The organism is Streptomyces indicus, from assembly GCF_900100315.1.
Taxonomy (GTDB): domain Bacteria; phylum Actinomycetota; class Actinomycetes; order Streptomycetales; family Streptomycetaceae; genus Streptomyces; species Streptomyces indicus.
On sequence record NZ_FNFF01000009.1, the window covers coordinates 113,826 to 228,347 of the forward strand.

Sequence of the window (114,522 nt, forward strand, 5' to 3'; positions counted from 1 at the left end):
CAGACGAGGACGCGCTGCATCCCCGACTTGCTGACCTGGACGGTGTGTTCCCGGCCGTGCTGGTCCCAGCGGCTGACTCTGCTGGTGGTCATGGACGGCATCGGTGCCTCCTGGCACATCCGACACTGGGCGGCTATGGGCGCCGCCCAGTGTGCAGCATCCGCAACATCAACAGGGCCTGCCGTACGGGATGTTCACCACTCCTTGTCCGCACCATGCGCGAACCCCCAGCTCCCGCGGAGGGGAGCTGGGGGTTCGCGTCAAGCGGTGATGACCCGGCGGTGCCGGTGGCGGCTCAGCAGCCGACCAGGCGCTGGGCCAGGTAGCCCTCGATCTGGTCGAGCGAGACGCGCTCCTGCTTCATGGAGTCGCGCTCGCGGACCGTCACCGCGTTGTCGTCCAGGGTGTCGAAGTCGACCGTGACGCAGTACGGCGTGCCGATCTCGTCCTGGCGGCGGTAGCGGCGGCCGATGGCGCCGGCGTCGTCGAAGTCGATGTTCCAGTTGGCGCGCAGCGCCTGGGCCAGGCCCTTGGCCTTCGGCGACAGCTCCGCGTTGCGCGACAGCGGCAGGACCGCGACCTTCACCGGGGCGATGCGGTGGTCGAAGCGCATGACCGTGCGCTTCTCCATCTTGCCCTTGGCGTTGGGCGCCTCGTCCTCGAAGTACGAGTCGAGCATGAAGGCGAGCATGGTGCGGCCGACACCGGCCGCGGGCTCGATCACGTACGGCGTGTACTTCTCGCCGGCCTCCTGGTCGAAGTAGACCAGGTCCTGGCCGGAGGCCTTGGAGTGCGCCGAGAGGTCGAAGTCGGTGCGGTTGGCGACGCCTTCGAGCTCGCCCCACTCCGAGCCGCCGAACTGGAAGCGGTACTCGATGTCAGCGGTGCGCTTGGAGTAGTGCGAGAGCTTCTCCTGCGGGTGCTCGTACCACCGCATGTTCTCCTCGCGCAGGCCCAGGCCGGTGTACCAGTTCCAGCGCTGCTCCATCCAGTACTCCTGCCACTTCTCGTCCTCGCCCGGCTTGACGAAGAACTCCATCTCCATCTGCTCGAACTCGCGGGTGCGGAAGATGAAGTTGCCGGGCGTGATCTCGTTGCGGAAGGACTTGCCCATCTGGGCGATGCCGAACGGGGGCTTCTTGCGCGCGGTCGTCTGCACCTGGCTGAAGTTGGTGAAGATGCCCTGCGCGGTCTCGGGACGCAGGTACGCGACCGAGCCGCTGTCCTGGGTCGGGCCGAGGTGCGTGGAGAGCAGACCCGAGAACTGCTTGGGCTCGGTGAACTGGCCCTTGGTGCCGCAGTTGGGGCAGTTGATGTCCGCCAGACCGTTCTCCGGCGCGCGGCCCTTCTTCTCCTCGTACGCCTCTTCGAGGTGGTCGGCGCGGTAGCGCTTGTGACACGAGGTGCACTCGGTGAGCGGGTCGGTGAAGGTGGCCACGTGACCCGAGGCCTCCCAGACCTCGGTGGCCAGGATCACCGAGGAGTCGATACCGACCACGTCCTCGCGCGAGGTGACCATGTAGCGCCACCACTGGCGCTTGATGTTCTCCTTGAGCTCGACGCCCAGGTGTCCGTAGTCCCAGGCGGCGCGCTGACCGCCGTAGATCTCACTGCAGGGGAAAACGAAGCCACGGCGCTTGCTCAGGCTGACGATGGTGTCGATCTTGTCGGCGGCCACGGTGCTCTCTTCAGTACGACGGCGAAGAAGCGCGCTGGATACGCGCTCCTGGAGCGAAGACTTCAGGTTACCGGCGGGGCCTACCCCCGGATCAAATCGGTTCGGGTGGGCATTCCCGGACGCAAGGGACCAAGGCCTTGTTGACAATCGTTTCCAGTTTTGTTGAAAATGAGTGTCATGAACGTACGACGTCACTCCCGCCTCATATCCACGGCCGCCGTTTCCACCGCCGGACTGCTCGCCCTCTCCGCGTGCGGCAGCTCCAATGCGGCCGACGGCAAGAGCGACGGTGCAGGCGGCAAGCTCGACGTCGTCGCGTCCTTCTACCCGATGCAGTACCTCGCGGAGCAGATCGGCGGGGACCACGTGAACGTGGACACCCTGACGAAGCCGGGCGTCGAGCCGCACGACCTGGAGCTCAGCCCGAAGCAGACCGTCGAGCTCGGCAACGCCGACATGATCCTCTACCTCAAGGATCTCCAGCCCGCCGTCGACAAGGCCATCGGCCAGTCCGGCGTGAAGAACGTGGTCGACGCCGCCACCCTCACCAAGCTCGAGGAGCACAGCGCCTCCGAGGACCACGAGGGCCACGACCACTCCGGTGGGGACGCACACGCCGACGAGCACGGTCACGAGGACGAGCACGGTCACTCGCACGAGACCGAGGCCGGCGAGGACCCGCACATCTGGCTCGACCCGGTGAAGTACGCCGAGGTCGCCAACGGTGTGGGCGAGGCGCTCCAGAAGGCCGACCCGGACCACGCGGCCGACTACAAGAAGAACACCGAGGAACTGGTCGGCAAGCTCGAAGCCCTGAACAAGGACTTCGCGGACGGTCTGAAGAACACCGAGACCAAGACCTTCATCACCACGCACGCCGCCTTCGGCTACCTCGCCGAGCGCTACGGCCTGGACCAGGAGGCCATCTCGGGCCTCTCCCCCGAGGCCGAGCCCAGCCCGGCCCGGATCAAGGAGCTCCAGGAGACCGCCGAGCACGACAAGGTCTCGACGGTCTTCTTCGAGACGCTCGCCAGCGACAAGACGGCGAAGACCCTCGCGAAGGACACCGGCCTCAAGACCGACGTGCTCGACCCGCTCGAGGGAATCACCGACCGGTCCAAGGGCGCTGACTATCTCGAAGTCATGCAGTCCAACCTCACCGCGCTGAAGAAGGCACTCGGCGCGAAGTGAGTCCCACCGGCAGCCGCGGGGCCGGCCCCGGCCGCACAACCGCAGCAGCATCGTCATCGGAGGCGCGAGCCATGGATCCTCTTCTCTCCCCGGATCCCGTCATATCCCTGCGCGGGGCCCAGGCCACGCTCGGCTCGCGCCCGGTGCTGCGCGGCATCGACCTCACCGTGCACCGCGGTGAAGTCGTCGCCCTGCTCGGCGCCAACGGCTCCGGCAAGTCCACCGCCGTGCGCGCGGCCATCGGCCAGGTGCCGCTGACGGGCGGCTCGGTCGAGCTGTTCGGCAAGCCCCTGAAGCGGTTCAAGGACTGGGGCCGCGTCGGCTATGTGCCGCAGCGCACCACCGCCGCCTCGGGTGTGCCGGCCACGGTGCACGAGGTGGTCTCGGCCGGCCGGCTCTCCCGTACGAAGCTGCGGCTGCCCTCGAAGGCGGACCGTGCCGCGGTAGACCGGGCCATCGAGCTGGTCGGTCTCGCCGACCGCGCGAAGGACTCGGTGAACGCGCTCTCCGGCGGCCAGCACCAGCGCGTGCTGATCGCCCGCGCGCTCGCGGCCGATCCCGAGCTGCTGATCATGGACGAGCCGATGGCCGGCGTGGACCTGGCCAGCCAGGAGATCCTCGCGACCACGCTCGCCGCCCAGGTGGAGCGCGGTGCGACGGTGCTGCTCGTGCTGCACGAGCTCGGCCCCCTGGAGCCGCTGATCGACCGCGCGGTCGTCCTGCGCGACGGCTGCTGCGTGCACGACGGGCCGCCCCCGAAGGCCGTGGGCCAGCACGCGCTGCCCGGCCACGACCACGTCCACCCGCACTCGGCCGCCGAGCCGATCCGTACGGGCCTGCTGACCTGAGGGATCTGACACCGATGATGGAACTCCTCCAGAACCCCTTCATGCAGCGCGCGCTGATCGCCGCGGTGCTCGTCGGCATCACCGCGCCCGCGATCGGCATCTACCTGGTGCAGCGCCGCCAGGCCCTGATGGGCGACGGCATCGGCCATGTCGCGATGACCGGTGTCGGCCTCGGCTTCCTGCTCTCCACCAACCCGATCTGGATGGCGACGCTCGTCTCCGTCGTCGGCGCCGTGGTCATGGAGCTGATCCGCTGGTACGGCAAGACGCGCGGCGACCTCGCGCTCGCGATGCTGTTCTACGGCGGCATGGCGGGCGGCGTGATGCTGATCAACCTGTCCGACGCCGGCTCCAACGCCAACCTGACCTCGTACCTCTTCGGCTCGCTCGCCTCGGTCTCCGACTCGGACGTCACGGCGATCGTGCTGCTCGCGGCCTTCGTCGTCCTCGTGACGGTCGGTCTTCGCCGGCAGCTGTTCGCGGTCAGCCAGGACGAGGAGTTCGCCCGGGTCACGGGCGTCCCGGTGCGCTTCCTGAACCTCCTGATCGCCGTCACCGCCGCCGTCACCGTGACGGTCGCGATGCGTGTGGTCGGACTGCTCCTGGTCAGCGCCCTGATGGTGGTGCCGGTCGCGGCGGCCCAGCAGATCACCCGCTCGTTCAAGGTGACGTTCGCGCTGGCGGTGGCGATCGGTACGGCGGTCACGCTGTCCGGCACCGTGACCTCGTACTACCAGGACGTGCCGCCCGGGGCGACGATCGTCCTGCTGGCCATCGGCGTCTTCGTCGCCCTGACCGCGCTCGCCGCGCCGCTCGCCCGGCGCCGTGCCCGCGCCCTGCGGGCCGCCGAGGAGGCGGAGGCGGCGTGCACGCTGCGGGTGCCGGAAGCCCGTGCCGGTGACGAGGTCAAGGTCTGACCCGACCCGTGCCCGCGGATCCGCCACACCGACGGATCCGCCCCGATCGAGCCGTGCGCCGGGCCCCGTCACGTAAGGCATGCCTTACGTGACGGGGCAACCTGGCACAATGGCCCGGAGCATTCGTGAGGAGGCCCCTGTGACAGCGCCCGTACGCGGCCGGTCGACCCGGCAGCGCGCCGCCGTGGCGGCGGCTCTCGACGAGGTGGACGAGTTCCGCAGCGCGCAGGACCTCCACGACATGCTGAAGCACCGCGGCGAGTCCGTGGGCCTCACGACCGTCTACCGCACGCTCCAGTCCCTCGCCGATGCGGGCGAGGTCGACGTGCTGCGCACCGGCGACGGCGAGTCGGTCTACCGCCGCTGCTCCTCCGGCGAACACCACCACCACCTGGTCTGCCGCGTCTGCGGCAAGGCGGTCGAGGTGGAGGGCCCCGCGGTGGAGAAGTGGGCGGAGGCGATCGCGTCCGAGCACGGGTTCGTGAATGTGGCGCACACGGTGGAGATTTTCGGGACCTGTGCGGAGTGTGCGGGCAAGGGCTCGGAGTAGCCGAGCCCTTGTGAGTGCGCCCGGCCCCTAGGCGTCCGGGTCGCCCCGCCAGCCGGTGAATTGCACGGGCTCGGGCAGGACGACGCTGACGGTCTCCTTGCGGAACTCGGCGTCGCCGCAGAGCCTGCGCAGGAACTCCGTCATCCCGAACGGGTGGAGCTGGAAGGCCGGAGTGGTGTGCCGCCCCCAGATCAGGACGGGCCACCGGTCCGGGTCCTCGTCCGTGGTCACCCAGCAGTAGATGTCCGCGCCGGTCGTCACGCCCCAGGCGAGAATGTCCTGCGGATCGACCGCGAAGCCGGCGTCGTCGCCTTCCGCCTCCCATGTCAGGCGGGCATTGGCCGTCTCCTCGTCAAGACCCGACCCGCCCGGGTAGCCCTCGACATCGGGCTGCGGGTGCTCGACGACCACGGTGTCACCGAACGTGCCGGGACCGTACGTCTCCATGAACCGCACGTAGTCCGAGGGAAACCGCGTCCCCCACGCCGCCTCGACCGCGGCCCAGTCGACCGTCTCGGCCTGCCGCGCGGGGGCCGGCACCAGGCGGGCCAGCGCCGCCACGGAGCCGGCCGGGCTCACTTGCCCTCCAGCGACAGCAACACCTCGTTGGGGGTCGCGCCCCCGAACCGCCGGTCCCGCGAAGCGAATTCCACGCACGCGCGCCAAAGATCCCGCCGGTCGAAGTCCGGCCACAGGACGTCCTGGAAGACCATCTCCGCGTAGGCCGACTGCCACAGCAGGTAGTTGGACGTGCGCTGTTCGCCGCTCGGGCGCAGGAAGAGGTCCACGTCCGGCATGTCCGGGTAGTAGAGGTACTTCGCGAAGGTCTTCTCGTTGACCTTCGACGGGTCGAGGCGACCGGCCCGGATGTCCTCCGCGAGCGCCTGCGCCGCGTCCGCGATCTCCGCACGCCCGCCGTAGTTCATGCAGAAGTAGAGCGTCAGCTTGTCGTTGTCCTTCGTCTGCTCCTGCGAGATCTCCAGCTCCTTGGCGACCGACTTCCAGAGCTTGGGCATCCGGCCGACCCACCGCACCCGTACGCCCAACTCGTCCAGCTGGTCACGGGTCTTGCGGATGAAGTCGCGGTTGAAGTTCATCAGGAAGCGCACCTCGTCGGGCGAGCGCTTCCAGTTCTCCGTGGAGAAGGCGTACAGCGAGATGTTGCCGACGCCGAGCTCGATCGCGCCCTGGAGCACGTCGAGCACGCGCTCGGCGCCGACCTTGTGGCCCTCGGTGCGCGGCAGGCCGCGCTCCTTGGCCCAGCGGCCGTTGCCGTCCATGACGATGGCCACATGGTTCGGCACCAGCTCACCGGGGAGCTTCGGCGGGCGTGCGCCCGACGGGTGCGGTTCGGGCGTGACGTACTCGCGACGGCTGCGTCCGAGGATCCCGCGTCGTGCCATGTTGCTCTCTCGCTCCCCAAGCTCTGTGCGAGCTCTAGCTCTTCTCCACGTACCGCAGGGAGCGCAGCCCGCGCTCCAGGTGCCAGTGCAGATACGCCGACACGAGACCGCTGCCCTCCCTCACATGCCGCGCCTCGCTGGCGTCCGCCGTCTCCCAGTCTCCCGTGAGCAGCGCGCCGAGCAGGGCGATGGCCTCCGCAGACGGTACGACACTTCCCGGTACGCGGCACTCGGCGCAGACCACTCCGCCGGCCCCGACCGAGAAGAACCGGTTGGGTCCGGGCATTCCGCACTTCGCGCAGCTGTCGAAGCTGGGCGCATAGCCGTTGACGGCGAGGGAGCGGAGCAGGAACGCGTCGAGGATCAGGTTCGGCGCGTGCTCGCCGGCGGCGAGGGTGCGCAGCCCGCCGACCAGGAGCAGATACTGCTGCACGGCCGGCTCGCCTTCGTGGTCGGTGAACCGCTCCGCCGTCTCCAGCATCGCGGTCCCGGCCGTGTACCGGGCGTAGTCGGTCACGATCCCGCCACCGTACGGAGCGATGGTCTCACTCTGTGTGCACAACGGCAGCCCGCGGCCGATCAGTTCGCTGCCGCGCGCGAAGAACTGCACGTCGACATGCGAGAAGGGTTCAAGTCTGGCCCCGAACTTCGACTTGGTCCTGCGCACCCCCCGGGCCACGGCCCGTACGCGCCCGTGCCCGCGGGTGAGCAGCGTGATGATGCGGTCGGCCTCACCCAGCTTCTGGGTGCGCAGCACGATGCCGTCATCACGGAACAGACTCATGGAGCCCATTCTCCCTTACGGGGGCGGTGGCCCGTGGCCGGTACGCGGCTCAGCCCCGCTCGACCCTCGCCTCCCCCGCCTCGTGGTCGTACACCACGTGCAGCCGCGTCCCGTCGGCCGCGATCCGGGTGCGGGCCTGGGCGCCCGGGGGCAGGCCGGGCAGGACCGGCTCGATGCCCGTCTCCGCGCGGATGCGGTCGAGGAGGGAGCGCAGGGTCGCGGGGTCCGGGGTCGTGGCCAGGTACCAGGCCGTACCCGCGCCGAAGGAGTGGCGGGTGATCGCCGGGCGGCCGTCCGCGAAGGTCTCGACGGCCTGCGCCCCTTCGAGGAGCACGTCCTCGGACCACAATGTGCCGGTGCCCGAGGAGAGTTCGGCGCGGCCGCCGTGCGGCAGCGGGTCGAACTCGTCCACGCGCAGGCCGAGGAGCTCGCGGAACGGGGCCGGGTAACCGCCGAGGTGGACGCGGTCGTGTTCGTCCGTGATCCCCGAGAAGTACGTCATCAGCACGGTGCCGCCCGCGCGGACGTACTCGGTGATGCGGGCCGCCGCTGACTCGCTCACCGAGTAGAGGTGCGGGACCAGGAGGAGCGCGTACGGGGAGAGGTCGGCGTCGAGCGGGAGCACGTCACAGGCCACCGACGCGTCGTACAGCGGTTTGTGGAGGGCCCGCGCGCCGGCGAGGAGCTGCACGTCGCTGCTGGGGTGGGCCTCCTGTTCCAGGGCCCACCAGTTGGGCCAGTCGAGGAGCAGGGCCGCGCCGGCCCGCTCGGGGCGGGAGCCCAACAGGGCGGGATGTGCGGCCAGTTCGGCGCCGAGCGCACGGGCCTCGCGGAAGATCCGGGTGTCGCGGCCGCCGTGCGGGACCATCGCCGAGTGGAACTTCTCCGCCCCGCCGCGTGAGGCCCGCCACTGGAAGAAGAGCACGGAGTCCGCGCCGTGGGCGACGGCCTGCCAGCTGTCGAGCCGCATCCGGCCGGCGGGCTTGCGGCCGTTGCGGCGGCGCCAGTTGACGGCGGAGGGCGCCTGTTCCATCAGGAGCCAGGGGGTGCCGTTCTTCAGGCCGCGTATCACGTCGTAGTGGAAGGCCGTCTCGTGGGCGGCGTCGGCGCCGTGCGGGTCGGGGTACGAGTCGTAGGAGACCACGTCCATCTCGCGGGCCCAGCGGAACAGGTCGAGGGTGGGGGCGAGCGGGACGAAGTTGGTGGTGACGGGGATGCCGGGGGTGAGGCGGTCGAGGACCTCCTTCTCGGCGAGATAGCAGGCGAGGAGCTCGTCGCTGGAGAAGCGCCGGTAGTCGAGCTGCTGTGCCGGGTTGCGGAAGGAGGGTGCGGTGCGCGGGGTGTGGATCTCGTCGAAGGACGCGTAGCGCTGGGACCAGAAGGTGGTGGACCAGGCCTCGTTGAGGGCTTCGACGGTGGCGTAGCGGGCGCGCAGCCAGGTGCGGAAGGCCGCGGTGGAGACCTCGCAGTGGCAGTGGCGGGAGATGTGGCAGCCGTACTCGTTGCCGATGTGCCACAGCGCGAGGGCCGGGTGGTGCGCGTAGCGCTTGGCGAGCTGTTCGACCAGGCGGGTCGCGTACGTACGGAAGACCGGGCTCGACGGGCACCAGTGCTGGCGCGATCCGGGGTAGAGGCGGGTGCCGTCCTCCAGGACGGGCAGCGTCTCGGGGTGCAGGCGGGCCAGCCACGGCGGCGGGGACGCCGTCATCGTGGCGAGGCAGACCGCGACGCCGTCGCGCGCGAGCCGGTCGAGGTGGGTGTCGAGCCACGTGAAGTCGTAGGCGCCCGGCTCGGGTTCGGCGCGGGCCCAGGAGAAGATCCCGACGGTCGCCAGGTTCACCCCGGCCTCGCGCATCAGCTCGCTGTCCTCGGCGTGCACCTCGGGGCCCCACTGCTCGGGGTTGTAGTCGCCGCCGTACGCGAGCGAGCTCAGCTTGCCGTGGAAATGGGCTATGCGGTCCATCGCGTGTACTCCAGGACGGAAGGGAGAGCGGTCACTTGACGCCGAGCGTGCCCTGCCAGGCGCGGGCCTCGATGCCGCGGAAGTGGTCGGCCATCGCGCGCTGGGCGAGCTCGGTGTCGCGGGTGCGCAGCGCGGTGAGGATGTCGCGGTGGCGGCGGGCCGTGACGGCGGGCGCGGGGTCGCGGGCCCAGCCGCGGACGCCGGCGACGCGGTGGAAGACGTTCCAGAACGCGGCGAGCAGCTGGGGCACCAGCTCGTTGCCCAGGGAGACGTAGAGCGCCTCGTGGAACTCGCGGTCGATCTCGGGAAAGGGCTCCCCGGCCGCGCCCTTGCGCTCCATCCGCACGATGATCGCTTCCAGGCTGTCCAGCTCGGCGTCGGTGAGGATCTGCGCGACGCGGCGGATGAGCCCTTCTTCAAGGACTTCTCTGACCTGGAGGATCTCGCCCAACGCGTGGGTGTCGTCGTCGACTTGGGCGAGGGTGCGGAAGGTGAGCCCGTCGACGAGCGGCGTCAGCGAGGCCTGGCCCACGTAGGTCCCGTAGCCGTGTCTGATCTCCACGATGTCCAGGGCCTGGAGCGCTTTGAGCGCCTCGCGCACGGAGTTGCGGCTCACGCCGAGCGACTCCATCAGCTCGGACTCGGTCGGCAGCGGCGTTCCCGGGCGCAGGCGGCGGTCGAGTATCAGCTGCATGATCTCGCGCCGGATCTGGCCCCCGATCAGGCGGCGGCCCACAAGGTCCTCGGACATGGCGCACAGGGTAGACCCACCGGACATCCCACGTCCCACCTCAGGCACCAACTTCCTTGAGGAATTGCATCTTTGCAGGTCAGCTGGGCCCCAGGAGATGCGTTAGAGGTGTAGACCTCTGGATGATTTCCGGTTCGTCCCGGCGATCCGGCCGATCTGTGCGCAAGCCCTTGACCGCCCCGCAGGACGCTCCTATGGTCTCGCCAGTCCGATGACGTAGGACGTCCGATCTCCCGCCCCCCGCACCGGAGTTCATACTCCGCCCCGCACACTCCGCCCCGCCCCGCACCCACCCACCGACCCGCCGGAGGAACCCGTGAGCAACGTGACCCAGGGATCGGCCGTGCAGCGCCGCTCCTTTCTGAAGTACACCGGCGCCCTCGGCTTGGCCGCCGGCATCACGACAACGCTGTCGGCCTGCTCCGGAGGCCCGAAGTCCACCAACGAGACGGGCGGCGGCGGCAAGGGCGGCTCCACCACCCTCACCGCGGTCATCGGCTACGGCAACGACGGCAGTTGGGACCCGACGCAGACCGCGTCCGCGTTCGCGATGGCCGGCAACCACCACATCTACGAGGGCCTGCTCGACACCGACCCGATCACGCGCGAGCCGTACGCGGCGCTCGCCACCGAGGTGCCGGCCGATCTCAACGCCACCACCTGGAAGTTCACCCTCCGCGAGGGCGCGAAGTGGCACGACGGGAAGCCTGTCACGGCGGACGACGTGGTGTTCGTCTTCGACCGCATCCTCGACCCGGACACCGCGACGCTGGCCAAGGGCTTCTTCGCGAGCTGGCTCAAGGAGGTGAAGAAGGTCGACGACAAGAGCGTGGAGCTGCACCTCAAGTTCCCGTTCCCGGACGGCGCCGCGCGGCTCACGCTCGCGAAGATCATGCCGAAGCACGTGTTCGGGCAGCCCGGCGCCTGGGACGAGGCGATGAAGGGCACGAAGGTCGTCGGCTCGGGCCCGTACCGCATGACCTCCCACCAGCCGAAGACGAACACCACCTTCGAGGCCTTCAAGGACTACAACGGCCCACGCAAGGCGGCCTTCCAGAAGATGAACTGGCTGACGATCGTGGACGCCGCGCCCCGCGTCGCGAAGATCTCCGGCGGCAGCGCCGGCGCGCAGATCGCCGACAACATCCCGTACGCGAACATCGAGCAGCTCAAGAAGGACGGGCTCACGGTCGAGGGCGGGGCCGGGATGAACAACCTGTTCCTGATGTTCAACACCAAGCACAAGCCCTTCGACGACGTACGGGTGCGCCAGGCCCTGCACTACGCGATCGACAAGGAGAAGATGGTCGAGGTCGCGCTGCGCGGCCACGGCAAGCCGGCCACCTCCTTCCTCAACGAGGACAACCCCTCGCACCGGCCGGCCAGGACGGTGTACGGGTACGACCCCGAGAAGGCCAAGAAGCTCCTGAAGGACGCGGGCGTCTCGGGTCTGAAGATCGACCTGATGGCGGTCAACGTCAGCTGGATCGTGGACTGTCTGCCCACCATCAAGGAGGGCTGGGACGCGATCGGCGTCGAGACCACGCTCCAGCCGCAGGAGACCACCGCGGTCTTCACCAAGCTCGACCAGAAGCGGGACTTCCAGGTGGTCGCGGCCGCCTCCAACCCCAACCAGTTCGGCCTCGATGCCGACCTGATCATGCACTACAACTACGGGCCGCAGAACCTGTGGTCGACCACGTACTCGAAGTGGGCGTCCAGCGCCGAGGCCAAGAACCTGTTCAAGCTGATGGACCGGGCGACCGAGGAGAGCGACCCCGAGAAGAAGAAGCAGATGACGCAGGACTACATCGACATCGTCGCCGAGAACGCGGTCCTGTACCCGGTGGTGCACACCGAGCTGATGACGGCCTGGGACCCGAAGAAGCTCACGGGGATCACCCCGCAGCCGTATCCGGGGATCAACCTGCTCCAGGCCAAGTGGGCCAACTGACCGGCTGCACCCGCAAGTTGAGGAGCCCTACGTGGCCGCGATAGCCAGAATCCTGGCCCGCCGCATCGCCCTGCTCGTGCCGCTGCTGCTCGGCGTGATCCTGTTCGTCTTCCTGGTGATGCGGTTCTCGGACGCCGATCCGGCCTCCGCGTTCTTCCAGGGCGCGAACCCGACGCCGGAGCAGCTGCACGAGTTCCGCGAGGAGAACGGGCTGCTCGACCCGCTGCCCGTGCGCTATATGGCGTTCGTCGGGGACCTGTTGCAGGGCGACATGGGCACGAGCGCGCTGCGCCGCACGCCCGTGTTCGACGAGATCAGCACCGCGCTGCCGCTGACCCTGCAACTGACCTTCATGGGCCTGGCCATCGCGCTCGTGCTCGGCACGGTCCTCGGGGTCACGGCCGCGATCTACCGTGACCGGATGCCCGACCAGGTGATCCGCGTGGTCTCCCTGGTCGGGGTCGCGGCCCCCGGGTTCTGGCTGGCGCTGCTGATGATCCAGTACCTGTCGGTCGGTGCCGGCTGGTTCGACTCGGGCGGGTACGTGAATCCGAACGACTCGTTCTCGGGCTGGCTCAAGTCCATGACGCTGCCCGCGTTCTCGCTCTCGCTGCCGATCGCCGCGCAGCTCACCCGGATCGTGCGCACGGCCGTGGTCGAGGAGCTCGACAAGGACTACGTCCGTACGGCCATCGGCAGCGGTCTGCCGCCGGTGGTCGTGGTCGGCCGCAATGTGCTGCGCAACGCGCTGATCAACCCGCTGACGGTGCTCGGCCTGCGCGTCGGGTACCTGCTCGGCGGCGCGGTGGTCACCGAGCAGATCTTCGCGCTGCCCGGCATGGGCACGCTGATGATCGACGCGGTCAAGAACGGCGACCCGGCCGTGGTGCAGGGCGCCGTGCTGACCGCCGCGGTCGGCTTCCTGGTGATCAACCTCGTGATCGACATCCTCTATCTCCTGGTGAACCCCCGCCTGAGGAGCGCCGCCTGATGCCCATCGATCAGAAGGACCCGTCGGAAGGTGTACGAGGGGAAGGCCGGTCCCGCGACACGGGCGACGGGAGTCCGTCCCCGGACGTACGCGGCGAGGGGCCGGGACTGCTCGGGCGCCTCGGCGTGACCCGGCGCAAGGGCCTGACCGACGCTCTGTCCCGTCCCGGCATCCGGCTGCGCGGCTTCCGCAGGATGCCGCTGCGGTCCCGGTTCGCGGTCGTCGTGCTCGGCGCGATCGTCCTCATGGCGGTGTTCGCCGGGATCCTCGCCCCGCACGACCCGCTCGACCAGGCCACCCGCGTCGGCGGGGACGGTGCGCCCTCCGGCGGTCACTGGCTCGGCCAGGACCATCTGGGCCGCGACATCCTCAGCCGGCTGATGCACGGGGCGCGGATGTCGCTCCTGATCGGACTCGGCGCCACCCTGCTCGGGCTGGTCGCGGGCGCGGTGATCGGGGCGGTCGCGGCCACCTCGCGCAAGGCCGTGGACGAGTTCCTGATGCGCTGCCTCGACGTGGTGATGGCCTTCCCCGGCATCGCGCTCGCGGCCGTCCTGATCGCCGTGTTCGGCGGCGGTGTGCCGGTGCTGATCTGCACGATCGCCTTCCTCTACACCCCGCCGATCGCCCGCGTCGTGCGCGCCAACGTGCTCGACCAGTACGGCGAGGACTATGTGACCGCCGAGCGGGTCATCGGCGCCCGCACCTGGCACATCGTCGCCCGGCACGTGGCGGTCAACTGCGCCGCTCCGGTCCTGGTGTTCTGCACCGTGCAGGTGGCGGACGCGATGGTGTTCGAGGCCTCGCTGTCCTTCCTCGGCGCGGGGGTGCGGCCGCCGGACCCCTCGTGGGGCAATGTCATCGCCGACGGCAAGAACCTCGTGCTGATCGGGGGGTGGTGGGCCACCTGGTTCCCCGGCCTCCTGATGGTGATCACCGTCCTCTGCCTCAACATCCTCTCCGAGGGCGTCTCCGACGCCTGGGCGGCCCCGGTCGCCCGTGACGTATCGGCGAAGAAGGCCCGTGCGGAGGACAAGCTGGAGGCGGCGGAGGCCGGCACCGGCGAGGTCCTCGAACTGCCCGGCCTGACCGAGGCGGCGGCCCGGCTCCGGGAACGAGCCCGCCCCATGCCCACCGGCGAACCCGTCCTGTCCGTACGGGACTTGGCGATCGGTTTCGAGCACCGGCACAGCGGCATCGACATCGTGGACGGCATCAGCTTCGAGGTGCGCCCCGGTGAAGTCCTCGGCCTGGTCGGCGAGTCGGGCTGCGGCAAGTCCCTGACCGCCCTCACCGTCATGGGTCTGGAGCCCAAGGGCGCCCGGATCCGGGGTTCGGTGACCTTCGACGGGCAGGAGCTGATCGGCCTTCCGATGCGCGCGCGCCGCCGGCTGCTCGGGCACGACATGGCGATGATCTACCAGGACGCGCTGTCCTCGCTGAACCCCGCGATGACGATCCGCGCGCAGCTCAAGCAGGTTGTACGGCGGGGCGGCGCCCGGAGCTCGCAGGAGCTCCTGGAGCTGGTGGGCCTAGACCCCGAGCGCACCCTGCGCAGCTACCCGCACGAACTCTCCGGCGGCCAGCGCCAGCGCGTCCTCATCGCGATGGCCCTGTCCCGCAACCCGAAGCTGATCGTGGCGGACGAGCCGACCACCGCGCTCGACGTGACCGTGCAGGCGCAGGTCATCCAGCTCCTGCTGCGGCTGCGCGAGGAGCTGGGCTTCGCGCTCGTCCTCGTCTCGCACGACCTCGCGCTGGTCGCGGACGTCACGGACCGCGTGGTGGTGATGTACGGCGGGCAGATCGTGGAGTCCGGTGTGACGGCCGACCTGGTCGAGCAGCCCTCGCACCACTACACGCGGGGCCTGCTCGGCTCGGTGCTCTCCCTCGAAGCGTCGGCAGAGCGGCTGACGCAGATCAAGGGCGTGGTGCCCTCGCCCGCGGACTTCCCGGCCGGCTGCCGGTTCGCGGACCGCTGCCCGCTGGCGAGCGCGCTCTGCCGTACGACGGCTCCCGAGCTGACGGGGGCGAGCCGGGCGCACGAGGCGGCCTGCCACCACCCGGCCGTACCGCTGACGGTGCCGGCTCCCCGTACCGGCACCACCACCGCCACCACCGACGCATCCGCGGAGAGCGAGGCCGTCAAGTGACCAGCTCCACCGAGCCGTTGATCTCCCTCACCGACACCCACGTCGTGCACAGGGCGCGCTCCGGCGGTCTCTTCTCGCGCGACCGCGTGTACGCCCTGACCGGCGCCGATCTCACCATCGCGCCCGGCGAGACGGTGGGCGTCGTGGGCGAGTCGGGGTGCGGCAAGTCCACCCTCGCGAAGGTGCTCGTCGGTGTGCAGCGGCCGACCTCGGGGACGGTGGCCTTCGGCGGCCGCGACCTGTGGACGATGAAGCCGGCCGAGCGGCGGGCCGCAATCGGCACCCGCACCGGCATGATCTTCCAGGACCCGTCCACGGCCCTGAACCGCCGGCTCACCGTCCGCCAGACCCTGCGCGACCCCCTGGACGTGCACCGGCGCGGCACCGCGGCCCAACGCGAGGCGCGGGTACGGGAGTTGATGGCGCTCGTCGGGCTGCCGAAGGTCCTGGCCGAGGGGCTGCCCGGGCAGCTGTCCGGCGGCCAGCGCCAGCGCGTGGCCATCGCGCGCGCCCTCGCCCTCGAACCGGACCTGGTGGTCGCGGACGAGCCCACCAGCGCCCTCGACGTCTCGGTGCGCGCCCAGATCCTCAACCTCCTGCTGGACCTGAAGGAACGCCTGGGCCTCGCGCTCGTCTTCGTGTCCCACGACATCCAGACCGTGCGCAGGATGAGCGACCGCGTGATCACCATGTATCTCGGCCGGATCGTGGAGGAGTCGCCGGCCGACGCGGTGCTCGACCGGTCCCGGCATCCGTACACCCGTGCCCTGTTCTCGGCCACCCCCGGGCTGCTCGCGCCGATCGACCCGATCCCCCTGGTCGGACCGGTGCCCTCGGCGACGCGTCCGCCCTCCGGCTGCCCGTTCCGTACGCGCTGTTGGAAGGCCGACGACGTGTGCGCCCAGGCGATGCCCGAGCCCGTCGCCGCCGAGGCGCACGGGCACCGCTTCCGCTGCCACCACCCGGTGGAGGGCGACCGGTCCACGCACGACCTGGTCCTGCAAGCCGCCCGCACCACCGCCGCCCCCGACCCCACCGCCCCCGGCCCCGCTGCCGCCGCCACGGCCGTCAAGGAGACTCGATGACACTCCCCGCCCCGCTGACCGGTGTCGTACCGCCCGTCTGCACCCCCCTGACACCGGACAACGAGGTGGACACGGCCTCGCTCACGCGTCTCGTGGACCATCTGGTGTCGGCCGGTGTGGACGCCCTGTTCGTGCTCGGCTCCTCCTCCGAGGCCGCGTATCTGCCGGACCGCCACCGCCGTACGGTGGTCGAGACGGTCGTCGGCCACGTAGGCGGCCAACTCCCGGTCCTGGCGGGCGCGATCGACATGACGACCCTGCGCGTCAACGACCACGTGGACGCGGTGACGGCCGCGGGCGCGGACGCGGTCGTGGTCACCGCGCCCTTCTACACGCGCACCCATCCCGCCGAGATCACCCGTCACTTCCGGGCCGTCGCGGCCCACTCCCCCGTGCCGGTGTTCGCCTACGACCAGCCGGCGTCCGTGCCCCTGAAGCTCACTCCCGACGTGGTGACCGAACTGGCCGAGGACGGGGTGATCGCCGGCCTCAAGGACTCCAGCGGGGACGAAGGCGCCTTCCGCGCCTGCCTGATGGGCACGCGGGCGCTGCCCGGCTTCTCGGTCCTGACCGGCTCGGAACTGACGGTCGACTCGGCGCTCGCGATGGGCGCGCACGGCGTGGTGCCCGGCCTCGGGAACGTGGATCCCGAGGGGTACGTACGGCTCTACCGGTACGCGAAGGCCGGCGACTGGGAGCGTGCGCTGGCCGAACAGGAGCGCCTGTGCACCCTGTTCGGCATGGTCGAGGTGGGCGACCCGGCCCGCATGGGCCGCTCCTCCTCGGCCCTCGGCGCCTTCAAGGCGGCGCTCCAGCTGCGCGGAGTGATCGACTGCGCGGCGACGATGCTGCCGCAGGTGCCGCTGTCCGCGCCGGAGGTCGAGCGGGTGGGGAAGTATCTGGCGGGGGCGGGGTTGCTGTAGGCGCGGGCGGCGGGCCTGCCGCAGCGCGGGCCGGCTGAGCGGGCGGTGGGCGGTCTCGATGCGGCCCATCCCGCGCTCTACAACCGGGTGGTGCACGACGAGGAGCAGGCCGCAGCGGTCGTGGACGGCGTGCTCCTCGCGGGCGGGCTCCCCGTACTCGGCCTGCCGGGCTCCCGTTTCCTGGACCTCGCCGCGAAGGCCGAACTGCCGGTGGTCGCCGAGGCGTTCGCGGACCGCGCCTACACGGACGAGGGCACGCTGGTGCCGCGTACACGCGAGCGATCGGTCGTCACCGATCCCTCGGCTGTCGTCGAGCGCTCGCTGGGCCTGGCCCGCGACGCCGCCGTCACCTCGCTGGACGGCCGGCGCATCACGGTCCGGGCGCCTGTGGGCGCGGTCGGTGGGGCCCGATCCGGGCGCTTCCGGAGCGGGTCCCGCCGTGTCACCGGCGCGGCCCCCGCTCACCGCAGGAGCGGGGGCCGCTGCCTCAGCCGCGCAGCTCGTCCACCGGGATGCGGCGGAACGCGATGCGCTCGTACGTCCCGGCCACGCCCGTCTCGTAGAGCAGCCCGACCGTCCCGCCGTCGACCTGCACCAGGTCGGAGTAGGCTGCCCTGTCCGGGGAGACGGTGAGGGCCTTGGTGAAGGTGGCGCCCCGGTCCTGGCTCGTCCATACGGCCATCGCCTGCCGCGCGGTCGGCACGGACGGCCCGGAGAACACCAACGGGGCTTTCCTGCCCGCCAGTTGGAGCACGCTCGCCTGGACCACCGGCACGTCGTTCAGCGTGGGCTGGACCGCGTAGGGCCGGGTCAGGGTGCGGCCGCCGTCGCGCGAGTAGGCGTCGAGGCGGTTGCCGGGGGTCGTACCGTTCTGGTCGCGCGAGGTGAAGTAGAGGGTGCCGTCGGGGAGTTCGGCGGCGAGGGACTCGTTGGAGTTGATCGCGCCGTCGTACGAGTCGTCCACGAAGCCGATCCGCCAGGTGCGCCCGCCGTCGTCGCTGTAGAGCGAGTGCGCCCCGTAGTACTTGGCCTCGGCCCCGGTGTCGGCGGACCCGGCGGGCGGTGCCACGGAGTGGTTCGAGGGGACGACGAGCCGTCCCGCGTACCGGCCGTGGGTGAGGGCCACGGCGTGCCCCGGCCCGGTGGCGTACCAGCGCCAGCCCTGCTTCTTCGTGTCCGCGGTGATGTCGCGCGGTGCGCTGAAACTGCGGCCGTCGTCCCGGCTGGTCTGTACGAACACCCGGCGGCTCTGCTCGGGCGTCGCCTCGCCGCGCATGATCTGCGCCTCGGTGACCGCGCCGCTGTTGTACGAGGTGAGCAGCACGATCCGGCCGGTGCGCGGGTCGATCACGGGCGCCGGATTGCCCCGGGTGTCGCCGCCGCCCGCGGCGACCACGCTCAACTCGCCCCAGGTGCAGCCGCCGTCGCGGGACCGCTTGACGACCACGTCGATGTTGCCGGTGTCGCCGGCGCCTCCGACGCGGCCCTCGGCGAAGGCGAGCAGCGTGCCGGCGCGGGTCTTCACCACGGCGGGGATGCGGTACGTGTCGTAGCCGCCCTCGCCCGAGGTGTACGGGACGGATCCGGTGCAGGGCGCGGCGGCGGCCGAGGCGGGGGCGGCCGGCAGCAGCAGGGCGGCGAGTGCGGCCGCCGCGAGACCGCCCGCCAGAACGGGTCTCCTGTGTGGCCGGTGCTTCCACAGCGAGGTCATCGTGCTCCTCCGTACAGAACGTAGGACGTAGGACGTTCGATGTCTCGCGTGAACGTAGTGGGCCGCGGAGGGTACGGCAATACCTCGGGACGGCCCGGCGGGAAACCGTCAGGCCCCGCCGCCTCCGGGGGCGACGAGCCCCGACTCGTAGGCGCAGATGACCAGTTGGGCCCGGTCCCGCGCGCCCAGCTTGCCCATGATGCGGCTGACGTGGGTCTTCGCCGTGAGCGGGCTGAGGCCCAACGACTCGGCGATCTCGGTGTTGTTGAGGCCGCGGGCCACCAGCGTGAGCACCTCGCGCTCGCGCTCCGACAGACCCTCAGGGCCGCCGGTCGGCGGCGCGGCGGGGGCCCGCAGGACGCGGGCGATCAACCGCGAGGTCGGACCCGGCGAGAGCAGCGACTCGCCGGCGGCCACCGTCCGGATGGCGTCGAGGAGTTCGGCCGGCTTGGTGTCCTTGACCAGGAAGCCGGAGGCGCCCGCGCGCAGCGCCTCGATGATGTGCTCGTCGGTGTCGTACGTGGTCAGGACCAGGACCTTCACCCCCGCGAGGTCCTCGTCCTCGGCGATCAGCCGGGTCGCCTCGATGCCGTCGAGGTCGGGCATGCGGATGTCCATGACGACGAGGTCGGCGCGTTCGGCACGGGCCAGCTCCACGGCCTCGCGGCCGGTGCCCGCCTGGGCGACGACCTCCATGTCCCTGGCCGACTCGACGAGCATCGCGAAGGCCGCGCGCACCAGGCGCTGGTCGTCCGCGAGCAGGACCCGGATGGGCGTTCCCGTCATGCCTCGTCCCTCTCCCCCGCTGTCACGTTCCCCTCGGTCGCATTCCCCCGAGCCGCGTTCCCCCCGGTCATATTCCCCCGGGCCGCATTCCCCACCGTCGCACTCCCCGCCTTCACGTCCGCCGCCTCGACGGACCCGGTCCTGCTGTCCGCGGCTTCGGTCACCTCGGTGACCCCCGACTTCACACCCGCCGCCTTCACGTCCCCGTTCTGCGACAGACGCAGCGGCAGCACCGCGCGCACCGCGAAGCCGCCTTGCTCGCGCGGGGCCGCGTCCAGTGTGCCGCCGACGCTGCGGACGCGTTCGCGCATGCCGACCAGACCGTAGCCGGAGGTGGACGTCACCGGGGGCGCGGCGCCCGCGGGGCCGTCGTCCTCGACGCTCAGGCGCAGCCCCCAGCTCCCCTCGGGCCGTACGCTGACCGCGATCCGCACGCCCTGCCCCGCGTGCCGTACGGCGTTGGTCAGCGCCTCCTGCACGATGCGGTACACGGCCGCGCCCACCGCGGCCGGCACGTCCTCCGCCTCGACCGCCACGGACAGGGTCACCCGCGCGCCCGCCGTACGGGCCGATGCCGCCAGGTCGGGCAGTCCGTCAAGCCCGGGCAACGCCCCGCGCCCGTCCGGGAGTTCGGCCTCCCGCAGCACCTCGAGCGTGGAGCGCAGCTCGCCGCGCGCCGTGCGGCAGGTCTCGGAGATGTCGTCCAGCGCCTTCGCGATCGCCTCGCGGTCGAGCCGCTCGGGGTCGACGGTCAGGACGTGCGAGGCCACCGAGGTCTGCACACCGATCAGGGTGATGGAGTGCGCGAGCAGGTCGTGCAGGTCGCGGGCGATGCGCAGCCGCTCCTCGGCGACCCTGCGGGCGGCCTCCTCCTCGCGGGTGCGTTCGGCACGTTCGGCCCGTTCGACGATGGAGGCCACGTACTGCCGGTAGATGCGCACGTCGAAGCCGAGGAACAGGCTGGCGAACACCCAGCCCGCGGTCCGCAGGAACTCCATGGCCTCGTGCGGGTTGATCCCCCACATCACCGTGAGGATGAGGCCGAGCAGGCCGATGCCGACGACCAGGGTGCGCACGGGCCGGCTGGTGGCCCCGACCGTGTAGAGCGCGATGTAGGTCTGCGCGGACGGCGCCGAGTGGGCGAAGTCCTGGGTGTGGTACGGCAGGATCAGCGCGATCACGGCGAGCAGGCAGAGCCCCGAGTGGTGGCGCCGCCACAGCAGGGGCAGCGCGGAGGCCACGAGCAGCACCCAGCCGAAGCCTTCGGGCCGGTGCCCGGAGTCGATCTCCTGGCCGCTGCTGCCCGCGGGCGCGGTGACGAAGGCGAGGACCACGGAGTGCACCACGCAGAACAGCACGAGGACCAGGTCCTTGCGCAGCTGGTGCGGTGCGTCGCGCGGGTCGCGGTTGACGACGGCGAGGATGCGTTCGGTCAGCCGCGGGGGCCGGGCTCCCTGGCCCGGCCCCCGGCCGTGGACGGTTTCTGCGCTCACCCGTCCATCCTGCGGGATGCGTTCCCTCACGGTGCCCCTGCGGTGAGAAGCGGCTCGGTCCGCTCCGGTGCGGCCTGCGGCTTCTTCGACAGCGGGCCCGGCCACCAGACCTTCCGCCCGAGCGCCATGCTGGCCGAGGTGACCAGGTACGTGCGGACGAGGAAGGTGTCGAGCAGCACGCCGACCGCGATCACGAAGCCCATCTCGACCAGCTGGACGAGCGGCATGTTCATCAGGACCCCGAAGGTGGCCGCGAGCACCAGGCCCGCGGAGGCGATCACCGCTCCGGTCGTACGGAGCGCGGTGAGCGCGGCCTCCGGCGTGTCCATGCCCTTGAGTGCCTCCTCGCGCATCCGGTGCATCAGGAAGATCCCGTAGTCGACGCCGAGCGCCACCAGGAACACGAAGGAGATCAGCGGCAGTCCGGGGTCGGAGCCCTCGAAGCCGAAGACCGGTTCGAAGACGAGACCGCCGATGCCGAGCGCCGCACCCCACACCGCGACCACGGCGGCGGTGAGCAGCAACGGGGCGACCAGGGAGCGCAGGAGCACGATGAGGATCAGGAGCACCGAGACGAGGACGATCGGCACGACGACCTTGGTGTCCCGCGCGTTGGTCTCGTCGAGGTCGAGCTGCTGGGCGCTGGGCCCGCCGACCAGGCTGCCGTCGAGCGTGGCGCGCAGCTCCTCGATGGTGGCGGTCTCGCCCGGGGACTGCGGCGGGTCCTCGGCGATCACCGAGATCTCGGTCCAGGTGTCGCCGCTGCGGCCCTGCTCGGCCGCGGCCACCCCGTCGACTCCCTTGGCCCGGTCGAGGACTTGGGCCGCCTCGCCGGTCGGCGCGAGGACGGTGACGGGCTGCGTGGAGCGCTCCGGGTAGGCCTCGGCGAGCGTGGTCATCGCCCGTACGGCCTCGGGGGTCTTGGTGAAGGAGTCCTCCTGCTTGACGCTCCCGGACAGGTTGAACGCGCCGAGCGCGAGCGCACCGAGCACCGCGGCCGAGGTGGCGAGCACGGCGATCGGGCGGCGCTGCACCGAGGCGCCCATCGCGCCGAACAGGGAACGGCGCTGCTTGGGCTGCGACCCGTACGCGGGGATCAGCGGCCAGAAGACACGGCGGCCGAGCAGGACGAGCAGGGCAGGCAGGAGCGTGGTCATCGCGACCAGGGCGCACAGCACGCCCACGGCGGCCGTGGGGCCCATGCCGCTGCTGGAGTTGAGGTCGGCGGCGAGCAGGCAGAGCATGCCCGCGGCCACCGTGCCGGAGGAGGCGAGGATGGCCGGGCCGCAGCCGCGCAGCGCGGTGGCCATGGCGTCCGACGGCCTTTCCTGGCGCCGCAGTTCCTCGCGGTAGCGGGCGATGAGCAGCAGCGCGTAGTCGGTGCCCGCGCCGAAGACGAGGACCGTCATGATGCCGGTGGACTGGCCGCTGACGGTGATGTCGAAGGCCTGGTGCAGGCCGTAGGTCACGCCGAGGGACAGCGCGTCGGCGATACCGGCGACGACCAGCGGGACCAGCCACAGGAGCGGGCTGCGGTAGATCAGGATGAGCAGGATCGCGACGACGGCGACGGTGGTGTAGAGCAACGGGCCGTCGAGCGCGTTGTACACCTCGGAGGCGTCGGTCGCGAGCGCGCCCGGACCGCCGACGTCGACGCTCAGCCCGCCGCCGCCCTCCGCGACCTCGCGTACCTCGCCGACGAGCGCGTCGCGCAGCTTCTCGTCCGAGCCCGGCTCGTTGCTGACCACCGGGTAGAACAGCGTGTCACCGCTCTTCGACGGTACGGCCTCCGGCGGCGCGACCAGCTCGTGCTGCCCGGCGATCTGGTCGATCTGTGTCTGCGCGGTGGTCTTGTCGGCCGCGGTGAGCCCGCCCTCGCGGTGGTAGACCACGACGAGTTCGGTGGCCTCGCCGCCCGGCAACTGCTCCTGGATCCGGGCGACTTGGGTGGAGTCCGCGTTCGCCGGCAGGTAGTCCACGGCCCGGTCGCGCTGCACGTCGCCGGTCTTGCCCGCGAACGGCACGACCACCGCGAGCAGCACCACCCACAGGCCGAGCACCACCCAGGGGACCGCCCGCCTGCGTGCGCCCCTCTGCGTCTTCGCCCCCATGGCGAATCCCTCCCTCATCCCGTCGTCCCGTCGTCCGGCCCCGTGCCCGTCCGGTCAGTGCGCCGTCGGGGGCCGTCCACCAGACTCCCGGCCGCGGCGGCGGGGAACGTCGGGCGAGGGGGCGAGTTACGGGGTACTGCCGGGGGCGGCAACGGAGCGTGGTTACTCCCGCGGGAGTAACGGGGCCGCTCCGGATGAAGTACGCGGGGTCCGGCCGGCGGCATGTGTAGCCCCCGGCTTCGGGGGGAGCCGTGGGTGACGGTGCACCGCACGCCGGGGGTGCTCACATGACATCCACGGCACGGGCACGCCCGCCCCGCTGAACGGACCACGCATGCCTCTCCACGGAAACGACCGGCCCGACGCGTCCCGGCTCGTCGACCTCCTGCTCGACACCGAGACCCTGGACGGGTTCCTCACCGCGCTCGCCGAGCAGGCCTCCTCCCTGGCCCCGCGGGCCGACGGCTGCGGCATCACTCTGCAGCGCGCCGGGCGCTTCGTCACCGTGACGAGCGTCGGCAAGACGGCGCGCGAGCTGGACGAGCGGCAGTACGGCCTGGACGACGGCCCCTGTCTGCAGGCGTTGCGCACGGGCAAGGAGGTCCATGTCGGCGACCTCATGGACGAGGATCGCTGGGGTCCCTACCCCGCCCACGCGGTCGCGACCGGCACCCGCTCCTCCTCCTCGTTCCCGATCGCCGCCCACTCCGACACGGCCGGTGCCCTCAACCTCTACTGCCCCGAGGCCCACGGCCTGGACGACGTCGACAGGTCCGCGCTGCGCGCCCTGGCCGCCGAGGCGACGGGCGCCATCGAGCTGGCCCAACGCATGGCGCAGTCACGCCAGTTCACCGAGGACATCCAGCAGGCCCTGCGCAACCGGGGCGTGATCGACCAGGCCGTCGGCATCATCATCGCCCAGCAGCGCTGCACCGCCGACGAGGCCTTCGCGATCCTGCGGAGCACCTCCCAGAACCGCAACGTCAAGCTCCGTGATCTGTGCGCCGACCTGATCACCCGGGTCACCGGCCACCCGCCGCAGCCACCACCGGACTTCCGGCCACGCCCGCCCGAGGGATAGCCGGGCGGCCGGCAGACCGACGGGCGCAATCGGTCGGGCGATCGGCACAACCGGGCGGGCGGGCACTCGGCAGAGCGACTACCGATCAAGGAAAGGGCTCGCTACCCTCGGCCACGGAGTTGGGATGAAGCTCCGTGACCACACCGGCATCCCTGCTTCGCCCGTTCTCCCGCCAGGCGACTCGGATGTCCGGTGCCCGGCCGGAGCCCCATCGCCGACCAAGGCTCCGGCACCGCCCCTGCGGTGCGTTCCCGCACGATGCGCCGCAGGGGCACCTCCATACAGGTCCCGTGAGCGCGTACGAGCGGCCCGGTTACGAAGGCGTACGGGCCGACTCGAGCAGCCGCGTCACATCGTCCGCGCAGATCGTCAGCGCCCCGCCCACCGTCGCGAGCACCTCGCGCTCGGCCGGCGTGTACGGGCCGTCGGCGAGGGCGATCCGGGCCGCCTGGAGCAGGATCGACTCGCGTCCCGGCGCGGCGAGATGCGGGGCCAACGGGTCGAGCGCTTCGTGGAGTTCGATGGCGAGGGTGACCCCCGAGGGGTCGCACGGGCCGCCGGGCAGCCGCCCGGTGTCCTCGGCGAGCGCGGCGACCAGCGTGGTCAGCTGGTCCTCCGTACAGTCGTCGAACCCCGCCGAGCGCACCGCGCCGACCGCGCGCGAGAGCACCGTGGGCGAGGAGGTGCCGCCGGCCGCGAGCACCGCGAGCGCGACCGTGTGCACGGCGTCGCGCAGCATCGCGGAGAGCTTGAGCGTGGTGGGGTGGTCGAGCACGTCCGGCGCGAACTGGTCGCGGCACGAGGCGCATTCGACGACCGGCCCCGCCTCGCCGCGCGGCAGCAGCGGCACACCGAGCAGCGTGAAGCGCCGACGGCCGGTCCTGCGGCGGTAGTTGCGGTCCCCGCCGCAGCCGGGGCAGAAGAACTCGCCGTCACCGATGGTGGTCCATGCGGTACGGACACCGCAGACGCGCCCCAGTACACCGGGGTTTCGACCAAATCGTCCACTGGTCCGCACGCCACACCTCCGTAACGCTTCGGCAACGCTGCCGCGTTGGCGTGATGTTAGCCACATCAGTGAGAGCCCGTCAGCACCTTGGACGCCACATTGGCCAAGACCGGTCGTGAACGGAGCGGAACACTCCACGGCGGGGGCGCTCACCGGGCCCCGCACTCCGCACTCCGGGCCGCGCACGAAACACGGCGCCCCGCCCGCGGAACCGCGGACGGGGCGCCGTGCAGGGTGGGTCAGCGCGAGGCGCGGTTGACCGCCGAGACCACGGCCTTCAGGGAGGCACGCGTGGTGTTGGCGTCGATGCCGATGCCCCACAGGACCTTGTCGCCGATGGCGCACTCGATGTACGAGGCGGCCTGCGCGGAGGCGCCCTCGCTCATCGTGTGCTCCTGGTAGTCCAGCAGACGGGCGTCGATGCCGATGCCCTGGAGCGCGTGGAAGAAGGCGGAAATCGGACCGTTGCCCGTGCCCACCAGGGTGGTCTCCACGCCGTCCACCTCGGCCTCGACGGTCAGCGTGTCGATGCCGTCGCGGTCGGTCGTGGACTGCCCGTTGCGTACCTGGATACGGCCCCAGGCGTTCGCGGGGTTGGGCAGGTACTCGTCCTGGAAGGTGGCCCAGATGTCCTTCGGCGTGACCTCGCCGCCCTCGGCATCCGTCTTCGCCTGGATGATCTTCGAGAACTCGATCTGCATCCGGCGCGGCAGGTCCAGCTTGTGGTCGTTCTTCAGGACGTACGCGATACCGCCCTTGCCGGACTGCGAGTTGACCCGGATGACCGCCTCGTAGGAGCGGCCGACGTCCTTCGGGTCGATCGGCAGATACGGGACCGCCCACTCGATGTCGTCGACGGTGACGCCCTTGGCCTTCGCGTCGGCCTCCATGGCGTCGAAGCCCTTCTTGATGGCGTCCTGGTGGGAGCCGGAGAAGGACGTGTAGACCAGGTCGCCCACGTACGGGTGGCGCGGGTGGACCTCCATCTGGTTGCAGTACTCCCACGTGCGACGGATCTCGTCGATGTCGGAGAAGTCGATCTCGGGGTCGACGCCCTGGCTGAACAGGTTCATACCCAGGGTCACCAGGTCGACGTTGCCGGTGCGCTCGCCCTGGCCGAACAGGCAGCCCTCGACGCGGTCGGCGCCGGCCATGACCGCCAGCTCGGCGGCCGCCACGGCCGTACCCCGGTCGTTGTGCGGGTGCACCGACAGGCAGACGTACTCGCGACGGGACAGGTTGCGGCCCATCCATTCGAAGCGGTCCGCGTGCGTGGACGGAGTCGAACGCTCCACGGTGGCGGGCAGGTTGAGGATGATCTCGCGGCCCGGACCCGGCTGCCATACGTCGCAGACCGCCTCGCAGACCTCCAGGGCGAAGTCCAGCTCGGTGTCGGTGAAGATCTCGGGGCTGTACTGGTAGCCGAAGGTGGTGCGCTCGTCCAGCAGCTTCTCGGCGTACTCCATCACCAGGCGCGTGCCGTCCACGGCGATCTGCTTGATGTCGTCCTTGGAGCCGCGGAAGACCACCCGGCGGAAGACCGGCGCGGTGGCGTTGTACAGGTGCAGGGTCGCGCGCTTGGCGCCCTTCAGGGACTCCACGGTCCGCTCGATCAGGTCCTCGCGGGCCTGGGTCAGTACGGAGATCGTGACGTCGTCCGGGATGGCGCCCGGCTCCTCGATGATCGAGCGTACGAAGTCGAAGTCCGTCTGGCCGGAGGCCGGGAAGCCGACCTCGATCTCCTTGTAGCCCATCTTGACCAGCTGGTCGAACATCCGGCGCTTGCGCTCGGGCGACATCGGGTCGATCAGGGCCTGGTTGCCGTCGCGCAGATCGGTGGACAGCCAGCGGGGCGCCTTCGTGATGCGCTTCGACGGCCAGGTGCGGTCCGGGATGTCGACCTGCTCGTACTGCCCGTACTTGTGGATCGGCATGCCGGAAGGTTTCTGGTCATGCGTCTCGTTGGTGATGGGCGTCTCGTTGCCTGCGAATGCAGTCATGATGCGTAGGGCTCCTCATTGGTCCGCTCTGGGGCGGCCGACGGGTCGTAGCGCAACACCAAACTCCGCGGGGAGGGGGTCGGCCTACGTCTTACTGGCCCTCGCCGCGGCAGCTAAGGAGAAGCAGCCCGAAACGCATGATGCGAAGCAGCGTAGCCGAGGCGGACGCCGGACGTGGGACCGTTTCAGTATGCGGGACCGCGCGTACCCATCGGCGACGTATCGGACCAGAGGTGACGAATCCCTCGGAATGCCGGGTTCTTCGCCCGATCTCGCGTATCCCGTTCACCAATCATGGTTGCCGGTAGTGACAGGGTCATAACCCAGTGCCACTGTGCCGCCATGACCGCCAACCGACCAGGCTTCGAGCCTGTCTTCTGCACCATCGTGCCGCCGCACCTCCTCGACCGCCTCGCCCGGTCCGGGGACCCGCAGCTGTCCGCCGCCGCCCGCAGGACCCTCGTCGCGGACGCCGCGCAGCGCACCGCGCGCCGCCTCACCACGGTCGTCGGCGCCCCCTCGGTCGCCCCGCCCAAGGACGCGGCCCCGGACAAGCCGCACCGCACCATCCATGACGCGAAGCACAAGCAGGAGCTGCCCGGCAAGAAGGTCCGCGGCGAGGGCGACAAGCCCGGCAAGGACGCCACGGTCAACCGCGCCTACGCGGGCCTCGGCGCCACCTTCGAGCTCTTCCTGAAGGCCTTCGCGCGCAACTCCATCGACGGCGCGGGCCTCCCCCTGGTCGCCACGGTCCACTTCGGCGACGACTACGGCAACGCGTTCTGGAACGGCGAGCAGATGGTGTTCGGCGACGGGGACGGCGAGATCTTCCTCGACTTCACGATCCCGGTGGACGTCATCGGCCACGAACTCGCCCACGGCGTCACGCAGTACACCGCCAACTTCTCGTACTTCGGGCAGCCGGGCGCGCTGAACGAGTCGATGTCGGACGTCTTCGGCTCGCTCATCAAGCAGTACACGCTCGGCCAGAGCGCGGAGCAGGCCGACTGGCTGATCGGCGCCGGGCTGCTCGCGCCGCGCGTCACGGGCAAGGCGCTGCGCTCCATGAAGGAGCCGGGTTCGGCGTACGACGACGACGTGCTCGGCAAGGACCCGCAGCCGGCCACCATGGACGGCTATGTGCGCACCGGCCGCGACAACGGCGGCGTGCACATCAACTCGGGCATCCCGAACCACGCCTTCTACCTGGTGGCCGAGGCCCTCGGCGGCAACGCGTGGGAGCGGGCCGGGCAGATCTGGTACGACACGCTCACCGCGGGCGGCCTGGCGGTCGACGCGTCCTTCGAGGACTTCGCGAAGGCGAGCGTGGCGGCGGCGGCCTCCCGTTACGGGGAGGGCGAGGAGCACCAGGCGGTGGTGAAGGCCTGGTCGCAGGTCGGCGTGGCCTCGGCCTGATCCGGGGTGCGGGGCGGGTACCGCACCGGCCCGCCCCGTACTAGACAGGGAGCCATGCGTATCCAAGTCAGGCGTACGGGAGGATTCGGCGGCCTCGACCACCACCGCGAGGTGAACACGGCGGGCCGCCCGGACGCGGCCGAGTGGCACACCCTCGCGGAGGACGCGGTCGCCCAGGGCCGCCGCTCGCCCCCGATCGGGGTGCCCGACGGCTTCACGTACCAGATCACCGTCGACGGACGGACGGTGTACTGCGCGGACCCCCGGCTGACCGAGCCCCAACGCAGGCTGATCTCACGGGTGTTGAAGGAGGGCGCCTAGCGGCCGCCGCGCGCGTGTGCGGCGTCCGCGGGGTGAGCAGCTAGCGGCCGCGCTTCCGGTCGCGCCCTGCGCTCCAGGAGAAGAGCGCGCGGCCGATGCCCCGTACGGCGTCGATCACGAAGTCCAGCACGTCAGAACCCCAGTCGTCGCAGCTGCTTCGGGTCGCGCTGCCAGTCCTTGGCGACCTTGACGTGCAGGTCGAGGAAGACCGGCGTGCCGAGCAGCGCCTCGATCTGCTGGCGGGACTTCATGCCGACCTCCTTCAGGCGCCTGCCCTTGGGGCCGATGATGATGCCCTTCTGGCTGGGGCGCTCGATGAACAGGTTGGCGTGGATGTCGAGCAGCGGCTTGTCGGCCGGGCGGCCCTCGCGCGGCAGCATCTCCTCGACGACCACCGCGATGGAGTGCGGCAGCTCGTCGCGTACGCCTTCAAGGGCGGCCTCGCGGATCAGCTCGGCGACCATGACCTGCTCGGGCTCGTCCGTGAGGTCGCCCTCGGGGTAGAGCGGGGGGCTCTCCGGGAGCATCGGGATCAGCAGGTCGGCGACCAGCTGGACCTGCTTGCCCTTGACCGCCGAGACCGGGATGATCTCGGCCCACTCGATGCCGAGGTCCTTGCCGAGCTGGTCGATGGCGATGAGCTGCTCGGCGAGCGTCTTGGAGTCGACGAGGTCGGTCTTCGTGACGATCGCGATCTTCGGGGTCTTCCTGATCCCCGCGAGTTCCTTGGCGATGAAGCGGTCACCGGGGCCGAGCTTCTCGTTCGCCGGCAGGCAGAAGCCGATGACGTCGACCTCGGCCCAGGTGGTCCGTACGACGTCGTTGAGCCGCTCGCCCAGCAGGGTGCGCGGCTTGTGGAGCCCGGGGGTGTCCACCAGGATCAGCTGCGCGTCCTCGCGGTGCACGATGCCGCGCACCGTGTGGCGCGTGGTCTGCGGGCGGTTCGAGGTGATGGCGACCTTCTGGCCCACGAGTGCGTTCGTCAGGGTGGACTTGCCTGCGTTCGGCCGGCCGACGAAGCAGGCGAATCCTGCGCGGTGGCTCGCCTGCGGCTCGGGGGAAGGTGCGCTCATGCCGCCCATTGTCCCCGATGGCGGGGTGGGTGCCTGCCATGGGCTTGCCCTTACCGTTCCAGGTGCCCTGGATGCGGGGGTGCGCAGTTCCCCGCGCCCCTTTGATTGCGCCGTTGCGCCGCCTGTGATGGCGCCGTTGCGCCGCGTGTGCGGGGGCTGCGTGCGCGGCTGCCGGCCGGTGGCCCCCTCCCGCGCAGTTCCCCGCGCCCCTGGAGTGCGGGCTCCGCCCTGCACCCCTGCCGCCCGGCCCCAGCCCCGGACAGCGGCCGCTCTCCCCGCGCCCGTACGCCGAAAAAGCCCTCGGTCCTGTCAGCCCGCCGACGTACCCTTGGCAGTGCAAGGTCCGTCCGTCCGGGCGGAGTGCCGCACGAGGAGGACAACCTCAGGCCACAGTGCCGGCCCATGACTCAGACACCGACAGCTCAGCCCTCCGCGCAGGGCCCCGCTCGAGCCCACTTCACCGTGCCTGCCAAGCACCCCATGGTGACGGTCCTCGGCTCCGGAGACGCCCTGCTGCGTGTGATCGAGAAGGCCTTCCCGGCGGCCGACATCCATGTCCGGGGCAATGAGATCAGCGCCGTGGGCGACCGCGAAGAAGTCGCTCTCATCCAGCGCCTGTTCGACGAGATGATGCTGGTGCTCCGCACGGGGCAGCCGATGACGGAGGACGCAGTGGAACGCTCGATCGCCATGCTCAGGGCGAGCGAGAACGGGGAAGGGCCGGAGGAGACCCCGGCCGAGGTGCTGACGCAGAACATCCTGTCCTCGCGGGGCCGCACGATCCGGCCGAAGACCCTCAACCAGAAGCGCTATGTCGACGCCATCGACAAGCACACCATCGTGTTCGGCATCGGCCCCGCCGGTACGGGCAAGACCTACCTCGCCATGGCGAAGGCGGTGCAGGCCCTGCAGTCCAAGCAGGTCAACCGCATCATCCTGACCCGTCCGGCCGTCGAGGCCGGCGAGCGGCTCGGCTTCCTGCCGGGCACGCTCTACGAGAAGATCGACCCGTATCTGCGCCCGCTCTACGACGCGCTGCACGACATGCTCGACCCGGACTCGATCCCGCGCCTGATGGCCGCGGGCACGATCGAGGTCGCACCGCTGGCGTACATGCGCGGCCGCACGCTCAACGACGCCTTCATCATCCTGGACGAGGCCCAGAACACCTCGCCCGAGCAGATGAAGATGTTCCTGACCCGTCTCGGCTTCGACTCGAAGATCGTCATCACCGGTGACGTCACCCAGGTCGACCTGCCGAGCGGCACGAAGAGCGGTCTGCGCCAGGTGCAGGACATCCTGGCGGACGTCGAGGACGTGCACTTCTCGCGGCTCACGTCGCACGATGTCGTACGGCACAAGCTCGTCGGCCGTATCGTCGACGCCTACGAGAAGTACGACACCGAGCACGGCACGGAGAACGGGACCCACAAGGGCCGCCGGGAATCGGGCCGGGACTCCAAGCGGAAGTAGCGAACGCAGAGCCATGTCGATCGACGTCAACAACGAGTCCGGAACCGAGGTCGACGAGCAGGCGATCCTCGACATCGCCCGCTATGCGCTCGCGCGGATGCGGATCCACCCGCTCTCCGAGCTCTCGGTGATCGTGGTCGACAGCGATGCCATGGAGCAGCTGCACATCCAGTGGATGGACCTGCCGGGCCCGACGGATGTGATGTCGTTCCCGATGGACGAGCTGCGGCCGCCCATGAAGGACGACGACGAGCCGCCGCAGGGCCTGCTCGGCGACATCGTGCTCTGCCCCGAGGTCGCCGAGAAGCAGGGCAACGAGGCGCCGACCCGGCACTCCATGGACGAGGAGCTGCAGCTGCTCACCGTCCACGGAGTGCTGCACCTGCTGGGGTACGACCATGAGGAGCCGGACGAGAAGGCCGAGATGTTCGGGCTCCAGGCGGCCATCGTGGACGGCTGGCGCGCCGAGCGCGGCCTGACCGGTCCGTCCCCCGCTCCCACGGTCTCGTGAGTACGTCCCTGATCCTCGGCGTCGTCGCGCTGGTGATCGTCGCCTGGCTCGCCTCCTGCGCGGAGGCGGGCCTCGCGCGCGTCTCCAGCTTCCGCGCCGCCGAGGCCGTACGCCAGGGCCGCCGGGGCAGCGCGAAGCTGGCGCAGGTCTCGGCGGATCCGACGCGCTATCTGAACGTGGCGCTGCTCGTGCGGGTGGCCTGCGAGATGGCCGCCGCCACCCTGGTCACGTACGCCTGCCTCCAGGAGTTCGACGAGACCTGGCAGGCGCTGTGTGTGGCCATCGGCGTGATGGTGCTCGTCAGCTATGTGGCGGTCGGCGTCTCGCCGCGCACCATCGGACGCCAGCACCCGCTGAACACGGCCACGGCCGCCGCGTACGTACTGCTGCCGCTGGCCCGGATCATGGGCCCGATCCCGCGCCTGCTGATCCTGCTGGGCAACGCGCTCACGCCCGGCAAGGGCTTCCGGCGCGGCCCCTTCGCCTCCGAGGCCGAGCTGCGCGCGATGGTGGACCTCGCGGAGCAGGAGTCGCTGATCGAGGACGAGGAGCGCCGGATGGTGCACTCGGTCTTCCAGCTCGGCGACACCCTCGTACGCGAAGTGATGGTGCCGCGCACCGACCTGATCACCATCGAGCGGTACAAGACCATCCGGCAGGCGCTCACGCTCGCGCTGCGCTCCGGGTTCTCGCGGATCCCGGTGACGGGCGAGAGCGAGGACGACGTGGTCGGGATGGTGTACCTGAAGGATCTGGCCCGCAAGACGCACATCAACCGGGACGCCGAGTCCGAGCTGGTGTCGACGGCGATGCGGCCCGCGGCCTTCGTGCCGGACACCAAGAACGCCGGGGATCTGCTGCGCGAGATGCAGCAGGACCGCAACCACGTCGCCGTGGTCATCGACGAGTACGGCGGCACGGCCGGCATCGTCACCATCGAGGACATCCTCGAGGAGATCGTCGGCGAGATCACCGACGAGTACGACCGCGAGATCGACCCCGTCGAGCAGCTCGGCGACCAGCGCTTCCGGGTCACCGCGCGCCTTGACATCGAGGACCTCGGCGAGCTCTACGGGCTCGACGCCTTCGACGACGACGATGTGGAGACGGTCGGCGGACTGCTCGCCAAGGCGCTCGGGCGGGTGCCCATCGCGGGCGCGGAGGCGGTCGTGGACCTGCCCGACGGACGGGCGCTCAAGCTCACCGCGGAGTCCGCGGCCGGCCGCCGCAACAAGATCATGACGGTGCTCGTGGAGCCGGTGGAGGTACCGGAGGCGCAGGACGCAGGCGCCGGCGAGGACCGCTGACCGGCTCTTTGGAAGGGGCTCCCCCGTGACACCCGCCGAACTGCGCGCGTTCTGCCTGTCGTTCAATGCCGCGGTGGAGGAGTTCCCCTTCTCCCCGGAGATCTCCGTGTTCAAGGTGCTCGGGAAGATCTTCGCGCTGTCCTTCCTGGACTCCGCGCCCCTTCAGGTCTCGCTCAAGTGCGACCCCGAGGACGCGGTGCGCCAGCGCGAGCAGTACGCGGCGATTCAGCCGGGCTGGCATCTCAACAAGCGGCACTGGAACACGGTGACCGTGGACGAGCTCCCGGACGCCTTCGTCCGGGAGCTCGTCGAGGATTCGTACGACCTGGTGGTGGCGGGTCTGCCGAAGCGGGAGCGGCTGCGGCTCGACCGGCCCTGAACCCCCTTAACCCACCACGGACTTCGCGGGACCGGCGGCCCTGCGGCGCAGCCCGGCGGCGACGAGCAGTGCGGCGGCGAGCACGATCAGCGCGTCGATGCCGACCACCATGCGGTAGCCCGAGGTCAGGTCGCCGGCGGTGGTGGCGAGCACGCCGAGCAGCGGGATGCCCACGGTCAGGCCCAGCTGCTGGCTGCTGGTGACCAGGCCGGTGGCCAGGCCCTGCTCCTCGTCCGGCACGCCGGAGGTGACGGTGATGCCGTAGCCGATGATCGCGCCCATGTGGAAGAAGCAGGCGAGCGAGGCCACGGCCGTGGCGAGGACGACGCCGAGGGTGCCGGTGCCGGTCACGAGCAGCGCGGCCGTGAACACCGCCTGCCCGGCCAGGCCCGCCACGAGCACCCGGCGCGCGCCCAGCCGGCCGACGAAGCGCGGCACGAGCGAGCCGGAGACGGCCGCGGCCACGCCCTGCACACCGAAGACGACGCCGGTCTCGAACGGCGACAGGCCCAGGGTGTCCTGGAGGTGGAGGGTCAGCACGAAGACGATCGTGGTCATCATCGAGAAGGTGATCAGACCGCCCAGGTTGCCCCAGGCCACGCTGGGCCGGCGCAGCATCGGCAGGGAGACCAGCGGCTGTGCGGCCCGCGCCTCGACCCGGACGAACGCGGCGAGCAGCAGCACGCCCGCGGCCAGCGTGAGCTGGACGTCGAGGGTGCCGAAGCCGTGCTCGGCGGCCGTGGTCAGGGCGTAGATCAGGGCGAGCAGACCGCCCGTGACGGTGATGGCGCCGGGGACGTCGAGGCGCGGGCGCTCGGGGCTGCGGGACTCGGTGAGCAGGGCCGGGGCGAGCGGCAGCACGATCAGCGCGAACACGGCGAGCAGGCCCATCGTGGAGCGCCAGCCGAGGGTGTCGGTGAGGATGCCGCCGAGCACCATGCCGACGGTGAAGCCGAGCGACATCAGGGTGCCGGAGAGGGCGAGCGCCCGGTCGCGGGCCGGGCCCTCGGAGAACGTGGTGGTCAGGAGCGCCATGCCGGTGGGCACGATCGCGGCGGCGGCGATGCCCTGGAGGGCGCGCGCGGTGAGGAAGGACGCGGGGTCCCAGGCGAAGGTGGCGAGCACCGAGGCGGCGGCGAACAGGGCGAGCCCGGAGAGGAACAGGCGCCGCCTGCCGTAGAGGTCGCCGAGGCGTCCGGACAGGAGCAGGAAGCCGCCGGAAGGCAGCGCGAAGGCGGTCACCGCCCATTGCAGGGCCACGTCGCTCATGCCGAGGTCGGCGCCGAGCACGGGCAGGGCCACGTTCAGGACGGAGAAGTCGAGCGCGACCATGAACTGCGCGGCGCACAGCACGAAGAGGACGAGCTTGTCGCGGGCGGAGAGCCCGGCTGCGGGGCTCCCGGCGGGGTTACGGGCGGAACTCGCCGTATCCGGTGCGGAGTTGGCGGCGGGGGCGGAGGTGTCGATTGCCATGACCGAGATCCTCGGTCCGCCGGAATATCCGTGGAGAGTGGGAACTTATCCTGGTGGCCGCACCACCATGCAGCCGCGGGCCGTGCGTCCGCGCACCTGCGACCGCACCACCAGCAAAGCTCCGGGGGGAGAGCCTGTGACCGAGACCGCCGCGATGAAGGCCCACCGTCTGGCGGAGTTGCGCGAGTTCCTGATGAGCCGGCGCGCGAAGGTGACACCCGCCGAGGCGGGGCTGCCCGAGGGCGGGCGGCGGCGCACCCCGGGGCTGCGGCGCGAGGAGGTGGCGGTGCTCGCGGGGGTCGGCGCGTCCTGGTACCAGTGGCTGGAGCAGGGCCGCGACATCTCGGTCTCGCCCCAGGTGCTCGACTCGGTGGCCCGGGTGCTGCGGATGTCGAGTGCCGAACGGCGCCATCTGTACGTCCTGTCGGGGCTCAATCCGCCGGCCCTCGTCGTCGAGGAGACGGGCGGGGAGATGTGCGCGGGTCTGAAGCGGCTCATCGACGCGTGGATGCCGTATCCGGCGCACCTGATGGACCAGTACTGGAACTGCGTCCTCTACAACGACGCGGCCGCGATGGTTCTCGGCATGCGGCCGGGGACCCGGCAGAACTGCCTGATCGACTTCTTCACCGACGACCTCTACCGCGCGCGGGCGGTGCACTGGGAGGCCAACGCGGAGATCCTCGTGGCCCAGTTCCGCTCCGCCTGCTCCGAGGCCCCCGACGACGAGGGCTTCCGTGCGCTGGTGGAGGAGGCGAAGGAGCTCAGTCCGGAGTTCGCGGCGCTGTGGCAGCGGCGGGACATCTCGCCGGCCGGCCTGATGAACAAGCAGCTGGAGCACCCCCTGGTCGGCGAACTCCACTTCGAGTCCACTCAGCTCCGCGTCCCGGCCCGCCCCGACCTCGTGATCGTCCTGCACACCCCGCTCCCGGTCGCGGACACCGTACGCAAGCTGGAGTGGCTGTCGTCGCCGGAGGGGCGGCGGGGGTCGATGTATCCGCTGGCGGGGTGAGGCGGGGGCTTCCACAGGGGCGAGCGGTGGTCGGGACTTTGGTCCCTGCCGGTCGGGCCTTACGGCGCACAGTCGGGCTTTACCTCGCGTTTAGGTTTGAGGCACACCACCGCTTGAACGCCCTTCAGGAGACCCCGTGCGCACCCGTAACTCCCTTACCCTCACCGGAGTCTTGGCGGCAGCGGCGCTGACCGCCGTGGCCGGCTGCGGCGGGGCGGCGGACGCGGAGGAGAACCCGAAGTCCACGACGTCCCCGTCCTCCTCCGCCTCCGCTTCCCCTTCCGCGAAGCCGGCGGCTCCGCTGACCCAGGGGCAGGCCGAGGAGGCGCTGATCGAGGTGTCGGATCTGCCGGTGGGGTGGAAGGTGGATGCGGCGGGTGCCGAGGAGGCCGAGGGCGGCGAGGGCCCGGCGCTCAAGGCGGACAAGCCCCAGTGCCAGCCGCTCCTGGACGGTTCCTTCGGCGGCTCCGGGCCCCGTGCGAAGGCGGAGGCGTACGCCGCCTTCACCAAGGACGCGGACTACGGTCCGTTCCTCCTCGCCGGGGTCGAGGCCTTCACCGAGAAGCAGGCCGAGGCGCTGATGGAGCCCGTGGAGGCGACGGACGGCTGCGAGTCGTTCACGGGGTCCTACGAGGGCGATGAAGTCCTGTTCCGTACCCAGGAGTTGTCCGTTCCGCAGGTCGGCGACGGCGAGGCGTACGGGTTCCGGTTCTCGGTGGAGTACGAGGACGAGGACGGTTACGTGTGGGTCGACCAGACCGACACCGTGGTCGCCCGCGTCGGCGGGGCGATCCTTCAGGTCTCGCAGCAGAGCGACGGCGGCAACGACCAGGAGGCCTTCGACCGGGCCGTCGAGAAGCTGGTCGAGAAGACCCGGAAGGTCGCCGCCAAGGGTGCCGCGGGCGCCGGCGTCTGAGTCTCGTACCGTATTCGCACCTTTCACATCTGGAGAACCACACCGTGCGTACCACCCCGCGCCGCGGCGCCATAGCCGCGCTCGCCGTCTCGTCCCTGCTCTTCGCCGCCGCGTGCGGCGGTTCCGGCGGCAGCGGTGACAAGCCGTCCGACGGGAAGCAGAAGAAGGAGTCGGCGACGCCCTCGCCCGAGGCGAAGCCGCTGACCAGGAGCCAGGCGGAGGCCGCCGCTCTGGTGCTCAAGGACATGCCGTCCGGCTGGAGCCAGGACAAGTCGATGACCGACACCGAGGACGGCTCGACCGTGTTCGGTCTGGGCAAGGCCGAGAAGAAGCAGTGCCAGCCGCTGCTCGACCAGATCGTGCACCACCCCGGCACCCCGGCCGCGCAGGCCACGGTCGCCAAGTCGTACAACAAGTCGGACCTGGGCCCGTACCTGTCGCACGGCGTGTTCTCCTACACGGCCGAGGACGCCCTGGAGGCCATGAAGAACTCGGCGCTGCCGACGGGCTGCGACAAGTTCACGGTGGACTTCGAGGGCGACAAGGCCACCTTCACGTACAAGAAGCTCGACGTGCCCGCGGTCGGCGACGAGACGCTCGCCTGGCGTCTGATCGGCGTGGACGAGCAGGACCAGGTGCCGATGCAGTTCGACTTCGCAGCCTCCCGCGTGGGCAGCGCCATCTCCGTCACGCTCCTGACCAGCGTCGACAACAAGTCCGACACCCCCGCCTTCAAGGCGGCCTTCGAGAAGGGCGCGCAGCGGGTCGCGGAGGCGGTCAAGGCCGCCAAGTAGCCGGAGGAGCACCGGCCAGGACCTGCCCCCACGAACAGGGGGACTCAGGGAGGGACCCGGAGGGGAGAGCGCCCGGGTGCCGCTGTGGGAGACGGCGGCACCCGGGCGCTCCTGTGTCCGCGAACCAGGTGCTCCCGTGTTCCGGACCGGGCCGCCCCCCACCCGGGCCCCGCACAGCACCCCTCCGCACCGCTTCGTATGCTCGACGCATGACCGAAAGCACCCCCCTCGACCCCGAGGACCGCAAGATCGTCACGTTGGCGCGCAGCGCCCGTGCCCGTAACGAGGTGCCCGAGGGTGCCGCCGTACGCGACGAGACCGGGCGCACGTACGTGGCCGGCACCGTGGCGCTCGACTCGCTTCAGCTGAGTGCGCTGCGTACGGCCGTCGCGATGGCCGTCGCGAGCGGGGCGCGGTCCCTGGAGGCGGCCGCCGTGGTGAGCACGGTGGAAGCGGTTGCGGCCGAGGACCTCGCGGCCGTACGCGATCTCGGCGGGGCAGGGACTCCGGTTCTGCTCGCCGGCCCCGACGGGACGGTGCGGGCCACCACGCCGGCTGGCTGATTCCCGCGCCCAACTCCCCTTTTCGGAGGGGGAGTTGACTGACGGGTCAGTAACACGGATCGGCGGGGAAGTAGAAGAATCAAGAAGATTCCTCTTGCCTTCTTCCGCCGGTTCGGTCTCAATGGGCAGCGCTTACTTTTCCGACGGACCGTCAGATCTCCTGGGGCGGACGGGTACGGAGAGCAGAGCCGCCTCCTCGTACCGCATCGCCCGCCCCGCGTTCCGTGGGCATCCGCACCCACCTCACGGACGGTCTTTCGCGCGCCCTTCACGCACCCCTGCAGCGCCGTGCCCGCACGCCGGGCGCGGTGGGACTCCTTCGCGTGGAACGCGTGCGCCTCGTGCGGCATACGGCAACTCCCTCATGTGGAAGGGGAACCGAATGAGAGGCAGCAAGCTCGGGATCGGAACGCTGGCGGCGGGTGCGCTCGCCGCGGGCGCGCTGGCCTTCGCGCCGGCCGCCATGGCGGTGGCACCGGCCAAGGCCACCGCACCGTACGCCTGCGGAATGTGGGGCGGCGGCACGGCCGAACTGACCGCCACCCAGACCGGCAGCGCCCTCACCCTCCAGGTGAAGACGGCGGTCACCACGCCCATCGGCATCGGCGCGGGCGATGTGACCACCACGCTGCACATGACCCACAACGGCTCGGGCACCGCCACCTTCGGCGGCAGCAGCAACCCGGCCATCCCCGCGGGCGGCGCCTTCGACAGCGGCCCGCTGACCAGTGCGACCGCCTTCGCCGCCGGCGACACCCTGGACTCGTTCGTCGCCGCGACCCCGTCGCTGACCCTCGAGGTCTTCGGCACGACGGTCGAGTGCTTCGCGGACGACGTGCAGACGCCGGGGCCGTTCGTGGCCGACTGACCGCCGGGCCTGCCGACGGGCGGACGGTCACCGGTCCCGCTGATGATCACCGACTGACCGGCTGACTGCCCGGACCGTCAGATCGATCCGGCTCTCACGCGAGGACCGGTACCGCCGCGGAGCGGTACCGGTTCTTCGGCCTGTCCGGCGAAATGTGTGATCTTGACAGAACCTGATGGGTCATCAGTCGAAGTCTCCCGATTCCATTGACTTCTCACACAACCCGCACATCAATGGGCCCCTGTCGGCGCAGAAGAGCCGCTGCTCCGACGTCTCAGAGGAGGGGACGACATGCCTTCAGGGAAAGGGAGTTCCGGCGGGCGAAGACACCGCTGGGTGGCCGCGTTAGGTGCGGCCGCACTGGGGATCGTGGGAGGCGGGGCGTTCGCCTGTCCCGCCGTCGCGGTCCCCGCGAACGTCGATTTCACCACCGTCTGCACACCGCCGCCGATCGCGGGCATCCCGAACATCGAGGGGCCCACGACCGCGAAGGTGTCCGTGGACAACGCGGCACCCAAGGTGGGCGACACGGTCACCGTCACCTACGAGGTCGTCAAACCCGCCGCGGGCAACCCGATCGACTTCGATCTGCCGGCCAACATCATGAAGCCGTCCGGCAAGGTCGTGCTCGGCGGGGCGCAGAGCGGCGAGGTCGCGGTCGCGGGTCCGCGCGAGAACACTCCGGTGGGCGGTCTCGAACCGTTCCCCGGCTTCAAGATGACCGGGCAGTTCACGGTCACCGCCCCCGGCGCCATCACGCTGGCCCCGGGTGACTACAACATCAACACCAACTACATCATGGACCTCAACACTCCATGTGTGGTGAAGACCCCGCCCGCCCCGGTCTCCGAGACCATCACGGCCACGGGCGGCGAGGTGCCCACCAACCCGCGCACCATGACGCTGGACACCTCGTCCGGCGCGCCCGACGCGTGGGTGTTCGCCCGGCTCGCCAAGTTCACCCCCGGCGCGACCGTGACGCTGGCGGGCTGGAACGGCACGTCGATCACCGCGGACAAGGGCACCGGCACGATTCCCGACTCCGGCTCCCAGACCATGCGGATCAGGGTCAAGGACCCGGCGACGGTCGGCCTGGTGGCCTTCGAGGGCGACGCCTGGGACCCGGCGAAAGGCGCGGGTCCGGTCCCGTACACGGTGACCACACCCGGGGGCGGCGGGTCGAAACTGGACCAGAACCTCAAGTCCTCGGTGAAGGCCGGGCAGTTGACCATGACCCAGGGCGGCGACACCGTCCAGATGTCGGGGGTCGACTTCGGCACGGGCGGCCCGTCCACCGGTGCGCTGAACCAGGTGACGGTGAAGGACTTCCGCGGTGGCCCCGTGGGCTGGTCCCTGACCGGCAAGGTCACCGCGTTCACCGGACCCAACGGTGCGTCCATCGACGCGGGCAAGCTGAGCTGGACGCCCAAGTGCACCACCAAGGCGGGCAGTCCCAGCCAGTGCGCGGCCGGTTCGGAAGGCCCGGTCGGCAGCCAGGGCGCGACGCTCGCGCAGACGCCCAACGCCGCCATGACCGGTGGTGAGTTCCAGGTCGACGCCGGACTGTCGCTGAACGTACCGGAGTTCACGGCACCCGGTGAGTACGCGGGCGTGCTCACGCTCACCCTCACCTGACGGTCCCCCCTCAAGGCCTGCGCGCAGGCCTTCCTGTCAGGCATCCGCACCCTGTTCAGGCATCCGCACCCTGTTCACCGGCGGGCCGGCCCTCCACGGGCCGGTCCGCCACCCAACGTTCCGGGGGTCCGCGCACATGCACGTCACCAGATACGGCTCACCGCACTCCGGCCGGACGCTCCGGCCGTACGCGGCCCTTGCCGCCGCCTTCTCGCTCGTGGCCGCGCTGCTGCTCACGGTCGGCGCGCCCGCGCCCGCGTACGCCGCCGACAACGGCCGTTGGTCGGTCTACCCTTCGTCCGCCGAGCCCGGCGGGCGGCCCTACTTCTATCTCACGGCCGACCCCGGCACGACCCTGACCGACAAGGTCACCGTCACCAACAAGGCCGAGGAGCCGCTGACCTTCAAGCTGTACGCGGCCGACGCGTACAACACCGCGCGCGACGGCGGGTTCGCGGTGCGCTCGCCCGGTGAGAAGCAGCGGGGGGTCGGCGCCTGGGCCAAGCCGGCGAAGTCCCGCGTGACCGTGCCGCCGGGCGGCTCGGTCGACATCCCGATCACGGTCCACGTGCCCGAGAGCGCCGAGCCGGGCGACCACCCCGGGGCCCTGGTCGCCCTCGACGAGAAGATCGACCCGGCCGAGGGCGCGGTCGAGGTCGGGGTGCAGCGGGCGGTCGGCGCGCGGATCTATCTGCGCGTGGGCGGGCCCACCGTGCCCGGACTCGCCGTCGAGAACGTGAAGATGGAGCACGACAAGCCGTTGGTGCCGGGCTTCGGCAAGAGCACCGCCACGATCACGTACACGCTGCACAACCGTGGCAACGTCACGCTGAGCCCGAAGGTCGAGCTGAGCGCGAAGGGCCTGTTCGGGCGCAAGCTGCTCGACCGCGACCTGACGAAGGTCCCCCCGGAGCTGCTGCCCCGGCAGAAGGTGGAGCTGACCGAGCGCTGGGACGGGGCGCCTCAACTCGACTGGGGCGACGTGGAGTTGACGGCGCGAAGCCAGGACGTCGAGACGACGGGCTCGACCTCGTTCTTCGCCCTGCCGTGGCTGGTGGCGGCGCTCCTGTGCGGGGTGCTGCTCGGCGGGGGCGGGATGTGGTTCGCGAAGCGGCGCAAGGCGCGGCTGGCGGGGTGAGGCGCGGGGCGGGCGCTGCGGGATGAGAACCCGGCGGCCCGGGCGCCGCCCTTCCGCCTCAGCGCTGGCCGAAGCCGATCGTCGGTACGGCCCTGCGCAACGGCCAGGGCCGTGAGGACTCCGGGACCAGGCCCTCCAGGAACGCGTACCGCCTGAGCGCGGACGGGTCCTGGTCCTCGTACGACTGGATCCGGCGCCACCACGCCCCGATCTCCGCCCAGCCGGGCGCCGAGAGCGAGCCGCCGAACTCCTGCACCGAGAGCGCCGCCGTCAGGCCGGCGAAGGCGAGCCGGTCCGCGAGCGGCCAGCCCGCGAGCGTCCCGGTGACGAAGCCCGCGACGAAGACGTCGCCGGCGCCGGTGGGGTCGAGTGCCTCGACCGCGATGGCCGGCACCTCGGCCGTCTCGCCGGTCCTGCCGTCCACCGCGTACGCACCCTCGGCGCCGAGCGTGACCACCGCGAGCGGCACGTGCGCGGTGAGCGCGCGGGCCGCGGCGCGGGGGCAGTCGGTGCCCGTGTAGCGCATCGCCTCCTCGGCGTTGGGCAGGAAGGCCTCGCAGTGCGCGAGGTCCGCGAGGCCCGCGAGGTCCCAGCGCCCGGTGTCGTCCCAGCCGACGTCCGCGAAGATCATCGTGCCCTTGGCGGCGGCCTGCGCCACCCACTCCTCGCGCACCCCGGGCGCCAGCGAGGCGATGGCCGCGCGCGAGCGGGGCGGGCACTCCGGTGCCGGTTCGACCGGGGGTGCGTCATGGCCGTGCGAGACCATCGTGCGCTCGCCCTCGTACGCCATTGAGACGGTGACCGGCGAGTGCCAGCCCGGCACGGTACGCGACTGCGCGAGGTCGATGCCCTCGCCCTGCTCCAGGGCGTCCCAGCAGTACGAGCCGTAGTGGTCGTCGCCGAACGCGGCGGCGAGCGAGGTGCGCAGGCCGAGCCGGGCGAGCGCGGTGGCCATGTTGGCCACGCCGCCGGGGCTCTGGCCCATGCCGCGGGCCCAGGACTCGGTGCCACGCACGGGGGCGGAGTCGAGTCCGGTGAAGATGATGTCGAGGAAGACGGTGCCGGTCAGATACACGTCCCAGGCCGGCTCGTCGGGGGTGCGCAGGGCGGCGAGCGGATCGAGACATCCCTTGGCCCCGGCGGACGCGCGCCCTCCGGGGTCGCCCGGCAGCCGCCCGTCGCCGTCGTGCGGCCGCCGCCCTCCCGCGTCTCCCGGCACGCGCCCGTCCGCCGGTTCCGCCGCCCCGCCGATCGGCGCCGGCCCCAGATGGTCCTCCGCCGCGCGCGCCTGGTCCTCCGCCGCGCGCGCCCGGACGTCGCCCGCGTCGGACCCCGGACGCGCGGGTGCCCCCGCGGCTCCGCGATCATCGTCCCCGGCCGGTCCCGGGCGGCCTTCGCCGCCGACCGGCACCCTGCCGTCGTTAGCGCTCACCAGGTGCTCCGTACGAGATAAGCCTGCAGATCCGGACAGTCTGCCCCATGGCACCGACAATCCCGGAGAGCCGGCTCCGCGGCCCGAGCTGCCGGCGGGCGCGGGCGGAGAGCGGCGGCACTCGGGTACGTTCCGGAGCATGAGGCTGACGATTCTGGGTGGCGGCGGTTTCCGGGTGCCGCTGGTGTACGCGGCGCTGGCGGGGGCCGGCACGAGGACCGTGACCGAGCTGACGCTGTACGACACGGACCGCGCGCGGCTCGACGTGGTGCGGTCGGTCATCGCGGGGCTCGGTGTGCGCGGCCCGGAGCTGCGCGTCGCCGAGGACCTGGACGACGCGCTGCGCGGCGCCGACTTCGTGTTCTCGGCGATCCGCGTGGGCGGCACCGCGGGCCGCGTGCGCGACGAGCGGCTGCCGCTCGGCGAGGGCGTGCTCGGCCAGGAGACGGTGGGCGCGGGCGGGGTGCTCTACGGGCTGCGGACGATCCCCGTCGCGCTGCACATCGCCGAGCGCGTCAAGGCGCTCGCGCCGGACGCCTGGGTCATCAACTTCACCAACCCCGCGGGCATGGTGACCGAGGCGATGGCCTCGGTGCTCGGCGCGCGCGTGATCGGCATCTGCGACTCACCCGTCGGTCTGGTCCGCCGCGCCGCGCGGGCGGCGGGCGCCGACCCCGCCTCGGTGACGTACGACTACGTGGGCCTCAACCACCTCGGCTGGCTGCGCACGTTGACCACCGCGGACGGCCACGACCTGCTGCCGGGGCTGCTGGCCGACGAGCGGCGGCTGACCTCCTTCGAGGAGGGGAAGCTGTTCGGCGCGACCTGGCTGCGCGCCCTCGGCTCGCTGCCCAACGAGTACCTGCACTACTACTACTTCCGCCGCGAGACCCTCGCCTCCGCGCGCGCGGCCGCCGAGACCCGCGGCGAGTTCCTCGACCAGCAGCAGGGCGGCTTCTTCGCGCGCGCCTCCGCGGAGCCGGAGCGGGCGTACGAGCTGTGGCAGGCCACGCGGCGCGAGCGCGAGTCCACGTACATGGCGGAGGCGCGGGCGGCGAGCGGCGGCTGGGAGCGCGACGCCTGCGACCTGGACGGCGGCGGTTACGACCAGGTGGCACTGGAGCTGATGCGCGCGCTGTCGTCCGACGCCGGGGAGCAGGACGGTCCGGCGCGGCTGATCCTCAATGTGCGCAACGGCGGCACCGTGCCCGAACTGCCGGCCGACGCGATCATCGAGACGGTCTGCGAGGTGGACGCGGACGGCGCGCGCCCGCTGCCCTGCGCACCGCTGGGCCAGGCCGAGTTGGGCCTGATGCTGACGCTGAAGGCGGTGGAGCGGGCGGCGATCGAGGCGGCGGTGTTCAAGGACCGCACCGCCGCGCTGCGGGCGCTCGCCCTGCACCCGCTGGTGGACTCGCCCGCGGTGGCGGAACGGATCCTGGACGGGGCGGCGGGGGCGTAACGGGCGGGGGGTCGTAACCGGCGGGTGGTCGTAACCGGCAGGGTGGCACCGCGGTTCACCACCTCCGCGCCGACCACCCCGGCCGGGCCACCCGCATCGCGGCGAGGTCGTCGCGGTCGCGCAGCGAGCCGTCGTCGTCGAGCCAGCGCCGGTGCAGGAACTCCAGCCTGTCCCGGTCGAGTTCGACGCCGAGCCCTGGTGCGTCCGACACCTCGATCCGGCCGTCCTCGAACGTGAAGGGCTCGGCCACCACGTCCTCGGTGCTCCACGGATAGTGGCTGTCGCAGGCGTGGTCCAGGTGCGGGACGGCGGCCGCGACCTGGGTCATCGCGGCGAGGCTCACGCCGAGATGGAAGTTGGAGTGCATGGAGACGCCGACCCCGAACGTGCGGCAGATCGCGGCCAGTTCGCGCGTACGGTGCAGCCCGCCCCAGTAGTGGTGGTCGGAGAGCACCACCTGGACGGCGCCCGTGGTGAAGGCCTCGGGTATCTCGGCGAGCGTGGTCACGCACATGTTGGTGGCCAGCGGCAGGCCGGTGGCGGCGGCCACCTCGGCCATCGCGGGCGTGCCGGTGGTCGGGTCCTCCAGATACTCCAGTACGCCGGCGAGTTCGCGCGCCACGTACAGCGAAGTCTCCGTGCTCCAGGCCCCGTTGGGATCGAGCCGGAGCGGCCGGCCCAGGAAGGCCTCGGCGAGCGCGCGGATCGCGGCGATCTCCTCGTCGGGCGCGAAGACACCGCCCTTGAGCTTGAACGAGGAGAACCCGTGCCGCTCGACCAGCCGCCGTGCCTGCTCCACGACACCCGCCGGGTCGAGGGCTGCCGCCCACCCGTCCCGCTCCCCCACGCCGCCCGGGTGCTCGGCCCAGCGGTAGAAGAGGTACGCGCTGTACTCGACGCTGTCGCGCACCTTGCCGCCGAGCAGCGCGTGCACCGGCAGGCCGAGCGTCTTGCCGAGCGCGTCGAGACAGGCCACCTCGAAGGCGGAGACGACGGAGAGCCGCAGCTTCTCGGCGGTCTCTACGCCGCGCGTACCGCCCACGTCGAGCCCGCCGCCCTCGGCGTGACAGACCCGCCCCGCCAGCGTGAAAAGCCCGTTGATATCGGCGACTTGATGCCCGGCGAGAGCATCGGCGAGGGCCCGGGCGAGGACGAGGTACTTGGTGTCCCCGTAAGTCTCGCCGACCCCGGTGACCCCGCCCTCGGTGACGATCTCGACGATCAGCCGCGGGGTGTAGGGCTGGTGCACGCCCGTGGTGTTGAGGAGCGGCGGGTCGGCGATGAGCACGGGGGTGAGGCGCACGTGCGTGATCCTGGGGCCCGGTGCCGTTTCCGTAGCCGTCACCTCAGCCATCACCTCGACCTCGCCTCAACCATCGTCTCGGACATCTCCGTATGTAGACAGGAGTTGTGTACGGGAACGAAGACTAGGGAGGCGCCGAAGGCCGGTCAAGGGCGCGATTACGATCTGCGGCATGCCGGAACAGGAAACGCCCGCCCACGCGCCCGCACAGCAGTCACCCGGCGGCGTCCGCGAAGTGAAGTCCGCCGCGCGGACCGTCGAGCTCCTCGAAGTGCTCGCCGCCCGCGGCGACCGTCCCGCGCGGCTGCGGGAGCTGGCCGAGGAGCTGGGGGTGCCGCGCAGTTCGATGTACGCGCTGTTGCAGACCCTGATCGACCGGGGCTGGGTGCGCACCGACACGACGGGGTCGCTGTACGGCATCGGCATCCACGCGCTGCTGACCGGCACCAGCTATCTGGACAGCGATCCCCGGGTGCGGGCGGCGCGGCCGTTTCTCGACGAGGCCTCGGAGGCGCTCGGCGAGACCATCCATCTCGCCCGGCTCGACGGCACGGACGTCGTCTATCTCGCCACCCGCGAGTCGCATGAATACCTGCGGACGTTCTCGCGCGTGGGGCGCCGGCTGCCCGCGCACGCGGGCGCGCTCGGCAAGGCGCTGCTCGCGGAGGATCCGCGGCGGCTGCCTGCGGGCGAGCTCGCACAGCTCACCCCGCACACCCACACCGACGCCGCATCCCTCGCCGCCGATCTCGCCGGGGTGCGCGCCCGCGGGTACGCGATCGACCGCGAGGAGGGCGTGCTCGGCATCGCGGGCTTCGGCTTCGCGCTGCGCTGCGACGAGCCCGCGGTGGACGCGGTCAGCTGCTCGGTGCCGGTGGCCCGGCTGACCGAGGAGCACGAGCGGCGGATCGTGGCGGTGATGCAGGAGATCCGTACGAAGATCGAGGCGGTGGCGGTACGGGCCTCGGGCGGGGCACAGTGGAAGACCTGAGCCGGATCGGGATGTGAGCCGGATCGGAACGTGAGCCGCGCCCGCCCGGCACACCTGCACCCGACCGGCACACCTGCACCCGACCGGCGCGCCTGAACCCGCCCGCCCCCTCAGCCCCGCTTCGGCACCGGCACCCGCATCAGGTCCGCCGCCACGGTCAGTTCGCCCTCGAAGCCTGCGGCCCGTGCCTGTCGCTCGAACTCGGCCGGGTCGGTGTAGCGCTGCGAGAAGTGCGTCAGGACCAGGTGCCGCACCCCGGACTCCCGCGCGACCGTCGCCGCTTGACCGGCCGTCAAGTGGCCGTGGTCCTCGGCCAGTTGCACGTCCTGGTCGAGGAACGTGGACTCGATGACGAGCAGGTCGCAGCCGTCGGCCAGTGCGAACACCCCGTCGCAGAGCCGGGTGTCCATCACGAAGGCGAACCGCTGCCCGGGCCTGGGCTCGCTGACCTCGTCCAGGGTCACGCCCCCGAGCACCCCGTCCCGCTGCAGCCGCCCCACGTCGGGCCCCGCGATGCCGTGCGCGCGCAGCGCCGCGGGCAGCATGCGCCGCCCGTCGGGTTCGACGAGGCGGTAGCCGAAGGACTCGACCGGGTGGGAGAGCCGCCGCGCCTCCAGGCGGTACGCGGGCGTCTCGGCCAGCACCCCGTCCTCGGCGACCGGCTCCTGCACCAGCCTCGCGGTCTCGCGGTAGGCCGTGGCGTACCGCAGCCGCTCGAAGTAGTGCTGCCCGCTCGCCGGGTAGTGCGCGGCCACCGGGTGCGGCACCCGGTCGAGGTTGATGCGCTGGATGACCCCCGCGAGCCCGAGCGAGTGGTCGCCGTGGAAGTGCGTGACGCAGATCCGGTGCAGGTCGTGCGCGGCGACCCCGGCCCGCAGCATCTGCCGCTGCGTGCCCTCGCCCGGGTCGAAGAGGAGTCCCTCGCCGTCCCAGCGCAGCAGATAGCCGTTGTGGTTGCGGTGCCGCGTGGGCACCTGGCTCGCGGTGCCGAGCACCACGAATTCCCGTGAGGACAAGGGGAGTTACCGACTTCCTTACGAGGCGGCCGCTAGCCGGGCGGCCACTGCAGGCCGCGCCCGCCGAGCACGTGGGCATGGGCGTGGAACACGGTCTGCCCCGCGCCGGAGCCGGTGTTGAACACGGTCCGGTAGCTGTCCAGGCCCTCCTGGACGGCCACCTCGCCCGCCTCGCGCAGCACGTCGGCGGCGATCGCGGGCTCGGCGGCGGCCAGCGAGGCGGCGTCCGGGTGGTGCACCTTGGGGATCACGAGGACGTGCGTGGGCGCCTGCGGGTTGATGTCGCGGAAGGCGAGGGTCGTCTCGCTCTCGCGCACGACGGTGGCCGGCACCTCCTTCGCCACGATCTTGCAGAACAGGCAGTCGGCCTGCGGTTCACCGGTCACGCTCGGCCCTTTCTCGCGACAGCTCCGGACGGTCTCGGGGCATCGTATCCGGCACGGTCCGCCCCGGGCCCGGCGCTGTCACCCCGGCTCCGGCCCGCACGGTCCCACCGCCGCCCCGCCTCCTCAGCCCAGCTCCGGCAGCGCGGGCGCCGCCTTCGCCGGTGTGGTCTCCAACGCCTCCAGGGCGACCCGTATCGCCGTGTCGAGCTGCGGGTCGCGTCCTGCCGCGTAGTCCTGCGGGCCCGCGACCACCTCGATGTCCGGGTCGACGCCGTGGTTCTCCACGCCCCACCCGTAACCCTCCAGCCAGATCGCGTACTTGGGCTGGGTGACGAGCGTGCCGTCGACCAGGCGGTAGCGGCTGTCGATGCCGATGACCCCGCCCCAGGTGCGCACCCCGACCACCGGGCCGATGCCGAGGGCCTTGATGGCGGCGTTGACGATGTCGCCGTCCGAGCCCGAGAACTCGTTGGCCACCGAGACCACCGGACCGCGCGGGGCGTCCGCCGGGTAGCTGAACGGGCGGCGCCCGCGCGGCAGGTCCCAGCCGACGATGCGCCGGGCGAGCTTCTCGACGACGAGCTGGGAGGTGTGGCCGCCACGGTTCTCGCGCACGTCGACGACCAGGCCCTCGCGGGCCACCTCCACGCGCAGGTCGCGGTGGATCTGGGCCCAGCCCGGCGCCTGCATGTCGGGCACGTGGATGTAGCCGAGGCGGCCCTCGGACCGCTCGTGCACGTAGGCGCGGCGGTCGGCCACCCAGGCGTGGTAGCGCAGGGGTTCCTCGTCGGCGAGCGGGACGACGACCGCGTGCCGGGGTTCGCCGCCGCCGGCCGGGGACACGGTGAGCTCCACCGCCTTGCCCGCGGAGCCGACGAGCAGCGGTCCGGGGCCGCGCAGCGGGTCCACGGGACGGCCGTCGACGGCCACGATCGCGTCACCGGCGCGGACCGCGGCGCCGGGGGCGGCGAGCGGGGAGCGCGCGTACGGGTCGGAGGTCTCCGAGGGCAGGATGCGGTCGATGCGCCAACTGCCGTCCTCGTGCCGGGAGATATCGGCGCCGAGCAGGCCCTGTCGGGTGTCGGACGACCCGTAGCCGCCGTACGGGGTGACGTACGCGTGCGAGGTGCCGAGTTCGCCGTGCACCTCCCACAGGAGGTCGACCAGGTCGTCGTGGGTGGCGATGCGGTCGAGGACGGGCCGGTAGCGGTCGAGGATCCCGTCCCAGTCGATGCCGCCGAGGTCGGGCCGCCAGAAGTTCTGCCGCATGAGGCGGCCGGTCTCCTCGTACATCTGCCGCCATTCCGCGGCCGGTTCGACCTCCTTGCGGATACGGGACAGGTCGACCGTGAGGTGGGAGTCGCTGTCGTCGTCGGAGGAGGGCCGGCGGTCGCTCGGGACGACCTTGAGCACGTCGCCGGTGTGCAGCAGCACCCGCTTGCCGTCGCCGGTGACCGTGAAGTGGTGGGCGTCGTGGGCGAGTTCCTCGACGCGGTGCTGTCCGAGGTCGTAGCGCTCCAGGGCGGTGCGCGGGCCCGGGTCGTCCGGGGTGGCGCGCGAGACGCCGAGCGCGCCGCGCACCGGGTGGCGCAGCCACAGCACGCCGTCCTTGGCGGCGCGCAGCGTGGAGTAGCGGGCGGCCTCGACGGGGAACGCGACGATGCGGTCGGCCAGGCCGTCCAGGTCGATCCGGGTGGCGGGCTGGTCCTCGCCGCCGGGCACCTCCTCGCTCCGCTCGGCCGGCTCGAAGGGGCGCCCGTGGCGCTGCGGCCCGAAGGGCGAGGGGGTGGTCGCGGCGAGCGTGATCAGGTGCGGGCGGCAGGCGCCGACGAAGGCGAGGTCGAAGACGTGCGCGTCGTAGACGGGGTCGAACGAGCGCTCGGAGAGGAACGCCAGGTGCTTGCCGTCGAGCGTGAAGGCCGGCGAGAAGTCGCAGAAGCGCAGCGGCGTGGCCTCGGTGACGGACAGGTCGGCGGTGTTGGCGAGCTTCAGCTGCCGCAGCGGGTCGGGGCCCGGGTGGGACCAGGCCAGCCAGGCCGAGTCGGGCGAGAACACCAGTCCGGTCGCCTCGCCGTCCTCGCTGCGGTCCACCTCGCGCACCTCGCCGCTCTCGCGGTCGACGAGCAGGACCCGGCCGTCGTGCGCGGCGACGGCGGCGCGGCTGCCGTCGGGGGCCATCGCGAGCGAAAGCACCCGCCCCAACTGCCCGGCCGCGAGCCGCCGTACGGAGGCGCCCGCGGCCACTCCGGCGGCGGGCGCGAACTCCAGGGCGTCCTCGCCCTCCGCGTCCGTGACCCAGACGACGTGCTCCTCGCCGTTCACGCGGAAGGTACGCGGCAGCCGGGCGCGTACGCCCGGCGTGGACGCGAGGGTGCGCGCGGGTCCTTCGCGGTGCGTCACCCAGTGGATCGAGCCGCGCACGGAGACGGCGCTGCCGCGGCCGGTGTGGTCGGGCGCGGTGGCGCCGAGGTGGCGGTCGGCCTTGACGGGGTGCGGCTGGAGGTCGACGCGCTGCCCGCCGAGCCGGACGTCGAGCGGGCGCGGCGCGCTGCCGGGGTCGCCGAGGTCGTCGACGATCCACAGCTGTCCGGCACGGGTGTACACGACGCGCTGTCCGTCGCTCGCGGCGTGGCGCGCGTAATAGCCGTGGGAGCCTTCGGCACCCTCCGCACCCTCCGCCTCGTCGGCCGCCGCGTGCCGGCGCAGATCCGTGCCGTCCGGCAGCGAGGAGTACAGGGTGCCGGCGCCTTCGTGGTCGGACAGGAACGCGATCCTGTCCCCGACCCACAGCGGGTACTCGATGTTCCCGTCCAACTCCTCGTGCACCCGCACGAATTGGCCGTCGCCCTCGCGGTCGATCCACAGCTTGCCCGCCGTGCCGCCGCGGTACCGCTTCCAGTACGCGGCCTCGCGCCCCATCGACACCGACACCAGGAGCACCTGGTCGTCCGGGCCCCAGGCGACGTCTCCGACGGGGCCGTACGGCAGCCGGGTCGCGGGCCCGCCGTCCAGCGGGACGTGCCAGGCCCACTGGCGGCGCAGCGAGGCCTGGCCGTGGGTGGTGACCGCGAGCACGCCGCCCTCGGGGGTCCAGCCGCGCACCTGGGTCCTGTTGCTGCCCCAGTACGTGAGCCGCTCGGCCCGTCCGCCGTCCACGGGAGCGCAGTGCACCTCGGGGGCGCCGTCGCGGTACGAGGTCCAGGCGACATGACGGCCGTCCGGGGATATCCGCGGGTGGCTCACGGGCATGTTGTCGGCGCTCACCCGCCAGGCACGCCCGCCCTCCAGCGGCGCGATCCAGACGTCGTCCTCCGCGGTGAAGGCGAGCAACTCGCCGCGGACGTGCGGGAATCGGAGATACGAGAGCTGCGTCTGCGTCACCTGATCACCTTATGACCGGCCCTCTGGCGTTGCCGAGGCCTGAGTGGGAACCTGTCCTGTATGGGGGCATTGAGGCGCTCAGGTGATCGTCGAGCCCTGGCCGCGGCCGGGGCGGTGGCCGCGCTCGCGCTGGGTCTCACCGCCTGTCAGGACCTGAGCGGCGGGCTCAACTCGGTGGCGGTGTCGATCACCACGGACCAGAAGGGCACCGACGCCCTGGAGAAGAAGGGCGTCGACGTCCAGTGGCTCAACTGCACCTCGTCCTTCGGCGAGGGCGGCGGCACACCGAACTCCTCCAAGTCCCCCACCGTGCGCAGCGTCGCGACCGTGGACTGCGAGGGGAAGACGCGGGACGGCCGCGACATCACGCTCACCGGCAAGGTCACCGAGGAGCGCGGCGGCGCCTGCGTACGGGGTGATCTGACGGCGAAGGTCGAGGGCAAGACGGTGCTGCGGGCGGATGTGCTCGGCAACTGCGCCGACGCGAAGCCGACTTCACGGCCACCGGGGAACGGCGGCCCGCAGCCGACGGTGACCGTGACGACGACGGTGACGGTGTATCCACCGACGTGCGACTGCCGGCCGGGGAAGTAGCTGGCCGGATCCGCGCGTAGTGGCCGATACCAGGTAACTCCTGTGTGCAGGGTGCATGGTGTCGTGCAAGCTGTTCCCGATACGGGCGGCCGCGTCTCCCGCGGCGTAACTCCCGTACACGGGACGAGGAGGCGACTGTGCCCGTGCGCCACCAGGCCGAGCGGATCGGCCTTGCCCTGACGACCGCGGCCGGGCCGCTGACCATCCTCGCGGACGTTCTCGGGCTGCTCGACGAGGTCTCCCCCAACGGCGTGCAGCTCGTGACGCTGCTGATCCTCACGTCGGTCACGATGTTCCTGCTGCTCGAAGTACGACGCTTCGAGATTCTCGACAGCGTCGACCGGCGCCTGGCGGCACTCGACATCGACGGCACCGCGACCCGGCTGCGCAGGGAACGGTACGGGGGTGTGGAGCGCGTGCACCCGGAGTTCCCGACCGCCCAGGTGAAGCGGCTGGTCCGGGAGGCCAGAACCGAAGTGGGTGTGCTGCAGACCTGGATGCCCAACCTGGGCCATCTCCAGGACGACTTCCGGCACGCTCTCACCGACGGCGGAGTGCGGGTGCGGATCCTGCTCCTCTTCCCCTCGTCCGAGGTGGCGAACCTGCGCCGCGAGGCCCTGCGGGACATGCCCACCGCCGACACCCCCGTGGATGTGAAGGCGGCCATCGAGCACAACCTGACCAACCTCGGGCTGCTGTACGCGGCGCTGCCCGACGCGGCCCGCGCACGTCTCGAGGTGCGGCTCTACAACTCGCTGCCGTCCATGGCCGTGTACCGCGCCGACGAGACGTACATGGTCAGTTCCTTCCTGCACAGCCAACTGGCCATCAATGCCCCGCAGACCGAGATCGAGGGCTGCGACTCGGCCCGGGGCGCCGAGGTGCAGAAGGAACTCGACACCCTGTGGGAGATCGGCAAACCCGTCGAACTGACCGACTGGCGCCGCTCGGTCGACGCCATGAGCTTCGACCGCATGACCGCGTGACCTCGTACTCCTGAAAGGCCGCACCAGATGTCCCAGTCCACCGCACTCCACGGCCTCGAAGCCCTCGACGCCTTCGAGGACGACCTGATCGCGCAGTACAGGGCGCACCCCGTCCTCACGGACACGCCCCGCCTCTCCGACTCCGTGTTCAAGGACCTCCTCCTACAGCGCCGTTTCCTCTCGCTGGCCTTCACCCCGGCGTACGACCTGGCGATCGACCTGATCGACGACAAGGAGGGCCTGCGCATCGCGCGCGTCATCCTGCGAGAGGAGTACCCGGACGGCAGCGGCAACACCCGCTCGCACCGCGAGGACATGATCGAGGACATGCTCCAACTGGGCATCTCCCGAGCCGAGTTGGCCGCCTCGCGTCCGACCGCCGCCACGCTGGAGGCGGTCAATGCCACCTTCGCCCTGATCGCCGACGCGGGCGGGCGACCGGACTCGGACCTGCGGCTGCTGACCATCCTCCGGTTCTGGGGCGAGATCCTGGTCTCCACCGAATACGCCCAGCTGTGGCACCGGATGGGACCGCTCCTCACCCGCGACGGCGAGAACCGCTCGCACTTCTACTACCCACACCTCGTCCACGACGCGAAGGCCCATCCGCTGGCCTCGGTCTCGCTGCTCGCCACCTCGCACGCCGACCGTCTCGCGCGCCGCCTGCACGCCCTGCTCACCGCGGCCGAGCCCGGTGCGGCCGCCGCGGCCTTCCGTGCCGAGGAACAGCGTTCGCTCGACATCAAGCTGCGCTTCTACGACCAGTTCGGCGCGGGGAGTTGAACACCGGCGGCCGCCGCGCACCCCGCACCCTCACCGAACCAGCAACACCACCGCCATCGCGATCAGCGTCGCCGCCGCGATCCCGCCCCCGAGGAACCCGGCGAACCGCCCGGCCCGTTCCGTCCGCGAGGCCACCTCGCGCCAGCCGAGCTCCTCGGTGACATCCCGGATCAGGCGGTGTCCGTCCGCGGAGTTGAAGGAGCGGCGGCCCGAGCCGTCCGCCGCCGTGGCGACGCTGCGGTAGCGCAGGCGCCCGCGCTGCACGGACTTGCTCCAGGTGCCGCCCGGGCCCTGCCGCTCGATGCGGACCACGTCGGTCAGCGTGAAGGTGTTCGCCTCCGGCTGCAGCGCCACCTCGTAGGTGTGCTGACGGGTGAGGCGCCGGGTGGCCTGCGGCACTTCCGTGGTCAGGTCGAATCCGTTGGCGTGCCGGCGCCACGTATACGAGGATCCGGCGGCGTCCCGCACCCGGGCGACCAGCTCCTCGACCTCCGCGCCGGTGCGGCTCCGACCGGTCATGCGTCCCTCGTCCATGGAGCGCGAGCCTAGCCGCCCGCCCCACCGCGCCCGGAGGCCGGGCGGCGCGCGCTAGCCCCAGCGGCCGGTGCGCCCGAGCAGCAGCGCCACCGCGGCGGTGCCCGCCGTGGAGGTCCGCAGCACGCTCGCCCCGAGCCGGTACGGCTTCGCGCCGGCCGCGGCGAACGTCTCCAACTCCTGCGGGGCCACGCCTCCTTCGGGCCCGACGACCAGCACGATCGAGCCGGAGGCGGGCAGTTCGGCGGAGGCCAGCGGCGCGCTGCCCTCCTCGTGGAGCACGGCGGCGAAGTCCGCCTCCGCCAGAAGTGCCGCCACCTGCTTGGTCGTGGCGAGCTCGCCGACCTCGGGGAAGCGCAGGCGCCGCGACTGCTTGCCGGCCTCGCGGGCGGTGGCCCGCCATTTGTTCAGCGACTTGGTGCCCCGCTCGCCCTTCCACTGCGTGATGCAGCGCGAGGCGGCCCAGGGCACGATCGCGTCGACCCCGGTCTCGGTCATGGTCTCGACGGCGAGTTCGCCCCGGTCGCCCTTCGGCAGCGCCTGCACGACGGTGATCCGCGGGCTCGGCTCGGGCTCCACCGGGAAGTCGGCGGCCTCGACGTACAGCGTGTCCTTGCCCTCCGTGCGCAGCACGACCCCGGCCGCGGCCCGGCCCAGACCATCGGTGAGCACGATCTCCTCACCGGCCTGCAACCGCCGCACCGAGACGGCGTGGCGCCCCTCGGGGCCGTCGAGCGTGAGCACGGCGCCGGGTGCGGCCCCTTCGAGGGAGCCGACCACGAAGACGGGGGCGGTCATGCCGCACCCCGCACGTTCAGCGCGGCGGCGGCCGTACGGTACTCGGCGGCCAGCACCTCCACCAGCTCACCGGCGGGCAACTCCCGTGCCATCCGGTGCCCTTGGCCGGCCCACAGCGCCATGCCCTGCGCGTCACCGGCCTTTGCGGCCGCCTTGCGCAGGCCGCTCGTGAGGTGGTGCACCTGCGGATACGCGGCCGGCGCGTACGGCCCGTGCTCGCGCAGGAAGCGGTTGACCAGGCCGCGCGCGGGGCGCCCGGAGAAGGCCCGGGTCAACTCGGTCCGTACGAACATGGGGTTGGTCATGGCCTGCTTGTGCAGCACATTGGCCCCGGACTCGGGGCAGACGAGGAAGGCGGTCCCCAGCTGCGCGAACTCCGCCCCGGCCGCGAGCGCCGCCGCGATCTGCCCGCCGCGCATCAGGCCGCCGGCCGCGATGATGGGCAGCTGCACGGTCTCGCGCACCTGCGTGATCAGGGACAGGAGCCCGATCCCGGTGCCGTCCGCCTCGGGGTTGTCCTTGTGGGTGCCCTGGTGGCCGCCGGCCTCGATGCCCTGCACGCACACCGCGTCCGCCCCGGCCCACTGCGCGGCCTGCGCCTCCTCGGGCGTGGTGACGGTGACGACGGTGTACGTGCCCACGCGGGCCAGCGCGTCGAGGACGTCACGGCTCGGGCAGCCGAAGGTGAAGGAGACGACGGGCACCGGGTCGTCGACGAGGATCGCCAGCTTGGCGTCGAACCCGTCGTCGAGGTTGGCGTCGGGGTCGCCGAGCGGCGTGCTGTACCAGGCGGACTCACCGGCCAGCTGCGCGGAGTAGACGGCCACCGCGGCCCGGTCGGCGAGCTCGGGCTGCGGCATGAACAGGTTCACGCCGAACGGCTGCTGCGTCAGTCCGCGCAGCTGCTTGATCTCCTGGTACATCCCGTCGGCGGTCTTGTACCCGGCAGCGAGAAAACCCAGCCCGCCCGCCTCGGAGACCGCGGCGGCGAGCGAGGGACAGGAGGCGCCACCCGCCATGGGGGCCTGCACGATCGGGTGGGGGCAGAGATCGGTCAGTGCGGTGGACATGACGGCATCGTGCCATGTCCGCGGCGGCCCGCTAAATCAACCCAGCCCCTGCGGCGTTTGAGCAGATCCGAGCGAAGCTCGGATGCGGGGGTCCGGGGGCGGAGCCCCCGGTTCCGGGAAGGGGCGGGGCGGGGAGAGAAGCCGCCGCAGGCGCCTCCCACCCCAGCCCCGACACACCTCAACGCCCGTTGAAAGCGTCCTTCAAGCGCGAGAACAGCCCCTGCTGCCCAGGCTGGAACTGCCCGGTGGGCCGCTCCTCACCCCGCAGCGCAGCCAACTCCCGCAGCAACCGCTCCTGCTCAGGATCGAGCTTCGTCGGCGTGGTGACCTCGACATGCACGATGAGGTCCCCGCGCCCGCCGCCGCGCAGATGCGTGACACCGCGCCCGTGCAGCGGGATCGACTGGCCGGACTGGGTGCCGGGCCGGATGTCGACCTCCTCCATCCCGTCCAGCGTCTCCAGCGGCACCTTCGTGCCGAGCGCCGCCGCCGTCATGGGGATGGTCACGGTGCAGTGCAGATCGTCGCCGCGCCGCTGAAACACGGGGTGCGGCAGCTCGTGGATCTCGACGTACAGGTCACCGGCGGGACCGCCGCCCGGGCCCACCTCGCCCTCACCGGCGAGCTGGATCCGCGTGCCGTTGTCGACACCGGCCGGGATCTTCACGGTCAGGGTGCGGCGCGACCGTACGCGACCGTCTCCGGCGCACTCGGGGCACGGCGTCGGCACGACCGTGCCGAAGCCCTGGCACTGCGGGCAGGGCCGCGAGGTCATGACCTGGCCGAGGAACGACCGCGTGACCTGCGAGACCTCACCGCGGCCGCGGCACATGTCGCAGGTCTGCGCGGAGGTGCCGGGCGCGGCGCCCTCACCGGAACAGGTCGAACACACGATGGCCGTGTCGACCTGGATGTCCTTGGTGGTCCCGAACGCGGCCTCGTCCAGCTCGACTTCGAGGCGGATCATGGCGTCCTGACCACGACGGGTCCTGGACCGCGGCCCGCGCTGCGAGGCGGTCCCGAAGAACGCGTCCATGATGTCCGAGAAGTTCCCGAACCCGCCCTGGCCGAAGCCGCCGGCGCCGCCGCCCGACTGGGACAGGGGGTCGCCGCCGAGGTCGTAGACCTGCTTCTTCTGCGGGTCCGAGAGCACCTCGTAAGCGGCGTTGATCTCCTTGAACCGCTCCTGGGTCTTCGGATCGGGGTTCACATCCGGGTGCAGCTCGCGCGCGAGCCGCCGGAATGCCTTCTTGATCTCGTCCTGGGAAGCGTCGCGGCGCACGCCGAGTACGGCGTAGTAGTCCGTGGCCACTTACGACTCCGCCAGGATCTGTCCGACGTAACGTGCCACTGCGCGTACTGCTCCCATCGTTCCGGGGTAATCCATGCGGGTCGGTCCGACCACGCCGAGTTTGGCGACTGCCTCGCCGCCCGAACCGTAGCCGACCGAGACGACCGACGTGGAGTTGAGCCCCTCGTGGGCATTCTCATGCCCGATCCGTACGGTCATGCCCGGATCCTTGGCCTCGCCGAGCAGCTTGAGGAGCACGACCTGCTCCTCGAGCGCTTCGAGCACCGGCCGGATCACGAGCGGGAAATCGTGTCCGAAGCGCGTGAGATTGGCGGTGCCGCCGATCATCAGGCGCTCCTCGGTCTCCTCGACCAGGGTTTCGAGGAGGGTGGCGAGCACGGTCGCGACCGTGCCCTGGTCGTCCCGGTCGAAGGACTCGGGCAGATCCTGGACGAGCTGCGGCACGTCGGAGAACCGGCGTCCCGCGACCCTGCTGTTGAGCCGGGCCCGCAGATCGGCGAGCGAGGTCTCGCCGAAGGGCGCGGGGCAGTCGACGTGCCGCTGCTCCACCCGCCCCGTGTCGGTGATCACCACGAGCATCACGCGCGCGGGCGCGAGCGACAGGAGCTCCACATGCCGCACCGTGGACCGGGTCAGCGAGGGGTACTGCACGACCGCGACCTGCCGCGTGAGCTGCGCGAGCAGCCGCACGGTCCGGCCCACGACGTCGTCGAGGTCGACGGCTCCGTCGAGGAAGTTCTGGATGGCCCGGCGCTCGGCGGCGGACAGCGGCTTCACGCCCGCCAGCTTGTCCACGAACAGCCGGTAGCCCTTGTCGGTCGGGATCCGCCCCGCGCTGGTGTGCGGCTGGGCGATGTACCCCTCGTCCTCCAGGGCCGCCATGTCGTTACGGACGGTCGCGGGCGAGACCCCGAGCTTGTGCCGCTCGGTGAGCGCCTTCGAGCCGACCGGCTCCTCGGTGCCGACATAGTCCTGGACGATGGCGCGCAGCACCTCGAGCCTGCGTTCACTGAGCATCCGCGCACCTCCAGCTGTCGATCCGGTCCGGCCGTCTGGCACTCATGGCGTACGAGTGCCAGCCAACCCAACGGTCAGTGTACGGCCGTCGGTGGGCGCCCTAGCAAGGCCGACCACCCTTGATGCGGTTAGCGTCACGGTATGGACGTCAGTTGGGAAGAGTTCGGCTGGGAACAGCTCGGCGACGGTATCGGCCGCAGACGGCTCCCGGTCTGGGACGCGACGGTCGCCCTCGTCATCGGCCCCGCGGGCGCACTCCTCTTCGACACGGGCTCGTCGCTGCGCGAGGGCGCCGAGATCCGTACGCAGGTCCAGGCGCTGCTCGGTGGACGCCGCGTCCCGCACATCGCGCTCAGTCACGCGCACTTCGACCATGTGCTCGGTACGGGGGTCTTCGCGGGCGCGCGGATCCACGCGGCGGCGGGCATGGACGCGGCCCTGTCCTCCTCGGGTCTCGAGGAACTCCGCCTCGACGCCGTACGCCACGGCGTCCCCGAAGCCGAGGCGTCGGCGGCCGCCGACGTGGTCATCCGCCCGCACCACCTCCTCACCCGTGAGGGGAGGCTCGACCTGGGCGGCGGCCGCGAGGTGGTGCTGTCCCCGGCGGGCCCGGCCCACAGCCCGCACGACCTGGTGGCCTGGATCCCGGACGCGGGGGTCCTCCTGGCCGGCGACCTGATCGAGGAGTCCGGCGAGCCGCAGGCGGGCCCGGACGCGACCCCGCGCCGGTGGCCGCAGGCGCTCGACCGGCTCCTGGAGCTGGGCGGTCCGGACGCCCGCTACGTCCCCGGGCACGGTTCGGTGGTGGACGCGAAGTTTGTCCTCGCCCAGCGCGAGAGCCTGGCCGCTCGGTACGGCGTGTCGTGACCCGCCCGGCCGGCCCCTTTCCTATTGTCGGCCGAATGCGCAGCTACAGCCCGGACCTGACCCCGCCGTGGAAGAAGCCGAAGCCGGTGCCGACGGTGGAGGCGACGGCGGACCTGGTGGTGGAGGAAGTGAGCACGGGCTTCTGCGGGGCGGTGATCCGCTGCGAGGCGGGCACGGTCACGCTGGAGGACCGCTTCGGCAAGCACCGGGTCTTCCCGCTGGAGCCGCGCGGCTTCCTGCTCGAAGGCCGGGTGGTGACCCTGACCCGCCCGGCGGCTCCCGCTCCGGCGCGTCCGACCCGTACCGCCTCCGGCTCGGTGGCCGTCCCCACCGCGCGCGCCCGCGTGGCCCGCGCCGGCCGTATCTACGTGGAAGGCCGGCACGACGCCGAACTGGTGGAGAAGGTCTGGGGCGACGACCTGCGCATCGAGGGCGTGGTCGTCGAGTACCTCTCGGGCGTCGACGACCTGCCCGCGATCGTCGCGGAGTTCTCCCCCGCGCCCGACGCCCGCCTCGGCGTCCTGGTGGACCACTTGGTGCCGGGCTCGAAGGAGTCCCGGATCGCCGCCTCGGTCACGGGCGCGGACGTGCTCGTGGTGGGCCACCCGTACATCGACATCTGGGAAGCGGTGAAGCCGTCGGCGGTCGGCATCGGCGCCTGGCCCCGCGTCCCGCACGGCCAGGACTGGAAGACGGGCGTGTGCCGCGCGCTGGGCTGGCCGGAGAACACGGGCGCGGTCTGGCAGCACATCCTGTCGAAGGTCCACTCGTACAAGGACCTGGAGCCGGAGCTCCTGGGCCGGGTGGAAGAGCTCATCGACTTCGTCACACTGCCCGGCTGAGTCCGGCACGCTCCCCCGCACGAGCGGCCGCCGTCAGTCCACCAGGTCCCGGACCACGGCGTCCGCCAACAGGCGCCCCCGCAGGGTCAGTACGGCCCGGCCCTCCTCGTACGGTCCGGGCTGGAGCAGCCCGTCCGTGAGAGCACGCCGTGACGCGGCCAGGCCCTCGGGGCGCAGCAGGGACAGCGGGCAGCCGTCCACGAGCCGCAGCTCCAGGAGGATCCGCTCGACCCGGCGGTCCTCGTCGGAGAGCAGCTCGCGTCCGGCGCCGGGCGAGGCGCCCGTCGCGAGCCGTCCCGCGTACGCACCCGGGTGCTTGACGTTCCACCAGCGCACCCCGCCCACGTGGGAGTGGGCGCCGGGGCCCGCGCCCCACCAGTCGGCGCCGCGCCAGTAGAGCTCGTTGTGCAGACAGCGGGCGGCCTCGGTGGTGGCCCAGTTGGACACCTCGTACCAGTGGAACCCGGCCGCCGACAGCATCTCGTCGGCGATCAGATAGCGGTCGGCGTGCACGTCGTCGTCCGTCATCGGCACCTCGCCGCGGCGGATGCGGCGCGCGAGCTGCGTGCCCTCCTCGACGATCAGCGCGTACGCGGACACGTGGTCGGGACCGGCCCCGAGCGCCGCCTCCAGCGAGGCCCGCCAGTCCTCGTCGCTCTCGCCGGGCGTGCCGTAGATCAGATCGAGGTTGACGTGCTCGAACCCCTCGGCGCGCGCCTCCCCGACGCAGGCCTCGGGCCGGCCGGGGGTGTGGGTGCGGTCGAGGACCTGGAGCACGTGCTGCCGCGCGCTCTGCATGCCGAACGAGACCCGGTTGAAGCCGCCGGCCCGCAGCGCGGCGAGATACGCGGGGTCGACCGAGTCCGGGTTGGCCTCCGTGGTGACCTCGGCCCCGGCCGCGAGCCCGAACTCGTCCCGGATCGCGCCGAGGATCCGTACGAGATCGGCGGCGGGCAGGAGCGTGGGGGTGCCGCCCCCGACGAAGACCGTCTCGACCGACCGGGGATCGTCCCCGAGCACCTTCCGCGCGAGCCGGATCTCGTCGATCAGGGTGTCGGCGTAGTTCTCGCGGGAGGCGAGGACGCCCCCGGAGCCGCGCAACTCGCTCGCGGTGTACGTGTTGAAGTCGCAGTAGCCGCAGCGGGTGGCGCAGTACGGCACGTGGACGTAGAAACCGAGGGGCCGCGAGGCGCTGTCGTGCAGCGCGGACGCGGGCAGCGTCCCGTCGTCGGGCACGGGCTCCCCGTCGGGAAGAACAGAAGGCATGCCCCCATTGTCCTCGACGGGACGGACGGACTGTGCGGGACGGCCCTACTGTGCGGACGGCGCGGAAGGCTCGGACGGCCCGGACCGCGCGGACGGCCCGACGGCGCGGAGGGCCCGGACCGCCCGTACAGCCCGACTGCGCGGACGGCCCGACGGCGCGGAGGGCCTGGACGCCCGTACAGCCCGGAGGACCCGGACCGCCCGCGCCCTACCGCGCCTGAAGCACCAGCAGCGCCAGATCGTCGTCCACCGGCGTCTCCGCGAAGTCGTGCACCAGGCGCCGGATCCGCTCCGCCACCATCCCCGCCGACAGGCCGCCGCAGGCCGCGAGCGCCGCCGAGAGTCCGTCGCCGTCGTCCAGCATCCGCACCCCGGAGCGCCGCTCGGTCACGCCGTCCGTGACGCACAGGAGCGTCTCACCCGAGCCGAGGACGAAGGACTCGCTCTCGTAGCCGGGCTGGTCGAGCACGCCGAGCAGCACCTGGGGCGCGGCGGCGGGCCGCACCACGCCGTCGGGGCTGAGCAGCAGCGGCAGGGGGTGTCCCGCGCAGGCCAGGGTGCAGCGGACGCCTTCCGGTGAGGGTTCGAGCTCGCCGTACAGCAGCGAGAGGAACCGGGCCGGCGAGCCGTCCGCGTCCAGGTCGCGCATCTCCACGGCCGCCACCGCGCGCGCCGCGGACTCGGCGGCCTCCATCGCGTCGTCGAGCAGCAGGCGGTTCAGGCGGTCGAGCACATCGGAGACCTGGTAGCCCTCGCGGGCGAGCAGGCGCAGCCAGGGGCGGGCGAGGCCGGTGACGACGGCGGCCTCCGGACCGTTGCCGCAGACGTCGCCGAGGGCGAAGCACCAACGGCCGTCCCCCGCGGGGAAGATGTCGTAGAAGTCGCCGCCCGCGAGCCCGTTGTCCCGCGGCTCGTACACCAACGCGCTCTCCACGCCCGGCACTTCGGCCATCGAGCTCGGCAGCAGGCCGCGCTGGAGGACGCGGCTGATGGTGGCCTGGCGCGCGTACTGCCGCGCGGCACCGATCGCGAGGGCCACCCGGCGGCTGAAGTCCTCCAGGAGGCCGGTGACTTCGTCCGGGAAGCGCATCAGGCCCGTACGGCCGAGGAGCAGCGTGCCGAGCGCGCGACCGCCCGCGACGAGGCGGTACGCGAGCGCGGTGCCGGAGGAGTCGCCGATGCCGTCGAAGGGCCAGGGCACGGGAACGGGCCCGCCGTGCAGCGGACCGGGGATGACGGGAAGGTCCTTCTCCAGGACGCGGCGCAGCTCTTCGATGCGGGACTCGCTGTGGTGCCAGACGCGGGCGAGCCGGGGCGCGGTGGGGCCGGTGCCGCGGCCGTGCCGGTCCGACTCGTCGTTGAGCCAGACCGCGCACCAGTCGGCGAGCCGCGGCACGAGGAGCTGGCCGGCGAGCGCGGCCACCATCTCCTCGTCGAGCTGTCCGGCGAGCAGGTCGGAGGCCTCGGCGAGGAAGGCGAGCGCGCCCCGGTTGCCCCAGTCCCCGTGCTCGCGGCCCTTCTTGGGCTGGGGCGAGAGGATGTCGGCGACGCGCAGGCCGCGCTGGAGGGCCTGTTCGCCCGCGTACACCTCGATCTGGCGGGCCGCGTCCACGCCGTCCACGGGCAGCCGCGCCCAGACGGTCTTGCTGCCGGGACGGTAGGTGATGCCCCAGGACTCGGAGAGGCAGGCGACGAGTTGGAGCCCGCGGCCGTACTCGGCGAGTGCGGGTGCGGGGCCCCCCGCGCTGTCGCCCTGGACGGTCCTGCCGGGATGGTGGTCGCGTACCTCGATCACGACGGCCGCGCCCTCGTCGAGGTCGCCGTCGGGGCCCAGCGCGGCCTCCAGACGGCAGTCCACCTCCACGTGGGTGCCGGCGTGCACCACCGCGTTGGTGACCAGCTCGCTGACGAGGACCACGGCGTCGTCGGCGAGCCGCTCGGTGAGACAGGCGGCGACGGGCACACCGTTCTCCGTCCAGGCGGCGAAGGCGGCGCGGACGAAGCGGCGGGCGGCGGCCGGTGCCAGGGGATTGCCCGGCAGCGAGGTGCCGGCGTGGGCTCCGTCGGCAGGTCGCAGCGGGTTGGGACCGGCGTGGCCGGCAGGGCGGAACGTGTTCTCCCGCTGCATTGGAATGGACCCCACTGTGCGGCTCCTGAGCAGTTCAGTTAAATGCATCTCAGGTGACACGCACAGAGTGACAGACTGACTTCGCCCATAAGCGCCGAGTTACTGAAGTGGGCCGCCATGAGTGACAACATCGCACTACCGGTGCTCGGAAACGGTCACTTCCGGGCAGAAGACTTTCACCCGCTCCTCGCCGCGATGACCTCGCTGCGCGATGGCGACTTCCGGGTGCGGGCACCGGAGGGCTCGACCGGAGTCTCGGCCGAACTCGCCGCGGTCTTCAACCAGATCGCCGACCGCAACCAGCATCTGGCCTCCGAGCTGGCCCGACTCCGCCGCGAGATGGTGCGCCACGGCCGGCTCGACGAACGCGTCGCCGCCTCGCCGGGCCAGGGCTCCTGGTCGACGGTGGTCACGGACGCGAACATCGTGATCGACGCCCTGGTGGCGCCCGCGGCCAATGCCACGCGGGTGCTCGACGCGGTGGCCGGGGGCGATCTGACCCAGCGGGTCGATCTCCACGACGGCAACCGGCAGTTGAGGGGCGATCTGCGCCGTCTGGGCCGTGCCGTCAACAAGATGGTCGACCAGCTGTCCCTCTTCACGGGTGAAGTCACCCGCGTGGCCCGCGAGGTGGGCACCGAGGGCCGGCTCGGCGGCCGCGCCAAGGTGCAGGGCCTGAGCGGCAGTTGGCGCGCGGTCACGGAGGCCGTCAACACGATGGCCTCGCGCCTGACCGCCCAGGTCCGCGACATCGCCGCGGTGACCACCGCCGTGGCCAGCGGCGACCTGACGCGTACGGTCACGGTCGAGGCCACCGGCGAGCTGCTCGAACTGAAGCTCACCGTGAACACGATGGTGGACCAGCTCTCCGCCTTCGCCGACGAAGTGACCCGCGTGGCCCGCGAGGTCGGCACGGAAGGCCAGCTGGGCGGCCGCGCCCAGGTCCGCGGCGCCAGCGGGGTGTGGAAGGACCTGACGGACAACGTCAACTTCATGGCGTCCAACCTGACCTCCCAGGTACGGAACATCGCCCAGGTGACCACCGCGGTGGCGTACGGGGATCTGAGCCAGAAGATCACCGTCGACGCGCGCGGCGAGATCCTGGAGCTGAAGTCCACCGTGAACACGATGGTGGACCAGCTCTCCGCCTTCGCCGACGAGGTCACCCGCGTGGCCCGCGAGGTGGGTACGGAGGGCAAGCTGGGCGGCCGCGCGCAGGTGCGCGGGGTCTCCGGGGTCTGGAAGGACCTCACGGAGAACGTGAACTTCATGGCGGACAACCTGACCTCCCAGGTCCGCAACATCGCCCTCGTCTCGACCGCCGTCGCCCAGGGCGACCTCTCGAAGAAGATCACGGTCGAGGCCAAGGGCGAGATCCTGGAGCTCAAGACCACCTTCAACACGATGGTCGACCAGCTCTCCGCCTTCGCGGGCGAGGTGACCCGTGTGGCCCGCGAGGTGGGCACCGAGGGCAACCTGGGCGGCCAGGCCCAGGTCCGCGGAGTATCGGGCGTGTGGAAGGAGCTGACGGACAACGTCAACTTCATGGCGTCCAACCTGACCTCGCAGGTGCGCAACATCGCCCAGGTCACCACCGCCGTCGCCAACGGCGACCTGTCCAAGAAGATCACCGTGGACGCGCGCGGCGAGATCCTGGAGCTCAAGGACACCGTCAACACGATGGTGCAGCAGCTGCGCGCCTTCGCCGACGAGGTCACGCGCGTGGCCCGCGAGGTCGGCACCGACGGCCGGCTCGGCGGCCGCGCCCAGGTGCTCGGCGTGTCCGGCGTGTGGAAGGACCTCACAGACAACGTCAACTACATGGCGGACAACCTCACTTCGCAGGTCCGCAACATCGCCCAGGTCGCCACCGCCGTGGCCCAGGGCGACCTCTCCAAGAAGATCGACGTGGACGCGCGCGGCGAGATCCTGGAGCTGAAGACCACCATCAACACGATGGTCGACACGCTCTCCTCCTTCTCCTCCGAGGTCACCCGCGTGGCCCGCGAGGTGGGCTCCGAGGGCCAACTGGGCGGCCAGGCACGGGTCGAGGGCGTGTACGGCACGTGGAAGCGCCTGACCACGAGCGTGAACGAGCTGGCGCTCAACCTCACCACCCAGGTCCGCGCCATCGCCGAGGTGGCCTCCGCGGTGGCCCAGGGCGACATGTCCCGCTCGATCACCGTCGAGACCCAGGGCGAGGTCGCCGAGCTCAAGGACAACATCAACCTGATGGTGTCCAACCTGCGCGAGACCACCCGCGCGAAGGACTGGCTGGAGTCCAACCTGGCCCGGCTCGCGGCCCTGATGCAGGGCCACCGCGACCTGATGGAGGTCGCCGACCTGATCCTGCGCGAGCTGACCCCGCTGGTGAACGCGCAGTACGGCGCCTTCTTCCTGGCCGAACCCGAGGCCGAGGGCACAGGCCTGCGCACCCCCGTACCGTCCAAGGGACTCGCCTTCATCGGCGGATACGGCTCCGCACACGGCTCCGTCATCGAGACCGGCGCCATGCCGGTGCACGGCCTGGTCCGCCAGGCGGCCCTGGAGAAGAAGCGGATCCTCGTCGAGGAGGCGCCGCCGGACTACATCAAGATCAACTCGGGGCTCGGGGACGCGGCACCCAGCAGCGTCGTCATCATCCCGATCCTCTTCGAGGACCGGCTGCTCGGCGTCATCGAGCTGGCCTCGTTCTCCCGGTTCTCCGATGTCCACCTGGCGTTCTTCGACCAGTTCGTGAACACCATCGGCGTCGCGATCAACACCATCATCGCCAACTCCCGTACGGAGTCCCTGCTCGGCGAATCCCAGCGGCTCGCCCTCCAGCTCCAGGAGCGCTCGGACGAACTCCAGCGCCAGCAGGCGGAGTTGCAGCGCTCCAACGCCGAACTGGAGGAGAAGGCGGCCCTGCTCGCCACGAGCTCGCAGTACAAGTCGGAGTTCCTCGCGAACATGTCGCACGAACTGCGCACCCCGCTGAACTCCCTGCTGATCCTGGCCCGGCTGCTCGCGGACAACCCCGAGGGGCGGCTCAACGACCAGGAGGTCCAGTTCGCCACCACCATCCACCGCTCGGGCACCGACCTGCTCCAGCTGATCAACGACATCCTCGACCTGTCCAAGATCGAGGCGGGCCGGATGGACGTACGCCCCAAGAAGCTCCCGCTCATCAAGCTGCTCGACTACGTGCACGCCACCTTCCGCCCGCTCACCCTCGACCGGGGCCTGGCCTTCGAGGTGGCGGTCGGCGAGGACGTGCCGCGCGAGATCTACTCGGACGAGCAGCGCCTCCAGCAGATCCTGCGCAACCTGCTGTCCAACGCGGTGAAGTTCACCGCGAGCGGCCGCGTCGAACTGCGCGTGAACCGCGTCAAGAACGTCGAGGGCACGCACCTCACGTTCTTCAAGGACCGCGAGGGCGAGGACCTGATCGCCTTCGCCGTCTCGGACACGGGCATCGGCATCGCCTCCGACAAACTCCCGGTCATCTTCGAGGCGTTCCAGCAGGCCGACGGCACCACCAACCGCAAGTACGGCGGCACCGGCCTCGGCCTGTCCATCAGCCGGGAGATCGCGGGTCTGCTCGGCGGCCGGATCGTCGCGGAGAGCGAGCCCGGCAAGGGCTCCACCTTCACGCTCTACGTGCCCGTCGCATACGCGGCACACGGCCCGATCCCGGACAAGTCCGCCGAGGACAGCGAACTGACCCAGGGCCTGCGCGCGTTGAAGCTGCCCGAGCAGCAGAGCAGCGAGGACCCGATGGTGGTGCACGAGCAGGACGACAACTGGCCGGCCACCACCAAACTGGAGGAATGGCGCTCCGGCCGCGCCGGCCAGGTGCTTCAGGGCCACCGCGTCCTGATCGTGGACGACGACATCCGCAACGTGTTCGCCCTCACCCATGTGCTCGGCCGGGTCGGCATGCCGGTCCTGTACGCGGAGAACGGGCGCGAGGGCATCGAGATCCTCGACCGCAACGCGGACGTCGAGGTGGTTCTGATGGACATCATGATGCCGGAGATGGACGGCTACGAGACGATCGAGGTCATCCGCCGCACACCGCGCTGGGCCGACCTGCCCATCGTGGCGCTGACCGCCAAGGCGATGCCGGGAGACCGCGAGAAGGCCATCGCGGGCGGGGCCAACGACTATGTTCCCAAGCCGGTGGACGTGGACAAGCTGCTGACGGTGATGTGCTCCCTCCTCGACCCGGAGGGCACCGAGGGCACGAGGGCCGGACAGCACAGGGAAGCAGCAACCGATCAGGGGCAGGCGAGCGGGGTCGAGGAGCCCGCCGCCCCACCTGAGACCGAATAGGCCTTACCACCATGAGCTCTGAGGTTTCGACCGACGACCGAGCAAGCATCCTCCTGGTCGACGACATGGAGGACAACTTGACCGCTCTCGAAGCCGTCCTGGGGTCGCTCAACGAACCACTGGTCCGGGCGCGTTCGGGCGAGGAGGCGATGAAGGCGCTGCTGCGGCAGCCCTTCGCCGTGGTCCTGCTCGACGTCCGGATGCCCGGCATGGACGGCTTCGAGACGGCCGCCAACATCAAGCGGCTCGACCAGACGAAGGACATCCCGATCATCTTCCTGACCGGGACCGACGCCGACACGGGCTACGCCTTCCGCGGGTACGCCACGGGGGCCGCGGACTACCTCACCAAGCCCTTCGACCCGTGGGTGCTGCGCGCCAAGGTGACGGTCTTCCTGGACCTGCACCGCAAGAACCTTCAGTTGCAGCGGATGCTCGCCCGCGAACAGACCCAGTTCACCGAGCTGTCGGAGGGGCTGGCCCGCATCGAGGCGCAGCTGACGGGCACAGAGGGCCCTCAACTGCCGGACGCCCTGGCGGAGTTGTCACGGATGACCGAGCTCCTGACGCAGATGCGGCGCGGACGGAACCACTGACGAAGACGCCGTGCGGACGGAACCACTGACGCAGAACGCAGCGCGGGCGGAACCCCTGACCAGGTCCCGCCCGCGCTCACACCGCTTGCCGGCTACGCCTCGCGCGCACCCGCGTACATGTCGTCGACGAGCGCCTTGAACTCCCGCTCCACGACAGGCCGCTTGAGCTTGAGGCTCGGCGTGAGCTCACCGTGCTCCACGTCGAGGTCACGCGGCAGGATGCGGAACTTCTTGATGGTCTGCCACTTCTGGAGGCCCTGGTTGAGCTCGGTGACGTAGCCCTCGATCAGCGCGTTCGTCTTCGGGTCGGCCAGGACATCGGCGTACGCGGTGGAGGAGAGCCCCTCCTCCTTGGCCCAGTTGGTGATGGCCACCTCGTCGAGGGCGATCAGCGCGGTGCAGTAGTTGCGGTCGGCGCCGATGACCAGGATGTTCGAGACGTACGGGCAGACGGCCTTGAACTGGCCCTCGACCTCGGAGGGCGCGATGTACTTGCCGCCGGAGGTCTTGATGAGGTCCTTCTTGCGGTCGGTGATCCGCAGATAGCCGTCCACGGACAGCTCGCCGATGTCACCGGTGTGGAACCAGCCGTCGGGCTCGAGGACTTCGGCGGTCTTCTCGGGCAGCCCGTGGTAGCCCTGCATGATGCCGGGGCCGCGCAGCAGGATCTCGCCGTCGTCGGCGATCCGCACCTCGCAGCCGGGCAGCGGCTTGCCGACGGTGCCGGTGCGGTAGGCCTCGCCGGGGTTCACGAAGGACGCGGCGCTCGACTCCGTCAGGCCGTAGCCCTCCAGGATGTGGATGCCGGCGCCGGCGAAGAAGTAGCCGATATCGGGCGCGAGCGCCGCCGAGCCGGAGACACAGGCCCGCAGCCGCCCGCCGAAGGCCTCGCGCAGCTTGCCGTAGACGAGCTTGTCGGCGACGGCGTGCTTGGCGCTCAGACCGAAGGGCGCCGAGGCCTTGCCGGTACGCCGGAAGTTGTCCTGGGTGACCTTCGCGTACTCGCGCGCGACGCCCGCCGCCCACAGGAAGATCTTGTACTTGGCACCGCCGCCGGCCCGCGCCTTCGCCGCGACCCCGTTGTAGACCTTCTCGAAGATGCGCGGCACGGCCGCCATGTAGGTCGGCTGCACCACGGGCAGGTTCTCGATGATCTTGTCCACGCGCCCGTCCACGGCAGTGACGTGCCCGACCTCGATCTGCCCGGAGGTCAGCACCTTGCCGAAGACGTGCGCGAGCGGCAGCCACAGGTACTGCACGTCGTCGGGCCCGCACAGCCCGGTCTGCGCGATGGCCTTCGCCATGTACGACCAGTTGTCGTGCGGCAGCCGGACGCCCTTGGGCTTGCCGGTGGTGCCGGAGGTGTAGATCAGGGTGGCGAGCTGGTCCTTGGTGAGCGCGGCGACCCGCTCCTTGACCGACTCCGGGTTCTTCTCCAGATACGCCGCTCCGCGGGCCTCGAGGTCGTCGAGGGAGAGCACCCAGCCCTCCGGGTCGCCCTCGGCGGCCTGCGCGTCCGCACCGTTGATCACCACGACGTGCTTGAGCCCCGGCAGCTCGGCCCGCCGCTCACGCGCCTTGGCCAGCTGCTCGGCGTCCTCGGCGATCAGCACACGGCTGTCGGAGTCGCTCAGGATGTACGCGGCCTCCTCGGCGTTGGTCGAGGCGTAGACCGTGGTCGTGGCGGCGCCGGCGCAGAGGATGCCGAGGTCGGCGAGGATCCACTCGACCCGGGTGTTGGCCGCGAGCGCGACCCGCTCCTCCGGCTGTACGCCGAGCTCGATCAGGCCCGCGGCGATCGCGAAGACGCGCTCGGCGGCTTGGCCCCAGCTCAGCGACTTCCAGTCGTCGGGGCCCTGGCCCGAGGCCGGGGGCACCGGGTAGCGGTAGGCCTCACCGTCCGGGGTCTTGGCCACGCGCTCAAGGAAGAGGTTCGCCACGGACGGCGGTCGGTTCTCGATCAAGTTCTGTGTGTCGCTCACGACATCCTCCGGGCCCGCGACAGTGCGTGCGACTGAGTGGCTGCTGGTGCGTACTGTGGTGTGCGTTGTTTAACTTGCGAGTAACTATCGAGCAGTGATCAGAGTAGAGCGCCCGGGCCCGGCGCGTAAGAGGCCTTGAGCTGTCAGTTCCTCACAGAACGGCAACGGGCCCGCAGCGCGCCGTTGCGCTGCGGGCCCGTTGCCGGACCATGGGTCAGTTGATGCTGAAGCTCGCGGCGGTGCTCGAGTTCGCGATGGCTTCCTTGGCGGTCTTCGTCTTGGCGCCGGTCTTGGCGGCGGCCTCGGCACCCACCTCGGCGTCGACCTCGGCGTCGGCGTTGACGCTGGCGTCGAACTCCAGGTCCGGGATGACCGCGTCGATCAGACCGGCGAGGTCCAGGCGGACGAGCGCGCCGACCGCGGCGTCCGCGGTGGCCGAGAGGTTCTCCTCCGGCTTCGGGGCGGCAGCCGAGGCGGCGGACGCGGTACCGCCGAGGATCATGAGGGCGGCGGCCACGATGCCGGCGCCACGCACAACTACGTTCTTGTTCATGGGGGTTACCTCCTTCAGGCCCCATAGAAATAACCTCGAATTATCGACCCGTAACACAGTTAATTCAGTCGGTCGAACCGAGACGGCCAAATGGGGCGGGAAAGAGGCGGGGAAAAACAAAAAGCGGGCCCGGCGCAAGGAAGCGCGCCGGGCCCACTGAATTCACGTTGCCGCCGCTCGGAGGTGCGGCACGCGTGAAGGAGGGGTGATTCAGCCGATCGGCAGGCCACCGAGGTGCGGCATGGCACCCAGGGCACCGGCCTTGGCGTCCTGGTTGAGCTTGCCGGCCGCGTCGACGTCGGTCGAGTTGGCGGCACGCACCGCGTTGTCCGTGACGTCGTCGGCGGCGCCGCGGGCCTCCTTGGCGACCTTGGTGACGGAGTCGATCCAGGCGCGGGCGTCGACGTTGACGATGTCCTTCAGCTCGTCCAGGCTCGCGCTCGAGTCGTTCACCGTCTTGGTGTCGAGGAGCTTGTCCTCCTGCTGCGGCGCGGCGGCGCGGGGGGCGTCGTCGGCCATCGCCGGGGCGGCGAAACCGACAGCCATCATGGAACCGGCAACGACCGCAGCAGCCTTCGTGTACTTCACTTCAGGATCCCTTTCTGAGAGCGACGTCCTTCACGGTCACGACCGTCGTGCCGTCCGAGCGTCTTGCTGGCCGCTCGGAACGCCGCTGCCACCCTTCGTAACGGGGCGCCCCTGCCTGCGGAAACTCTTAAATCCAGGGTTTTTTGGCATTCACTCGGATGTCGCAGAATTCTTCCAATCCTCACATCAACGCAAAAGGCGCCCGTCCGGTTTACGGACGGGCGCCTTCCTGTGGGCCGTGTGGCCCAAGAACGCGTTCTGCGGGGCGAGTTACCGCCCGGACAGGACTACTTCCGCGACTTCTGCCGCGGTTACTTCTTCTTCGGTCCCTCGTCGCTGGAGAGCACCGCGATGAAGGCCTCCTGCGGCACCTCGACGGAGCCGACCATCTTCATGCGCTTCTTGCCCTCCTTCTGCTTCTCGAGCAGCTTCCGCTTACGGGAGATGTCACCGCCGTAGCACTTGGCGAGGACGTCCTTGCGGATGGCGCGGATGGTCTCGCGGGCGATCACGCGCGAGCCGATGGCGGCCTGGACCGGGACCTCGAAGGCCTGCCGCGGGATGAGCTCCTTGAGCTTGGCGACGAGCCGCACGCCGTACGCGTACGCCTGGTCCTTGTGCGTCACGGCGGAGAAGGCGTCGACCTTGTCGCCGTGCAGCAGGATGTCCACCTTGACGAGCTGGGCGTCCTGCTCGCCGGTGGGCTCGTAGTCGAGGGAGGCGTAGCCGCGGGTCTTGGACTTCAGCTGGTCGAAGAAGTCGAAGACGATCTCGGCGAGGGGCAGCGTGTAGCGGATCTCGACGCGGTCCTCGGAGAGGTAGTCCATGCCGAGGAGGGTGCCGCGGCGGTTCTGGCACAGCTCCATGATCGAGCCGATGAACTCCGAGGGCGCGAGGATCGTGGCGCGCACGACCGGCTCGAAGACCTTGTCGATCTTGCCCTCGGGGAACTCGCTCGGATTCGTGACCGTGTGCTCGGTGCCGTCCTCCATGATCACGCGGTAGACCACGTTGGGGGCGGTGGCGATCAGGTCGAGGCCGAACTCGCGCTCCAGGCGCTCGCGGATCACGTCCAGGTGCAGCAGGCCGAGGAAGCCCACGCGGAAGCCGAAGCCGAGGGCCGCGGAGGTCTCCGGCTCGTAGACGAGCGCGGCGTCGTTGAGCTGCAGCTTGTCGAGGGCCTCGCGCAGGTCGGGGTACTCGGAGCCGTCCAGCGGATACAGACCCGAGAAGACCATCGGCTTCGGGTCCTTGTAGCCGCCGAGCGCCTCGGTGGCGCCCTTCGTGTACGAGGTGATGGTGTCGCCGACCTTCGACTGGCGGACGTCCTTCACGCCGGTGATCAGGTAGCCCACCTCGCCGACGCTGAGGCCGTCGGCCGGCAGCATCTCCGGGGAGTTCGCGCCGATCTCCAGGAGCTCGTGGGCGGCGCCGGTGGACATCATGCGGATGCGCTCGCGCTTGTTCAGCGTGCCGTCCACCACACGGACGTAGGTGACCACGCCGCGGTACGAGTCGTAGACCGAGTCGAAGATCATCGCGCGGGCCGGGGCGTCCTTGACGCCGACCGGGGCCGGGACGTCGCGGACCACGCGGTCGAGCAGCGCGTCCACGCCGACGCCGGTCTTCGCGGAGACCTTGAGCACGTCGGAGGGGTCGCAGCCGATGAGGTTGGCCAGCTCCTCGGAGAACTTCTCCGGCTGGGCGGCCGGCAGGTCGATCTTGTTGAGGACCGGGACGATCGTGAGGTCGTTCTCCATCGCGAGATAGAGGTTCGCCAGCGTCTGGGCCTCGATGCCCTGGGCGGCGTCGACCAGGAGGATCGTGCCCTCACAGGCGGCGAGCGAACGCGACACCTCGTACGTGAAGTCCACGTGCCCCGGGGTGTCGATCATGTTGAGGATGTGGGTCTTCCCCTGATCGTCGCCCTCGGTGGGCGCCCAGGGCAGACGGACCGCCTGGGACTTGATGGTGATGCCGCGCTCGCGCTCGATGTCCATGCGGTCGAGGTACTGAGCGCGCATCTGCCGCTGCTCGACCACCCCGGTGAGCTGGAGCATCCGGTCGGCGAGGGTGGACTTGCCGTGGTCGATGTGCGCGATGATGCAGAAATTGCGGATCAGAGCCGGGTCGGTACGGCTCGGCTCGGGCACATTCGTAGGGGTCGCGGGCACGCAGGGTCCTGATTCTTGAGACGTCCGCAGCTCTCTGCGGCCTCGGGTCGGATCGATACGTAGCCTCCATGGTCCCATGAGCGCGGCGGTGGGCCCGGTGGGGCCGGTGCGCGGGGGCCGCGCAGGCGCGGTTTGGGCCGGTAGGAGTACGGCTGGTAGCCTGGTCAGCTGTGTCTCCCAGCCCTCTCAGCGAAGAGGCACGTCATCTAGAACCAGTCCTCGGGGGATCCCTCCTGGGGGCACCGAACCTGTAAAGGCTCTTTTCGTGGCGAACATCAAGTCCCAGATCAAGCGCAACAAGACGAACGAGAAGGCGCGCCTGCGCAACAAGTCCGTCAAGTCCGCGCTCAAGACCTCGATCCGCAAGACCCGTGAGGCGACCGCCGCCGGTGACGTCGAGAAGGCCACTGCGGCTCTTCGCGAGGCCACCCGCAAGCTGGACAAGGCCGTCTCCAAGGGTGTCATCCACAAGAACCAGGCCGCCAACAAGAAGTCGGCGCTTGCTTCGAAGGTTGCCTCCCTCAAGGGCTGAACGATCTCTTGATCTGACCGCCGGGAAGGACCAAGCGGGCCCTCTCATCCGCTCCTGACCGGCACTCCGGAACCGCACGCGGCCTGCGTTCGCCACGCGGGTGCGGATCCAAACAGCTGTAACGGAAGGCCCCGCCTCTCCGTCCTTCCCCAGGACGGCGGGCGGGGCCTTCCGGTGTTCGCGGGTGCTGCTGCGGGTCAGCGGCCGCCGCGGGAGCGGGCCGCCCGGGCCACCGTGACCACGGCCTTCTCCAGGGCGTACTCCGGATCGTCGCCGCCGCCCTTGACCCCGGCGTCCGCCTCGGCCACCGCGCGCAGGGCGACCGCGACCCCGTCCGGGGTCCAGCCGCGCATCTGCTGCCGTACGCGGTCGATCTTCCAGGGCGGCATGCCCAGCTCGCGGGCCAGGTCGGCGGGGCGGCCGCCGCGGGCCGAGGAGAGCTTGCCGATGGCCCGTACGCCCTGGGCCAGGGCGCTCGTGATCATGACGGGGGCGACGCCCGTGGACAGCGACCAGCGCAGGGCCTCCAGGGCCTCGGCGGCCCGGCCCTCCACGGCGCGGTCCGCGACGGTGAAGCTGGAGGCCTCGGCCCGGCCCGTGTAGTAGCGGCCGACGACTGCCTCGTCGATGGTGCCCTCGACGTCCGCGACCAGCTGGGCGACCGCGCTCGCGAGCTCGCGCAGATCGCTGCCGATCGCGTCGACCAGGGCCTGGCAGGCCTCGGGGGTGGCCGAGCGGCCGAGGGTGCGGAACTCGCCCCGTACGAACGAGAGCCGGTCCGCGGGCTTGGTCATCTTCGGGCAGGCCACCTCGCGGGCGCCGGCCTTGCGGGCGGCGTCGAGCAGGCCCTTGCCCTTGGCTCCGCCGGCGTGCAGCAGGACCAGGGTGATCTCCTCGGCGGGGGCGCCGAGGTAGGTCTTCACGTCCTTGACCGTGTCCGCGGAGAGGTCCTGCGCATTGCGGACGACCACGACCTTGCGCTCCGCGAACAGCGAGGGGCTGGTCAGCTCGGCGAGGGTGCCGGGCTGGAGCTGGTCGGGCGTGAGGTCGCGCACGTCGGTGTCCGCGTCGGCCTCGCGCGCGGCCGCGACGACCTGCTGCACGGCACGGTCGAGCAGCAGGTCCTCCTGGCCCACGGCGAGGGTGACGGGGGCGAGCGGATTGTCCTGGGCGGAGTTCTTCGAGGCAGCCATCGCGGTCAAGGATCCCATGCGGGACTGACAGGGCCGTACGGGTCTCGCGGGTCCGGGCCGGCGGTGACATTCGTACAAGACCCGGGGCCGCCCCCTCGCGCACCCTCGGGCGTATGAATGCTGAGGTGAATGCTTCGGGAGCTCCGGGATCCCGCCTGCTCCAAGGGATGCACGTGACCCAGGACGGTCCGCGCGAGGCGCCGCCGCTGGTGCTGATCCACGGGTCGGGCGCATCCGGCGCCACCTGGGATCCGATGGTCGCGCGGCTCGCCGGGCAGCGCCGGGTCGTCCGCGTCGACCTGCCCGGCTGCGGCAGGTCCCCGGCCGCGGCCGCGTACGACGTGCCCGCCCAGGCCGGCCGGGTGGCCGCGCTGCTCGACGAGCTGGGGCTGCGCTCGGCCGTGGTCGCCGGGCACTCCAGCGGGGGCTATGTCGCCACCGCGCTGGCCGAGCGGCGGCCCGATCTGGTCGGGGCGCTCGCGCTGGTCAGCACGGGGCCGGCGATGGACGCGCTGCTGCCGGAACCGTTCCTGCTGCGGGCGCTGCTCGGTCCGCCGTTCGGTCCGGTGCTGTGGACGCTGCGCACGGACGCCATGATCCGCAAGGGGCTCCTGGCGACGAGCGCCCGTCCGGTGGAGCTGCCCGACGACCTGGTCGCGGGGGTGCGGGGCATCTCGTACCGCACCTTCCGGAAGGTGCTGCGGGCGAACAGCGCCTACCTCCGTGAGCGGAGCGTGCCCGAGCGGCTGGCCGCGCTCGGCGGGCGGGTGCCGCTGCTCGTGATCTTCGGGGCGGCCGATCCGCGGTGGGATCCGGCGTCCGCGCTGCGCTACGAGTCCGTGCCCGGGGCGCGGGTGGAGATGCTGCCCGGGGTCGGGCATCTGCCGCCGCTGGAGGCGCCCGCCGCCACCTGCGACCTGATGCTGACGTGCACGGCGGTCGGCTCCGGCGTTCCGCCGGCCGCCCCCTGAGTCACGGGTCTTCGCGCCAGCCCTCGAACTCGGCGGCGAACGCGTCGAGTTCGGCCGCGTCGAGCGCCTCGTCCTCGTCGGCCAGGACCACCAGCCACTGGGCGTCCTCGGCGTCGTCCTCGCCGGCCAGGGCCTCCCGTACGAGCTGGGGCTCCTCCGTGATGCCGAAGCGGTCGGGCAGGGCCTCGGCCAGTTCTTCCGCGGCGTCCCGGTCGGGCAGCACCAGGACATGTCGTACGTCGCTCACCTGGCCATTCTCGCGTACGGCGCGCGGGGGTGTGCCGGGGGTCAGGACTTCTGGACGAGCGAGGTGGGTGTCAGGACTTCCGGGCGAGCTAGGCGGGGGTCAGGACTGGAGTCAGGACTTCTGGACTATCTGGACGTCCAGGTCGATGGTGATGCTGGGGCCGACCACCGCGATGCCGCGGGCGAGCATGGTCTGCCAGCTGACCGTGAAGTCGTCGCGGTGCAGTTCCGTGCTGGCGCGGCAGGCGGCGCGGGTCTCGCCCTCCATGCCGTTGCCGATGCCCAGGTACTCGGTGTCGAGGGTGACCGTGCGGGTCACGCCGTGCAGCGACAGGGCTCCGGTGACGGCCCAGCGGGTGCCGCCGCGGTGGATGAAGCGCTCGCTGTAGAACTCGAGCGTGGGGTAGCGCTCCACGTCGAGGAAGTCGGCCGAGCGCAGGTGGTCGTCGCGCATCTTCACGTTGGTGTCGATGGAGGCGGCGTCGATCACCACGTGCATCGCGGACTGCTCCATGCGGTCGGCGATGCGGATGGCGCCGGCGAAGGTGTTGAACCGGCCGTGGATCCGGGCGAGTCCGATATGCCGGGCCGTGAAGCCGATGGAGGAGTGGGTGGGTTCGATCTCCCAGTCGCCGGGGTCGGGCAGGGCCGGCGGCTGCGAGATCTGGAGCGTCACGTCGCCGAGCGCGGCGTGACCGCTCGGGGCGACGGTGGCCGTGGAGCGGAAGGGCGTGTAGCCGTCGGCCGAGACGGCGAGCCGGTACTCGCCCGCGGGCACCGAGGCCACGAACGACCCGTAGGGATCGGCCTCTCCGGCCACGACCTTGCGGCCCATCGCGTCGGTCACGGCGAACTCCGCGCCGCGCACCGGCTCACTGACCGGGTCGAGCACCCGGCAGCTGAGCAGTCCGCCGCCGTTGGGCACCGCGAGCGCGCTCGCCGAGCCGGTGAGTCCGCCCTGCTGGGTGCGCTGCCTGCGGCGGCTGCCCATACGGTCCGAACGGTTCCCCAGCCGGCGGCCGAACATCGTGAGTCCCCCTGAGCGACTTGTCTGTGTGTACGTCTGTGCTGCTGCCCTGCGGTGGCAGTCGTCGGTGTGTGCGGGTGCCGACGTTGCATTCGACCATCCATGCGGCTTTCGGGGCAACACGGGGTCACATCGCGGGAATGTGCAGGTGGGGCGGGGGTGGGAGGTAGGGGTTCGGTTGGGGGTTAGGGGCCGGGTCGGGTGAATTGACCGTTCCGGATGTGGTGGCGAGGGAGCTCCGTCGGGGCGGCCGGTGGGCGGTCAGGCCGGAGCGGAGTCCTCGGGGTCGTTGGACCCCTCGCACTCCTTGGACTCTTTGGACTCCTTGGCGGGGTCGTTCGGGAGGCGGTTGAGGGACAGGCCGAAGTGGTCGCGGTAGGCGGCGAGGACCTCGGCGTCGGTGGCGAGTTCGGTCGTACGGCGCTCTCCGTTCTCCGTGACGGTCAGCGTGCTGCCGCTGAGGGTGGTGCGGCCCTGCTCCGTGCGGAGCGAGCACACCAGCGAGCGCGTGAAGTGGGAGTCCGGCGAGGTGCGGTGGTACCAGGCGCCTGCCGTGAAGTCCCGCAGCGCGCGCGGCCGTTGGTCGAGCACGAATTGAGCCTGACCGTCGCGGAACAGATCGAGATCGCCCGAGGAGCCCTCGGCGATCCGGAACACCCCGTCCGGGTCCGCCTGCTCCCCGCGCTCGTCGTAGACCAGCGGGTGGAGGCTGTGCGCGCCGAAGCCCACGTCGGCCAGCCACTCGCCGCCGTCCACATCCCGCACCCGCAGGGTCAGGTGGTCGTACGGGATGCCGGGGAGCCCTTCGCCGTCGTACACCCGTGCCTGCAACAGCGTCACGTCGAAGCCGAGTGCGACGAGCAAAGTGGCGAAGGCGCCGTTGAGTTCGTAGCAGAAGCCGCCGCGCCGGCCGTCGACCACCTTCGCGACCAGGGCACGGGGTTCGAGCCGGATCTCCTCGCCCAAGTGGATCGACAGGTTCTCGAACGGGACGCTGCGCAGGTGCCTCTCCTGGAGCGTCCGCAGCGCGGCACCGTCGGCGCGCGGCGGCCGCTCCGCCCGGATCCGCCGCAGATACGCCTCGGTCCGCCGGTCGTCGAGCTGCTCTTTGAGGTCCTCCGCCGTCATGGCCCCAGTGTCGCGCGCGTCTGGTCCCCCTGGGGGTGGTGGAGAGGGCTCGGTTCGGGGGGTGCGGCGTGTGGGTGGGCCTGGGTGGGGCCGGGTCCGGGGCTGGCCGAAGTCACTGCGCGGAGGGTCGGGCCCTCGCCGGTCAGGGCGACCGCGCCGTGCACGTCGGTGCGCAGGACGGCCGTGCCGAAGGAGTGGAGCAGGGAGAGGAGGCGGGGTGAGGGGTGCCCGTATCCGTTGTCACGGCCGACCCCGACCACGGCGAGGCGGGGCCGGGTGCGCTGGAGGAACACCGGGTCCTGGTGGGGCGAACCGTGATGCGGCACCTTGAGGACGTCCACCCGCGGCAGCCCGGGGTACGCCCTCAACAGGGCCTGCTGCCCCGCGGGTTCGAGGTCGCCGGGGAACAGGAGGGTCAGCCCGGCCGTGCGGACGAGGAGGGTGACGCTGGCGTCGTTGGGCTCCTCGGGGGCCGGAACACCCGGGCCGCCGGCCGGTGGTGGCCACAGGACCTGCCAGCGGACGGGGCCCGCCCGGCGGCGCTCCCCCGCCGCCGCGGCGACCACGGGTACTCCGCGTGCTGCCGCCTCCGCCCGTACGAACGCGGCTTGCTCCGGGGGATGTCGGAGCCCGGTGGTCTGGATCGCGCCGACGCTGCGTCCCTTCAGCACGCCGGGAAGTCCGGCGACGTGGTCCGCGTGGAAGTGGGTCAGGAGAACGAGCGGGACCCGGGTCACGCCGAGGGTGTGCAGGCAGCGGTCCACGAGGCGCGGGTCCGGGCCTGCGTCGATCACGACGGCCGAACCGGGGCCGGTGGCCAGGACCGAGGCGTCGCCCTGGCCCACGTCGCACATCGCGAAGCGCCAGTCGGGTGGCGGCCAGCCGGTGAGGACGCGGGTGAGCGGGGCCGGCCGCAGGATGGCGAGGATCAGGAGCAGGGCGCAGGCGACCAGTGCGGCGGGGTGCCGCAGGACGCGTCCGGCCAGCGGCAGGAGCACGAGGACCAGGGCGGCCAGGAGCAGCCCGCCGCGCCAGCCGTCGGGCCAGTCGGCCTGGGCCCCGGGGAAACCCGCCCCCGTACGGGCCACGGCCGCCACCCACTCCGTGGGCCAACCGGCGCACCAGGCAAGGCCTTCGGCGACGGGCATCGCGAAGGGGGCGGCGCCGAGGGCGGCGAAGCCGAGCACGGTGGCGGGGGCCACGGCCAGTTCGGCCAGGAGGTTGCAGGGGATCGCGACCAGGCTGACACGCGAGGAGATCACCACGACCACGGGCGCGCACACCGCCTGCGCGGCGGCCGTGGCGGCGAGCGCTTCGGCGAGCCGGGGCGGCACGCGTCTGCGCCGCAGGGCGGCGCTCCACCTGGGCGCGAGGACGAGGAGGGCTCCGGTGGCGAGGACGGAGAGCAGGAAGCCGTAACTGTGCGACAGCCAGGGGTCGTAGAGCAGGAGCAGCAGGGCCGCGGCGGCGAGCGCGGGGACGAGGGAGCGGCGGCGCCCGGTGGCGAGGGCGAGCAGCGCGATCGCCCCGCAGGCGGCGGCGCGCAGCACGCTCGGGTCCGGCCGGCAGACGAGCACGAACGCGAGGGTCAGCGCGCCGCCGAGGAGGGCCGTGGTCCGCAGGGACAGGCCCAGGCGCGGGGCGAGTCCGCGCCGTTCGACGCGCATGGCGAGGGCGGGCGGGCCGATGAGCAGGACGAGGACGATGGTGAGGTTGCTCCCGGATACGGCGAGCAGGTGCGAGAGGTCCGTGGCGCGGAAGGCCTCCTCCAGGTCGGGCGGAACGCGCGTGGTGTCGCCCACGACCAGTCCCGGCAGCAGGGCGCGCGCGTCGGCGGGGAGGTGGTCGGTGGCTTCGCGGAGCCCCGCCCGCAGGTCGCCCGCGGTGCGCTGCAGTGTGCTCGGGCCCTCGATGATCCGCGGCTCCTGGAAGCCGGGGACGCGCAGGACGGCGGCGATGCGGTCGGCTCCCCCGGGCATCGGCGGCGCGAGCGGGGCGCGGAGGTGGAGCCGGGTCGAGGGGAGGAGGTCCAACCATGGTGAGTTGGTGGGTGGTTGGGGTGAGGGGCGGGGCTCGGACCTGGGCGTGCGTGGGCCGGAGGGGCCGAGGCGTGCGATGACCAGGACCGGGGTGCGGGTGGCGACCGTGCCGGCCCCGGTGGCCGTCAGGCGGTGGACCTCGGCGTCGAACACGACGCTCGCCGGGGCCTGACGGTCGCCGTTGACCCGCGGCCAGGAGATCCGGGGGTCCGAGGTGACGGTGAGCTCGACGGTGACGGTGGCGTAGGTGCCGGCCAGCGCGGGGAGCGGGCCCTGATACAGACCAGCCGAATGCAGCCCGCCGGACAGCGCGGCACCGGCAGCGCAGAGGAGGGCTGCGGCGGCTGCGAGGAGGATCTGGGGGCGGGGGTTTCGAGGGGGGTCGGGGCGTGGATGCGTTTCGGTGCGCGGGTGCGTTTCGGTGCGCGGGTGCGTGTCGGCGCGCGGATGGGTGCGGGGGCGGCGGGCTGACCCGTGCCCGGCCTCTATCGGCTGCGGCTCCAACTCCGCTTTCCGCTGCCGGCGTTCGCCCCTGCGTCGGGCCGCCGCCCAGCCGCACAGGGCCGTCGCAAGTACGAAGCAGACGACCGCAGCGGGCCAGATGCGGTCCATCGGGTGTCCGACCGCCAGGGCCGCCGCGGCCCATGCGGCGAGCACCGGCGGGATCAGGCGGAGGTCGGTGGGACCTTCCTGACGCGGGTGGGACGCGCCCAGACGGTGCCCCGACGCGGCGTGAACGGACGGACGCGGCACGGTGGTTGAGTCCGTTCGCCGCCCACCGCGCCCGGGCCTGCGCCCCGCCTCGGGAGGGGGCGACTGCACCGCGGCAGGCGGAAGCGTGTGCCGTGCGTCGACCTCTCGGCCGTCCCTCCTCACGGCCGCACCGCGTCCTTCAGTTCGGCGAACCGGCGCTCGCCGATCCCGTTCACCTCGCGCAGTTCGTCCACCGAGCGGAAACCGCCGTTCTGCGTGCGGTAGTCGATGATGTGCCGGGCGAGGACGGGGCCGACGCCCGGCAGGGTGTCGAGCTGCTCCGCCGTCGCCGAGTTGAGGCTGACCGGGGCGCCCGGCGCGGACCCGCCGCCCACCGGGCTGCCGACCGCGCCCGCGCCCGCGGATGTCCCTTGCGCCCCGGCCGGAGCGCCGACCACGACCTGCTCGCCGTCCACGAGCAGCCGCGCGCGGTTGAGGCCCGTGAGGTCCGTGCCGGGCTTGGCGCCGCCTGCCGCGCGCAGCGCGTCGGCGACGCGGGAGCCCACCGGCAGGCGGTGCACGCCCGGCTCGCGGACGCGGCCTCCGATGTCCACAACGAGCAGGTCGGTGGCGCCTGTTGGTGCTCCCGGGCCGTCTCCCGCGACGGAGGGCCGATCGAGCGTGGTCCGCTCACCGTCCTCCGGGACGAGCGGAGCCGCCCGGACCACGTCCGGCGCGCTGACGGACTGCGGCCGACCCAGCCAGAAGTGCTGCACGGCGAAGGCCGCGGCCGCGACGAGCAGCACGGCGAGCACGACGACGCTGCGCCGCTCGAGTCCGCATCGCGACTGCAGCCACAGCGGCAGGCGCTCCCGTACGGCGGACCGCCACCGGTCCGCGCGCACAGCGGTCACCGGCTCGGCGACAGCGACGGCGTCTGGCGCGTCGGGCCGGGCCGCCCGTTGGGCAGAGGCATCCGGACCGCCTGCCACGTCGGGCCCGGCTGCCGCGTCGGGCCCGGCTGCCGCGTCGGGCCCGGCTACCCCTCGGGCAGGGGCATCCGGTCCCGTGAGGTCCAGCCCCGTGCTGCCCGGCTCCTCCCTGTCCGTGGAAGCCCTGGCCGCGGACGACGACGACCCCCGTACGCCTTCGTCCGCGGCCGTCCCCCGGCGGCGTACCACCGTCGTCGCCGTGGCTCTCGGCGCAGGGCCGGCCTGGGTGCGGTGGATCGCGTGGGTTCCGTGGATTCCGTGGATCCGATGGAATCGGTCGGTTTGGCGGGTTTGGCTCGTGAGGGGTCTCGCCGCGTCGCGGTCGACTGCCCGGTGGGGAACGGCCGGTCCGTCCCACCGGGGCAGCGGGGGCGGATGCGCGCCGGCCCCGGCGGCCTCGGACGGCCGGGCGAGGAGGCGGACCGCGCGCCGCCGCATCCGCTCGGCCTCCACCTGTTCCCGCCGGCGCCGGCGCCGCACGCGACGGTGTGCGGCCCGGCCGTCGGACGCCGGGCCGCGGCCCGGGCCGCCGGTCGGGCCCGGCTCCGAAGCCGCGTATCGACTCCGGGAAGTGGACGAGCTGCGAGCAGGGAACCGCGAGGAAAGTGACATGCGGACGACCGTAGGCAGCACCGCGCGCCCGAGTGGATCTTGCTCAATTCCCGGGGATAACTCCCCAGTTGTGGAAAACTCCGCCACTCGTATGGGTGACGGAGCCTCGCCTCCGGCCGGGCCGCAGAGCCGGAGCCGCCGCCCGCCGGCCTACCGGGCCGACACCACCAGCCCGAGCAGCCCCGGCCCGGTGTGGGCCCCGATCACCGCTCCGACCTCGCTGACATGCAGCTCGCCGAGCCCTGTCAGCCGGGTCCGCAGCCGTTCGGCCAGCGCCGCCGCACGGTCGGGTGCCGCGAGGTGGTGCACGGCGAGGTCCACCCGCGCCGTGCCCGCACGCTCGGCGGCGATCTCCTCGAGGCGTGCGATGGCCTTGGACGCGGTGCGCACCTTCTCGAGCAACTCGATCCTGCCGTTGTCGAGTTGCAGCAGCGGCTTCACCGCGAGTGCCGAGCCGAGCAGCGCCTGTGCGGCGCCGATCCGGCCGCCGCGGCGCAGGTAGTCGAGGGTGTCCACGTAGAAGTACGCGGAGGTGGCGGCGGCCCGCTTCTCGGCCGCGGCCACCGCGTCGTCGACGGTGCCGCCCGCCTCGGCGGTCTCCGCCGCGGACAGGGCGCAGAAGCCGAGGGCCATCGCGACCATGCCGGTGTCGACCACGCGCACGGGGACGGGGGCGTCCTTCGCGGCGACCACGGCGGCGTCGTACGTACCGGAGAACTCGGAGGACAGGTGCAGCGAGACGATGCTTCCCGCTCCGGACTCGGCGACCCGGCGGTAGGTCTGCGCGAAGGTCTCGGGGCTCGGGCGCGAGGTCGTCACCGGGCGGCGCTTCTGCAGGGCCTGGGCCAGGGAGCGCGCGGAGATCTCCGTGCCTTCTTCGAGGGCCTGGTCGCCGAGGACGACGGTCAGGGGGACGGAGGTGATGCCGTGCCGTTCCATCGCGGGCTGCGGCAGGTAGGCCGTTGAATCCGTGACGATCGCGACATGGCGGGACATGAGCTGGAGATTACCTGGCGGGGCCGGAGGGTGGCAGGGCGGGCCTCGCCCTTGGGGGCGTGGGCTCGGGGTGCGGGTGACGGGTGGGTGCGGGTGGGTGGGGGTGCGGGTGGGCGCCTGCGGCGGGCTGGATTCCCCTACCCGCCCCTTCCCGAAACCGGGGCTCCGCCCCGGACCCCGCATCCGGGCTTCGAATCAGTGCTCCGGCCGGGCCTCCCCCTGTTTCTGCCAGGGATACGTCACCTGCGGCGCCGGAGGCTCGATCGCCTGCGGGCCGCCCTCGCCCTCCGCGGCCCGGTCGGGCCAGGTCTGCTCGGAGGCGCCGGCCAGGCCGTCGACCAGCGTCGGCTCGGGCCAGGCGGCGGGCGGGGGCGGGGGCGTCGGCGTGGAGACCGGTGGGACGGGTGAGGTGGGTGTGACCGGCGAGGCAAGCGGCGGGACCGAAGTGCCCGCGCCCTCACCCGCCCGCGGCTCCTCCCGCGTCCAGTGCCGCAGCGCCCCCGCCTCCACGTCGATCTGCGTCCGCAGCGACTCGAAGTCGTCGTCCGCGAAGCGGCGCGCCCGGTCCTGGGCCGCGAACCGCAGGGAGTCCGCCGCCTGTGTGATCCGCTCCGTACGCTCCCTCAACTCCGGGAGCTGGGCGGCCAGTCGGGTCTTGTCGGGCTCGCGCTCCAGGCGCTTGAGGTCGGCGTCCAGCTCCCAGCCGTGGACGCTGAGGCGCTCGAAGAGGCCGACGGACTCCGACAGGGAGGAGTCCTCGGCGGCCTGCGCCTGCAGCGCGTCCTGCGTGGCGCGCATCGAGGTGCGCAGCTTCAGGCGCAGCTGGGCGAGCTCGCCGGCCGGGCCGACCTGCGCGAAGCTGCGTGCCTTGAGCGTGTGGTCCTCGACCTGGCGGCGGGCCTGCGTGATCGTGCGGTCCACGCCGCGCTTGGCGGCCTTGACCACCTTCACGGTGACGAACACCCCCAGCGCCACGAACAGCACGAAGAGCACCGCCAGTACGGCGAGTACTTCACCCATGAGGGGCTCCTAAGCACGAGGACGGGGGCTTCCTCCACGGTAAACGCCGAAGGGCAGGCCGAGGGTTCCGCAGAACCCCCAACCTGCCCGTAGGGGATATCCCTAAAGCGCCCGGACCACCGCAAAGCAGCCCTCCGGATCACGCAGAGAAACACTCCGGATCGCCCAGAGCCACGCTCCGGTTCACCGAACCGCCGGCCCGCGCCTCACCGCAAAGCCACGCCCCGAATCACCGAACCGCCAACCCGCGCCTCACCGCAAAGCCACCCCACGGCTCACCGCAAAGCAGCCCTCCGGATCGCGCAGAGCCACGCTCCGGATCACCGCAACGCCACCCCACGCCTCACCGCAAAGCCAGCCCTCCGGCTCGGTTCGCCGAACCACCAGCCCACGCCTCACCGCAAAGCCACGCCCCGGTTCACCGAACCGCCAGTCCACGCCTCACCACAAAGCCACCGCTCACGCCGGAACGATGTTCACCAGCTTCGGCGCCCGCACGATCACCTTGCGGATACCGGCGCCGCCCAGCGCCGCGACGACCTTCTCGTCCGCCAGGGCCAGGGCCTCCAGGTCGCTGTCGGAGATGGACGGGGCCACCTCCAGGCGCGCCTTGACCTTGCCCTTGATCTGGACGACGCAGGTCACGGTCTCGTCCACCACGTACGCGGGGTCGGCGACCGGGAACTCGGCGTAGACGACCGAGTCGGTGTGGCCCAGCTTGCGCCACAGCTCCTCGCCGATGTGCGGGGCCAGCGGGGCGATCAGCAGGACCAGCGGCTCCGCCACGGAGCGCGGCACCGCACCGCCCGCGAACGTCTTCGTCAGGTGGTTGTTCAGCTCCGTGATCTTGGCGATCGCGGTGTTGAAGCGCAGGCCCTCCAGGTCCTGGCGGACCCCGTCGATCGCCTTGTGCAGCGCACGCAGCGTGGCCTCGTCCGGCTCGGCGTCCACGACGGTCACGGCGCCCGTGTCCTCGTCGACGATGTTGCGCCACAGGCGCTGCAGCAGCCGGTACTGGCCGACCACGGCACGCGTGTCCCAGGGACGCGAGACGTCCAGCGGGCCCATCGCCATCTCGTACAGACGCAGGGTGTCCGCGCCGTACTCGGAGCAGATGTCCTCCGGAGTCACCGAGTTCTTCAGGGACTTGCCCATCTTGCCCAGCTCGCGCTTGACCTGCTGGCCCTCGTACCAGAAGGCGCCGTCGCGCTCCTCGACCTCGGCGGCCGGCACCGGGAAGCCGCGGTCGTCGCGGTACACGTACGCCTGGATCATGCCCTGGTTGAACAGGCGGTGGAACGGCTCGGCGGCCGAGACGTGCCCCAGGTCGAACAGGACCTTGGACCAGAAGCGCGCGTACAGCAGGTGCAGCACCGCGTGCTCCTGGCCGCCCACGTACAGGTCGACGCCGCCGTGCGGCTTGGTGTCGCGCGGGCCCATCCAGTAGCGCTCGACGTCCGGGTCCACCAGCCGCTCGCTGTTGTGCGGGTCCAGGTAGCGCATCTCGTACCAGCACGAACCGGCCCAGTTGGGCATGGTGTTGGTCTCGCGGCGGTACTTCCTGACGCCCGCGCCGTCGCCCAGGTCCAGCTCGACGTTGACCCAGGCCTCGTTGCGCGACAGCGGGGTCTCCGGAGAGGTGTCCGCGTCGTCCGGGTCGAAGGTGCGCGGCGAGTAGTCGTCGACCTCCGGCAGCTCCAGGGGCAGCATCGACTCGGGCAGCGCGTGCGCGACGCCGTCCTCGTCGTAGACGATCGGGAAGGGCTCGCCCCAGTAGCGCTGGCGGCTGAACAGCCAGTCGCGCAGCCGGAAGTTGACGGTGCCCTCGCCGATGCCGCGCTCGGTCAGCCACTCGGTGATCTTCGCCTTGGCCTCGACGACGCCCATGCCGTCCAGGGAGATCTCGTCGTTGGCGGAGTTCACCAGCTTCGCCTCGTACGAGGAGAAGGCGTCGTCCCACGTCGAGGGGTCCTGGCCGCGGTCGTCCGAAGGCTCGACGACGCAGCGCATCGGCAGCTCGAAGGCGCGCGCGAACGCGAAGTCGCGGCTGTCGTGCGCCGGGACGGCCATGATCGCGCCGGTGCCGTAGCCCATCAGCACGTAGTCGGCGATGAAGACCGGGACCTGCTCGCCGCTGACCGGGTTGACGGCGAACGCGCCGGTGAAGACGCCGGTCTTCTCCTTGGCGTCGGCCTGCCGCTCCACATCGGACTTCGAGGCCGCGAACGCGCGGTACTTGGCCACGGCCTCGGCCGGCGTCGCGTGCCCGCCGGTCCACACCTCGTGCGTGCCCTCGGGCCAGGCGGCCGGGACGATCGAGTCGACCAGTTCGTGCTCGGGGGCCAGCACCATGTAGGTGGCGCCGAACAGGGTGTCCTGGCGGGTGGTGAAGACGGTGATCGCGTCCGAGTCGCCGACCTTGAAGTCGACGCGGGCGCCCTCGGAGCGGCCGATCCAGTTGCGCTGCTGCAGCTTGATGGCCTCGGGCCAGTCCAGCGCGTCCAGGTCGTCGATCAGGCGGTCCGCGTACGCGGTGATCCGCATGTTCCACTGGCGCAGCTTGGACTTGAACACCGGGAAGTTGCCGCGCTCGGAGCGGCCGTCCGCGGTGACCTCTTCGTTCGCCAGGACGGTGCCCAGGCCCGGGCACCAGTTGACGGGCGCGTCGGAGGCGTACGCCAGACGGAACTCGCTCAGGACGTCGGCGCGCTCGGCGGCGGTCAGCTCGCTCCAGGCCTTGTCCGTGCCGGGCACGGCGCGCTCGCCGGACTCGAACCGGGCGACCAGCTCACTGATCGGGCGGGCCTTCTTCGCGTCCGCGTCGTACCAGGAGTTGAAGATCTGCAGGAAGATCCACTGGGTCCACTTGTAGTAGTCCGGGTCGATCGTGGCGATCGAGCGGCGCTTGTCGTGGCCCAGGCCCAGGCGGCGCAGCTGGGACTTCATGTTCTCCATGGCCGCCTCGGTGGACACCCGCGGGTGCGTGCCGGTGGCGACGGCGTGCTGCTCGGCGGGCAGGCCGAAGGCGTCGAAGCCCAGGGTGTGCAGCACGTTGTACCCGGTCATGCGGTGGTACCGGGCGTAGACGTCGGTGGCGATGTAGCCCAGCGGGTGACCGACGTGCAGACCCGCACCCGAGGGGTACGGGAACATGTCCATGATGAACTTCTCGGGCCGCGCGGCGATCTCGGGGTCGCCGGTCAGCACGCCGCTCGGGTTGGGCGTCTCGTATGTGCCGTTCGCGTCCCAGAAGTCCTGCCAGCGCGCCTCGATGTCCGCGGCCATGGCCGCGGTGTAGCGGTGCGGGGCTGCGACTTCGGCAGCCGAATTCGTCTCGCTCATGATCCTTAGGGCTCCATCGATCGTCTCTGCTGCGTTTTCCACCGAGTCCGGCTGCGACGTACAGCCGAAATGAAAAAACCCCTCGCACAGGAGGGGACGCCGCGCTGATTCCGGTCCACGAATTCGTCAGTGGCCGGTACTGATCAGCGCGGCTCGCTAAGCAGAAGGCGTACGGCACGCATGGCGTCAGGGTACCGCAGGGGCCGAGCGGCCCGCATCGGGCTTCCGGGGTCGCCCCACCGGGCCCGGGCGCCTCGGGGTTACTCCGCGTACCGCCCTCTATCGGGGCAACGTCAAGAGACACTCGCCACTTGATAACAACGCAATAACTCAAACCCCGAACCGGTCGGTACGGGGCCACTTAGCATGCGGCAGCGGGACCCGCTTTCGAACCATCATCCGGGAGTCATCCCCATGAACCCTCTCACCCCCCATAGCCGTACGCCCCGTTCCTCCCCCGGGCCGGGCCGCGCGGCACGCGGAGCGTTAACCGGTGCGGTGCTGCTCCTGATACCCCTGGTCGTGGTGGCGGGCAGCGACGCGTTCCGCGCCGCGCTCGACTTCACGACCGGAGTGCTCTGCCTGGTCGCTCTGACCTGCAGCATCGCCTGGGGCCTGGTCGCCTCCGACCGGCTCTTCCTCTCGCCGAAGCAGCGGCTGCTCGCCCAGGGCGTGCACCGGGCGACCGCCATCGCCGCGCTCGGCTTCCTGCTTCTGCACGGCACGGTCAAGCTGGTGCTCGACCATGTGTCCGCGCTCGGCGCGCTCGTCCCGTTCGGTCTCGGCGTGACCGGCACGGACGGTCTGATCGGCTTCGGCGCCCTGGCCGGCCTGCTGATGATCGTCGCGGGCGTCACCGGCGCCCTGCGCTCCTCCTTCGCCTCCCCCGCCCGGATCGCGGGCCGCTGGCGCGCGCTGCACATGCTGGCCTACCCCGCCTGGTGCTCGGCCCTGGTGCACGGCCTGTACGCGGGCCGCGCGCCGAGCACCTGGGTCGTGGTCCTGTACTGCCTGTGCCTGGCCGGTGTGGCCGGGGCCCTCGCGCTGCGGGCGGCTCCGCTGCCGGTCAAGCGCAAGGTGGCGGCCCGCGTCCTCGCCCTCCTGAACCGCCAGCCGGCACCCGACCGCGGCGAGCCGGTCGAGACCCCGCGCCGCGAGGGGCCGCTGCCCGGGATGAGCGGCGTGCCCGGGGCCGGCGGACTGTCCGCGGCGGGCGGGCTGTCCGGGGCGGGCGGACTGCCCGGCCTGGGTGCGCTCGGGCAGGCCGCCGAGCCCGCTGCCTCCCGGCCTCAACTCCCTTCCCAGACCGGCGGTTCGCGCCCCTCGTATGCGGAGGAGACGCGCCGGTACGAGACGGAGCCGCGTTTGTACGGGGAGGAGACGCGCTTGTACGAGGAGGCGACTCGCTCGTATGAGGAGCGGCCCCGCGCCGGGGACGGCATGGCGGCCGCCTACCGCGCGGTCTCCTCGGCGCCCGGGGCGCGCCCCCTGCCGCTCCAGGAGGAGGAGCACAGCGGCCGCTGGCCCTCCCCGTCACCGCCGCCGCCCGGTGAGGCGGCACGCCCGGTGGTGATGCCCGCCGCCTCCCCGGCCTCCTCGTCCCCGGCCTCCTCCTCGTACGACACCGGGCCGGTGCCCGTGTACGACACCGGGTCCGTACCAACCGTCGGCGGCACCGGGTCCGTACCCACCGTCGGCGACACCGGGTCCGTACCCACCGTCGCCCCAGGCCCCGTCCCCACCGCCGACCCCGCGGCGGCACCCCCCTCCGTCCCCGACCGGAGCAGCGAGGTCCCCTTCTACGTGACCAGCGACCCCTACGACACCGGCTCGACGCCGACGTACGGCTCGGGCCCGATCGCCCCGTACGACACCGGCCAGACACCGCCGGCACCGCTCTACGAGGCCCCCACCGAACCGATCGCGGCCCCTCTCGCGAGCCCGATCGCGAGCCCGGTGGCAGGCCCCCTCGCGAGCCCGCTCGGGAACCCGGTCGCAGGGCCGCTCGGGTACCCGGTGCCGGCGCCCGGCCCGGCTCCGGCGCCAGGCCCGGGACCGAGCCCGTTCGAGGCGCCCGCCGCGGGTGAGCCCTGGTCCGCGCCCGGCGCCCCGTCGACGGGGGGCCGTCGTTGAACGCACCCCTGCCCGACGTCCCGGAGGTCCGGGTCGTCGGACTGCCGCAGCTCACCTCGGGGTTCGACCTCGTCGAGCGGCTCGATCTGGCGATGCACCTCAAGGTGCACGGGCCGCTCGAACCCATGGGCGGCGAGCGGCTCGCCCGGCTCGCCGACGACGTGGTGCTGCGCGGCAGAGGCGGCGCGGGCTTCCCGTTCGCCCGAAAGCTGCGGGCCGTCGCCGACGCGGCGATCAAGCGGGGCGTACGTCCGGTCGTCGTCGTCAACGGCAGCGAGGACGAGCCGGCCTGCCGCAAGGACACCGTCCTCATCAACCGCGCCCCGCACCTCATCCTCGACGGCGCCCTGCTCGCCGCCGAGGCGCTCGGCGCCCGCACCCTCGTCGTGGGCGTCACGCGCGACTCCACCGAGGCCTCGATGACCGCGGCACTCGCCGAGCGCGGCCTGTCCAACCGCCGCGGCGCCCCCCTGCGCGCCCGCGTCCAGCGCAACCCCGAACGCATGGTCACCGGCGAGGCCTCGGCCCTGATCCGGTCCGCCGACGGCGGTCCCGCGCTGCCGCCCGGCCGCCGGGTGCGCGCCGCCGAGTCGGGCGTGGGCGGCGCACCGACGCTGCTCTCCAACGCCGAGACCTTCGCGCAGCTCGCGGTCGCCGCCCGCATCGGCCCGTCCCGCTACCGGGGCACGGGCCTGTACGACGAACCGGGCACCGTGCTGCTCACGCTCTCCGGGGCCGTGGCGCGCCCGATGGTGGTCGAGGTGCCGACCGGGGTGCCGCTGCGGTACGTGCTGCAGCTGGCCGGTGCGCCGCCGCTCCCCCAGGGCGTGCTGACCGGCGGCTACCACGGCAGCTGGCTGGACGCGGTCGCCGCGCACGACGCCGTGGTCTCGCGCGCGTCCCTGGAGGCGCTCGGCGGTGCGCTGGGCGCGGGCGCGATCCTGCCGATCGGGCCGGAGACCTGCGCGCTCGGCGAAGGGCTGCGCGTCGCGCAGTGGCTGGCCGACGAGAGCGCAGGGCAGTGCGGCCCGTGCCGACTCGGTCTGCCGGCGGCGGCGAGCGGCCTCGCGGACGTCCTGAACGGCGGGGGCCCGGCGGCACTCGAGGCGCTACGGGAGATCACCCGCGCCGTGAAAGGGCGCGGGGCGTGCAAGCACCCCGACGGCTCGGCGCGGTTCATCGCCTCGACGCTCTCGGCCTTCAAGGACGACCTCGCGATGCACGTCCTGAGCGGCGGCTGCGGGCGCGAGACCCGCGGGGTGCTGCCGCTGCCCCGGCCGGGCGGCGCGGATCCGGGCCTGCCCAGCGGTGAACGGCTGGTCGTGGACTGGACGTTGTGCCAGGGGCACGGGCTGTGCGCCGACGTCGTACCGGAGTTGATCACCCTCGGCCCGGACGGCTTCCCCTCGGTCGCCGACGCGGGCGTACCGCTGGCCCTGCGCGGACGCGCCCAGCGGGCGGTACGCCGCTGCCCCGCCCTGGCCCTGCGCCTGGAACGCGCCGCGGACCAGGTCCCGGGCCGGCAGCCGCGGCGTGCCGCGCTGCCGGGCGCGCCGGGGCGCAAGGCGCTGGAGAGCGGCTGGAGTTGAGACGGCGGGGCGTCCGGGCGGCCGGGGACGGGCTCCGTGGGGTCGAGGCGGCCGGGGACAGGCACCGTGACGTTGAGGCGGCCGGGGACGGGCATCGTGGGGTCGAGGCGGGTCAGCCCTCGCGGACCGAGCTGCGGCCCACCCGGGTCAGCCGTCGAAGACGACGGCGATCCGCAGCCCGCCCCCGGCCCCGGCCTCCGCGTCGATCCGCGCGCCGTGGGCCTCGGCGATGGAGCGCACGATCGACAGGCCGAGGCCGTGCCCGCTCTGGTGCGCCAGCCGGTCCTGCGTCAGACGGCGGAACGGTTCGAAGAGGTCGGCCACGCGGTCGGGCGGCACCTCGGGGCCCGAGTTGGCCACCGTCAGCGTGCGGCCTTCCAGCGTGACGTGGACGTGGCCGCCGGGGTGGTTGTAGCGGATCGCGTTCCCGATCAGGTTGGTGAGCAGGTGGCGCAGCAGCACCGGGTCGCCGGTCACCCGCAGGTCGGGGCCCGTGACCGTCACCTCGACCTGCTTCTCCCCGGCGGGCGCGGCGAGTTCGGCGCCCGCCTGCCGGGCCAGGGCCGCCAGGTCGACCGGCTCGGTGGCGCCGAGTCCGCGGTCGCTGCGGGCGAGCAGCAGCAGTGAGGCGATGAGCCGCTCGGCGTCGCGGTTGGCGGTGAGCAGGTCGTCGCGTACCTCCGCGAGACCGTCCGGCAGCGGGTCGGCGAGGCCGACTTCGAGGCTGGTGCGCTGGACGGCGAGCGGGGTGCGCAGCTCGTGCGAGGCGTTGGCGACGAAGCGGCGCTGGCTGTCGAAGGCCTTCTCCAGGCGGTCCAGCATGGTGTCGAAGGTGTCCGCGAGCCGGTGCAGTTCGTCGTCGGGGCCGGTCAGGGCGAGCCGCTCGTGCAGGTTGTGGTCGCTGATCCGGCGCGCGGACTCGGTCATCGCGGTGATCGGCCGCAGCGCACGCCCGGCCAGCCACCAGCCGAGCAGCCCGGCGAACAGCGCCATCACGAGCAGGCCGATCCCGGACCAGGTGAGCATCTCCTGGAGCGCCGCGTCCTGCACGGCCTGGACGGTCCGCTCGGTCTTGCGGATCGCGATGCCGTCGATGCCGGCCGGGTTCCAGGGCGGGGTGGCGCCGTACGGCTCGGTCCGCAGCGCCTCGTCGGGGACCGGACCGCCGTCGGTCAGCCGCTGGATGTCCATGCCCTCCACCTTCTGCGCCGTGCCGTGACGGGCGAGCAGCACGACGAAGGCGAGCAGCGCGACACCGGACAGCAGGAACAGTCCGCTGAAGGCGACGGCGAGGCGGGCGCGGAACGGCAGGCGGCGCGGCGAGAGCGCCGAACGCAGGGTCATCCGCACAACCGGTAGCCGTGGCCCGCGTCGGCGAGGATGAGGTGGGGGTCGCCGAGTTTGCCGCGCAGCCGGCTGATGGTGGCGCGTACCGCGCTCGTACGGGGGTCGAGGTGCTCGTCCCAGACGGTACGGACCAGCTCGTCGTGCGGCACCGCGTCGCCGCCCGCCTCCATGAGCCGCCGCAGTACGGCGAACTCCTTCGGCGTGAGTTCCACGGCGCGCCCGCGCACGGTGACCTCGCGCCGGGTCCGGTCGAGGGTGAGGCCCGCGTGCCGCAGCACGTCCGCGGGCGCCTTGGGCACGCGGCGGCCGAGCGTGCGGATACGGGCGACGAGCTCGGCGAAGTCGAAGGGCTTGGCCAGATAGTCGTCGGCGCCGAGCCGTTCGAGCCCGTACACCTTGTCCTCCAGGGAGCCGGCCGAGGTCAGCATGAGGATGCGCGGCGGGTCGACGAGCTCGCGCAGTTTCCGGCAGACCTCGTCGCCCGTCATGACCGGCAGGTCGCGGTCGAGTACGAGCACGTCGTAGTCGGTGAGCAGGCACATGCGCTCGGCCTCGTCGCCCGAGGCGGCCACGTCCACCGCGATCGACTGCCGCCGAAGCCCCGTCGCGATCGCCCGCGCCAGCACCTGGTGGTCTTCGGCTACCAGAACCCTCATGCGTCCCATGCAAGCAAGGGGAGCGTTGCAGAGATGTAAGTGCTGGGCCGACCGGGGGGTGTGACGCCCGGGGCTGCTGTGGCGCGCTCGGTGCGCTGGGCGCACTCGGCGTCACTCGGCGCACTCGGCGCACTCGGCGTCACTCGGCGCACTCGGCGCACTGGGCGCACTGGGCGCACTGGGCGCGCTTATGCCGCCGTAACACCGCTTATCCCGCTGCACAGCCCCTCCTGGTGTGCTCGGCCGCATGAACTTCGTCAAACGGGCCGGGCTGAGTCTGGTCGCCCGCAAGGGGAAGACGGCGCTGCTCCTCGGGATCTTCCTCGTCGTGTGCGTGCTGCTGCTCGGGGGTTTTCTCCTGGAGGGCGCCACGGCCCGGCAGGAGGCCGAGGCGCAGCGCCGGATCGGCGTGGACGTCACCGTGCGCGCCGACCGGCTCACCGCCGAACGGGCCGGGCGGCTGGCGAAGGTCCCGGGCGTGCAGCGCTACAACCCGCTGCTGCGGGGCGTGCCGCGCCTGCAGGGCGGCAAGCTCGTCCGGTCCGACGCGCCGCGCCCGCCGGACAGCCGGCCCGAGCGGGACGGCCCACGGCTGATCGGGCTGCGGGACTCCGAGCTGCTGCTCGACTTCGCCACCGGCCGCAGCACCCTGGTCGAGGGGCGCCCGCTCACCCCGCAGGACGCCGGGCACGACCGCGTGCTGATCGGTGCACAGCTCGCCGAGCTCAACGGGCTCGCGGCCGGCGACCTGATCACCCTGGCCTCGCCGGACGGGAAACACCGCAGGGCGTACGAGGTCGTGGGGGTCCACCGCGACGGCCGGGCCCCTGTGCCCGACGGCTGGCTGGAGCCGTCCGAGCTCCCGGCCAACCAGATCTACGCACCGCTCGGCGCGCTCGCCGACCTCGGCCTCGGCAGCCCCGACGGCCGGCTCGACGAAGCCGTGTTCAGGCTGGGCTCGCCCGAGCAGGCCGAGCAGCTGCACGCGGCGGCGCAACGGCTCCTGGGCGACGCGGACTTCCGCTTCGACGTGAACGACAAGGCGTACCGGGACCAGGTGCAGCCGCTGCGACGGGTCGGCGCCTTCGCCGGGACCCTGGTCTGGCTGATCGCCGGCGCGGGGACCGTCGTCCTCGGCCTGATCGTCGCGCTCACGATCCGCGAGCGCCGGGACGAGCTCGGGATGCTGCTCTCGCTCGGCGAGCGGAAGTGGAAGCTCATCGGCCAGCACACGGTGGAGGTGGCCGCCGTCGCCCTGCCGGCGCTCGCGCTGGCCGCCCTGGCCGGGGCCGCATGCGCCGGGACCGTGTCAGAGCTCCTGCCGGGGCACACGGCGAGCGCCGGCGCGCTTCTGCCCGCACCCGAACTCCGCCTGACGGCAGCCGACTTGGGCAGGGTGGCGGGCCTCGGCGTGGGCATCGCGCTGGTCTCCACCGTCCTGCCCGGCATCGGGATCCTGCGGCTGCACCCCCGGTCGATCCTCGCCGCCACCGACTGACCCCGCACACCCCCTCTCCCCTCTCCCCTCTCCCCTCTCCCCTCTCCCCTCGCCCTTCAACTCCCCTTCCCTTCAAGCAGAGAGCCGGCCGGACACCCGCCATGAACTTCCTCAAACGCGCGGCCCTGAGCCTGTGGTCCCGCAAGGCCAGAACCCTCCTCACCTTCAGCACCCTCGTGGTCATCTCCGTGATGGTGCTCGCCGGAGTGCTCATCAAGGACGCCACCGCCCGCGCCTCCGACGCCGCCCGGCAGAAGATCGGCGCCGAGGTCGGCCTCGATGTGGACATGGACGCGCTCGCGTCCTCCGGGCAGCTCCAGGCGCCGCAGATCCGGACCGACACGGTCGACCGGATCGGCAGGTCGCCGCTGGTGCGGAAGTACACGTACCAGTCCTTCGACGGCGCCTCCCTGAAGGGCGGCCTGAAGCTGCCGGGCAAGCCCCTGTACCCGGAGGGGCCGACGTCGACGCTGGCGTTCGGCGTCCTCGACTCCTCGTTGCAGCCGGACTTCGCGAGCGGCACATGGAAGCTCCTGTCCGGCAGGCCGATCACCGGCGCGGACCGCGACAGGAACGTCGTCCTGATCGAGGAGCGGCTCGCGCGCAAGAACAATCTGAAGACCGGCGACCGCATCACGCTCGGCGAGAACGACCCGAAGGGCAGGCGCACGGCGGAGTTCACCGTGCAGGGCGTCTATCGCGACCCGTCCGACGAGCAGGACCCCGAGTACGGTCTCGACCCGGCCAACCGCCTGTTCGTCACCGCCGGCGCGCTGAGCAGGCTCAACGGGGAGCAGGAGACGATCGCCCGCTCGGCGAGCTTCCAGCTCCGGGACCCCGCCGCGTTCGAGCAGTTCAAGAAGGAGGCCGAGGAGGCCGCCGGTGACGCGCTCGACGGGTTCGCGCTCGGCATCAACGACAAGGCCCTGCGGCAGATGACCGGCCCGCTGTCGTCCGTGGCCGGCACCGCGACGGCCGCCATGTGGCTGATCGGCATCGCGGGCGCCGCGGTGCTCGCCCTGCTCGCCATGCTCGCGGTCAAGCAGCGCCGTACCGAGTTCGGTGTCCTGCTCGCGCTCGGCGAGCGCAAGGGGAAGCTGGTCGCCCAGCAGGTGGTGGAGGTCCTCGTGCTCGCCGTGCTGGCCGTCGGCCTCAGCTCCCTCTTCGCGCAGACGCTCACGGAGCGGGCCGGCAACGCGCTCGTACGCGGCGAAGCGAGCGCCGCCCAGCGCAAGCTGGACGCCTGGCAGCCACCGCCGCCCGGCTCGACCGGACTGCAGGAGGGCACCGACTGGGACGCCGAACCCGTCGCGGACGCCGACCCGATCGACCGGATCACCGTACGGCTCGACGACGGCGCGCTGGCCACGGTCGCCGGACTCGGCCTCGCGACCGGCCTGCTCGCCACCGCCCTCCCTGCCGCGTCCGTGCTGCGGCTCTCCCCCCGATCCATCCTCTCGAAGGGCAAGTGACCGTGACCGACGCAGTGTCGACCGACAAGCCCCCGGCCGCCGAAACCGCGCCGCCGGTCCTGAAGCTCACCGGCCTGAGCCACACGTACACGGGTCAGCGCCGCCGCACCACGGTGCTCAAGCAGATCGACTACAGCTTCGAGCGCGGCGTCTTCTATACGATCCTCGGCCCGTCCGGCAGCGGGAAGACCACGCTGCTCTCGCTGGCATCGGGCCTGGACCGGCCCACCGCGGGCACGGTCGCCTTCGACGGCGTGGACCTGGAGGAGATCGGCCTGGGCCGCTACCGCAACCGGCACGTGGCCACGGTCTTCCAGCAGTACAACCTGCTCACGTACATGACAGCGGTGCAGAACGTCACCACCGCCATGGAGATCACCAAGGTCCGCGCCCGGCACAAGAAGGCCCGTGCCCTGGAACTCCTGGAACAGGTCGGACTCGACCGCCACCACGCCACGCGCAATGTGCTGCGCCTGTCCGGCGGCCAGCAGCAGCGCGTCGCCATCGCCCGCGCCCTGGCCTGCGACGTCGACATCCTCTTCGCCGACGAGCCGACGGGGAACCTGGACGAGGACACGGCCGAGGGCATCATCCGCATCTTCCGGGACCTGGCCCACGAGCGGAACAAGTGCGTCGTGGTCGTCACCCACTCCCAGCAGCTCGCGGCGCGGTCCGACCGGACGCTGACGTTGCGGCGGGGGAAGGTGAGTTCACGGTGAGCAGGCTCGACGGGTCCTGGTGCGGGGCGTCCGGTGCGGTGCGGCGCGGGTGCCGGGCGGTGCGGGACAGGTCCTAGGACGAAGGCGTCCAGCGCGGTGCCGTCTCGGCCCAGGCACGGTCCCACGCCGCGAGGTTGCGGCGCCGGATGACGCGGTGGGCGATGCCGTACGCGGCGGCCGCCGTGAGCGGCACGGCGAGAGCGGCGATGATCGCCCAGCCGAGGGCGCGGCTGCGGATCTCGTCCGGGTCGAGGGGCTCGTCCGTGATCCTTCCGTCGGCGGTCGTCCAGACGCGGACCGTACTGCCCCGGGAAAGACCCGGCGGGACCTCGGCCGTGGCCGTACGGGTCCGGCCCTGGGGGTCGGTGAAGCGGACCCCGGCCGGGTAGCGGACGTGTCCGGCCTCGGCGGAGCCGGGTTCGGGGTGCCGGCGCGCGTCCTCGAGCAGGAGGGCGGAGGTGTGCCGGCCGCCGGCGGCACGGCTCTGCGCGGTACGCGTGTAGTGGTCGTGCGCGGCCCCGCCGGCCAGGAACACGGCGGGCGGGGTCGCCGCCAGCGCGGCCAGGACCAGGGCGGAACCGATCCACGCCTGCACCTGGTCGCTGCGGCGGCACAAGGGGTTGAGCCGCCGCAGACGGCACCGAAGGCGCCCTGTACGTACGGGCGTCGGTGGTGGCGGTGGTACGCGGGCGGGCACGGGTCTCCTTCCGGTGGCGGGCGCGGTGATCCCAGGCTTCCTGGAAGTGGCGGCCGCCGACTCCCTTGCGGTGCGCGGCGGTTGGGGCAGCTGCGGGCGGCGGACGGGTCCGCTGTGGACGGCGGTCGGGCCCGCTGCGGACGGCGGCCGGGGCCCTGCGGGCGCCGGTCGGCCGACGCGGCCTAGTGCGGCCGTACCACCGGAGGCACCAGCGGCACCGGAAGCTGCGGACCGGCCCCGGACAGGCAGGGGTGGGCGTGCGCGGCCTCCAGGAGCTTCGCGGCGCCGCGGACCGCCGCGGTGTGCGGGGCGGGGACCACACGCGGCGGCGCGTGCAGGCGTCCGTCGAGGTGGCGGGTGATGTCGGGCCGCAGCGCGCCGCCGCCGGCCACCAGGACGCCGCGGTGCAACGCGTCCAGAGTGAGCGGGCTGCGGTCCTGGCGGAGCATCGCGGTCAGCATCGAGACCACCGCGTCGGCGATCCGCTCCGGCGGCGTCGAGGCGTCCAGGTCACCGGTGCCCAGGGCGGTGCGCCGCGCGTCGGTGACGGCACCGTCGCTCAGGAGCACCGCCTCGGTGAGATGGGCACCGAGGTCCACCACCATGAGCGGCCGGGACAGGTCCGCGCCCGCGGCCACGGCGACCGCCCGTGCCGCGGGCACGGTCAGGACGCTGCTCGGCCCGAGCACCTCCAGCGCCTTCCGCGCCCGGGCACGGAAGGCGACCCCGTCCAGGACCGGAGCGGTGACGATCACCATGGGGCGGGCGGCCCGGGGCAGCCTGGAGGCCAGGAGCGCGTGCAGCAGGCGGGCGCATCCCGGGGTGTCGACGATGGTGCCGCGCTGGACGGGGTGCCCCGCGCCCGCGACGGTGGGCACGTCGACGACCACGCCCCTGCGGGAGATCCACGCCCGCGTACGGGCGCTGCCGAGGTCGAGGGCGATGCCGCAGCAGCGGCGGCACAGCGGCCAGGGCCGGTGGGCGCCCGCGGTGTACGGAGGCGGTCCGCCGGTCACGGTGCCGCCCTCCCGGCCCGCCGGCAGCCTCCGCAGTAGCGGGCCTGCGGGACGATCGTCAGACGGTCCCGGCCGATGGGACACCGGCACCGGTGGCACACGCCGTACGTGCCGGCGTCCATGCGGGCCAGCGCGGCCTCCACGTCGGCGAGGACCATGCGGGCGGAGGTCGCGAGTTTCACCTGCACCTCGATCTGCGCGGCCGCGCGCTGCCGCCGCTCCTCGGCGCGGGTGCCGGACGGCCCGGCGAGCTGCCGGAGCTGCTCCCGCCGGAACAGGCGCTGCTCCTGGAGGTCGGCGCGCAGCCGGGCCAGGTCGTCGGCCGCGAGAGGCGCCGAACTCGGGCCGGTGGTTCGGTGGTTCACCACGTCACCCCTTCGGTCAGGGCGGACGCCGTCAGCCGGCCCGGCGCTGGCAGGCGACACAGAAGCGGCTGTACGGGAGGATTTCGAGGCGCTCCACAGGGATCGGCTTGCGGCAGCCCAGGCAGATGCCGTAGGTGCCGTTCGCGATCCGGGCGAAGGCCTCCTCGATCTCCCGCAACGAGCGCTCCATCGCGGCCTCCTGCTCGGACAGCAGCCGGTCGCCCGCGGACCGCTCCGTCTCCTTGAGCGCCTGCAGCTGGGCGAGCCGGGAGCTGCGGGCGTGCTCCAGACGCAGGCGCGCCTCGTGCAACTGCGATCCGGCGCGGGTGGCTTCGAGCGACATGGCCCGTCCCTTTCTCGAAGACGTCCCTTCTCCAGGGCGTCCCTTGCTCGTTCTCGAAAGACGTCCTCCGCACGAGGCGTCGCTTCCTGGCGGACGCCCTGCGCACGAGGACGTCGCTTCCTGGCGGACGCCCTGCGCACGAGGGCGTCGCCTCCTCGAAGACGTCCTCCGCGCAAGGGCGCCCCTTGCCCGCGACGTCCCCTTCTCGCGGACATCGGGCCCTCCACCCTCGCCGGACCCTCGGCGGATACCTATCGGTTGCGGGCCCCATTTACGCTGGGCCGAGGGATCCACACGGCGGGGTCATGGGTCGTGGGTGCCCCCGGAAATGGGTTCCGGAGCCCATCGACCGGTTCCCGGGGGCGGTCCAGGCTGGCCCTAGGCTCACCTCGTACCCCCGCGCCGTGCACGTGGCGGGCCGGCGGGTGGGACGGAGCGAGAGGAAAGGCGTGGGGGCGGTGTCGTTGTACTGGCGGATCTTCGCCCTGAACGCCGTGGTGCTCGGTACGGCCACGGCCCTGCTGCTGTGGGCGCCGGTGACCGTCTCCGTGCCCGTGCTGCTCACCGAGGCGATCATCCTGGTGGCGGGGCTCGGGGTGATGCTGGTGGCCAACGCCGCGCTGCTGCGGCTCGGCCTGGCTCCGCTCGGCCGGCTCACGAAGCTGATGACCACGGTGGATCTGCTGCGTCCCGGCCAGCGTCTGCCCGCGTCGGGCGGCGGTGAAGTGGCCGAGGTGATCCGCTCGTTCAACGCGATGCTGGAGCGCCTCGAACAGGAACGGGCCACGAGCAGCGCCCGCGCCCTGCTGGCCCAGGAGAGCGAACGCCGCCGTATCGCGCAGGAGTTGCACGACGAGGTCGGGCAGACGATGACCGCGGTCCTGCTCGGTCTCAAGCGTGCCGCGGACGAGGCGCCCGACCCGCTGCGCAAGGAGCTGCACGAGGCGCAGGAGATCACCCGCGAGAGCCTCGACGAGGTCCGCCGCCTGGTGCGCAGGCTGCGCCCCGGCGTCCTGGACGACCTGGGTCTGGTGAGCGCCCTGACCTCGCTCACCGAGGACTTCGCCACGCACACCGGACTGCGGATCACCCGCAGCTTCGGCACCTCACCCGCCGGGACGGGCGGACGGCCCCTCTCCCGCGGACAGCAGGGGCCCGGCGCGGAACAGGGCCCGCCCGGCCTGCCCGCCCTCACCCCGGAGACCGAACTGGTCCTGTACCGCGTCGCCCAGGAGTCGCTCACCAACGCCGCGCGGCACGCGGACGCGCGGAAGGTCACCGTCGCCCTGGAACACACCGGCGAGGACGTGGTCCTGACGGTCACCGACGACGGCACCGGCATCGAGGCGCCGCGCGAGGGGGCCGGCATCCGCGGGATGCGCGAGCGGGCCCTGCTCATCGGGGGCCGCCTCGACATCACCCCCGCACCCGGCGCCGGCACCCGGGTCCGGCTCAGCACCCCCGTTTCCAGGAAGCAGCCCTGACCATGTCCGACGTGACCCCGCCCGCACGGGCGGACCTGCGCACGATCCGCATCCTGCTCGCCGACGACCACGCGCTGGTCCGCCGCGGTGTACGGCTCATCCTCGACCAGGAGCCGGACCTCCAGGTGGTCGCCGAGGCCGGCGACGGGGCCGAGGCGATCGACCTCGCCCGCTCCCACGACCTGGACCTGGCCGTGCTCGACATCGCCATGCCGCGTCTGACGGGACTCCAGGCCGTACGGGAACTGACCGCGCTCAAGCCGGGGTTGCGGGTCCTGATGCTGACCATGCACGACAACGAGCAGTACTTCTTCCAGGCCCTGAAGGCGGGGGCGAGCGGCTACGTACTGAAGTCGGTGGCCGACCGCGACCTCGTGGCCGCGTGCCGCGCCGCGATGCGCGACGAGCCCTTCCTGTACCCCGGCGCGGTGACGGCGCTGATCCGCAACTACCTCGACCGCGTGCGCCACGGCAAGGAGGCCCCCGACCAGATCCTCACGCCGCGCGAGGAGGAGGTCCTGAAGCTGGTGGCGGAGGGGCACTCCTCGAAGGAGATCGCCGATCTGCTGTTCATCAGCATCAAGACGGTCCAGCGGCACCGCGGCAACCTGCTGCACAAACTCGGCCTGCGCGACCGCCTGGAGCTCACCCGGTACGCGATCCGCGTCGGCCTGATCGAACCCTGACCGTGCACCCCGACGTCCGCACGACCCCTCGCTGCCGTACCGCCCGGCGCCCGGCCGCCGCGCTCCTGGCGGCCGTCGTCCTGGCGCTGCTCGCCGTCCTCGGCGCCGCGGGGCCCTCCCCTGCCGCGCCACTCCACCAGCCGGCCGTCACGGCGGCCTCGGCGGCCGACCACCACCGTCCCGCCCGCCCGCACGCCGACGACGGCTGCGAGCCCGACTGCGGCGTACGGGCGGCGACGCGCAAGGACTCCCCGGCCGAACACCCGGCTCCCCGCGGCCCGTTCACCGCCCGCGGCAAGGAAACCGCCCTGCCCGCCCCGGGCCGGGCCCGCGCCCCGGCGCCGGCCGCCCGCCTCCCCATCCCGGATCCGCACGCTCCCCGCGCGGACCGCGGCCGCGCACCTCCCACGCACTCCGGTACCTGACACCTGGACCCGGCCCGCGTCCGCCCCACGGACCCGGACCACGGCCGACCGACCGACGGACCACACCGCGTCCGCCCCACGGACCCGGACCACGTCCGACCCACGGACCCAGACCGCCCCCCAGAGCTTCGGCCCCCACGCGCCGAAGCTCTCCGAGGTGCGCCCACCGGAGGCCCCCTTTGAACCGCTCCCTGCGCGTGAGAGCCCTGCTCGCCCTCACCGTGATCGCCGTATCCCTGTACATCGCCGTGACCGTGCCCGTCCGTCTCGGGCTCGATCTGCGCGGCGGCACCCAGATCGTCCTGGAGACCCGCTCGACCGCCACCACCGACGCCGACCGTGACGCAACCGACCGCACGCTGGAGGTGCTGCGCGGCCGCATCGACGCGCTCGGCGTCGCCGAACCCACCCTCGTGCGCTCCGGCGAGAAACGGATCATCGTCGAACTGCCGGGCGTCCAGGACCCGGAGAAGGCCGCCGACGTCCTCGGCCGCACCGCCCAGCTCACCTTCCACCCGGTGCTCGGCACCGCCGAAAGCCCCGACGACACCACCCGCCCGCTGCCCAAGCGCCCCCGCGAGCGCGTCCTGCCCGACGAGGACGGTGCGCTCCTGCGCCTGGGCGGCGCCCGGTTGACCGGGGAGCACGTGAAGGAGGCGGCCGCCCGCATCGACCAGCAGAACGGGGCCGGCTGGCACGTCACGGTGGACTTCGCGGGCGCCGGCACCACCGGCTGGTCCCGGCTGACCGGCGCGGCCGCCTGCCATCCCGCGGGCGATCCGCAGCGCCGGGTCGCGATCGTCCTCGACGACAAGGTGATCTCCTCGCCGCAGGTCGACCCGTCCGTCACCTGCAACACCGGGATCCCCGGCGGCTCCACGCAGATCACCGGCTCCTTCGACGCGGACGAGGCCCGCGAACTCGCCCTCCTGATCAACGGCGGCGCCCTGCCCGTCCCGGTGGAGACCGTCGAACAGCGCACGGTCGGCGCGACCCTGGGCGCGCAGGCCATCACCGCGAGCGCCTGGGCCGCGGCCGTCGGCACCGCCCTCACAGCGGTGTTCATCACCGTCCTCTACCGGCTGCTCGGCGCGCTCGCCACAACCGCCCTGGTCTGCTACGGACTTGTCTCCTACGCCGCCCTGGCCGCGCTCGGCGCCACGCTGACCCTGCCGGGCCTGGCCGGTTTCGTGCTCGCGATCGGCATGGCCGTGGACGCCAACGTGCTGGTCTTCGAGCGGGCCCGCGAGGAGTACGCGGCCCGCCGGCGCCCCACGCCCCGCTCGGCCCTCGCCGCCGGGTTCCGCAAGGCGTTCAGCGCGGTCGCCGACTCCAACGTCACCACGCTGATCGCGGCCGGCCTGCTGTTCTTCCTCGCCTCGGGGCCGGTGAAGGGCTTCGGTGTCACGCTCGCCATCGGGGTGCTCGCCTCGATGTTCAGCGCCTTGGTGATCACGCGTGTGCTCGCCGAGTACGCGGTGGACACCCGGCTCGTACGCCGCAGGCCCCGGCTCAGCGGCATCGCCACCACGGGCGCCGTCCGCGACCGGCTCACCCGCCGCGACCCGCAGCTGATGCGCCGCCCGCGCCGCTGGCTGGCCACCTCCGCCGCCCTGCTCGTGCTCGCCGGCGCGGGCATCGCGGTGCGCGGGGTGGACCTCGGCGTGGAGTTCACCGGCGGGCGGCTCATCGAGTACGCCACCGAGGGCCCGGCCGACGCCGACCGCGTCCGCGCCGGCCTCGCCGAGGCCGGCCACCCGCAGGCCGTCGTGCAGGCGTCCGGCGACTCGGGCCTGACCGTGCGCACCGGCTCGCTGACCAACGCCGAGGAGGCCGAGGTCACGGCCGCCGTACGGGAGGCCGCGGGCGGAGTCACCAAGGTGCGCGACGAGCTGATCGGCCCGAGCCTCGGCGAGGAGCTGCGCCGGGGCGCCCTGATCGCGCTCGCGGTGGCCCTCGGCGCCCAGCTGGTCTATCTCGCGGCCCGCTTCCGCTGGATGTTCTCGGCGGCCGCCGTCACGGCGCTCGCGCACGACGTGGTGATCCTCGTCGGGGTCTTCGCCTGGCTCGGCAAGCCGGTGGACGGCGCGTTCGTGGCGGCCCTGCTCACGGTCATCGGCTACTCGGTCAACGACTCGGTGGTCCTCTTCGACCGCGTACGGGAACTGGTCCGCGCCGCCCCGAAGTCGCCCCTGCCCGACCTGACGAACCGCGCGATCCTCCAGACCCTGCCCCGCACGGTGAACACCGGCATGGGCGCGGCCTTCATCCTCACGGCCCTCGCCGTGCTCGGCGGCTCCTCGCTCACCGACTTCGCCCTGGCGCTCCTGATCGGCCTGGCGGTGGGCACGTACTCCTCGGTCTTCACGGCGGCTCCGCTGACCCTGGAACTCCGGCGCCGGTCCCGTACACGCTCCTGAAAACCAGAAGATCCCGTCCGGTCGAGACGACCGGACGGGATCTTCTGTCCTGTGGAGCTAAGGAGAATTGAACTCCTGACCTCTTGCATGCCATGCAAGCGCTCTACCAACTGAGCTATAGCCCCTTGCTTGTGTCCGCCTCGGTGTTCCTCGCGGTTTCCCTCGGCGACGTCGACAACAGTACACGGTCCCCCCGGTCATCCACCAAATCCTTTGTCGCGACCATGATCAACAGCGGGGGCGGGTGCGCCGCAGCCGGTACTGTCGGGCGGCGTGACCTCCTTGGGACGAACCGCCACGCACACCGACGAGGACCGGCAGAGCACCCCGGCCGCGCAGCCCGGACGCCGATTGCCGCTCGCCGTGCTCGTGTGCCTGGTGTCGTTCACCGCGTTCTGGATCACCCAGCGCCTCGCGGGCGTCACGCTCCTGGACGTGATGGTCTACCGCGCCGAGGGCTGGACGGTGCGCAACGGCGGCGACCTGTACGCGATGACGGCCACGGTCTCCAACCTGCCCACCACGTACCCGCCCTTCGCCGCCCTCCTCTTCACCCCGCTCACGTTGCTCGGCGTCCCCGAGATGCGGACTTTCGCGACGGGCTTCAACCTGCTGCTCGTCCTCGCCCTGGTGTATCTGGCGCTGCGGCTCATCGGGACCGAGGAGCGCCGCGCACGGCTCACGGGCGCGCTGTGGATCTCCGCCGCGCTCGTATGGTGCGAGCCGGTGTGGACGACCCTGCGCTACGGGCAGATCAATCTGCTGCTCGCGGTGTTCGTGCTGTGGGATCTCACCCGCAGGCCCGGCAACCGCTGGGCGGGCGTGGGCATCGGTCTGGCCGCCGCGATCAAGCTGACGCCCGCGCTGTTCGCGGTGCTGCTCGCGCTCGCGGGCGTCGTCACGGCCGTGCGGCGTGTGCGGGCCGGGGAGCCGTGGTGGAACGTGCACCTGCGCCGGGCGGTGACGGCCACCGGCACGTTCCTGGCCATGACGGTGGCCTCGGCGGTCGTGCTGCCGTACGACTCCAAGCGGTTCTGGACGGAGATGGTGTTCTCCGCGAGCCGCCCCGGCCAGGCCGAGGACACCGCGAACCAGTCCCTGCGCGGGGTGTTCGCGCGGCTCCTCGGCACCACCGACCCGGGTCTGTGGTGGGCGGTCGCGGCAGGCGCGGCGGGCCTGTTCGGCCTTGCGGTGGCGGTGCGTTCGCTCCTGAAGGGGCACACGGCGTGGGCGGTCACCGCGTGCGCCGTGACCGCCCTCCTGATCAGTCCGGTGTCCTGGTCGCACCACTGGGTGTGGGCGGTCCCGGTCCTGATGCTCCTGTTCACCGAGGTCCGCCGCACGGGGAGCCGCGCGCTGAAGGCGGGCACGGCGGCGGTGGCCCTGGTCTTCTTCTCGTACTCACTGTGGTGGGTCCCGCACGCGGGCACCAGCAGGACGGTGCGGCCCGAACTCGACCAGAACGTGGGCGAGTTCCTGCTCTCGGCCGGCTATGCGCTGGCCGGTCTCGGCTTCCTGGCGTACGCGGCGCTACGGGTACGCAGCACCCGTGGCGCGAAGGTCGAGCTGCCCGCTCAGGCGGTCGCGAACGAGTAGAAGCGCTTCAGGGTGCAGTGCTCGTCGAGCAGCCGCCCGTAGATCGGCTCGCCCTCGAGTTCACGGTAGGTCTCGATGGGGTCGCCCTTTATGATCAGCGCCCGCGCGCACTCCTCGCACCAGTACTGGTACTCGGGGTTGACCGGTTCCATGTCGCGGACGATGGGCGTACCGCTGCCGCACCAGTCGCACTTTCTCCTGTGTGCCCCCATCGCTCAGCTCCAGCTGTGGCCGCAGGCCGTGCACACGTAGGAGATCCCGCCGTTGTCACCGAGCACCTGGGCGACATGGGCGGAACCGCAGGACGGACAGATCAGAGCGGTCGGGACGAGGGTCCGGCCACCGGGAAGCCGCGCGCAGCCCTGGGTCTCGGCCACGTCGAGGAGGGTGCCGTCCTCCTCGAGGTTGCTCCCAGGCATCGCGCTCCTCCCTCCCGTGGGGACCGCCGTCGTCCCCCCGATCCCGGCCCGCCCGATTCTGCCACGCTCGCCCGGATGGGTCAGCGACGTACGCGTACCAGTCCGGACACGGCGCCCAGAAATGCGGCCCCGGCCAGCGCGAATGCCGTGATGAGAAGGGCGTCGGCGGATTCCTGGGGGCCGCCGAGCGGCCGGCTCAGGAAAACGGTGCCGAACACGGCCACCCCGGAGAGCTGGCCGAGCTGGAGCACGGTGGTGAGCAGTCCGCTGGCGTCCGCCGCGTCCTCGGGCCGCACGGTGGCCAGGGCCCGTGTGAAAGTGGGGCTGTAGGCCAGGGACATGCCCGTACCGCCGAGCGCGAAGGCCACGAGGAGGCCGAGGCCGCCCCCGCCGCCGTCCCGCAGCACGAGCCCGAGCGCGAGCGTGGACAGGGCGGTGAGCACGAACCCGGCCGGAACCAGGGCCTGTTGGAGCCGCGCCGGCCACTTGCGCCAGTTCAGGCCGACCACGCCGAAGAGGATCGCGCCGGGCGCGAAGGTGAGCCCGGTGCGCAGCGCGCTCTGCCCGAGGCCGCCCTGGAGATGCAGCGCGAGCACGAACATCAGGCCCGCGTTCCCGGCCATCACCAGGACGATCCGCAGCACGGCCGACCCCATCCCGGGCACCCGCAGCACCCGCGGCGCGATCAGCGGGGCGCCGCCGCGCCGGGCCAGCCTCCGCTCGTACGCGATGAACAGCGCGAGCAGCACGGCGCTGCCCGCGAGCGACAGCCAGGACCACAGCGGCCAGTCCTGCTCCTGCCCCAGCACGAGCGGCACGGTGAACAGGGAGACGGCGCCGGCGAGCAGCAGGAGCCCGGGCAGGTCGAAGCCGCGGGCGCGCGAGGGTGCGGTGTCGGCGGGCAGCACCCTCGGGCCGAGCACCAACAGGGCAAGTCCCACCGGCACGTTGACCAGGAACACCGGCCGCCAGCCCGCCCCGAACAGATCGGCGCTCACCAGCACTCCGCCGAGCACCTGGCCTGCCGCCGCTCCCCCGGCGAGCACGGCCGCGTACACGCCGAGGGCTCGCGCCCTGGCCTCACCGGCGAAGGTGCGCTGGATCAGGCTGAGCACCTGCGGGATCATCACGGCCGCGCCCGCGCCCTGCGCCAGCCGGAACGCGATCAGCTGGCCGGTGCTCTGCGCGAGGCCGCAGGCCAGCGAGGCGGCGGTGAACAGCGCGAGCCCGGCCAGGTACATCCGCCGGTGCCCGAACCGGTCGCCGAGTCGCGCCCCGGTGATCAGGAGCACCGCGTACGCGACGGTGTAGCCGGCCACCACCAGTTGCAGTCCCGCCCCGCTCGCGCCGAGCTCCGCGCGGATGGTGGTGGCGGCGACATTGACGATGAACACGTCGAGCAGGGCCATGAACTGGGCCGCGAGCACCACCGCGAGCAGCCGCCCCGGGCGCACGGACCGGCGGTTGTCGGCGCCGGCCGCTTTACTGGGATGTGCAGTTGTCGTCGTCATGGCAGCGAGCCTGACGGCGTTGCGGTACGGGTAACGAGAGCCCGCGCATACGGGTACTGACAGCACCTGGCACACCGGGCGGACCGGCTCGACCATGGGGGACGTGACGACTTTGGCGACGGAGTACGAGGCGGGCCGCGCGACAGAAGACCGAACGCGCGGCGCGACGGAGCACAGGGTGGGCCGCAGGCGCCCGGAGCTGGCCGCGTTCCTGCGCAGCCGCCGCGCCCGCGTGACCCCGGCCGACGTCGGCATGCCCGGCGGCCTGCGCCGCCGCACCCCGGGCCTGCGCCGCGAGGAGGTCGCCCAGCTCTCCGGGGTGGGCGTGACCTGGTACACGTGGCTGGAGCAGGGCCGCCCCATCAACGCCTCGGGGCAGGTGCTCGACGCGGTCGCGCGCACGCTGCGCCTGGACCGCTCCGAGCGCGAGCACCTGTACCACCTGGCCGAGGTGCCGCTGCCCGCGGACGCCGCGGACCCGGCGGACGCGCCCGAGGTGAGCGAGGAGCTCCAGGGCATCCTCGACGCCCTGGACCCGCGTCCCGCGGTGATCTACAACGCGCGGTACGACATCCTCGCCACGAACGCCGCGTACCGGGAGCTGTTCTTCATCGAGGAGATCGTGTCCAGCGCGGGCCGGCGCAATGTCCTGTGGACGCTGTGCACGGTCGAGGAGGAGCACTGCCCGCTGGTGTTCCGCGAGGTCGAACTGCCGCGGATGGTCGCCCAGTTGCGCGGCGGGTACGGCCGTCATGTCGGCGAGCCCGCATGGGAGTCCTTCGTCCGCGACCTCTCGGCCGCGAGCGAGACCTTCGCCCGGCTGTGGGCGAGCGGCGACGTGGTCGGCCCGGGCCCGCACGTGAAGACGTTCCGCTACGCCTCGGTGGGCGAGATCCGCATGACCTCGGTGTCCCTGTCCGTCAACGGGATGCCGGACTGCCGCATCGTGGCGTACACCCCGGCGGACGAGCTGAGCACGGGCCGCCTGGCGCAGGTACGGGAGCGGTGCGGCACGCCGCCCGCCTCGCAGACCCCTGCTCCGTAACGCAGAAATCCCGCCCTCTGCTGAGGACGGGATTTCCGTGACGTGGAGCTAAGGAGAATTGAACTCCTGACCTCTTGCATGCCATGCAAGCGCTCTACCAACTGAGCTATAGCCCCTTGCGTTCTTCCCGCTCGGCGGGCGAACAAGAAGAACTTTAGCCTGCCACCCGGCAGAAAGTGAAATCCGGGTCCCAGGGCCTCTGACCTGCGAGGCTCAGGTGTCGTCGCCGAGCACCGGCTCCGGCAGCGTGCCCGCGTTGTGCTCCAGGAGACGCCAGCCGCGCGCGCCCTCGCCGAGCACCGACCAGGCGCAGTTCGACAGGCCGCCGAGGCCCTCCCACAGGTGGGCGTCGAGGCCGAGCAGCCGGCCGATCGTGGTGCGGATCGTGCCGCCGTGGCTGACCACCACGAGGGTGCCGCCGTCGGGCAGCTTGTCCGCGTGCCGGAGCACGACCGGGGCGGCGCGGTCGGCCACCTCGGTCTCCAGCTCGCCGCCGCCGCGGCGGACCGCCTCGCCGCGCTTCCACGCGGTGTATTCCTCGCCGTACTGCGCGAGGATCTCTTCGTGCGTGAGCCCCTGCCAGGCGCCCGCGTACGTCTCGCGCAGGCCCTCCTCGTACGCGACCTCCAGGCCCGTCAGGGCGGCCAGCTCGGCGGCCGTCGCGGAGGCGCGGCTCAGGTCGGAGGCGACGATCGCGTCCGGCTTGAGCGAGGCGAGCAGCCGCGCGGCGCGTGCGGCCTGGGCGACGCCCTCGGGGGTGAGGTCGATGTCCGTGGTGCCCTGGAAGCGGCGCTCCAGGTTCCAGGAGGTCTGGCCGTGCCGCCACAGGATGATCCTGCGGTTGCGGCCGCTCGGCTGGTTGAGCACCGACGTCATCGAAGGTCCCCGGCCGGCTCCTCGGCGGAGGCGTGCTCGGCGCCCTTGCCGCGGGTGGCCTTGGCGTCCTCGGGCAGGTCGAGCTCGGGGCAGTCCTTCCACAGGCGCTCGAGCGCGTAGAAGACCCGCTCCTCGCTGTGCTGGATGTGCACCACGATGTCGACGTAGTCGAGCAGGATCCAGCGGGCGTCGCGGTCGCCTTCGCGGCGTACCGGCTTGGCGCCCAGCTCCTTGCTCAGCTTCTCCTCGATCTCGTCGGAGATCGACTTGACCTGGCGGTCGTTGGGCGCGGAGGCCAGCAGGAAGGCGTCCGTGATCGACAGCACGTCGCTGACGTCGTAGGCGATGATGTCGTGCGCGAGCTTGTCGGCGGCCGCCTGCGCGGCCACATTGATGAGCTCGATGGAACGGTCTGTCGCGGTCACTGCTTGGCTTTCCGTCGGCGGTCAGGGCCCCCGGCCAGTAAGACGTCCGGGCGTGTTGCCCTTCCAGGATCTCACGGACCGCGGGCCTCGCCCCAGGCGATTACCGCAGCACCACGGCAGCACGAGGCTGCACAAGGGGGCGCCACCCCTGGGCGGCGCCCCCTGAGAGCCTTCGGAGCCCTACTCCACCTTGTAGTCGGACCCGAGCACGACCCCGATGTCCGCGTTCCCGGCGACCTTGCCCTTCTTGACCGCGCCCGCCGGCAGGCCCAGCGTCTTGGCGACCTCCGCGGCCTCCGCCTTGCGGGTCTCGTCGGCGTAGGTGACCTGCGAGGAGCCGCCGGCGCCCGCGGTGCCGGGCACGACCGTCCAGCCGCCGTTGACCAGGTCGACCCGCGCGTTCTCGACGGCCTTCTTCTCGCCGGAGAGGTTGATGCGGACCGCCGCGTCCGGGTCCGCGTTCTTGACCGTGCCGCCGAGCAGCTTGGCGACCACGTCGTCAGTGGCCTTCTGGCTGACGGTGCCGTCCTGCTGCACGGGCAGCACGGTGCTGTCGTAGTCGCCGGCCTTCGCGCGCGTGGAGAGGCGTGCGAGGAAGGAGCCGAGGTCCTGGTCGGTGAGCGGCGGCTCGATGATCTGGCCGAGGGTCTGGACGGTGGTGGTGGCGGCCTTGGGGTCGGTGGACAGCTTGCGCAGCACGCCCTGGAGGACCGCGCCGAAGCGGCTCAGCTGCGCCGCCTCGCTCTCGCCGGGCGCGCGGTAGGTGGCGTACGCGACGGCCATCGGGCCGCTGAGCGTCTGGTCCTCGCCCTTGGTGACCAGCGGCGAGGTGCCCTTCTTCTTCGCCTTCGGGTCCGGTACGTCGGCGTTCGTGTCGATGTCGATGTTGCCGACGATGTCGACCAGGTTGTTCAGGAACGGGGTGTCCAGGCGCCAGCTGCCCTCGATGCGGGTGCCGAGCAGCCCGTCCACGGCCTCCCGGGTCCCGCTGGAGCCGTCGTCGTCCACGGACTTGCCGAGCGTGGTGGCCTGGCCGTCCTCGTCGGTGACCGCGAGGGAGTTGGGCAGCAGGACGGTGGCGCCGCGCTCGGTGGTGGTGTTGTCCACGAGCAGCGCGGTCGAGGTGCCCTTGCCGTTGGTGTTGTGCAGATGCACGACGATCACGTCGCGCTTCTGCGGTCCGGTCGCGGCCTGGTCGTCCTCCGACGCGCCGGAGAGGAACGGCAGCTTGCCCTCGTACCAGAGGTAGCCGACCCCGCCGACCAGCACGAGCGCGAGCACGACGAGCAGCGCGACCATACGGTTGCGGCCGCGGCGCTTGGCCTCCTCGCGGCGCTCGGTGCGCGACTCGGTGAACTTCAGCCAGTCGATGACGTCCTCGGACTCCTCATCGGGTTCCTCGATGAAGGAGAACTGCTCCGTGCGGTAGTCCCGCTCGGGCGCGCGCGCCGGCTCCTCGGGGGTGTGCTGCTGGGGCACCCAGGCGGTGGGTTCCTGGACCTGGGTGTAGCGGCCGGTCTCGGTGACGGGCGCGAACTCGCCGGTGTCCGCGGAGACCCGCGGCTGCTGCCCGGTGCCGCCGGCCTGCCCGTACGGGTCGTACGAGGGGGCGGTGTCGTTGCCGTAGGCGGCGGGGTGGTCGTTCCCGTACCCGGTTCCGGTACCGGCGCCGGATCCGTAACTGTCCGCGCCGTACGAGGAGTTGGCGCCGTACGAGCCGTTCGGGTCATACGAGCCGTCGGCCCCGTTCGAGCTGTTCGTCCCGTCCGTCCCGTACTGGCCGCCGTAGGTGTCGTAGCCGTACCCCTGCTGCTGGGGAACGCCGCCGTACGGGTCGTAGCCGCCCTGCGGGCCGTGCTGCGGGGGCGCGACAGGCTGGTAGACCGGCTGGCCGTACTCGTCGTAGCCGACGATCTCGTACTGCTGACCCCCATGCTGCTGGCTCGCATAAGGGTCGTACTGTCGGTCGTTCACCGGGTGCCCCTCTTAGCTCTCAGGCCTCGCCCACGGCTCTCGGCTCATGCGCCGCGGTAGAGCTCGCGCTTGTCGATGTATCGCACCACCCCGTCCGGCACCAGATACCAGACGGGATCCCCCTTGGCGACCCGCTCACGGCAGTCCGTGGAGGAGATGGCCAGAGCGGGGACCTCCACGAGGGAGACGGAGCCATCCGGAAGGCCGGGGTCCGCCAGGGTATGCCCTGGACGTGTCACCCCGATGAAGTGGGCCAGGGAGAAGGTCTCCTCGGCGTTCTGCCAGGTGAGGATCTGGCTCAGCGCGTCGGCGCCGGTGATGAAGAAGAGATCCGTCCCGGGATTGAGCTCCCGCAGATCACGCAGCGTGTCCTTGGTGTAGGTGGGGCCGCCGCGG

98 protein-coding genes, 2 tRNA genes and 1 pseudogene (2 of these 101 running past the window's edge) are annotated in these 114,522 nt (G+C 71.9%); 46 read left to right on the forward strand and 55 right to left on the reverse strand.

Features of this window, described 5'->3' with window-relative positions; genetic code table 11:
• Positions 1–101, reverse strand: partial view of a hypothetical protein gene (locus BLT97_RS22315; protein ID WP_093612926.1) — the 5' end (the start) only. The gene continues 106 nt to the left of window position 1, outside the view; only the first 101 of its 207 coding nucleotides appear in the window; it begins with the start codon at positions 99–101; its stop codon lies off the left edge, out of view.
• 194 nt (positions 102–295) lie between these two features.
• Complete coding sequence (locus BLT97_RS22320) at positions 296–1,678, reverse strand: glycine--tRNA ligase (RefSeq protein ID WP_093612928.1); 1,383 nt, start codon at positions 1,676–1,678, stop codon at positions 296–298.
• A gap of 177 nt (positions 1,679–1,855) precedes the next feature.
• Here BLT97_RS22320 and BLT97_RS22325 point away from each other — a divergent pair, with 177 nt between their 5' ends.
• The 4 genes from BLT97_RS22325 (at position 1,856) to BLT97_RS22340 (ending at position 5,184) form a co-directional block, all read left to right on the forward strand.
• Positions 1,856–2,869, forward strand: coding sequence for a metal ABC transporter substrate-binding protein (locus BLT97_RS22325; RefSeq protein ID WP_093612930.1), 1,014 nt, complete (start codon positions 1,856–1,858; stop codon positions 2,867–2,869).
• A 71-nt stretch (positions 2,870–2,940) separates the two neighbouring features.
• Positions 2,941–3,717 carry a metal ABC transporter ATP-binding protein gene (locus BLT97_RS22330; protein WP_093612932.1) on the forward strand — a complete coding sequence of 259 codons (777 nt, stop codon included), beginning with the start codon at positions 2,941–2,943 and terminating at the stop codon, positions 3,715–3,717.
• Positions 3,718–3,734: 17 nt separating this feature from the next.
• Positions 3,735–4,634 carry a metal ABC transporter permease gene (locus BLT97_RS22335; RefSeq protein ID WP_093613259.1) on the forward strand — a complete coding sequence of 300 codons (900 nt, stop codon included), beginning with the start codon at positions 3,735–3,737 and terminating at the stop codon, positions 4,632–4,634.
• Between the two features lie 139 nt (positions 4,635–4,773).
• Positions 4,774–5,184 carry a Fur family transcriptional regulator gene (locus tag BLT97_RS22340; RefSeq protein ID WP_245769474.1) on the forward strand — a complete coding sequence of 137 codons (411 nt, stop codon included), beginning with the start codon at positions 4,774–4,776 and terminating at the stop codon, positions 5,182–5,184.
• A 27-nt stretch (positions 5,185–5,211) separates the two neighbouring features.
• On the opposite strand, the gene BLT97_RS22345 is transcribed toward BLT97_RS22340, so the two are convergent.
• Genes BLT97_RS22345 through BLT97_RS22365 form a run of 5 tightly spaced genes read right to left on the reverse strand, consistent with a single transcriptional unit; the run spans position 5,212 to position 10,085 of the window.
• Positions 5,212–5,763, reverse strand: a complete 552-nt coding sequence (locus BLT97_RS22345; protein WP_093612936.1) for an SMI1/KNR4 family protein — start codon at positions 5,761–5,763, stop codon at positions 5,212–5,214.
• Positions 5,760–6,587, reverse strand: a complete 828-nt coding sequence (locus BLT97_RS22350) for an isoprenyl transferase (RefSeq protein WP_093612938.1) — start codon at positions 6,585–6,587, stop codon at positions 5,760–5,762. Before BLT97_RS22350 ends, BLT97_RS22345 begins: the two co-directional genes overlap by 4 nt.
• Positions 6,588–6,621: 34 nt before the next feature.
• A complete protein-coding gene (recO, locus tag BLT97_RS22355) occupies positions 6,622–7,371 on the reverse strand; it encodes a DNA repair protein RecO (RefSeq protein ID WP_093612940.1) in 750 nt (249 codons plus the stop codon).
• A gap of 49 nt (positions 7,372–7,420) precedes the next feature.
• On the reverse strand, positions 7,421–9,334 hold the full coding sequence (locus tag BLT97_RS22360; protein ID WP_093612942.1) for a beta-galactosidase: 1,914 nt from the start codon (positions 9,332–9,334) through the stop codon (positions 7,421–7,423).
• 31 nt (positions 9,335–9,365) lie between these two features.
• Entirely contained in the window at positions 9,366–10,085 is a 720-nt protein-coding gene (locus BLT97_RS22365) for a FadR/GntR family transcriptional regulator (protein WP_245769475.1), read from the reverse strand.
• A 316-nt stretch (positions 10,086–10,401) separates the two neighbouring features.
• Here BLT97_RS22365 and BLT97_RS22370 point away from each other — a divergent pair, with 316 nt between their 5' ends.
• The 6 genes and pseudogenes from BLT97_RS22370 to BLT97_RS22395 form a co-directional block, all read left to right on the forward strand.
• Positions 10,402–12,039 (forward strand): ABC transporter substrate-binding protein, encoded by a 1,638-nt coding sequence (locus tag BLT97_RS22370; RefSeq protein WP_093612946.1) that lies wholly within the window; start codon positions 10,402–10,404, stop codon positions 12,037–12,039.
• A gap of 31 nt (positions 12,040–12,070) precedes the next feature.
• Positions 12,071–13,030, forward strand: coding sequence for an ABC transporter permease (locus BLT97_RS22375; protein ID WP_093612948.1), 960 nt, complete (start codon positions 12,071–12,073; stop codon positions 13,028–13,030).
• Entirely contained in the window at positions 13,030–15,183 is a 2,154-nt protein-coding gene (locus BLT97_RS22380) for a dipeptide/oligopeptide/nickel ABC transporter permease/ATP-binding protein (RefSeq protein WP_093612950.1), read from the forward strand. Before BLT97_RS22375 ends, BLT97_RS22380 begins: the two co-directional genes overlap by 1 nt.
• A 17-nt stretch (positions 15,184–15,200) precedes the next feature.
• Entirely contained in the window at positions 15,201–16,268 is a 1,068-nt protein-coding gene (locus BLT97_RS22385; protein ID WP_093613261.1) for an oligopeptide/dipeptide ABC transporter ATP-binding protein, read from the forward strand.
• The gene (locus BLT97_RS22390; protein WP_093612952.1) at positions 16,265–17,191 is read left to right on the forward strand and encodes a dihydrodipicolinate synthase family protein; all 927 of its coding nucleotides are present in this window, start codon (positions 16,265–16,267) and stop codon (positions 17,189–17,191) included. The genes BLT97_RS22385 and BLT97_RS22390 overlap by 4 nt, the downstream gene beginning before the upstream one ends.
• Positions 17,192–17,257: 66 nt before the next feature.
• Positions 17,258–17,575 (forward strand): annotated as a pseudogene (locus BLT97_RS22395) (LamB/YcsF family protein); the annotation flags it as partial.
• A gap of 103 nt (positions 17,576–17,678) precedes the next feature.
• On the opposite strand, the gene BLT97_RS22400 reads toward BLT97_RS22395, so the two are convergent.
• The 4 genes from BLT97_RS22400 to BLT97_RS22415 form a co-directional block, all read right to left on the reverse strand.
• Positions 17,679–18,902, reverse strand: a complete 1,224-nt coding sequence (locus tag BLT97_RS22400) for a sialidase family protein (protein ID WP_093612954.1) — start codon at positions 18,900–18,902, stop codon at positions 17,679–17,681.
• 108 nt (positions 18,903–19,010) lie between these two features.
• On the reverse strand, positions 19,011–19,688 hold the full coding sequence (locus BLT97_RS22405) for a response regulator (RefSeq protein WP_093612956.1): 678 nt from the start codon (positions 19,686–19,688) through the stop codon (positions 19,011–19,013).
• Complete coding sequence (locus tag BLT97_RS22410; protein WP_245769477.1) at positions 19,685–21,181, reverse strand: sensor histidine kinase; 1,497 nt, start codon at positions 21,179–21,181, stop codon at positions 19,685–19,687. Before BLT97_RS22410 ends, BLT97_RS22405 begins: the two co-directional genes overlap by 4 nt.
• A gap of 26 nt (positions 21,182–21,207) precedes the next feature.
• Positions 21,208–23,292: an MMPL family transporter gene (locus BLT97_RS22415; RefSeq protein WP_093612960.1), complete on the reverse strand. Its 2,085-nt coding sequence runs from the start codon at positions 23,290–23,292 to the stop codon at positions 21,208–21,210.
• A 334-nt stretch (positions 23,293–23,626) separates the two neighbouring features.
• On the opposite strand from BLT97_RS22415, the gene BLT97_RS22420 reads away from it, so the two are divergent.
• Positions 23,627–24,373 (forward strand): GAF and ANTAR domain-containing protein, encoded by a 747-nt coding sequence (locus BLT97_RS22420; RefSeq protein WP_093612962.1) that lies wholly within the window; start codon positions 23,627–23,629, stop codon positions 24,371–24,373.
• Between the two features lie 313 nt (positions 24,374–24,686).
• Here the strand turns inward: BLT97_RS22420 and BLT97_RS22425 are convergent, their stop codons facing one another.
• Positions 24,687–25,448 carry a tellurite resistance TerB family protein gene (locus BLT97_RS22425; RefSeq protein WP_093612964.1) on the reverse strand — a complete coding sequence of 254 codons (762 nt, stop codon included), beginning with the start codon at positions 25,446–25,448 and terminating at the stop codon, positions 24,687–24,689.
• 173 nt (positions 25,449–25,621) lie between these two features.
• Positions 25,622–27,382: a 2-isopropylmalate synthase gene (gene leuA / locus BLT97_RS22430; RefSeq protein ID WP_093612966.1), complete on the reverse strand. Its 1,761-nt coding sequence runs from the start codon at positions 27,380–27,382 to the stop codon at positions 25,622–25,624.
• 342 nt (positions 27,383–27,724) lie between these two features.
• On the opposite strand from leuA, the gene BLT97_RS22440 reads away from it, so the two are divergent.
• Positions 27,725–28,798 (forward strand): M4 family metallopeptidase, encoded by a 1,074-nt coding sequence (locus tag BLT97_RS22440; protein WP_093612968.1) that lies wholly within the window; start codon positions 27,725–27,727, stop codon positions 28,796–28,798.
• A 54-nt stretch (positions 28,799–28,852) separates the two neighbouring features.
• Entirely contained in the window at positions 28,853–29,119 is a 267-nt protein-coding gene (locus BLT97_RS22445) for a protealysin inhibitor emfourin (RefSeq protein ID WP_093612970.1), read from the forward strand.
• A 131-nt stretch (positions 29,120–29,250) separates the two neighbouring features.
• Here the strand turns inward: BLT97_RS22445 and era are convergent, their stop codons facing one another.
• The gene (gene era, locus BLT97_RS22450; RefSeq protein ID WP_176953857.1) at positions 29,251–30,201 is read right to left on the reverse strand and encodes a GTPase Era; all 951 of its coding nucleotides are present in this window, start codon (positions 30,199–30,201) and stop codon (positions 29,251–29,253) included.
• 393 nt (positions 30,202–30,594) lie between these two features.
• Between era and BLT97_RS22455 the strand changes: the two genes are divergently transcribed.
• The 4 genes from BLT97_RS22455 to BLT97_RS22470 are packed head-to-tail and all read left to right on the forward strand — an operon-like array spanning position 30,595 to position 33,862.
• Positions 30,595–31,665 carry a PhoH family protein gene (locus tag BLT97_RS22455; RefSeq protein ID WP_093612972.1) on the forward strand — a complete coding sequence of 357 codons (1,071 nt, stop codon included), beginning with the start codon at positions 30,595–30,597 and terminating at the stop codon, positions 31,663–31,665.
• A 13-nt stretch (positions 31,666–31,678) separates the two neighbouring features.
• Positions 31,679–32,176: an rRNA maturation RNase YbeY gene (ybeY, locus tag BLT97_RS22460; RefSeq protein ID WP_093612974.1), complete on the forward strand. Its 498-nt coding sequence runs from the start codon at positions 31,679–31,681 to the stop codon at positions 32,174–32,176.
• The gene (locus tag BLT97_RS22465) at positions 32,173–33,483 is read left to right on the forward strand and encodes a hemolysin family protein (RefSeq protein WP_093612976.1); all 1,311 of its coding nucleotides are present in this window, start codon (positions 32,173–32,175) and stop codon (positions 33,481–33,483) included. The genes ybeY and BLT97_RS22465 overlap by 4 nt, the downstream gene beginning before the upstream one ends.
• A 25-nt stretch (positions 33,484–33,508) precedes the next feature.
• Positions 33,509–33,862 carry an MmcQ/YjbR family DNA-binding protein gene (locus BLT97_RS22470; protein ID WP_093612978.1) on the forward strand — a complete coding sequence of 118 codons (354 nt, stop codon included), beginning with the start codon at positions 33,509–33,511 and terminating at the stop codon, positions 33,860–33,862.
• Between the two features lie 6 nt (positions 33,863–33,868).
• Here the strand turns inward: BLT97_RS22470 and BLT97_RS22475 are convergent, their stop codons facing one another.
• Positions 33,869–35,335 (reverse strand): MFS transporter, encoded by a 1,467-nt coding sequence (locus BLT97_RS22475; RefSeq protein WP_093612980.1) that lies wholly within the window; start codon positions 35,333–35,335, stop codon positions 33,869–33,871.
• Between the two features lie 154 nt (positions 35,336–35,489).
• On the opposite strand from BLT97_RS22475, the gene BLT97_RS22480 reads away from it, so the two are divergent.
• From BLT97_RS22480 to BLT97_RS22510, 7 genes are all read left to right on the forward strand, one after another.
• Positions 35,490–36,347 (forward strand): helix-turn-helix transcriptional regulator, encoded by an 858-nt coding sequence (locus BLT97_RS22480; protein WP_093613265.1) that lies wholly within the window; start codon positions 35,490–35,492, stop codon positions 36,345–36,347.
• Between the two features lie 136 nt (positions 36,348–36,483).
• Positions 36,484–37,263 carry a hypothetical protein gene (locus BLT97_RS22485; protein WP_143041368.1) on the forward strand — a complete coding sequence of 260 codons (780 nt, stop codon included), beginning with the start codon at positions 36,484–36,486 and terminating at the stop codon, positions 37,261–37,263.
• A 44-nt stretch (positions 37,264–37,307) separates the two neighbouring features.
• The gene (locus BLT97_RS22490; protein ID WP_093612984.1) at positions 37,308–38,057 is read left to right on the forward strand and encodes a hypothetical protein; all 750 of its coding nucleotides are present in this window, start codon (positions 37,308–37,310) and stop codon (positions 38,055–38,057) included.
• A gap of 209 nt (positions 38,058–38,266) precedes the next feature.
• On the forward strand, positions 38,267–38,620 hold the full coding sequence (locus BLT97_RS22495) for a cytidine/deoxycytidylate deaminase family protein (protein WP_093612986.1): 354 nt from the start codon (positions 38,267–38,269) through the stop codon (positions 38,618–38,620).
• A 382-nt stretch (positions 38,621–39,002) separates the two neighbouring features.
• Positions 39,003–39,488: a hypothetical protein gene (locus BLT97_RS22500; RefSeq protein WP_093612988.1), complete on the forward strand. Its 486-nt coding sequence runs from the start codon at positions 39,003–39,005 to the stop codon at positions 39,486–39,488.
• Between the two features lie 291 nt (positions 39,489–39,779).
• Complete coding sequence (locus BLT97_RS22505; RefSeq protein WP_093612990.1) at positions 39,780–41,123, forward strand: beta-xylosidase; 1,344 nt, start codon at positions 39,780–39,782, stop codon at positions 41,121–41,123.
• 136 nt (positions 41,124–41,259) lie between these two features.
• On the forward strand, positions 41,260–42,261 hold the full coding sequence (locus tag BLT97_RS22510; RefSeq protein WP_093612992.1) for a WxL protein peptidoglycan domain-containing protein: 1,002 nt from the start codon (positions 41,260–41,262) through the stop codon (positions 42,259–42,261).
• 58 nt (positions 42,262–42,319) lie between these two features.
• Here BLT97_RS22510 and BLT97_RS22515 read toward each other — a convergent pair whose 3' ends face one another.
• Entirely contained in the window at positions 42,320–43,432 is a 1,113-nt protein-coding gene (locus BLT97_RS22515) for a carbohydrate kinase family protein (RefSeq protein WP_176953867.1), read from the reverse strand.
• 400 nt (positions 43,433–43,832) lie between these two features.
• Here BLT97_RS22515 and BLT97_RS22520 point away from each other — a divergent pair, with 400 nt between their 5' ends.
• Positions 43,833–45,155: a family 4 glycosyl hydrolase gene (locus tag BLT97_RS22520; protein ID WP_093612994.1), complete on the forward strand. Its 1,323-nt coding sequence runs from the start codon at positions 43,833–43,835 to the stop codon at positions 45,153–45,155.
• A gap of 55 nt (positions 45,156–45,210) precedes the next feature.
• On the opposite strand, the gene BLT97_RS22525 is transcribed toward BLT97_RS22520, so the two are convergent.
• A complete protein-coding gene (locus BLT97_RS22525; RefSeq protein ID WP_093613269.1) occupies positions 45,211–46,509 on the reverse strand; it encodes a glucarate dehydratase family protein in 1,299 nt (432 codons plus the stop codon).
• A 121-nt stretch (positions 46,510–46,630) separates the two neighbouring features.
• On the opposite strand from BLT97_RS22525, the gene BLT97_RS22530 reads away from it, so the two are divergent.
• Entirely contained in the window at positions 46,631–47,449 is an 819-nt protein-coding gene (locus BLT97_RS22530) for an IclR family transcriptional regulator (protein WP_093612996.1), read from the forward strand.
• 110 nt (positions 47,450–47,559) lie between these two features.
• Here the strand turns inward: BLT97_RS22530 and BLT97_RS22535 are convergent, their stop codons facing one another.
• The 3 genes from BLT97_RS22535 to BLT97_RS22545 all read right to left on the reverse strand — a co-directional run bounded on the left by BLT97_RS22535 (position 47,560) and on the right by BLT97_RS22545 (position 52,232).
• Positions 47,560–48,465 (reverse strand): ribonuclease Z, encoded by a 906-nt coding sequence (locus BLT97_RS22535; protein ID WP_093612998.1) that lies wholly within the window; start codon positions 48,463–48,465, stop codon positions 47,560–47,562.
• 32 nt (positions 48,466–48,497) lie between these two features.
• On the reverse strand, positions 48,498–48,851 hold the full coding sequence (locus BLT97_RS22540; protein WP_093613000.1) for a histidine triad nucleotide-binding protein: 354 nt from the start codon (positions 48,849–48,851) through the stop codon (positions 48,498–48,500).
• A 123-nt stretch (positions 48,852–48,974) separates the two neighbouring features.
• The gene (locus BLT97_RS22545; protein WP_093613002.1) at positions 48,975–52,232 is read right to left on the reverse strand and encodes a S41 family peptidase; all 3,258 of its coding nucleotides are present in this window, start codon (positions 52,230–52,232) and stop codon (positions 48,975–48,977) included.
• A gap of 60 nt (positions 52,233–52,292) precedes the next feature.
• Between BLT97_RS22545 and BLT97_RS22550 the strand changes: the two genes are divergently transcribed.
• From BLT97_RS22550 to BLT97_RS22560, 3 genes are all read left to right on the forward strand, one after another.
• The gene (locus BLT97_RS22550) at positions 52,293–52,826 is read left to right on the forward strand and encodes a hypothetical protein (RefSeq protein WP_093613004.1); all 534 of its coding nucleotides are present in this window, start codon (positions 52,293–52,295) and stop codon (positions 52,824–52,826) included.
• A 137-nt stretch (positions 52,827–52,963) separates the two neighbouring features.
• Entirely contained in the window at positions 52,964–53,812 is an 849-nt protein-coding gene (locus BLT97_RS22555) for a hypothetical protein (protein ID WP_093613006.1), read from the forward strand.
• A 27-nt stretch (positions 53,813–53,839) separates the two neighbouring features.
• Positions 53,840–54,595, forward strand: a complete 756-nt coding sequence (locus BLT97_RS22560) for a hypothetical protein (RefSeq protein ID WP_093613008.1) — start codon at positions 53,840–53,842, stop codon at positions 54,593–54,595.
• Between the two features lie 30 nt (positions 54,596–54,625).
• Here BLT97_RS22560 and BLT97_RS22565 read toward each other — a convergent pair whose 3' ends face one another.
• From BLT97_RS22565 to hrcA, 5 genes are all read right to left on the reverse strand, one after another.
• Positions 54,626–55,129: a hypothetical protein gene (locus BLT97_RS22565; RefSeq protein WP_143041369.1), complete on the reverse strand. Its 504-nt coding sequence runs from the start codon at positions 55,127–55,129 to the stop codon at positions 54,626–54,628.
• A gap of 54 nt (positions 55,130–55,183) precedes the next feature.
• Positions 55,184–55,927, reverse strand: a complete 744-nt coding sequence (locus BLT97_RS22570; protein ID WP_093613012.1) for a 16S rRNA (uracil(1498)-N(3))-methyltransferase — start codon at positions 55,925–55,927, stop codon at positions 55,184–55,186.
• Positions 55,924–56,997 (reverse strand): nitronate monooxygenase, encoded by a 1,074-nt coding sequence (locus BLT97_RS22575; RefSeq protein WP_093613014.1) that lies wholly within the window; start codon positions 56,995–56,997, stop codon positions 55,924–55,926. The genes BLT97_RS22570 and BLT97_RS22575 overlap by 4 nt, the downstream gene beginning before the upstream one ends.
• 178 nt (positions 56,998–57,175) lie before the next feature.
• A complete protein-coding gene (dnaJ, locus tag BLT97_RS22580; RefSeq protein ID WP_093613016.1) occupies positions 57,176–58,309 on the reverse strand; it encodes a molecular chaperone DnaJ in 1,134 nt (377 codons plus the stop codon).
• Positions 58,310–59,326: a heat-inducible transcriptional repressor HrcA gene (gene hrcA, locus BLT97_RS22585; protein ID WP_093613018.1), complete on the reverse strand. Its 1,017-nt coding sequence runs from the start codon at positions 59,324–59,326 to the stop codon at positions 58,310–58,312. It lies immediately after the preceding gene.
• Positions 59,327–59,467: 141 nt separating this feature from the next.
• Between hrcA and BLT97_RS22590 the strand changes: the two genes are divergently transcribed.
• Positions 59,468–60,193 (forward strand): MBL fold metallo-hydrolase, encoded by a 726-nt coding sequence (locus tag BLT97_RS22590; RefSeq protein WP_093613020.1) that lies wholly within the window; start codon positions 59,468–59,470, stop codon positions 60,191–60,193.
• 35 nt (positions 60,194–60,228) lie between these two features.
• A complete protein-coding gene (locus BLT97_RS22595; protein WP_093613022.1) occupies positions 60,229–61,035 on the forward strand; it encodes a DUF3097 domain-containing protein in 807 nt (268 codons plus the stop codon).
• 33 nt (positions 61,036–61,068) lie between these two features.
• On the opposite strand, the gene hemW is transcribed toward BLT97_RS22595, so the two are convergent.
• Positions 61,069–62,301, reverse strand: coding sequence for a radical SAM family heme chaperone HemW (gene hemW / locus BLT97_RS22600; RefSeq protein WP_093613024.1), 1,233 nt, complete (start codon positions 62,299–62,301; stop codon positions 61,069–61,071).
• Between the two features lie 208 nt (positions 62,302–62,509).
• A complete protein-coding gene (locus tag BLT97_RS22605) occupies positions 62,510–64,477 on the reverse strand; it encodes a SpoIIE family protein phosphatase (RefSeq protein ID WP_093613026.1) in 1,968 nt (655 codons plus the stop codon).
• 147 nt (positions 64,478–64,624) lie between these two features.
• On the opposite strand from BLT97_RS22605, the gene BLT97_RS22610 reads away from it, so the two are divergent.
• Entirely contained in the window at positions 64,625–68,746 is a 4,122-nt protein-coding gene (locus BLT97_RS22610) for a HAMP domain-containing protein (RefSeq protein WP_093613271.1), read from the forward strand.
• A gap of 11 nt (positions 68,747–68,757) precedes the next feature.
• Entirely contained in the window at positions 68,758–69,342 is a 585-nt protein-coding gene (locus tag BLT97_RS22615) for a response regulator (RefSeq protein ID WP_093613029.1), read from the forward strand.
• Between the two features lie 92 nt (positions 69,343–69,434).
• On the opposite strand, the gene BLT97_RS22620 is transcribed toward BLT97_RS22615, so the two are convergent.
• From BLT97_RS22620 to lepA, 4 genes are all read right to left on the reverse strand, one after another.
• On the reverse strand, positions 69,435–71,324 hold the full coding sequence (locus BLT97_RS22620) for an AMP-dependent synthetase/ligase (protein ID WP_093613031.1): 1,890 nt from the start codon (positions 71,322–71,324) through the stop codon (positions 69,435–69,437).
• Positions 71,325–71,538: 214 nt separating this feature from the next.
• Complete coding sequence (locus BLT97_RS22625; protein ID WP_093613033.1) at positions 71,539–71,877, reverse strand: hypothetical protein; 339 nt, start codon at positions 71,875–71,877, stop codon at positions 71,539–71,541.
• A 210-nt stretch (positions 71,878–72,087) separates the two neighbouring features.
• Positions 72,088–72,465, reverse strand: a complete 378-nt coding sequence (locus BLT97_RS37335; protein ID WP_107407032.1) for a hypothetical protein — start codon at positions 72,463–72,465, stop codon at positions 72,088–72,090.
• Positions 72,466–72,776: 311 nt separating this feature from the next.
• Positions 72,777–74,639 (reverse strand): translation elongation factor 4, encoded by a 1,863-nt coding sequence (gene lepA / locus BLT97_RS22635; protein WP_093613035.1) that lies wholly within the window; start codon positions 74,637–74,639, stop codon positions 72,777–72,779.
• A 265-nt stretch (positions 74,640–74,904) separates the two neighbouring features.
• Here lepA and rpsT point away from each other — a divergent pair, with 265 nt between their 5' ends.
• A complete protein-coding gene (gene rpsT / locus BLT97_RS22640) occupies positions 74,905–75,171 on the forward strand; it encodes a 30S ribosomal protein S20 (protein WP_093613037.1) in 267 nt (88 codons plus the stop codon).
• Between the two features lie 197 nt (positions 75,172–75,368).
• Here the strand turns inward: rpsT and holA are convergent, their stop codons facing one another.
• Positions 75,369–76,364, reverse strand: coding sequence for a DNA polymerase III subunit delta (gene holA / locus BLT97_RS22645; RefSeq protein WP_176953859.1), 996 nt, complete (start codon positions 76,362–76,364; stop codon positions 75,369–75,371).
• A gap of 167 nt (positions 76,365–76,531) precedes the next feature.
• Between holA and BLT97_RS22650 the strand changes: the two genes are divergently transcribed.
• On the forward strand, positions 76,532–77,335 hold the full coding sequence (locus BLT97_RS22650; protein WP_093613039.1) for an alpha/beta fold hydrolase: 804 nt from the start codon (positions 76,532–76,534) through the stop codon (positions 77,333–77,335).
• A gap of 1 nt (position 77,336) precedes the next feature.
• Here BLT97_RS22650 and BLT97_RS22655 read toward each other — a convergent pair whose 3' ends face one another.
• From BLT97_RS22655 to leuS, 8 genes are all read right to left on the reverse strand, one after another.
• Positions 77,337–77,582, reverse strand: coding sequence for a hypothetical protein (locus BLT97_RS22655; protein WP_093613041.1), 246 nt, complete (start codon positions 77,580–77,582; stop codon positions 77,337–77,339).
• Positions 77,583–77,693: 111 nt separating this feature from the next.
• Positions 77,694–78,608 carry a YceI family protein gene (locus BLT97_RS22660; protein ID WP_093613043.1) on the reverse strand — a complete coding sequence of 305 codons (915 nt, stop codon included), beginning with the start codon at positions 78,606–78,608 and terminating at the stop codon, positions 77,694–77,696.
• Positions 78,609–78,869: 261 nt separating this feature from the next.
• Positions 78,870–79,736, reverse strand: a complete 867-nt coding sequence (locus BLT97_RS22665) for an arylamine N-acetyltransferase family protein (RefSeq protein ID WP_093613045.1) — start codon at positions 79,734–79,736, stop codon at positions 78,870–78,872.
• Complete coding sequence (locus BLT97_RS22670; RefSeq protein ID WP_425442748.1) at positions 79,733–82,432, reverse strand: ComEC/Rec2 family competence protein; 2,700 nt, start codon at positions 82,430–82,432, stop codon at positions 79,733–79,735. The genes BLT97_RS22665 and BLT97_RS22670 overlap by 4 nt, the downstream gene beginning before the upstream one ends.
• Before the next feature lie 215 nt (positions 82,433–82,647).
• A complete protein-coding gene (locus BLT97_RS38615) occupies positions 82,648–83,382 on the reverse strand; it encodes a ComEA family DNA-binding protein (RefSeq protein ID WP_342742765.1) in 735 nt (244 codons plus the stop codon).
• Positions 83,383–84,222: 840 nt separating this feature from the next.
• A complete protein-coding gene (locus BLT97_RS22680; RefSeq protein WP_093613047.1) occupies positions 84,223–85,068 on the reverse strand; it encodes a DegV family protein in 846 nt (281 codons plus the stop codon).
• A gap of 195 nt (positions 85,069–85,263) precedes the next feature.
• Entirely contained in the window at positions 85,264–86,088 is an 825-nt protein-coding gene (locus BLT97_RS22685; RefSeq protein ID WP_093613049.1) for a hypothetical protein, read from the reverse strand.
• Between the two features lie 459 nt (positions 86,089–86,547).
• Complete coding sequence (gene leuS / locus BLT97_RS22690) at positions 86,548–89,430, reverse strand: leucine--tRNA ligase (protein WP_093613051.1); 2,883 nt, start codon at positions 89,428–89,430, stop codon at positions 86,548–86,550.
• 498 nt (positions 89,431–89,928) lie between these two features.
• Between leuS and BLT97_RS38925 the strand changes: the two genes are divergently transcribed.
• Together BLT97_RS38925 and BLT97_RS22700 are read left to right on the forward strand one after the other, a co-directional pair.
• Positions 89,929–91,563, forward strand: coding sequence for a ferric reductase-like transmembrane domain-containing protein (locus BLT97_RS38925; protein WP_281251143.1), 1,635 nt, complete (start codon positions 89,929–89,931; stop codon positions 91,561–91,563).
• Positions 91,560–93,152: an NADH-quinone oxidoreductase subunit NuoF family protein gene (locus BLT97_RS22700; RefSeq protein WP_093613053.1), complete on the forward strand. Its 1,593-nt coding sequence runs from the start codon at positions 91,560–91,562 to the stop codon at positions 93,150–93,152. The genes BLT97_RS38925 and BLT97_RS22700 overlap by 4 nt, the downstream gene beginning before the upstream one ends.
• A gap of 147 nt (positions 93,153–93,299) precedes the next feature.
• Here BLT97_RS22700 and BLT97_RS22705 read toward each other — a convergent pair whose 3' ends face one another.
• Positions 93,300–94,496, reverse strand: coding sequence for a sensor histidine kinase (locus tag BLT97_RS22705; RefSeq protein WP_245769483.1), 1,197 nt, complete (start codon positions 94,494–94,496; stop codon positions 93,300–93,302).
• Positions 94,493–95,155 carry a response regulator transcription factor gene (locus tag BLT97_RS22710; RefSeq protein ID WP_093613057.1) on the reverse strand — a complete coding sequence of 221 codons (663 nt, stop codon included), beginning with the start codon at positions 95,153–95,155 and terminating at the stop codon, positions 94,493–94,495. Before BLT97_RS22710 ends, BLT97_RS22705 begins: the two co-directional genes overlap by 4 nt.
• Before the next feature lie 247 nt (positions 95,156–95,402).
• On the opposite strand from BLT97_RS22710, the gene BLT97_RS22715 reads away from it, so the two are divergent.
• The 3 genes from BLT97_RS22715 to BLT97_RS22725 all read left to right on the forward strand — a co-directional run bounded on the left by BLT97_RS22715 (position 95,403) and on the right by BLT97_RS22725 (position 98,844).
• Positions 95,403–96,653 (forward strand): FtsX-like permease family protein, encoded by a 1,251-nt coding sequence (locus BLT97_RS22715; RefSeq protein ID WP_093613059.1) that lies wholly within the window; start codon positions 95,403–95,405, stop codon positions 96,651–96,653.
• Between the two features lie 101 nt (positions 96,654–96,754).
• A complete protein-coding gene (locus tag BLT97_RS22720; protein ID WP_093613061.1) occupies positions 96,755–98,125 on the forward strand; it encodes an ABC transporter permease in 1,371 nt (456 codons plus the stop codon).
• Between the two features lie 2 nt (positions 98,126–98,127).
• A complete protein-coding gene (locus tag BLT97_RS22725; protein ID WP_281251144.1) occupies positions 98,128–98,844 on the forward strand; it encodes an ABC transporter ATP-binding protein in 717 nt (238 codons plus the stop codon).
• A 73-nt stretch (positions 98,845–98,917) separates the two neighbouring features.
• Here the strand turns inward: BLT97_RS22725 and BLT97_RS22730 are convergent, their stop codons facing one another.
• From BLT97_RS22730 to BLT97_RS22745, 4 genes are all read right to left on the reverse strand, one after another.
• A complete protein-coding gene (locus BLT97_RS22730; protein ID WP_245769484.1) occupies positions 98,918–99,460 on the reverse strand; it encodes an Rv1733c family protein in 543 nt (180 codons plus the stop codon).
• 263 nt (positions 99,461–99,723) lie between these two features.
• Complete coding sequence (locus tag BLT97_RS22735; RefSeq protein WP_093613063.1) at positions 99,724–100,557, reverse strand: rod shape-determining protein; 834 nt, start codon at positions 100,555–100,557, stop codon at positions 99,724–99,726.
• The gene (locus BLT97_RS22740) at positions 100,554–100,925 is read right to left on the reverse strand and encodes a TraR/DksA family transcriptional regulator (protein WP_093613065.1); all 372 of its coding nucleotides are present in this window, start codon (positions 100,923–100,925) and stop codon (positions 100,554–100,556) included. Before BLT97_RS22740 ends, BLT97_RS22735 begins: the two co-directional genes overlap by 4 nt.
• Before the next feature lie 28 nt (positions 100,926–100,953).
• Positions 100,954–101,265: a TraR/DksA C4-type zinc finger protein gene (locus BLT97_RS22745; protein ID WP_093613067.1), complete on the reverse strand. Its 312-nt coding sequence runs from the start codon at positions 101,263–101,265 to the stop codon at positions 100,954–100,956.
• A 458-nt stretch (positions 101,266–101,723) separates the two neighbouring features.
• On the opposite strand from BLT97_RS22745, the gene BLT97_RS22750 reads away from it, so the two are divergent.
• The 4 genes from BLT97_RS22750 to secD all read left to right on the forward strand — a co-directional run bounded on the left by BLT97_RS22750 (position 101,724) and on the right by secD (position 106,280).
• On the forward strand, positions 101,724–102,749 hold the full coding sequence (locus tag BLT97_RS22750) for a HAMP domain-containing sensor histidine kinase (RefSeq protein ID WP_093613285.1): 1,026 nt from the start codon (positions 101,724–101,726) through the stop codon (positions 102,747–102,749).
• Between the two features lie 2 nt (positions 102,750–102,751).
• Positions 102,752–103,435 (forward strand): response regulator, encoded by a 684-nt coding sequence (locus tag BLT97_RS22755; RefSeq protein WP_093613069.1) that lies wholly within the window; start codon positions 102,752–102,754, stop codon positions 103,433–103,435.
• A gap of 2 nt (positions 103,436–103,437) precedes the next feature.
• Positions 103,438–103,860 (forward strand): hypothetical protein, encoded by a 423-nt coding sequence (locus tag BLT97_RS37955; protein WP_176953860.1) that lies wholly within the window; start codon positions 103,438–103,440, stop codon positions 103,858–103,860.
• A gap of 179 nt (positions 103,861–104,039) precedes the next feature.
• The gene (gene secD, locus BLT97_RS22765) at positions 104,040–106,280 is read left to right on the forward strand and encodes a protein translocase subunit SecD (protein WP_093613073.1); all 2,241 of its coding nucleotides are present in this window, start codon (positions 104,040–104,042) and stop codon (positions 106,278–106,280) included.
• Between the two features lie 52 nt (positions 106,281–106,332).
• On the opposite strand, the gene BLT97_RS22770 is transcribed toward secD, so the two are convergent.
• Positions 106,333–106,405 (reverse strand) — tRNA-Ala (locus BLT97_RS22770).
• Positions 106,406–106,553: 148 nt separating this feature from the next.
• Here BLT97_RS22770 and BLT97_RS22775 point away from each other — a divergent pair.
• Positions 106,554–107,876: a glycosyltransferase 87 family protein gene (locus BLT97_RS22775; protein ID WP_425442749.1), complete on the forward strand. Its 1,323-nt coding sequence runs from the start codon at positions 106,554–106,556 to the stop codon at positions 107,874–107,876.
• On the opposite strand, the gene BLT97_RS22780 is transcribed toward BLT97_RS22775, so the two are convergent.
• From BLT97_RS22780 to BLT97_RS22790, 3 genes are all read right to left on the reverse strand, one after another.
• Positions 107,855–108,088, reverse strand: coding sequence for a hypothetical protein (locus BLT97_RS22780; RefSeq protein ID WP_023588762.1), 234 nt, complete (start codon positions 108,086–108,088; stop codon positions 107,855–107,857). The genes BLT97_RS22775 and BLT97_RS22780 overlap by 22 nt on opposite strands.
• 3 nt (positions 108,089–108,091) lie before the next feature.
• The gene (locus BLT97_RS22785) at positions 108,092–108,295 is read right to left on the reverse strand and encodes a hypothetical protein (protein WP_093613075.1); all 204 of its coding nucleotides are present in this window, start codon (positions 108,293–108,295) and stop codon (positions 108,092–108,094) included.
• Positions 108,296–108,375: 80 nt separating this feature from the next.
• Positions 108,376–109,806, reverse strand: a complete 1,431-nt coding sequence (locus tag BLT97_RS22790) for an MFS transporter (protein ID WP_176953861.1) — start codon at positions 109,804–109,806, stop codon at positions 108,376–108,378.
• Between the two features lie 94 nt (positions 109,807–109,900).
• Here BLT97_RS22790 and BLT97_RS22795 point away from each other — a divergent pair, with 94 nt between their 5' ends.
• Entirely contained in the window at positions 109,901–110,851 is a 951-nt protein-coding gene (locus BLT97_RS22795) for a helix-turn-helix transcriptional regulator (RefSeq protein ID WP_093613077.1), read from the forward strand.
• A gap of 43 nt (positions 110,852–110,894) precedes the next feature.
• Here the strand turns inward: BLT97_RS22795 and BLT97_RS22800 are convergent.
• The 5 genes from BLT97_RS22800 to nadD form a co-directional block, all read right to left on the reverse strand.
• Positions 110,895–110,967: transfer RNA gene (locus BLT97_RS22800), tRNA-Ala, on the reverse strand.
• 97 nt (positions 110,968–111,064) lie between these two features.
• Positions 111,065–111,727 (reverse strand): histidine phosphatase family protein, encoded by a 663-nt coding sequence (locus BLT97_RS22805; protein WP_093613079.1) that lies wholly within the window; start codon positions 111,725–111,727, stop codon positions 111,065–111,067.
• Positions 111,724–112,152: a ribosome silencing factor gene (rsfS, locus tag BLT97_RS22810; RefSeq protein WP_093613081.1), complete on the reverse strand. Its 429-nt coding sequence runs from the start codon at positions 112,150–112,152 to the stop codon at positions 111,724–111,726. The genes BLT97_RS22805 and rsfS overlap by 4 nt, the downstream gene beginning before the upstream one ends.
• Before the next feature lie 180 nt (positions 112,153–112,332).
• Positions 112,333–114,126, reverse strand: a complete 1,794-nt coding sequence (locus BLT97_RS22815; protein WP_093613083.1) for an LCP family protein — start codon at positions 114,124–114,126, stop codon at positions 112,333–112,335.
• Positions 114,127–114,170: 44 nt separating this feature from the next.
• Positions 114,171–114,522 carry the 3' portion of a nicotinate-nucleotide adenylyltransferase gene (nadD, locus tag BLT97_RS22820; RefSeq protein ID WP_093613085.1) on the reverse strand. The gene runs 290 nt beyond the window's last position, so the window shows 352 of its 642 coding nt (coding positions 291–642); the start codon falls outside the window, past its right edge; it ends in the stop codon at positions 114,171–114,173.

Excerpts from the sequence above, each read along its gene's own strand:
- BLT97_RS22325 (WP_093612930.1), top strand. The coding sequence starts at position 1,856 with ATGAACGTACGACGTCACTCCCGCCTCATATCCACGGCCGCCGTTTCC.
- BLT97_RS22330 (WP_093612932.1), top strand. The coding sequence starts at position 2,941 with ATGGATCCTCTTCTCTCCCCGGATCCCGTCATATCCCTGCGCGGGGCC.
- BLT97_RS22335 (WP_093613259.1), top strand. The coding sequence starts at position 3,735 with ATGGAACTCCTCCAGAACCCCTTCATGCAGCGCGCGCTGATCGCCGCG.
- BLT97_RS22350 (WP_093612938.1), bottom strand. The coding sequence starts at position 6,587 with ATGGCACGACGCGGGATCCTCGGACGCAGCCGTCGCGAGTACGTCACG.
- recO (WP_093612940.1), bottom strand. The coding sequence starts at position 7,371 with ATGAGTCTGTTCCGTGATGACGGCATCGTGCTGCGCACCCAGAAGCTG.
- BLT97_RS22360 (WP_093612942.1), bottom strand. The coding sequence starts at position 9,334 with ATGGACCGCATAGCCCATTTCCACGGCAAGCTGAGCTCGCTCGCGTAC.
- BLT97_RS22365 (WP_245769475.1), bottom strand. The coding sequence starts at position 10,085 with ATGTCCGAGGACCTTGTGGGCCGCCGCCTGATCGGGGGCCAGATCCGG.
- BLT97_RS22380 (WP_093612950.1), top strand. The coding sequence starts at position 13,030 with ATGCCCATCGATCAGAAGGACCCGTCGGAAGGTGTACGAGGGGAAGGC.
- BLT97_RS22390 (WP_093612952.1), top strand. The coding sequence starts at position 16,265 with ATGACACTCCCCGCCCCGCTGACCGGTGTCGTACCGCCCGTCTGCACC.
- BLT97_RS22400 (WP_093612954.1), bottom strand. The coding sequence starts at position 18,902 with ATGACCTCGCTGTGGAAGCACCGGCCACACAGGAGACCCGTTCTGGCG.
- BLT97_RS22405 (WP_093612956.1), bottom strand. The coding sequence starts at position 19,688 with ATGACGGGAACGCCCATCCGGGTCCTGCTCGCGGACGACCAGCGCCTG.
- BLT97_RS22415 (WP_093612960.1), bottom strand. The coding sequence starts at position 23,292 with ATGGGGGCGAAGACGCAGAGGGGCGCACGCAGGCGGGCGGTCCCCTGG.
- BLT97_RS22420 (WP_093612962.1), top strand. The coding sequence starts at position 23,627 with ATGCCTCTCCACGGAAACGACCGGCCCGACGCGTCCCGGCTCGTCGAC.
- BLT97_RS22425 (WP_093612964.1), bottom strand. The coding sequence starts at position 25,448 with ATGTGGCTAACATCACGCCAACGCGGCAGCGTTGCCGAAGCGTTACGG.
- leuA (WP_093612966.1), bottom strand. The coding sequence starts at position 27,382 with ATGACTGCATTCGCAGGCAACGAGACGCCCATCACCAACGAGACGCAT.
- BLT97_RS22440 (WP_093612968.1), top strand. The coding sequence starts at position 27,725 with ATGACCGCCAACCGACCAGGCTTCGAGCCTGTCTTCTGCACCATCGTG.
- BLT97_RS22445 (WP_093612970.1), top strand. The coding sequence starts at position 28,853 with ATGCGTATCCAAGTCAGGCGTACGGGAGGATTCGGCGGCCTCGACCAC.
- era (WP_176953857.1), bottom strand. The coding sequence starts at position 30,201 with ATGGGCGGCATGAGCGCACCTTCCCCCGAGCCGCAGGCGAGCCACCGC.
- BLT97_RS22455 (WP_093612972.1), top strand. The coding sequence starts at position 30,595 with ATGACTCAGACACCGACAGCTCAGCCCTCCGCGCAGGGCCCCGCTCGA.
- ybeY (WP_093612974.1), top strand. The coding sequence starts at position 31,679 with ATGTCGATCGACGTCAACAACGAGTCCGGAACCGAGGTCGACGAGCAG.
- BLT97_RS22475 (WP_093612980.1), bottom strand. The coding sequence starts at position 35,335 with ATGGCAATCGACACCTCCGCCCCCGCCGCCAACTCCGCACCGGATACG.
- BLT97_RS22480 (WP_093613265.1), top strand. The coding sequence starts at position 35,490 with ATGAAGGCCCACCGTCTGGCGGAGTTGCGCGAGTTCCTGATGAGCCGG.
- BLT97_RS22495 (WP_093612986.1), top strand. The coding sequence starts at position 38,267 with ATGACCGAAAGCACCCCCCTCGACCCCGAGGACCGCAAGATCGTCACG.
- BLT97_RS22500 (WP_093612988.1), top strand. The coding sequence starts at position 39,003 with ATGAGAGGCAGCAAGCTCGGGATCGGAACGCTGGCGGCGGGTGCGCTC.
- BLT97_RS22505 (WP_093612990.1), top strand. The coding sequence starts at position 39,780 with ATGCCTTCAGGGAAAGGGAGTTCCGGCGGGCGAAGACACCGCTGGGTG.
- BLT97_RS22510 (WP_093612992.1), top strand. The coding sequence starts at position 41,260 with ATGCACGTCACCAGATACGGCTCACCGCACTCCGGCCGGACGCTCCGG.
- BLT97_RS22520 (WP_093612994.1), top strand. The coding sequence starts at position 43,833 with ATGAGGCTGACGATTCTGGGTGGCGGCGGTTTCCGGGTGCCGCTGGTG.
- BLT97_RS22525 (WP_093613269.1), bottom strand. The coding sequence starts at position 46,509 with ATGGCTGAGGTGACGGCTACGGAAACGGCACCGGGCCCCAGGATCACG.
- BLT97_RS22530 (WP_093612996.1), top strand. The coding sequence starts at position 46,631 with ATGCCGGAACAGGAAACGCCCGCCCACGCGCCCGCACAGCAGTCACCC.
- BLT97_RS22550 (WP_093613004.1), top strand. The coding sequence starts at position 52,293 with ATGGGGGCATTGAGGCGCTCAGGTGATCGTCGAGCCCTGGCCGCGGCC.
- BLT97_RS22560 (WP_093613008.1), top strand. The coding sequence starts at position 53,840 with ATGTCCCAGTCCACCGCACTCCACGGCCTCGAAGCCCTCGACGCCTTC.
- BLT97_RS22565 (WP_143041369.1), bottom strand. The coding sequence starts at position 55,129 with ATGGACGAGGGACGCATGACCGGTCGGAGCCGCACCGGCGCGGAGGTC.
- BLT97_RS22570 (WP_093613012.1), bottom strand. The coding sequence starts at position 55,927 with ATGACCGCCCCCGTCTTCGTGGTCGGCTCCCTCGAAGGGGCCGCACCC.
- BLT97_RS22575 (WP_093613014.1), bottom strand. The coding sequence starts at position 56,997 with ATGTCCACCGCACTGACCGATCTCTGCCCCCACCCGATCGTGCAGGCC.
- hrcA (WP_093613018.1), bottom strand. The coding sequence starts at position 59,326 with ATGCTCAGTGAACGCAGGCTCGAGGTGCTGCGCGCCATCGTCCAGGAC.
- BLT97_RS22590 (WP_093613020.1), top strand. The coding sequence starts at position 59,468 with ATGGACGTCAGTTGGGAAGAGTTCGGCTGGGAACAGCTCGGCGACGGT.
- BLT97_RS22595 (WP_093613022.1), top strand. The coding sequence starts at position 60,229 with ATGCGCAGCTACAGCCCGGACCTGACCCCGCCGTGGAAGAAGCCGAAG.
- hemW (WP_093613024.1), bottom strand. The coding sequence starts at position 62,301 with ATGCCTTCTGTTCTTCCCGACGGGGAGCCCGTGCCCGACGACGGGACG.
- BLT97_RS22605 (WP_093613026.1), bottom strand. The coding sequence starts at position 64,477 with ATGCATTTAACTGAACTGCTCAGGAGCCGCACAGTGGGGTCCATTCCA.
- BLT97_RS22610 (WP_093613271.1), top strand. The coding sequence starts at position 64,625 with ATGACCTCGCTGCGCGATGGCGACTTCCGGGTGCGGGCACCGGAGGGC.
- BLT97_RS22615 (WP_093613029.1), top strand. The coding sequence starts at position 68,758 with ATGAGCTCTGAGGTTTCGACCGACGACCGAGCAAGCATCCTCCTGGTC.
- BLT97_RS22625 (WP_093613033.1), bottom strand. The coding sequence starts at position 71,877 with ATGAACAAGAACGTAGTTGTGCGTGGCGCCGGCATCGTGGCCGCCGCC.
- holA (WP_176953859.1), bottom strand. The coding sequence starts at position 76,364 with ATGGCTGCCTCGAAGAACTCCGCCCAGGACAATCCGCTCGCCCCCGTC.
- BLT97_RS22650 (WP_093613039.1), top strand. The coding sequence starts at position 76,532 with ATGCACGTGACCCAGGACGGTCCGCGCGAGGCGCCGCCGCTGGTGCTG.
- BLT97_RS22660 (WP_093613043.1), bottom strand. The coding sequence starts at position 78,608 with ATGTTCGGCCGCCGGCTGGGGAACCGTTCGGACCGTATGGGCAGCCGC.
- BLT97_RS22665 (WP_093613045.1), bottom strand. The coding sequence starts at position 79,736 with ATGACGGCGGAGGACCTCAAAGAGCAGCTCGACGACCGGCGGACCGAG.
- BLT97_RS22680 (WP_093613047.1), bottom strand. The coding sequence starts at position 85,068 with ATGTCCCGCCATGTCGCGATCGTCACGGATTCAACGGCCTACCTGCCG.
- BLT97_RS22685 (WP_093613049.1), bottom strand. The coding sequence starts at position 86,088 with ATGGGTGAAGTACTCGCCGTACTGGCGGTGCTCTTCGTGCTGTTCGTG.
- leuS (WP_093613051.1), bottom strand. The coding sequence starts at position 89,430 with ATGAGCGAGACGAATTCGGCTGCCGAAGTCGCAGCCCCGCACCGCTAC.
- BLT97_RS22705 (WP_245769483.1), bottom strand. The coding sequence starts at position 94,496 with ATGACCCTGCGTTCGGCGCTCTCGCCGCGCCGCCTGCCGTTCCGCGCC.
- BLT97_RS22710 (WP_093613057.1), bottom strand. The coding sequence starts at position 95,155 with ATGAGGGTTCTGGTAGCCGAAGACCACCAGGTGCTGGCGCGGGCGATC.
- BLT97_RS22715 (WP_093613059.1), top strand. The coding sequence starts at position 95,403 with ATGAACTTCGTCAAACGGGCCGGGCTGAGTCTGGTCGCCCGCAAGGGG.
- BLT97_RS22720 (WP_093613061.1), top strand. The coding sequence starts at position 96,755 with ATGAACTTCCTCAAACGCGCGGCCCTGAGCCTGTGGTCCCGCAAGGCC.
- BLT97_RS22745 (WP_093613067.1), bottom strand. The coding sequence starts at position 101,265 with ATGTCGCTCGAAGCCACCCGCGCCGGATCGCAGTTGCACGAGGCGCGC.
- BLT97_RS22755 (WP_093613069.1), top strand. The coding sequence starts at position 102,752 with ATGTCCGACGTGACCCCGCCCGCACGGGCGGACCTGCGCACGATCCGC.
- BLT97_RS22780 (WP_023588762.1), bottom strand. The coding sequence starts at position 108,088 with ATGGGGGCACACAGGAGAAAGTGCGACTGGTGCGGCAGCGGTACGCCC.
- BLT97_RS22785 (WP_093613075.1), bottom strand. The coding sequence starts at position 108,295 with ATGCCTGGGAGCAACCTCGAGGAGGACGGCACCCTCCTCGACGTGGCC.
- BLT97_RS22790 (WP_176953861.1), bottom strand. The coding sequence starts at position 109,806 with ATGACGACGACAACTGCACATCCCAGTAAAGCGGCCGGCGCCGACAAC.
- BLT97_RS22795 (WP_093613077.1), top strand. The coding sequence starts at position 109,901 with ATGGGGGACGTGACGACTTTGGCGACGGAGTACGAGGCGGGCCGCGCG.
- BLT97_RS22805 (WP_093613079.1), bottom strand. The coding sequence starts at position 111,727 with ATGACGTCGGTGCTCAACCAGCCGAGCGGCCGCAACCGCAGGATCATC.